At 62.5% G+C, this 107,268-nt stretch carries 126 protein-coding genes, 3 tRNA genes and 1 pseudogene (1 of these 130 only partly in view); 83 read left to right on the top strand and 47 right to left on the bottom strand.

What is annotated here, in order from left to right; translation table 11 throughout:
• Both lptG and lptF read right to left on the bottom strand, forming a co-directional pair.
• Positions 1–186, bottom strand: the beginning of a protein-coding gene (gene lptG, locus ACWGS8_RS25255; RefSeq protein ID WP_454583645.1) for an LPS export ABC transporter permease LptG. Its footprint begins 900 nt before the window's first position; the window shows 186 of its 1,086 coding nt (coding positions 1–186); it begins with the start codon at positions 184–186; its stop codon lies off the left edge, out of view.
• Positions 183–1,385, bottom strand: a complete 1,203-nt coding sequence (lptF, locus tag ACWGS8_RS25250; protein ID WP_454583459.1) for an LPS export ABC transporter permease LptF — start codon at positions 1,383–1,385, stop codon at positions 183–185. Before lptF ends, lptG begins: the two co-directional genes overlap by 4 nt.
• 354 nt (positions 1,386–1,739) lie before the next feature.
• Here lptF and ACWGS8_RS25245 point away from each other — a divergent pair, with 354 nt between their 5' ends.
• The 3 genes from ACWGS8_RS25245 to ACWGS8_RS25235 all read left to right on the top strand — a co-directional run bounded on the left by ACWGS8_RS25245 (position 1,740) and on the right by ACWGS8_RS25235 (position 5,038).
• Positions 1,740–3,251, top strand: a complete 1,512-nt coding sequence (locus ACWGS8_RS25245; protein WP_454583458.1) for a leucyl aminopeptidase — start codon at positions 1,740–1,742, stop codon at positions 3,249–3,251.
• A 10-nt stretch (positions 3,252–3,261) separates the two neighbouring features.
• Positions 3,262–3,711: a DNA polymerase III subunit chi gene (locus tag ACWGS8_RS25240; protein ID WP_454583457.1), complete on the top strand. Its 450-nt coding sequence runs from the start codon at positions 3,262–3,264 to the stop codon at positions 3,709–3,711.
• 262 nt (positions 3,712–3,973) lie between these two features.
• Complete coding sequence (locus ACWGS8_RS25235) at positions 3,974–5,038, top strand: glycoside hydrolase family 26 protein (RefSeq protein ID WP_454583456.1); 1,065 nt, start codon at positions 3,974–3,976, stop codon at positions 5,036–5,038.
• A gap of 111 nt (positions 5,039–5,149) precedes the next feature.
• Here the strand turns inward: ACWGS8_RS25235 and ACWGS8_RS25230 are convergent, their stop codons facing one another.
• From ACWGS8_RS25230 to ACWGS8_RS25195, 8 genes are all read right to left on the bottom strand, one after another.
• Positions 5,150–5,761, bottom strand: coding sequence for a DUF995 domain-containing protein (locus tag ACWGS8_RS25230; RefSeq protein ID WP_454583455.1), 612 nt, complete (start codon positions 5,759–5,761; stop codon positions 5,150–5,152).
• Positions 5,704–6,633 (bottom strand): glycoside hydrolase family 26 protein, encoded by a 930-nt coding sequence (locus ACWGS8_RS25225; RefSeq protein ID WP_454583644.1) that lies wholly within the window; start codon positions 6,631–6,633, stop codon positions 5,704–5,706. Before ACWGS8_RS25225 ends, ACWGS8_RS25230 begins: the two co-directional genes overlap by 58 nt.
• Before the next feature lie 8 nt (positions 6,634–6,641).
• Entirely contained in the window at positions 6,642–6,881 is a 240-nt protein-coding gene (locus ACWGS8_RS25220; RefSeq protein ID WP_454583454.1) for a hypothetical protein, read from the bottom strand.
• Complete coding sequence (locus ACWGS8_RS25215) at positions 6,878–8,665, bottom strand: glycosyltransferase family 2 protein (protein ID WP_454583453.1); 1,788 nt, start codon at positions 8,663–8,665, stop codon at positions 6,878–6,880. The genes ACWGS8_RS25220 and ACWGS8_RS25215 overlap by 4 nt, the downstream gene beginning before the upstream one ends.
• Before the next feature lie 95 nt (positions 8,666–8,760).
• Positions 8,761–9,747 (bottom strand): UDP-glucose 4-epimerase GalE, encoded by a 987-nt coding sequence (galE, locus tag ACWGS8_RS25210; protein ID WP_454583452.1) that lies wholly within the window; start codon positions 9,745–9,747, stop codon positions 8,761–8,763.
• Positions 9,744–10,778 (bottom strand): UDP-glucuronic acid decarboxylase family protein, encoded by a 1,035-nt coding sequence (locus tag ACWGS8_RS25205; RefSeq protein WP_454583451.1) that lies wholly within the window; start codon positions 10,776–10,778, stop codon positions 9,744–9,746. The genes galE and ACWGS8_RS25205 overlap by 4 nt, the downstream gene beginning before the upstream one ends.
• Positions 10,779–11,338: 560 nt before the next feature.
• Complete coding sequence (locus ACWGS8_RS25200; RefSeq protein ID WP_454583450.1) at positions 11,339–11,635, bottom strand: hypothetical protein; 297 nt, start codon at positions 11,633–11,635, stop codon at positions 11,339–11,341.
• A 304-nt stretch (positions 11,636–11,939) separates the two neighbouring features.
• Positions 11,940–12,410, bottom strand: a complete 471-nt coding sequence (locus ACWGS8_RS25195) for a carboxymuconolactone decarboxylase family protein (protein WP_454583449.1) — start codon at positions 12,408–12,410, stop codon at positions 11,940–11,942.
• 112 nt (positions 12,411–12,522) lie between these two features.
• On the opposite strand from ACWGS8_RS25195, the gene ACWGS8_RS25190 reads away from it, so the two are divergent.
• The 3 genes from ACWGS8_RS25190 to ACWGS8_RS25180 all read left to right on the top strand — a co-directional run bounded on the left by ACWGS8_RS25190 (position 12,523) and on the right by ACWGS8_RS25180 (position 14,698).
• On the top strand, positions 12,523–13,173 hold the full coding sequence (locus tag ACWGS8_RS25190; RefSeq protein WP_454583448.1) for a TetR/AcrR family transcriptional regulator: 651 nt from the start codon (positions 12,523–12,525) through the stop codon (positions 13,171–13,173).
• Positions 13,174–13,181: 8 nt separating this feature from the next.
• Positions 13,182–13,787, top strand: coding sequence for a hypothetical protein (locus ACWGS8_RS25185; RefSeq protein ID WP_454583447.1), 606 nt, complete (start codon positions 13,182–13,184; stop codon positions 13,785–13,787).
• A 62-nt stretch (positions 13,788–13,849) separates the two neighbouring features.
• Complete coding sequence (locus ACWGS8_RS25180; protein ID WP_454583446.1) at positions 13,850–14,698, top strand: 23S rRNA (adenine(2030)-N(6))-methyltransferase RlmJ; 849 nt, start codon at positions 13,850–13,852, stop codon at positions 14,696–14,698.
• A gap of 36 nt (positions 14,699–14,734) precedes the next feature.
• Here ACWGS8_RS25180 and ACWGS8_RS25175 read toward each other — a convergent pair whose 3' ends face one another.
• Positions 14,735–15,502, bottom strand: coding sequence for a helix-turn-helix domain-containing protein (locus ACWGS8_RS25175; protein ID WP_454583445.1), 768 nt, complete (start codon positions 15,500–15,502; stop codon positions 14,735–14,737).
• A 193-nt stretch (positions 15,503–15,695) separates the two neighbouring features.
• On the opposite strand from ACWGS8_RS25175, the gene ACWGS8_RS25170 reads away from it, so the two are divergent.
• The 7 genes from ACWGS8_RS25170 to ACWGS8_RS25140 all read left to right on the top strand — a co-directional run bounded on the left by ACWGS8_RS25170 (position 15,696) and on the right by ACWGS8_RS25140 (position 19,788).
• Complete coding sequence (locus tag ACWGS8_RS25170) at positions 15,696–16,118, top strand: VOC family protein (protein ID WP_454583444.1); 423 nt, start codon at positions 15,696–15,698, stop codon at positions 16,116–16,118.
• Between the two features lie 30 nt (positions 16,119–16,148).
• A complete protein-coding gene (locus ACWGS8_RS25165) occupies positions 16,149–16,442 on the top strand; it encodes a DoxX family membrane protein (protein WP_454583443.1) in 294 nt (97 codons plus the stop codon).
• Positions 16,443–16,600: 158 nt separating this feature from the next.
• Positions 16,601–17,053 carry a hypothetical protein gene (locus ACWGS8_RS25160; protein ID WP_454583442.1) on the top strand — a complete coding sequence of 151 codons (453 nt, stop codon included), beginning with the start codon at positions 16,601–16,603 and terminating at the stop codon, positions 17,051–17,053.
• A 282-nt stretch (positions 17,054–17,335) separates the two neighbouring features.
• A complete protein-coding gene (locus tag ACWGS8_RS25155; protein WP_454583441.1) occupies positions 17,336–17,917 on the top strand; it encodes a TetR/AcrR family transcriptional regulator in 582 nt (193 codons plus the stop codon).
• The gene (locus tag ACWGS8_RS25150; RefSeq protein ID WP_454583440.1) at positions 17,914–18,750 is read left to right on the top strand and encodes an EamA family transporter; all 837 of its coding nucleotides are present in this window, start codon (positions 17,914–17,916) and stop codon (positions 18,748–18,750) included. The genes ACWGS8_RS25155 and ACWGS8_RS25150 overlap by 4 nt, the downstream gene beginning before the upstream one ends.
• Positions 18,747–19,097 (top strand): hypothetical protein, encoded by a 351-nt coding sequence (locus ACWGS8_RS25145; protein ID WP_454583439.1) that lies wholly within the window; start codon positions 18,747–18,749, stop codon positions 19,095–19,097. Before ACWGS8_RS25150 ends, ACWGS8_RS25145 begins: the two co-directional genes overlap by 4 nt.
• Positions 19,098–19,173: 76 nt before the next feature.
• Complete coding sequence (locus ACWGS8_RS25140) at positions 19,174–19,788, top strand: LysE family translocator (protein ID WP_454583438.1); 615 nt, start codon at positions 19,174–19,176, stop codon at positions 19,786–19,788.
• Positions 19,789–19,810: 22 nt separating this feature from the next.
• On the opposite strand, the gene ACWGS8_RS25135 is transcribed toward ACWGS8_RS25140, so the two are convergent.
• Positions 19,811–20,122, bottom strand: coding sequence for a transcriptional regulator (locus ACWGS8_RS25135; protein ID WP_454583437.1), 312 nt, complete (start codon positions 20,120–20,122; stop codon positions 19,811–19,813).
• A 551-nt stretch (positions 20,123–20,673) separates the two neighbouring features.
• Here ACWGS8_RS25135 and ACWGS8_RS25130 point away from each other — a divergent pair.
• The 3 genes from ACWGS8_RS25130 to ACWGS8_RS25120 all read left to right on the top strand — a co-directional run bounded on the left by ACWGS8_RS25130 (position 20,674) and on the right by ACWGS8_RS25120 (position 22,677).
• Positions 20,674–21,147, top strand: a complete 474-nt coding sequence (locus tag ACWGS8_RS25130) for a hypothetical protein (protein ID WP_454583436.1) — start codon at positions 20,674–20,676, stop codon at positions 21,145–21,147.
• 419 nt (positions 21,148–21,566) lie between these two features.
• Positions 21,567–22,163 (top strand): glutathione S-transferase, encoded by a 597-nt coding sequence (locus ACWGS8_RS25125; RefSeq protein ID WP_454583435.1) that lies wholly within the window; start codon positions 21,567–21,569, stop codon positions 22,161–22,163.
• 130 nt (positions 22,164–22,293) lie between these two features.
• A complete protein-coding gene (locus ACWGS8_RS25120; protein ID WP_454583434.1) occupies positions 22,294–22,677 on the top strand; it encodes a TfoX/Sxy family protein in 384 nt (127 codons plus the stop codon).
• 213 nt (positions 22,678–22,890) lie between these two features.
• Here the strand turns inward: ACWGS8_RS25120 and ACWGS8_RS25115 are convergent, their stop codons facing one another.
• A complete protein-coding gene (locus ACWGS8_RS25115) occupies positions 22,891–23,547 on the bottom strand; it encodes an outer membrane protein (RefSeq protein ID WP_454583433.1) in 657 nt (218 codons plus the stop codon).
• Positions 23,548–23,960: 413 nt separating this feature from the next.
• Between ACWGS8_RS25115 and ACWGS8_RS25110 the strand changes: the two genes are divergently transcribed.
• The 6 genes from ACWGS8_RS25110 (at position 23,961) to ACWGS8_RS25085 (ending at position 29,100) form a co-directional block, all read left to right on the top strand.
• Positions 23,961–24,725: an SDR family oxidoreductase gene (locus ACWGS8_RS25110; RefSeq protein ID WP_454583432.1), complete on the top strand. Its 765-nt coding sequence runs from the start codon at positions 23,961–23,963 to the stop codon at positions 24,723–24,725.
• Entirely contained in the window at positions 24,722–26,788 is a 2,067-nt protein-coding gene (gene uvrC, locus ACWGS8_RS25105) for an excinuclease ABC subunit UvrC (RefSeq protein ID WP_454583431.1), read from the top strand. The genes ACWGS8_RS25110 and uvrC overlap by 4 nt, the downstream gene beginning before the upstream one ends.
• A 96-nt stretch (positions 26,789–26,884) precedes the next feature.
• Positions 26,885–27,481 (top strand): CDP-diacylglycerol--glycerol-3-phosphate 3-phosphatidyltransferase, encoded by a 597-nt coding sequence (gene pgsA, locus ACWGS8_RS25100; RefSeq protein WP_454583430.1) that lies wholly within the window; start codon positions 26,885–26,887, stop codon positions 27,479–27,481.
• A 1-nt stretch (position 27,482) separates the two neighbouring features.
• Positions 27,483–27,740 carry a molybdopterin converting factor subunit 1 gene (moaD, locus tag ACWGS8_RS25095; RefSeq protein WP_454583429.1) on the top strand — a complete coding sequence of 86 codons (258 nt, stop codon included), beginning with the start codon at positions 27,483–27,485 and terminating at the stop codon, positions 27,738–27,740.
• 4 nt (positions 27,741–27,744) lie between these two features.
• Entirely contained in the window at positions 27,745–28,224 is a 480-nt protein-coding gene (locus ACWGS8_RS25090; RefSeq protein ID WP_454583428.1) for a molybdenum cofactor biosynthesis protein MoaE, read from the top strand.
• Between the two features lie 111 nt (positions 28,225–28,335).
• The gene (locus tag ACWGS8_RS25085) at positions 28,336–29,100 is read left to right on the top strand and encodes a YbaY family lipoprotein (RefSeq protein WP_454583427.1); all 765 of its coding nucleotides are present in this window, start codon (positions 28,336–28,338) and stop codon (positions 29,098–29,100) included.
• A gap of 60 nt (positions 29,101–29,160) precedes the next feature.
• On the opposite strand, the gene ndk is transcribed toward ACWGS8_RS25085, so the two are convergent.
• The gene (gene ndk / locus ACWGS8_RS25080; protein WP_008875017.1) at positions 29,161–29,583 is read right to left on the bottom strand and encodes a nucleoside-diphosphate kinase; all 423 of its coding nucleotides are present in this window, start codon (positions 29,581–29,583) and stop codon (positions 29,161–29,163) included.
• A 201-nt stretch (positions 29,584–29,784) separates the two neighbouring features.
• Here ndk and ACWGS8_RS25075 point away from each other — a divergent pair, with 201 nt between their 5' ends.
• Complete coding sequence (locus ACWGS8_RS25075; protein WP_454583426.1) at positions 29,785–30,042, top strand: DUF2934 domain-containing protein; 258 nt, start codon at positions 29,785–29,787, stop codon at positions 30,040–30,042.
• A gap of 83 nt (positions 30,043–30,125) precedes the next feature.
• On the opposite strand, the gene ACWGS8_RS25070 is transcribed toward ACWGS8_RS25075, so the two are convergent.
• Positions 30,126–30,818 (bottom strand): glutathione S-transferase family protein, encoded by a 693-nt coding sequence (locus ACWGS8_RS25070; protein WP_454583425.1) that lies wholly within the window; start codon positions 30,816–30,818, stop codon positions 30,126–30,128.
• 67 nt (positions 30,819–30,885) lie between these two features.
• Here ACWGS8_RS25070 and ACWGS8_RS25065 point away from each other — a divergent pair, with 67 nt between their 5' ends.
• Positions 30,886–31,398 carry a DinB family protein gene (locus ACWGS8_RS25065; RefSeq protein WP_454583424.1) on the top strand — a complete coding sequence of 171 codons (513 nt, stop codon included), beginning with the start codon at positions 30,886–30,888 and terminating at the stop codon, positions 31,396–31,398.
• 78 nt (positions 31,399–31,476) lie between these two features.
• On the opposite strand, the gene ACWGS8_RS25060 is transcribed toward ACWGS8_RS25065, so the two are convergent.
• On the bottom strand, positions 31,477–32,436 hold the full coding sequence (locus ACWGS8_RS25060) for a LysR substrate-binding domain-containing protein (protein WP_454583423.1): 960 nt from the start codon (positions 32,434–32,436) through the stop codon (positions 31,477–31,479).
• Between the two features lie 112 nt (positions 32,437–32,548).
• On the opposite strand from ACWGS8_RS25060, the gene ACWGS8_RS25055 reads away from it, so the two are divergent.
• The 7 genes from ACWGS8_RS25055 (at position 32,549) to ACWGS8_RS25025 (ending at position 40,620) form a co-directional block, all read left to right on the top strand.
• Complete coding sequence (locus ACWGS8_RS25055) at positions 32,549–33,385, top strand: hypothetical protein (RefSeq protein WP_454583422.1); 837 nt, start codon at positions 32,549–32,551, stop codon at positions 33,383–33,385.
• A gap of 45 nt (positions 33,386–33,430) precedes the next feature.
• Entirely contained in the window at positions 33,431–34,357 is a 927-nt protein-coding gene (locus ACWGS8_RS25050; protein WP_454583643.1) for a DMT family transporter, read from the top strand.
• Entirely contained in the window at positions 34,350–34,553 is a 204-nt protein-coding gene (locus tag ACWGS8_RS25045; protein ID WP_454583421.1) for a hypothetical protein, read from the top strand. The genes ACWGS8_RS25050 and ACWGS8_RS25045 overlap by 8 nt, the downstream gene beginning before the upstream one ends.
• Positions 34,554–34,705: 152 nt before the next feature.
• Entirely contained in the window at positions 34,706–35,158 is a 453-nt protein-coding gene (locus tag ACWGS8_RS25040; protein WP_454583642.1) for a MucR family transcriptional regulator, read from the top strand.
• An 802-nt stretch (positions 35,159–35,960) separates the two neighbouring features.
• Entirely contained in the window at positions 35,961–37,838 is a 1,878-nt protein-coding gene (locus ACWGS8_RS25035) for an ABC-F family ATP-binding cassette domain-containing protein (RefSeq protein ID WP_454583420.1), read from the top strand.
• A 98-nt stretch (positions 37,839–37,936) separates the two neighbouring features.
• On the top strand, positions 37,937–38,254 hold the full coding sequence (locus ACWGS8_RS25030) for a hypothetical protein (RefSeq protein ID WP_454583419.1): 318 nt from the start codon (positions 37,937–37,939) through the stop codon (positions 38,252–38,254).
• A gap of 257 nt (positions 38,255–38,511) precedes the next feature.
• Positions 38,512–40,620, top strand: coding sequence for a molybdopterin-containing oxidoreductase family protein (locus ACWGS8_RS25025; RefSeq protein WP_454583418.1), 2,109 nt, complete (start codon positions 38,512–38,514; stop codon positions 40,618–40,620).
• Between the two features lie 24 nt (positions 40,621–40,644).
• Here the strand turns inward: ACWGS8_RS25025 and ACWGS8_RS25020 are convergent, their stop codons facing one another.
• Entirely contained in the window at positions 40,645–41,832 is a 1,188-nt protein-coding gene (locus tag ACWGS8_RS25020; RefSeq protein WP_454583417.1) for a flavin-containing monooxygenase, read from the bottom strand.
• A 28-nt stretch (positions 41,833–41,860) separates the two neighbouring features.
• Complete coding sequence (locus tag ACWGS8_RS25015) at positions 41,861–42,340, bottom strand: Lrp/AsnC family transcriptional regulator (protein ID WP_454583416.1); 480 nt, start codon at positions 42,338–42,340, stop codon at positions 41,861–41,863.
• A gap of 104 nt (positions 42,341–42,444) precedes the next feature.
• Between ACWGS8_RS25015 and ACWGS8_RS25010 the strand changes: the two genes are divergently transcribed.
• The 4 genes from ACWGS8_RS25010 (at position 42,445) to ACWGS8_RS24995 (ending at position 46,539) form a co-directional block, all read left to right on the top strand.
• Complete coding sequence (locus ACWGS8_RS25010) at positions 42,445–43,653, top strand: diaminopropionate ammonia-lyase (protein WP_454583415.1); 1,209 nt, start codon at positions 42,445–42,447, stop codon at positions 43,651–43,653.
• On the top strand, positions 43,650–44,882 hold the full coding sequence (locus tag ACWGS8_RS25005; protein WP_454583414.1) for an allantoate amidohydrolase: 1,233 nt from the start codon (positions 43,650–43,652) through the stop codon (positions 44,880–44,882). Before ACWGS8_RS25010 ends, ACWGS8_RS25005 begins: the two co-directional genes overlap by 4 nt.
• 4 nt (positions 44,883–44,886) lie before the next feature.
• Positions 44,887–46,047, top strand: a complete 1,161-nt coding sequence (locus ACWGS8_RS25000; protein WP_454583413.1) for a M20 aminoacylase family protein — start codon at positions 44,887–44,889, stop codon at positions 46,045–46,047.
• 318 nt (positions 46,048–46,365) lie between these two features.
• Positions 46,366–46,539 carry a hypothetical protein gene (locus tag ACWGS8_RS24995; protein ID WP_454583412.1) on the top strand — a complete coding sequence of 58 codons (174 nt, stop codon included), beginning with the start codon at positions 46,366–46,368 and terminating at the stop codon, positions 46,537–46,539.
• Positions 46,540–46,573: 34 nt separating this feature from the next.
• On the opposite strand, the gene ACWGS8_RS24990 is transcribed toward ACWGS8_RS24995, so the two are convergent.
• Positions 46,574–46,720: a hypothetical protein gene (locus ACWGS8_RS24990; RefSeq protein ID WP_454583411.1), complete on the bottom strand. Its 147-nt coding sequence runs from the start codon at positions 46,718–46,720 to the stop codon at positions 46,574–46,576.
• Positions 46,721–46,831: 111 nt separating this feature from the next.
• On the opposite strand from ACWGS8_RS24990, the gene ACWGS8_RS24985 reads away from it, so the two are divergent.
• The 6 genes from ACWGS8_RS24985 (at position 46,832) to ACWGS8_RS24960 (ending at position 53,042) form a co-directional block, all read left to right on the top strand.
• Entirely contained in the window at positions 46,832–47,005 is a 174-nt protein-coding gene (locus tag ACWGS8_RS24985; protein WP_454583410.1) for a hypothetical protein, read from the top strand.
• Positions 47,006–47,138: 133 nt separating this feature from the next.
• Positions 47,139–49,232 (top strand): ATP-dependent helicase, encoded by a 2,094-nt coding sequence (locus ACWGS8_RS24980; RefSeq protein WP_454583409.1) that lies wholly within the window; start codon positions 47,139–47,141, stop codon positions 49,230–49,232.
• Between the two features lie 8 nt (positions 49,233–49,240).
• The gene (gene dapB / locus ACWGS8_RS24975) at positions 49,241–50,017 is read left to right on the top strand and encodes a 4-hydroxy-tetrahydrodipicolinate reductase (RefSeq protein ID WP_454583408.1); all 777 of its coding nucleotides are present in this window, start codon (positions 49,241–49,243) and stop codon (positions 50,015–50,017) included.
• Between the two features lie 260 nt (positions 50,018–50,277).
• The gene (locus ACWGS8_RS24970) at positions 50,278–51,234 is read left to right on the top strand and encodes an ABC transporter substrate-binding protein (protein ID WP_454583641.1); all 957 of its coding nucleotides are present in this window, start codon (positions 50,278–50,280) and stop codon (positions 51,232–51,234) included.
• Between the two features lie 108 nt (positions 51,235–51,342).
• Positions 51,343–52,152 carry an ABC transporter ATP-binding protein gene (locus tag ACWGS8_RS24965; protein ID WP_454583407.1) on the top strand — a complete coding sequence of 270 codons (810 nt, stop codon included), beginning with the start codon at positions 51,343–51,345 and terminating at the stop codon, positions 52,150–52,152.
• A gap of 11 nt (positions 52,153–52,163) precedes the next feature.
• Positions 52,164–53,042 carry an ABC transporter permease gene (locus tag ACWGS8_RS24960; RefSeq protein WP_454583406.1) on the top strand — a complete coding sequence of 293 codons (879 nt, stop codon included), beginning with the start codon at positions 52,164–52,166 and terminating at the stop codon, positions 53,040–53,042.
• A gap of 13 nt (positions 53,043–53,055) precedes the next feature.
• Here ACWGS8_RS24960 and ACWGS8_RS24955 read toward each other — a convergent pair whose 3' ends face one another.
• Together ACWGS8_RS24955 and ACWGS8_RS24950 are read right to left on the bottom strand one after the other, a co-directional pair.
• Positions 53,056–54,414, bottom strand: a complete 1,359-nt coding sequence (locus tag ACWGS8_RS24955; protein ID WP_454583405.1) for a sensor histidine kinase — start codon at positions 54,412–54,414, stop codon at positions 53,056–53,058.
• The gene (locus ACWGS8_RS24950; RefSeq protein ID WP_454583404.1) at positions 54,401–55,072 is read right to left on the bottom strand and encodes a response regulator; all 672 of its coding nucleotides are present in this window, start codon (positions 55,070–55,072) and stop codon (positions 54,401–54,403) included. The genes ACWGS8_RS24955 and ACWGS8_RS24950 overlap by 14 nt, the downstream gene beginning before the upstream one ends.
• Positions 55,073–55,560: 488 nt before the next feature.
• On the opposite strand from ACWGS8_RS24950, the gene ACWGS8_RS24945 reads away from it, so the two are divergent.
• The 3 genes from ACWGS8_RS24945 to ACWGS8_RS24935 all read left to right on the top strand — a co-directional run bounded on the left by ACWGS8_RS24945 (position 55,561) and on the right by ACWGS8_RS24935 (position 56,871).
• Positions 55,561–55,788 carry a DUF680 domain-containing protein gene (locus ACWGS8_RS24945; RefSeq protein WP_454583403.1) on the top strand — a complete coding sequence of 76 codons (228 nt, stop codon included), beginning with the start codon at positions 55,561–55,563 and terminating at the stop codon, positions 55,786–55,788.
• A 386-nt stretch (positions 55,789–56,174) separates the two neighbouring features.
• Positions 56,175–56,408 carry a DUF680 domain-containing protein gene (locus tag ACWGS8_RS24940; RefSeq protein ID WP_454583402.1) on the top strand — a complete coding sequence of 78 codons (234 nt, stop codon included), beginning with the start codon at positions 56,175–56,177 and terminating at the stop codon, positions 56,406–56,408.
• 223 nt (positions 56,409–56,631) lie between these two features.
• The gene (locus ACWGS8_RS24935; protein WP_454583401.1) at positions 56,632–56,871 is read left to right on the top strand and encodes a DUF680 domain-containing protein; all 240 of its coding nucleotides are present in this window, start codon (positions 56,632–56,634) and stop codon (positions 56,869–56,871) included.
• Between the two features lie 147 nt (positions 56,872–57,018).
• On the opposite strand, the gene ACWGS8_RS24930 is transcribed toward ACWGS8_RS24935, so the two are convergent.
• From ACWGS8_RS24930 to purM, 3 genes are read right to left on the bottom strand one after another with little or no spacing between them, the layout of a single operon-like run.
• Positions 57,019–57,528: a SixA phosphatase family protein gene (locus ACWGS8_RS24930; protein ID WP_454583400.1), complete on the bottom strand. Its 510-nt coding sequence runs from the start codon at positions 57,526–57,528 to the stop codon at positions 57,019–57,021.
• A 15-nt stretch (positions 57,529–57,543) separates the two neighbouring features.
• The gene (purN, locus tag ACWGS8_RS24925) at positions 57,544–58,257 is read right to left on the bottom strand and encodes a phosphoribosylglycinamide formyltransferase (protein ID WP_454583399.1); all 714 of its coding nucleotides are present in this window, start codon (positions 58,255–58,257) and stop codon (positions 57,544–57,546) included.
• The gene (gene purM / locus ACWGS8_RS24920; RefSeq protein ID WP_454583398.1) at positions 58,254–59,348 is read right to left on the bottom strand and encodes a phosphoribosylformylglycinamidine cyclo-ligase; all 1,095 of its coding nucleotides are present in this window, start codon (positions 59,346–59,348) and stop codon (positions 58,254–58,256) included. The genes purN and purM overlap by 4 nt, the downstream gene beginning before the upstream one ends.
• Positions 59,349–59,552: 204 nt before the next feature.
• Between purM and ACWGS8_RS24915 the strand changes: the two genes are divergently transcribed.
• From ACWGS8_RS24915 to hdaA, 3 genes are read left to right on the top strand one after another with little or no spacing between them, the layout of a single operon-like run.
• A complete protein-coding gene (locus ACWGS8_RS24915; protein WP_454583397.1) occupies positions 59,553–60,110 on the top strand; it encodes a CDP-alcohol phosphatidyltransferase family protein in 558 nt (185 codons plus the stop codon).
• Complete coding sequence (locus tag ACWGS8_RS24910) at positions 60,082–61,290, top strand: AI-2E family transporter (protein WP_454583396.1); 1,209 nt, start codon at positions 60,082–60,084, stop codon at positions 61,288–61,290. Before ACWGS8_RS24915 ends, ACWGS8_RS24910 begins: the two co-directional genes overlap by 29 nt.
• Entirely contained in the window at positions 61,287–61,991 is a 705-nt protein-coding gene (gene hdaA / locus ACWGS8_RS24905) for a DnaA regulatory inactivator HdaA (RefSeq protein ID WP_454583395.1), read from the top strand. Before ACWGS8_RS24910 ends, hdaA begins: the two co-directional genes overlap by 4 nt.
• Here hdaA and ACWGS8_RS24900 read toward each other — a convergent pair.
• Positions 61,988–62,437: a hypothetical protein gene (locus ACWGS8_RS24900; RefSeq protein WP_454583394.1), complete on the bottom strand. Its 450-nt coding sequence runs from the start codon at positions 62,435–62,437 to the stop codon at positions 61,988–61,990. The genes hdaA and ACWGS8_RS24900 overlap by 4 nt on opposite strands.
• A 348-nt stretch (positions 62,438–62,785) precedes the next feature.
• Positions 62,786–63,688, bottom strand: a complete 903-nt coding sequence (locus tag ACWGS8_RS24895; RefSeq protein WP_454583393.1) for a LysR family transcriptional regulator — start codon at positions 63,686–63,688, stop codon at positions 62,786–62,788.
• A 129-nt stretch (positions 63,689–63,817) separates the two neighbouring features.
• Between ACWGS8_RS24895 and ACWGS8_RS24890 the strand changes: the two genes are divergently transcribed.
• Entirely contained in the window at positions 63,818–64,684 is an 867-nt protein-coding gene (locus ACWGS8_RS24890) for an NmrA family NAD(P)-binding protein (protein ID WP_454583392.1), read from the top strand.
• A 23-nt stretch (positions 64,685–64,707) separates the two neighbouring features.
• On the opposite strand, the gene ACWGS8_RS24885 is transcribed toward ACWGS8_RS24890, so the two are convergent.
• A tRNA-Pro gene (locus ACWGS8_RS24885) sits at positions 64,708–64,784 on the bottom strand.
• 125 nt (positions 64,785–64,909) lie between these two features.
• On the opposite strand from ACWGS8_RS24885, the gene ACWGS8_RS24880 reads away from it, so the two are divergent.
• From ACWGS8_RS24880 to ACWGS8_RS24860, 5 genes are all read left to right on the top strand, one after another.
• On the top strand, positions 64,910–65,215 hold the full coding sequence (locus ACWGS8_RS24880) for an ETC complex I subunit (protein WP_454583391.1): 306 nt from the start codon (positions 64,910–64,912) through the stop codon (positions 65,213–65,215).
• Between the two features lie 47 nt (positions 65,216–65,262).
• A tRNA-Arg gene (locus tag ACWGS8_RS24875) sits at positions 65,263–65,339 on the top strand.
• A gap of 82 nt (positions 65,340–65,421) precedes the next feature.
• Positions 65,422–65,616, top strand: coding sequence for a hypothetical protein (locus ACWGS8_RS24870; protein WP_454583390.1), 195 nt, complete (start codon positions 65,422–65,424; stop codon positions 65,614–65,616).
• Positions 65,617–65,640: 24 nt separating this feature from the next.
• Positions 65,641–65,862, top strand: a complete 222-nt coding sequence (locus tag ACWGS8_RS24865; RefSeq protein WP_454583389.1) for a DUF768 domain-containing protein — start codon at positions 65,641–65,643, stop codon at positions 65,860–65,862.
• 209 nt (positions 65,863–66,071) lie between these two features.
• On the top strand, positions 66,072–66,350 hold the full coding sequence (locus tag ACWGS8_RS24860; RefSeq protein ID WP_454583388.1) for a hypothetical protein: 279 nt from the start codon (positions 66,072–66,074) through the stop codon (positions 66,348–66,350).
• 238 nt (positions 66,351–66,588) lie between these two features.
• Here ACWGS8_RS24860 and ACWGS8_RS24855 read toward each other — a convergent pair whose 3' ends face one another.
• Positions 66,589–66,807, bottom strand: coding sequence for a hypothetical protein (locus tag ACWGS8_RS24855; RefSeq protein ID WP_454583387.1), 219 nt, complete (start codon positions 66,805–66,807; stop codon positions 66,589–66,591).
• Positions 66,808–66,885: 78 nt separating this feature from the next.
• On the bottom strand, positions 66,886–67,185 hold the full coding sequence (locus ACWGS8_RS24850) for a DUF1236 domain-containing protein (protein WP_454583386.1): 300 nt from the start codon (positions 67,183–67,185) through the stop codon (positions 66,886–66,888).
• 674 nt (positions 67,186–67,859) lie between these two features.
• On the opposite strand from ACWGS8_RS24850, the gene ACWGS8_RS24845 reads away from it, so the two are divergent.
• A complete protein-coding gene (locus tag ACWGS8_RS24845) occupies positions 67,860–68,216 on the top strand; it encodes a hypothetical protein (RefSeq protein ID WP_454583385.1) in 357 nt (118 codons plus the stop codon).
• A 299-nt stretch (positions 68,217–68,515) separates the two neighbouring features.
• Here ACWGS8_RS24845 and ACWGS8_RS24840 read toward each other — a convergent pair whose 3' ends face one another.
• Positions 68,516–68,719: a CsbD family protein gene (locus ACWGS8_RS24840; RefSeq protein WP_454583384.1), complete on the bottom strand. Its 204-nt coding sequence runs from the start codon at positions 68,717–68,719 to the stop codon at positions 68,516–68,518.
• A gap of 113 nt (positions 68,720–68,832) precedes the next feature.
• On the opposite strand from ACWGS8_RS24840, the gene ACWGS8_RS24835 reads away from it, so the two are divergent.
• The 7 genes from ACWGS8_RS24835 (at position 68,833) to ACWGS8_RS24805 (ending at position 74,134) form a co-directional block, all read left to right on the top strand.
• Positions 68,833–68,985 (top strand) — tRNA-Arg (locus tag ACWGS8_RS24835).
• Between the two features lie 139 nt (positions 68,986–69,124).
• A complete protein-coding gene (locus tag ACWGS8_RS24830; RefSeq protein ID WP_454583383.1) occupies positions 69,125–69,370 on the top strand; it encodes a hypothetical protein in 246 nt (81 codons plus the stop codon).
• Positions 69,371–69,541: 171 nt separating this feature from the next.
• The gene (locus tag ACWGS8_RS24825; RefSeq protein WP_454583382.1) at positions 69,542–69,763 is read left to right on the top strand and encodes a hypothetical protein; all 222 of its coding nucleotides are present in this window, start codon (positions 69,542–69,544) and stop codon (positions 69,761–69,763) included.
• Between the two features lie 176 nt (positions 69,764–69,939).
• Positions 69,940–70,728 (top strand): GGDEF domain-containing protein, encoded by a 789-nt coding sequence (locus ACWGS8_RS24820; RefSeq protein WP_454583381.1) that lies wholly within the window; start codon positions 69,940–69,942, stop codon positions 70,726–70,728.
• Between the two features lie 202 nt (positions 70,729–70,930).
• Positions 70,931–71,893, top strand: coding sequence for a glycosyltransferase family 4 protein (locus ACWGS8_RS24815; RefSeq protein WP_454583380.1), 963 nt, complete (start codon positions 70,931–70,933; stop codon positions 71,891–71,893).
• A 128-nt stretch (positions 71,894–72,021) separates the two neighbouring features.
• Positions 72,022–73,248 carry an anion transporter gene (locus ACWGS8_RS24810; RefSeq protein WP_454583379.1) on the top strand — a complete coding sequence of 409 codons (1,227 nt, stop codon included), beginning with the start codon at positions 72,022–72,024 and terminating at the stop codon, positions 73,246–73,248.
• Positions 73,249–73,264: 16 nt separating this feature from the next.
• The gene (locus ACWGS8_RS24805; protein ID WP_454583378.1) at positions 73,265–74,134 is read left to right on the top strand and encodes a tetratricopeptide repeat protein; all 870 of its coding nucleotides are present in this window, start codon (positions 73,265–73,267) and stop codon (positions 74,132–74,134) included.
• On the opposite strand, the gene ACWGS8_RS24800 is transcribed toward ACWGS8_RS24805, so the two are convergent.
• Positions 74,072–74,761, bottom strand: coding sequence for a hypothetical protein (locus ACWGS8_RS24800; RefSeq protein ID WP_454583377.1), 690 nt, complete (start codon positions 74,759–74,761; stop codon positions 74,072–74,074). The genes ACWGS8_RS24805 and ACWGS8_RS24800 overlap by 63 nt on opposite strands.
• Before the next feature lie 85 nt (positions 74,762–74,846).
• A complete protein-coding gene (locus ACWGS8_RS24795; RefSeq protein WP_454583376.1) occupies positions 74,847–75,431 on the bottom strand; it encodes a TetR/AcrR family transcriptional regulator in 585 nt (194 codons plus the stop codon).
• A 79-nt stretch (positions 75,432–75,510) separates the two neighbouring features.
• On the opposite strand from ACWGS8_RS24795, the gene ACWGS8_RS24790 reads away from it, so the two are divergent.
• Complete coding sequence (locus ACWGS8_RS24790) at positions 75,511–76,356, top strand: crotonase/enoyl-CoA hydratase family protein (RefSeq protein WP_454583375.1); 846 nt, start codon at positions 75,511–75,513, stop codon at positions 76,354–76,356.
• Between the two features lie 22 nt (positions 76,357–76,378).
• Positions 76,379–76,753 carry a hypothetical protein gene (locus ACWGS8_RS24785; protein WP_454583374.1) on the top strand — a complete coding sequence of 125 codons (375 nt, stop codon included), beginning with the start codon at positions 76,379–76,381 and terminating at the stop codon, positions 76,751–76,753.
• A gap of 35 nt (positions 76,754–76,788) precedes the next feature.
• Here ACWGS8_RS24785 and ACWGS8_RS24780 read toward each other — a convergent pair whose 3' ends face one another.
• Positions 76,789–77,868, bottom strand: a complete 1,080-nt coding sequence (locus ACWGS8_RS24780; protein ID WP_454583373.1) for an HPP family protein — start codon at positions 77,866–77,868, stop codon at positions 76,789–76,791.
• A 225-nt stretch (positions 77,869–78,093) separates the two neighbouring features.
• The gene (locus ACWGS8_RS24775) at positions 78,094–79,275 is read right to left on the bottom strand and encodes a cystathionine beta-lyase (protein ID WP_454583372.1); all 1,182 of its coding nucleotides are present in this window, start codon (positions 79,273–79,275) and stop codon (positions 78,094–78,096) included.
• Between the two features lie 349 nt (positions 79,276–79,624).
• Between ACWGS8_RS24775 and ACWGS8_RS24770 the strand changes: the two genes are divergently transcribed.
• The 7 genes from ACWGS8_RS24770 (at position 79,625) to ACWGS8_RS24740 (ending at position 86,680) form a co-directional block, all read left to right on the top strand.
• Positions 79,625–80,260 (top strand): DUF1326 domain-containing protein, encoded by a 636-nt coding sequence (locus tag ACWGS8_RS24770; protein ID WP_454583371.1) that lies wholly within the window; start codon positions 79,625–79,627, stop codon positions 80,258–80,260.
• A gap of 9 nt (positions 80,261–80,269) precedes the next feature.
• Entirely contained in the window at positions 80,270–81,145 is an 876-nt protein-coding gene (locus ACWGS8_RS24765; RefSeq protein ID WP_454583370.1) for a DUF2182 domain-containing protein, read from the top strand.
• 382 nt (positions 81,146–81,527) lie between these two features.
• A complete protein-coding gene (locus tag ACWGS8_RS24760; protein ID WP_454583369.1) occupies positions 81,528–82,556 on the top strand; it encodes an amino acid ABC transporter substrate-binding protein in 1,029 nt (342 codons plus the stop codon).
• A 62-nt stretch (positions 82,557–82,618) separates the two neighbouring features.
• Positions 82,619–83,806: an amino acid ABC transporter permease gene (locus ACWGS8_RS24755; protein ID WP_454583368.1), complete on the top strand. Its 1,188-nt coding sequence runs from the start codon at positions 82,619–82,621 to the stop codon at positions 83,804–83,806.
• 4 nt (positions 83,807–83,810) lie between these two features.
• The gene (locus ACWGS8_RS24750) at positions 83,811–84,968 is read left to right on the top strand and encodes an amino acid ABC transporter permease (RefSeq protein ID WP_454583367.1); all 1,158 of its coding nucleotides are present in this window, start codon (positions 83,811–83,813) and stop codon (positions 84,966–84,968) included.
• Between the two features lie 202 nt (positions 84,969–85,170).
• The gene (locus tag ACWGS8_RS24745; protein WP_032919731.1) at positions 85,171–85,920 is read left to right on the top strand and encodes an amino acid ABC transporter ATP-binding protein; all 750 of its coding nucleotides are present in this window, start codon (positions 85,171–85,173) and stop codon (positions 85,918–85,920) included.
• Positions 85,921–86,014: 94 nt separating this feature from the next.
• Positions 86,015–86,680 carry a TIGR02117 family protein gene (locus tag ACWGS8_RS24740; RefSeq protein ID WP_454583366.1) on the top strand — a complete coding sequence of 222 codons (666 nt, stop codon included), beginning with the start codon at positions 86,015–86,017 and terminating at the stop codon, positions 86,678–86,680.
• A gap of 122 nt (positions 86,681–86,802) precedes the next feature.
• Here the strand turns inward: ACWGS8_RS24740 and ACWGS8_RS24735 are convergent, their stop codons facing one another.
• Positions 86,803–88,041 carry an FAD-dependent monooxygenase gene (locus ACWGS8_RS24735; RefSeq protein WP_454583365.1) on the bottom strand — a complete coding sequence of 413 codons (1,239 nt, stop codon included), beginning with the start codon at positions 88,039–88,041 and terminating at the stop codon, positions 86,803–86,805.
• 19 nt (positions 88,042–88,060) lie between these two features.
• Positions 88,061–88,306 carry a zinc-finger domain-containing protein gene (locus tag ACWGS8_RS24730; RefSeq protein ID WP_015318409.1) on the bottom strand — a complete coding sequence of 82 codons (246 nt, stop codon included), beginning with the start codon at positions 88,304–88,306 and terminating at the stop codon, positions 88,061–88,063.
• A 228-nt stretch (positions 88,307–88,534) separates the two neighbouring features.
• Between ACWGS8_RS24730 and ACWGS8_RS24725 the strand changes: the two genes are divergently transcribed.
• The gene (locus tag ACWGS8_RS24725) at positions 88,535–90,736 is read left to right on the top strand and encodes an RNA degradosome polyphosphate kinase (protein ID WP_454583364.1); all 2,202 of its coding nucleotides are present in this window, start codon (positions 88,535–88,537) and stop codon (positions 90,734–90,736) included.
• Positions 90,736–92,271, top strand: coding sequence for an exopolyphosphatase (ppx, locus tag ACWGS8_RS24720; RefSeq protein WP_454583363.1), 1,536 nt, complete (start codon positions 90,736–90,738; stop codon positions 92,269–92,271). The genes ACWGS8_RS24725 and ppx overlap by 1 nt, the downstream gene beginning before the upstream one ends.
• A 22-nt stretch (positions 92,272–92,293) precedes the next feature.
• Here ppx and ACWGS8_RS24715 read toward each other — a convergent pair whose 3' ends face one another.
• The 5 genes from ACWGS8_RS24715 to ACWGS8_RS24695 all read right to left on the bottom strand — a co-directional run bounded on the left by ACWGS8_RS24715 (position 92,294) and on the right by ACWGS8_RS24695 (position 96,972).
• On the bottom strand, positions 92,294–92,716 hold the full coding sequence (locus tag ACWGS8_RS24715; protein WP_454583362.1) for a DoxX family protein: 423 nt from the start codon (positions 92,714–92,716) through the stop codon (positions 92,294–92,296).
• A gap of 154 nt (positions 92,717–92,870) precedes the next feature.
• Positions 92,871–93,293, bottom strand: coding sequence for a DoxX family protein (locus ACWGS8_RS24710; RefSeq protein ID WP_454583361.1), 423 nt, complete (start codon positions 93,291–93,293; stop codon positions 92,871–92,873).
• A gap of 177 nt (positions 93,294–93,470) precedes the next feature.
• Positions 93,471–94,868 carry a class II fumarate hydratase gene (fumC, locus tag ACWGS8_RS24705; RefSeq protein ID WP_454583360.1) on the bottom strand — a complete coding sequence of 466 codons (1,398 nt, stop codon included), beginning with the start codon at positions 94,866–94,868 and terminating at the stop codon, positions 93,471–93,473.
• A gap of 147 nt (positions 94,869–95,015) precedes the next feature.
• Entirely contained in the window at positions 95,016–95,789 is a 774-nt protein-coding gene (locus tag ACWGS8_RS24700; protein WP_454583359.1) for an SDR family NAD(P)-dependent oxidoreductase, read from the bottom strand.
• Between the two features lie 400 nt (positions 95,790–96,189).
• Entirely contained in the window at positions 96,190–96,972 is a 783-nt protein-coding gene (locus ACWGS8_RS24695) for an NIPSNAP family protein (protein WP_454583358.1), read from the bottom strand.
• A gap of 239 nt (positions 96,973–97,211) precedes the next feature.
• Between ACWGS8_RS24695 and ACWGS8_RS24690 the strand changes: the two genes are divergently transcribed.
• On the top strand, positions 97,212–97,889 hold the full coding sequence (locus ACWGS8_RS24690) for a TetR/AcrR family transcriptional regulator (protein ID WP_454583357.1): 678 nt from the start codon (positions 97,212–97,214) through the stop codon (positions 97,887–97,889).
• Between the two features lie 107 nt (positions 97,890–97,996).
• Positions 97,997–99,127, top strand: a complete 1,131-nt coding sequence (locus ACWGS8_RS24685; protein WP_454583356.1) for a metallophosphoesterase — start codon at positions 97,997–97,999, stop codon at positions 99,125–99,127.
• Between the two features lie 58 nt (positions 99,128–99,185).
• Here the strand turns inward: ACWGS8_RS24685 and ACWGS8_RS24680 are convergent, their stop codons facing one another.
• Positions 99,186–99,374 carry a CsbD family protein gene (locus tag ACWGS8_RS24680; RefSeq protein ID WP_454583640.1) on the bottom strand — a complete coding sequence of 63 codons (189 nt, stop codon included), beginning with the start codon at positions 99,372–99,374 and terminating at the stop codon, positions 99,186–99,188.
• Between the two features lie 166 nt (positions 99,375–99,540).
• Here ACWGS8_RS24680 and ACWGS8_RS24675 point away from each other — a divergent pair.
• From ACWGS8_RS24675 to ACWGS8_RS24640, 8 genes and pseudogenes are all read left to right on the top strand, one after another.
• Positions 99,541–100,209, top strand: a pseudogene (locus tag ACWGS8_RS24675) (glutathione S-transferase family protein).
• A gap of 43 nt (positions 100,210–100,252) precedes the next feature.
• Positions 100,253–100,582 (top strand): YciI family protein, encoded by a 330-nt coding sequence (locus tag ACWGS8_RS24670; protein ID WP_454583355.1) that lies wholly within the window; start codon positions 100,253–100,255, stop codon positions 100,580–100,582.
• Between the two features lie 498 nt (positions 100,583–101,080).
• A complete protein-coding gene (locus tag ACWGS8_RS24665; RefSeq protein WP_010915421.1) occupies positions 101,081–101,290 on the top strand; it encodes a cold-shock protein in 210 nt (69 codons plus the stop codon).
• A 356-nt stretch (positions 101,291–101,646) separates the two neighbouring features.
• Positions 101,647–101,871, top strand: a complete 225-nt coding sequence (locus tag ACWGS8_RS24660; protein ID WP_454583354.1) for a hypothetical protein — start codon at positions 101,647–101,649, stop codon at positions 101,869–101,871.
• Entirely contained in the window at positions 101,871–102,278 is a 408-nt protein-coding gene (locus tag ACWGS8_RS24655) for a hypothetical protein (RefSeq protein ID WP_454583353.1), read from the top strand. Before ACWGS8_RS24660 ends, ACWGS8_RS24655 begins: the two co-directional genes overlap by 1 nt.
• Position 102,279: 1 nt before the next feature.
• The gene (locus ACWGS8_RS24650; protein ID WP_454583352.1) at positions 102,280–102,444 is read left to right on the top strand and encodes a hypothetical protein; all 165 of its coding nucleotides are present in this window, start codon (positions 102,280–102,282) and stop codon (positions 102,442–102,444) included.
• Between the two features lie 4 nt (positions 102,445–102,448).
• Complete coding sequence (locus ACWGS8_RS24645) at positions 102,449–102,841, top strand: YkgJ family cysteine cluster protein (protein ID WP_454583351.1); 393 nt, start codon at positions 102,449–102,451, stop codon at positions 102,839–102,841.
• Positions 102,842–103,052: 211 nt separating this feature from the next.
• Positions 103,053–103,664, top strand: a complete 612-nt coding sequence (locus ACWGS8_RS24640; protein WP_032933303.1) for a LysE family translocator — start codon at positions 103,053–103,055, stop codon at positions 103,662–103,664.
• Positions 103,665–103,678: 14 nt separating this feature from the next.
• Here the strand turns inward: ACWGS8_RS24640 and ACWGS8_RS24635 are convergent, their stop codons facing one another.
• The 3 genes from ACWGS8_RS24635 to ACWGS8_RS24625 are packed head-to-tail and all read right to left on the bottom strand — an operon-like array spanning position 103,679 to position 105,574.
• Positions 103,679–104,065 carry a nuclear transport factor 2 family protein gene (locus ACWGS8_RS24635; RefSeq protein ID WP_454583350.1) on the bottom strand — a complete coding sequence of 129 codons (387 nt, stop codon included), beginning with the start codon at positions 104,063–104,065 and terminating at the stop codon, positions 103,679–103,681.
• A 15-nt stretch (positions 104,066–104,080) separates the two neighbouring features.
• Entirely contained in the window at positions 104,081–104,530 is a 450-nt protein-coding gene (locus ACWGS8_RS24630; RefSeq protein WP_454583349.1) for an OsmC family protein, read from the bottom strand.
• 33 nt (positions 104,531–104,563) lie between these two features.
• Positions 104,564–105,574 (bottom strand): zinc-dependent alcohol dehydrogenase family protein, encoded by a 1,011-nt coding sequence (locus tag ACWGS8_RS24625; protein WP_454583348.1) that lies wholly within the window; start codon positions 105,572–105,574, stop codon positions 104,564–104,566.
• 97 nt (positions 105,575–105,671) lie between these two features.
• Here ACWGS8_RS24625 and ACWGS8_RS24620 point away from each other — a divergent pair, with 97 nt between their 5' ends.
• Positions 105,672–106,280 (top strand): TetR/AcrR family transcriptional regulator, encoded by a 609-nt coding sequence (locus tag ACWGS8_RS24620; RefSeq protein WP_454583347.1) that lies wholly within the window; start codon positions 105,672–105,674, stop codon positions 106,278–106,280.
• Between the two features lie 2 nt (positions 106,281–106,282).
• Here ACWGS8_RS24620 and ACWGS8_RS24615 read toward each other — a convergent pair whose 3' ends face one another.
• Both ACWGS8_RS24615 and ACWGS8_RS24610 read right to left on the bottom strand, forming a co-directional pair.
• Positions 106,283–106,591, bottom strand: a complete 309-nt coding sequence (locus ACWGS8_RS24615) for a pilus assembly protein (protein WP_454583346.1) — start codon at positions 106,589–106,591, stop codon at positions 106,283–106,285.
• Between the two features lie 211 nt (positions 106,592–106,802).
• Positions 106,803–107,268 (bottom strand): TCP-1/cpn60 chaperonin family protein (locus ACWGS8_RS24610; protein WP_454583345.1); only part of this gene is annotated, 466 nt, incomplete at its 5' end.

Genomic DNA, 107,268 nt, shown 5'->3' with positions numbered 1-107,268 from the left:
CATCGGCATGCGAAGGCCCGAAATGGCCACCGCCGTTCCGTAGGTGAAGCCGGGCAGGCCGGTGGTGCGGCCCGACAGCTCGGTGAAATCGATCAGGAACACCAGCGCCAGCAGGCCCAGGAAGAACCAGATCGTGATCGTCACGTAGCGGAAGAAGAAATAACGGCCCAGCGTCCAGCCCATCAGCCGACCCCCTGACCTGAAGTGCCGCGCCTGGACCAGCGCAGCTTGAGGGCGTTCCAGCCGTCACCGAAGCGGCTGGCCAGATTTGTCAGCCAGTCCGCCCAGGCCACCGGCAGTTCCATGGTTCGGTTGGAGACGATGAACCAGATCGCCACCGCGGAAGCCACGATGGGTACGCCATAGACCATGTAGGCATATTGCGGCAGTTCATCGGCCTTGCTTGCGGCAATGAAACCCAGCCAGCGCACGAAGAGGGATATGGTGATGGCCGTGATCAAAGGATTGACGCGTGCCTCGCGATGCGAGCGCGCGTCCCCGGCGACCGCGAGCGCGATCAGCGCGAACACCATGGAATACAGCCATTCCGAAAATCGCTGGTCGATCTCGGCCCGGTATTGCTGGGGGGCCTGCTGATAAAGCTTGTCGTTGACGTTGGGATTGAGCAGGTACTGGGTGGTCTGGTCCTTCGGTAGCAAAGTCACCTCGGAGGCCGCCGCCATGAAGGCCGACATGTCGAAAGCATAGGAGGTGAACCGGATGACACTGAGGTCGCCGGTCAGCGTTTTGCGGTGGATGACGCCGTCATTCATCATCAGCACCTTTTCACCGCCGCGTTCGACGACGCTGCCGGTCTTGGCATAATAGACGAGATTGACGCCTTCCTCGCGCGAATCGGCGACGAAGATACCGCCCAGCCGATTGTCTGGAAGCCGCTCGCCAATCTGCAGGAACAGCCCATCCTCGATCTTGCGGAATGTGCCCTCCTGGATGATCAGCGACAACAGGTCGGCGCGCGATTGCGCCACCAAAGCGCGGTTCTTCTGCCGGGCATAGGGGTCGATGCCATTGTCGACGGCAAAGGAAAAAACGCTCGCCGCAAGGGCCAGAAGCATGATTGGCCGCACGATCGTCCAGCGCGAAGCGCCGGCGGCGTTGACGACGACGAGTTCGGAATCCGAATTCATGACACTGAGCGTCTGCGCGACCGCCACCACCAGCGCGAAAGGCACGACGATCGGAATGATCGAGGGAAGAATGAGCGCGGCGACCTCGAAGAAGGTCAGCGACGACTGGCCGCTGTCGGTAACCAGATCGATCTTGGCCAGCACCTGCGTGGTCCACACGATGGCCAGCGTCCAGACCAGCGCTGCCAGAAAGACCACGAAAGCGCGGCGCATGATGTAGCGTTCAACGACCTTCATGAAGGCTTTACTCGATTTTCTCGAACGGCATCATGCCACCAACCAAGGGTAGCTGTCCGGCGACGCCCGCACAACTGGCTCCGATGGGCTCGATCAGGCAGGCGATCCGGTTCCCGTCCCACGTCGCTTGCCGCAGTGGATCGGAGTGTCGGGGGGAATGGATAAGAAAGGGCGAACATCGATGGTTAACAACAGGTTGCGGCATGAAGCGGGGCCGTGCCGCGACGAATCGCCATCGATTCCAACTGTCATATGGGTAGCCATTTTGGCAAAGTCTTGCCAAATGCCGGAAAACGACCAAATGTCGCGGATCGCCTCAAACGCTTCGCGCGCCATCCCCGAAAGCAGGACATGATGAACCCGAGACCATCGATCGCCTTTGCAAAATTCGCCGCGCCTCAGACGGCGGCGAACAGGAAGGGCACTGTCTTCGTGCTGTCGGCTGATGACGGCGGCCTGAGCGACGCGGCCAGGGCGTACGATCCCGGCAAGACGCTGGAACGGGCCTTTCCGGTGGCCGAATTCACTGGCAAGTTCGCCGGCGTCGTCGAGATACTGGCGCCGGAAGGAGGGTCGCTCGACAGGTTGGTCGCGATCGGCGCGGGCAAGGCGGCGGGGCTCGATGAATATGCCTGGCTGAAACTCGGTGGCACCATTGCGGCGTCGCTGCGCAAGGCAACCGACGTCGCCGTGGTGCTTGACCTGGTCGGCGCTTCGATTGATGGCAAGGACGCCGCCAACCTTGCGGCAGGCATTCTCCTGCGCAGCTATTCCTTCGACAAATACAAGACCAGCAAGGACAAGGATGACGCAAAGGCCGATCCGAAGAAGCCGGTCAAGATAACCATCCACACCGCCGACCCTGCAGGCGCCAAGAGGGCCTTCGCCGATGCCGAGGCGGTGATCGACGGCGTGCTTCTGGCGCGCGACCTTGTCAACGAACCGGCAAATATTCTAGGACCGGTCGAGTTCGCGGCCCGCGCCAAGGAACTCGAGACGCTCGGCGTCAAGGTCGAGATCCTGACCGAGAAGGAGATGAAGAAGCTCGGCATGGGCTCGCTGCTCGGCGTCGCGCAAGGCTCGCCCCGCGGCGCGCGCATGGCCGTCATGCAGTGGAACGGCGGCAAACCCAAGGACGGGCCGATCGCTTTCGTCGGCAAGGGCGTCACTTTCGACACCGGCGGCAATTCGATGAAGCCGGCTTCGGGCATGGAGGACATGAAGGGCGATATGGGGGGCGCTGCCGCCGTGACCGGCCTCATGCACGCGCTGGCCGCGCGCAAGGCAAAGGCCAATGTCGTCGGCATTATCGGCCTCGTCGAAAACGCCGTCGATGGCCATGCCCAGCGTCCCGGTGACATCGTCACCTCGATGTCGGGCCAGACCATCGAGGTGCTCAACACCGACGCCGAGGGGCGTCTCGTGCTGGCCGATGCGCTGTGGTACTGCAACGACCGTTTCCAGCCGAAGTTCATGGTCAATCTGGCGACGCTGACCGGCGCCATCATGGTCGCGCTCGGCCTGCACTATGCCGGCCTGTTCTCCAACAATGACGAATTGGCGCAGAGGCTCGCGGCGGCAGGGCAGGCGACGCAGGAGCGGCTGTGGCGCATGCCGCTCGGCGCCGAATACGACAAGCTGATCGATTCCAAGAACGCCGACATGAAGAACATTGGCGGCCGCTACGGCGGCGCCATCATCGCGGCACAATTCCTGCAGCGTTTCGTCAAGGACACGCCCTGGGCGCATCTCGATATCGCCGGCACCGCCATGGGCTCGCCGTCGAACGAGATCAACCAGTCCTGGGGCTCAGGCTTCGGCGTGCGGTTGCTCGACCGGCTGGTGCGCGATCACTACGAGAGCTGACCCCTGATCCATGGCCGACGTGCTGTTCTACCATCTGACCGAATCGACCCTGGAGGAGGCGCTGCCGGGCCTGCTTGAGCGCAGCGTCGATCGTGGCTGGCGCGCCGTGGTGCAGACCGGCACCGAGGAACGGCGCGACGCGCTCGACCAGCATCTTTGGACATTCCGCGATGATTCTTTCCTGGCGCACGCAACCGATCGCGAGGCTTATCCCAACGAGCAGCCTATCCTGTTGACCACCGGCGACGGCAATCCCAACGAGGCCAGAATAAGGTTCCTGGTCGACGGCGCGGTACCGTCCGACCTTGCTGGCTACGAGCGTGCCGTGTTCCTGTTCGATGGCCATGACGCCGCCCAGGTCGAGGCGGCGAGGGGGCATTGGAAGACGATGAAGGACGCGGGCCATGCCGTGACCTACTGGCAGCAGACATCGGACCGCCGCTGGGAGCGCAAGGCATAGAGCAATTCCAAGTGTGACACGGTTTTCGCGGGAAAAGCGCGTGGCGCTTTCCCTTGGGAACCGCGCAAACAAACAGACAGAGCGGTTCGGCGTTTTCGTGAAACGGTTGCCGCCTGCGGGCCTTCACCACCCGCAGGTGGCGGGAGGGGTGGGATCGATGAACCGCCGAAGATGGCCTCGCGCATGCATCCGGACATTGGCTGAATGTCCAGGAACCGCATAAAATTTTAGCATTCCAAAAAACCATTCGTTCAGTAAGTAATTGAAATGGTTGTATTATTTATCTCCAATCAAGAAGCGCGGCGCAGTATTCCCGGCGAATGGGGATACATCGATGCTATTGGGCCACGTTATAGTCCAGATTTGTACGGCGTTCGGAATGATGCTTTCGGGAAACGCCTCGCTCGCTCCGCTGGCTTTCACAGCGAGCGTCGACCATGCCAATATCGATCGTATGGAAACCACGGCCCTGCCGCCGCGCCAAGACCCTGTCTTTCCGCTACCCGCGCCAATCGAATTCGGCGTCTACGATCCCGCCGATGCCTTTAAGTCGGCCACCGATTTCCGCATCGAGCATGTTTTCGTCGCTTGGGAGCCGTTCGATGCCGGCAAGCTGCGGCAGAAGGCGAACGAAGCGGCCGAACGCGGGCGTGATCTTATGGTCACCGTGGAACCATGGCCCAAGGCATCGAGGATGCGCCGTGGGGGCGACGCGATGCTGCGTGAGATCGCGCAGTCCAAATACGATAGCCAGATCGACCATGTCTGCTCCGAACTGGCCAGGTCATCTGGCCGCACCTTGCTGCGTTGGGGGCACGAGATGGATGCGGCATCGGACCGCTATCCCTGGGCTCACAAGGATCCCGGCAATTTTGTTGCCGCCTTCCGCCACGTGGTCCAACGCTGCCGCGCTCTGTCTCCCAGCACCCTAATCGTATGGTCGCCGCGGGGTGATGGAGACCTGAGAAAGTATTATCCTGGCCCCGACTATGTCGACTATGTCGGCGTGTCATTGTGGGGGCTGCAGAAATGGGATCGCAAGCATGGCGGGCGCGATCGCGCCTTTCGTGAAGTTTTCTGGGAAACCTATCGAAACGTGGTCGCCTACGCCAAGCCAGTGATCATTTCTGAACTCGGCATTTCGGGCGACGAGGGCTATGTCGATCGCTGGCTGGCCGAAATCATGGACCGCGAAACCAATGGCGCGAAATTTCCGTTGTTGAGGACCATCGTCTATTTCAACGACAAGGAGCCTCATTATTGGCCCAAAGGGTTCGGTTCACCGGATTGGCGGGTCGATCCGACCAAACTCGCGGCGCTGCCGTGAGGTTGCACCGGACATTCGGGGCATCGGCCCGGAAGCGAATATCCGCCTCCGGGCAATCCAATACTGCCAAAGAAGAGTCGCGGACCGAGAGCCGATTGGACAGCTGTCCGCTTAGCCCGCGGTTGCTGGCCGGTTGAACGAATCCTTGATCTCCTGGACCTGCTTGCTGACACGGTTGCCGGGCTTCAGCATCTTGATTTCCTGATAGCCCTTCGTGTCGCCCGTCAGCACATACCAGTCGCCCTTGGCCGTATTCTTTGCATAGATCGTGTCGCCAACCCTTCGGTGGGCAAAGCATGAATAGTCGGTGCTGGATTTCTTGGCGCTGGTCCATTTGGCGCGGAAGCAGAAGGTCCCGTCATCCTTGAGGAACCAGACACCTTCTCCATAGGCGGCTGCCTTGCCCGTACCGCTCCATCCAGTGAACTGTCGTTTTTCTCGCTGGAAGTAGCCGGCGCCATCCTTCCACATCCAGGTCATGTTGTTGTAGATCAACAGCACATCACCTGCCGTTAGCGGTTTGCCCTGTTCAGCCCGCTCGGCGATCGAACTTACCGTCTGCGCCGACGCCGCTCCTGCCAAGAGGCAGGCGATCCCGGCCGCGCCCACAACCAGTTTAAATGCACGCATAGCCAACTTCCTTTCTGTTCTTGCCTTCTCGCCGATCAGTTGATGATGTTCTGCCGTATCCGCCAGTCGGGCAGGCCGTAGTTCTCCGGCCAAGGATAGACTTCCTTGTCGTTGAAATAGACGACCGCCGCAAGTTTGGGGAAAGCGGGCAAAGGTTGACGGACCTCCGCATCCCATGCTGCGACATAGTCCCTGCTGCCGGAATAGCCGAGTTCCGCGACGACGATCGGCTTGTTGAACTGGACAACTCGGTCGTAGCCTGGCTTCAACAGCTCGGAAAAGGTCCGGTCGCGGCCGTACTTGTCTCTGTCGAATTTCTGCAGGCCGAAGACCGACAGGCCGATCACATCGACATAGTTGTCACCTGGGTAGTAGGCCGCCAGGCCGTCATCGCCCTTTGGCGACCACATGAACGCCGCATGTGGAGCCAGTGTCCTGCACCGGTCAACGACATGCTTGTAGGCACTGATATAATCCGCCGGATTCCAGTTCGCCCAGGAGAACCGGCCCTTCTTGTCTTCCATCTCGTGCGCAAAACGTATGGTGACGGCGGTCTTCATTTCGCCGGCGATCTTGCAAATGGCATCGAGATTCGGATCGTATTTGCCTGAAAGGATGCCGTCCCTGAGTTCGGTCGGCGTGACACGCCATTGCTGCGACCAGGTCCAGGGCTCTATCGTGATCAGGATGGTCCTTGCTCTTGCAGCCGCATAGGTATCAGCGGCAGGCAAGCTTGCAAGATCGACATCTTCCCACGGCAGGAACAGATGCTCGATCTTAACCGTCTTGTCGTTGCTGAATGCGCCATACGGGTCGTACGCGCCAAAGTCGGGGGCCGAGCCTTGTGGCGTCGCCGTTTGCAATAGATCGGTCGACGCGCCAAGCGACGGGTTTGCCGACATGGTCAGACCGGCGGCCAATCCCATTGCGACAAGAAGCGCGAAGCTCCTTGGGTAAGATTTCATCGTCCGTTTCATGACAATACTCCGTGTCTGTATTGGACATCATCGGTTTTTCCGTAGATCAGCCCGATGTCGGCGCCTTCCTCCTGAATTCGATCTGCATCCCATCTGTGCGGCGCAGCCGCCTGACGGCCAATCGAGGTCACCGAGGGTCCAGGCGCGCCGGCGGCGTGGACGCACACGACCTGATGACCCCAGCCGGCAGGACAGGCGCCGCCGGTATGGCCTGATCCGACGATGGTTATCTTCATGGCTGGCTTCCCTTTCTCCCGGCGGTCGCGGCCTGGCTGTCCCACCAGATTTCGAAACGCAACCTCCCGGCCTTCACCGCCGTCAGGCCGGCTCCAGACGGGCCGAAGGTGAGGCGTGTCAGTTTGAGAGGCTCGGCACCTGCCGCCATCATGTCCAAGCCGTCGAGGCCGTGGGTCGACAGGGAAATCGCCGAGATCATCGAGACCGCGGCCGCGAAGGCGCTTTGCCTGAGGAGACCGGTATTCGGCTTGATCGCGTTTTCGTAGGCGTGCCGGAAGATGATGACGACCAGGATCAGCGCGTACACAATCGCATTGACTATGGCGAAGAAGTAGAAGCCGCGCCCGGCCGTGGCGTCCTCGACAAAGATCGCCGGCAACGCGGAGGCGATCGACAGAACCGCATATGGCGCGATGACCCGGAAGGGCAGGACATCCGCCGGGCCGCCACCTTTCGGTGTCACGCGAAAATCGACGAATGTTCCGGTCGCCCAATCGCGAAACGCCGCCAGTATGCCAGCCAGCGCCCATGGCCACCTGGCGAACGGAAACAGAACACCCTCCCAGCTGAAGACCTTGGCGTAGGTTGGCCGCCACCAGCCATTGGCGCGAAACAAGGTGTTTATCGATATCAGAATGATCGTCGATGGCAGGAGATGCTTGAAGAATTGTGGAAAATTCGTTCCGACAAAGTTGATGTCGAACAAGAGGGCGACAATAGGTATCGAAAATGAGAGAACCATCGTCGAACAGAACAGACCGTACCAGAGCTGACAGAAAAGGAATTGAAACCGCAGCCTCAGAGGCAATTTCCCGATATAGTCACGGGTATATTTGATAAGAAGCGTCATGATGCTTCGCGACCACTGGAACTCCTGCGTTGCGAGGTCGGCGAACGTCTGCGGCCCGTCGCCGTTGGCAATCGCGTCGATGGCGTGGGCTCCCCGCCAGCCCTTTGCATTCATCATCAGGGTCGTGGAATGGTCTTCGGCAAGTTCGGGACCCAGGCCGCCAATGTCCCTCAGCGCTGCTGTCCGAACGGCATAATGGGATCCGAAGCAGATCGGTGCCCAGCCGCCATTGTAGCCGGCCTGCAGCGCGCCGTGCAGTATGCCTTCCGCATAGAGCCTGCTTCTGGCCGACCAACTGTTTACGGCGTTCCTGTCACAGATGCTTGGCGCCGAGACATAACCCACTCGTGGATCGCAGAAGGGCGCCAGCATGTGCCTGAGATAGGAGGGCGAGGGAACGTGATCGGCATCCAGCTGGGCAACAAAATCGTACCGGTCGTAGCCGTAATTATCATAGAAGAAGGCTAGATTTCCCTCCTTGCATCGGGTTCTGCGCGGCCATTGCGGCCTGTGATAGTCGTCACGTCCTTTTCGCGTCGACACAAAAACCGAATGCTCCCTGCACCAGGCCAGCGTTTCTTCTGATGGGTCCTCGTCCGCCAGCCACGTATCGTGTCGCAGATCCTGGTGGAGCATCGCCGTAAGCGTTTCGGCAAGGATGGAAAATGGCTCCGACGGTGCCTTGGTGACGACCATGGCCACGCGCGAGGCATGGGGCAGGCTTATCTCGGGCGCCGGAACCCGCGACCGCAGAAATATCGTCAGCGTGTAAAGCGGCATCACCATTGTCAGCGCCACCAGCACCGACACCGCCACGAAACGCCCGGTGCCGACATTGTGGGTCGGATCAAGCCACCACGACCAGAAGTAGCACAGTGAGGCAAGCCAGAGCAGGTAGGCCGATACGTACGCGGCCCTCTGCGGCCTGGTCATCAAGGATACCAGAAACGAATTGCGCGCATCGGAATGATGCGAAACGGCCTCGACAGCGCTGCCGGATGCCCAAAGCGATGGCGCGAGACCGCATCTCATGGCGTCGCCTCGAGGCCAAAGAACGGAGCCGCCGTCCTGACGATGGTGTCGATGTCGGAAAGCTCTGGCACGAAGCCTAAATGCTCGCGCGCGCTGACGGGATCAGCATAGAGCGCGGCCGGGTCTCCGGGGCGCCGGGTTCTGTAGACGGCCGGGACAGATCGCGAGGTCATCCGGCTGACGGCCTGCAGGATCTCCTTGATCGACACACCTCGCCCGGTGCCAAGATTGACCGACAGGCTTTCGCCGCCGGCCTCAAGGTACAAGAGCGCCTTCAGGTGCGCGCGGGCGAGGTCGCTGACATGGATATAGTCACGCACGCACGTGCCGTCCGATGTGTCGTAGTCGGTGCCGAAAACCTCGATCTCGTCGATCAATCCGGAGGCGGCCATCAGCACCCTGGGAACCAGGTGCGTTTCCGGCGAATGCCACTCCCCGAGCTCGCCGTCGGGATCGGCGCCGCAAGCGTTGAAATAACGCAGGACGGCGTATTTCATCCCGTAGGCGGCCGCATAGTCGCCGATGATCTGCTCGCCCATCAGCTTGCTGCGTCCATAAGGGCTGATCGGATTCTGCGACGAGCTCTCTCGCACCGGCAGCACCTCGGGCACGCCGTAGGTCGCGCAACTGCTGGAGAAGATGATGTTTCTGATCGCCGTGGCGCGAGCCGCGTCGAGCACCCCGATGGTGCCGGCCACATTGGTCGAGTAATACTCGGCCGGCTGGTTAACGGACTCGCCAACATAGGCCAGCGCCGCGAAATGGATAATCGCCCTCGGCTGATATCGACCGATCGTGTGCTCCAGCGCGCACTTGTCACGGATGTCGCCGACGACGAGTGGACCCCAGGCAACGGATTTCTCGTTGCCACGGCTCAGATTGTCATAGACCACCGGCAGGAACCCGGCCGCTGACAAAAGCTTGCAGGTGTGGCTGCCGATGAAGCCGGCGCCGCCTGTCACGAGTATGGCGGGCCGTGTCATGACACGGCAGCTTCTCTGAGGCGCCGGGTGCCATAGAGCAGGGCATCGAAATACCCCACGGTGCGGGCAAGCCCCTGGCTAAGGTTGATCGTCGGCTCCCAGCCCAGATTTTGCTTGGCGAAGGAGATATCGGGCCTGCGCTGCCTGGGGTCGTCGACGGGCAGCGGCCGGTGCACGATCCGCGACCGGGAGTTCGTGTAATCGACGACCAGCCTGGCCAGATCCATCACGGTGAACTCAGCGGGATTGCCGAGATTGACCGGATGCGGCGGAGCCGTCGGAGCCCTCATCAGTTTGATAAAGCCCTCGATCAGGTCGTCCACGTAGCAGAACGACCGAGTCTGCATGCCACTGCCATAGACGGTCAGGTCTTCGCCGCGTAGCGCCTGGACGATGAAGTTCGACACCACGCGACCGTCGTCGGGCTGCATGCGGCAGCCATAAGTGTTGAAGATCCGCGCGACGCGAATATCAATGCCGAACGTCCGCGAATAGTCGAAAAACAGGGTCTCGGCCGATCGTTTGCCCTCGTCGTAGCAGGACCGTGGACCGTGCGTATTGACGTTGCCGAAATAGCTTTCCGGCTGGGGATGCACCAGCGGATCGCCGTAGATCTCCGAGGTGGAGGCCTGGAAGATCTTGGCGTTGTGGCGCCGCGCGAGTTCCAGCAGGTTCAGCGAGCCGTGTACGCTGGTCTTGAATGTGTGGATCGGATCGGCCTGATAGTGCGGCGGCGAGGCGGGGCAGGCGAGGTTGTAAATTTCGTCGACGGAGATGTCCCCGGGCAGCGCGTCGACGATGTCATGCTCGATGTATCTGAATGCCGGATCGCTCAGCATGGCGTTGAGATTGTATTTCTTGCCGGTATGGAAATTGTCGAGCGCGACGACCTCATATCCATCGGCCAACAGCCGTTCGCACAGATGCGAGCCTAGAAATCCTGCTCCTCCGGCGACCAGGGCGCGACGTCGGCGCGTACCCTTGCGGTTGATCCCATCCTGGAGCTTCAGAACCTTGATAACCTTATTCATGGTCTTCCCCTTACGCACTGTGCACGCCATGGATCGGGCAGGGCAAAGCGTTGCCCGGCCACGCCGTTGCGGACGTGACAAACCTTCCGCTCGCGCGGATTCGCCATCTCTGATGTGCGCTAATTGCTCTTTGAGCTCGCAGGATCGATGCGGCGCGGCTTATTGCTGCCGCTCAGCACTTCAGATGCCCCGAAATTCGTGACTATACGTTGATGCCACCATCGCCCATTGCTCGCGCAAATTGCACACCCCAACGAGCCGAAAATATACCTGTGGGTATCGCAGTCAACCAAATTAGCATTTCCTTAACTACAATCATTTGGGAGTGGTTAATCAGGATGCTGGAAGCGTGATCCCGCGCATCAAATCATCGGGTCCGCGATCCGATGCCACACAGAAATACAATTTGAGAACCATGGGTCGCAAAAAAAGAATAAAAAAAGCAAAAAAATTGGGCAAGAATATCTGAGAAGAAATTCTAAGCAAGTTTCAGCGGCATATAAATATATTTGAAAAATAAGAATCGATGTTGCGTGATTGCGCAAGCAGGAAATCCATGGTCACGTTCGCAGGAAGCAGCGAGACTGCCGGCCAAAGCCGCTTGGGCTGCAAATATGTGCGGAGGTTCCGATATGAGGATTCCAGCTCGCCGTTGTTTGCGGGTCGTAGACGACTTTCGTCTCGGCATTCAGGTCAGAATTTCGTGCTGAAATATCATAGTTGGCAATATTAGACGACTGGCAGCCACTTATTGTGATAGCTGCCCCAAAAATTAAAAGATTGTATTTGAATGTCCACTTCAATTTGGGTTTTGAGATTTCAAAATGGATGCCTGCACTGCGATGATATCTGCGCATCAATTCCCTCCAATACCAAAATTCTTCCCAAAATCCGAATCGCCGGCAAGGCGCCAATTGGCCCTCTATTATGTTGCCAATGGTTAATTTAGCCATATCTACTGATCGCGTAGGTGGAGTGGCTCGTTGACCGATGATGATGCGTTAATGGGGGCTTGCCTTGCTTGGGCTACGCCAGATCGCCTCGGAATCGAGCGCCGGTTGCATGGGCTGTTTATGAAGAGGCCCGCCAAATGGCGGGCCTCTTTTGGCCTCGATAACCGTCATCGGCGGTTTGCTACTCGTCTATCGCTTTCTGCTGGGACTACTGCCCGCCCATCTCCTTCTTGAATGTGTCGAAATCGACCTGCATGCCGTTGAAGATGGTGCTCCAATGGCGGGTCAGCGCAGCTATCGCCACGGCTTCCTGGATCTCCTCGTCGGTGGCGCCGGCGCGCTTGGCGTCCTGCGTATCGGACCAGATGCAATAGTTGCACGGAATCTGCGCGGCCACTGCAAGCGAGATCAGCGACTTGACCTTTGGCGGCAGCGCCGTCTTGTCGCTGAGTTCGATGGCCTTGACCTCGGCCCAGGCGCCGGGCAGACCGGCCTTGGGAAATTGCTTCACAAAGCTCGGTACGCCGCCCATGGTCGACTGGATATCCTTAAGCGTTGCATCATAGTCGTCGGCATAGGCAGGTGCCGCGGCCAGGGCCAGCGCACAACCGGTGGCGGCGAGCAGGCAGCCGTGATGTATCGATGAAAGCACGGATGAAAGAATGCGATAATTAGACATGACATTCTCCTCTGGTCTTTGTTAGCCTTACGATGTAAGGTGATGCGGAAAATGAGCCTTACAGTGTAAGTTGTCAAGCGGCACCATGGACTCAGAGATCAAAAAAAAGAGAGTGCGCGGGCGCCTGTCGCGCGAAATGATCGAAGACGCGGCCTTCGAGGTGATCGAGCGGGAGGGGTTTGCCGGCTTCTCGGCGCGTAAGCTGGCAGTGGCGCTCGGCTGCGAGGCGATGAGCATCTACCACCACTTTCCGTCCATGGCGCATCTGTTTGAGGCGATGGTCGACAGGCTGGTCGGCCCGCTAGAGATGCCAGATTCCGGCTTGCCATGGCGTCAACGCATGCGCATGGCCATATTGGATTATCGCCGGATCGGTCGCGAGCATCCGGCCTTCGCGACGTATTTCCTGACCTACCGGATGAATTCGCCCACTTGCCTTGCCTATCTCGACGGTATCATCGGACTGTTCAACGACGGCGGCTTCGACCAGGAGGTGGCCGCAAGGCTGTTCCGCGCGGTCGGCTATTATTTGACCGGCGCGGTGCTCGACGAAACCGCCGGGTACGCCAAGGGCCCATCGGCGGTCACCCCAGTCAGCAACGAAGAGCTTGGGCGCAATTTTCCCAATGTCGCCGCCGCCGGCCGTTACTTTGGCAAGGCGGAATTCGACAAGACCTTCGAGCTTGGCCTCGACATGCTGTTGGACGAGATGGAACGGCTGCGCAACGCTGCCAACGCGGGCAAGTCGAGTGATACAAGGTGAGTGTCTGAATGCGCTTTCTGTTTGTGCTGATCCTGCTGGCCGGCACCGGCATCGGCCTGATGTATCCCTGGGCGATGACCAATTTTTCCGGCCGCGAGATCGGCACCTGGCGGGTCTATGAGCAAGGCCGCTTCAGGCCGTTGACCGTGTCGCTCTCGGGCCGCGACGCGCCGGTGCGGGTCCTTGTCGATCTCACTGCGCGGGCCGAACGCATCGTTTCGCAGCAGCGCACCGTGCTGACGCTGACCGCCGCCCGCAATGGCCGCACGGTGCTTGCCTCGACGCTGCAGTTCAACCATGTCGACAACCCGCGCCAAGTCAGCCCGCAGCTGCCGGACAAGATCTTTCGCGACGAGGCCGGCGTCGTCGCGACCGTCAATTCCGGTCCCTACGTCTTCACCGTCGGCCCGGGCGATGCCGAGGACATTCCGATGCGGGCGGTCGATCTTGTCCTGCGCTCCAGTGTCGGCGAAACCGACTGGCGTGCGCGGCCGGTCGGCTTCTCGCTGATGGCGATCGGTTTGATCGGCTTCCTGCTGTCCCTGCGGTCCGGCGACGTCCGGCCAGACAGTCCGAACTCGCAACCACCGCCGCCGCGTTGGGGCAGGGGTTGACGCATGTCGCCAAAAAGTGTGCAGCGGATTTGGGGCAACGACATGCGTAACGGCAACGGATCATGAACTACCGCCACGCCTACCACGCCGGAAATTTTGCCGATGTCGTCAAGCATGTCGTGCTGACGCGTCTGCTCGACTATCTCAAGCAGAAGGACAAGGCGTTTCGCGTCGTCGACACCCATGCCGGCATTGGCCGCTACGACCTGTCGTCGCTCGAGGCACAGAAGACCGGGGAGTGGCAGGGCGGCATCGGCCGGCTGATCGATGCTGCGTTCGACGCCAGGGCGAGCTCGCTGCTGGCGCCCTATCTGGAGGTGGTGCGGTCGCTCAATCCCGGGGACGGCGTGCAGAAATATCCGGGCTCGCCGCTGCTCGCGCGCCATCTCCTGCGCAAGCAGGACCGGTTGTCGGCGATCGAACTGCACCCGAAAGACGCCGCTAGGCTGAAGGCGGAATTCGCCGGCGACTTCCAGGTGCGGGTGATGGAACTCGATGGCTGGCTGGCTCTCGGCGCGCATCTGCCGCCGAAGGAGAAGCGCGGCGTGGTGCTCATCGATCCGCCCTTCGAGGAGGAGGGCGAGTTCGGCCGCCTCGTCGAAGGGCTCATAAGGGCGCACAGGCGCTGGCCCGGCGGCATCTATGCGCTGTGGTATCCGATCAAGGACCGCAAGGCGGTGATCGCCTTCAGGAAGGCGCTGAAGCAATCCGGCATCCCGAAAATCCTCGACATAGAATTCGAGATCAGGCCGGCCTCTTCGGAGCCCAGCCTCGATGGCAGCGGCATGGTCGTGGTCAACCCGCCCTTCACGCTGGAAGGCGAATTGCAAACCGTGCTGCCGGCCCTGCACAAATTGCTTGCTGTGGAAAAGCCGGCGCACTGGTCGCTGGAATGGCTGGCGGGCGAGTAGGCGGGCACGGCTTCGGCTGGGTTGGCCGGGGCGCCGCTATACTCCGACAGCAACCAGCGCCGCCGGCGTGATGCCGGATAGCCGCCTGCTTTCGCGTATCAGATGGGCCTGGTCCGCATAGCCTGCCTCGATCGCCAATATTGCGGCCGAGGCATCCCTGGATGTCTGCCGCAGGCGCCTGAAGCGATGAAAGCGCAGGATGCGGTCGAGCGTCTTTGGACCATAGCCGAAACTTTCCTCGAAACGGCGACGCAGCGTCCTCTCGCTCATATGCAAGGTGCGCAGCAGGAACGGCACCAGCGGCTTGTTGGCTGGCAGACCCCGGTCGATGACGTCAAAGGCAAAGCCCATGACCGCATCGGGCGCATGGCGGTCTTGCGTGTATGCGCCGATTGCCTTCTCCAATTGTCCCACCATCCCTGCGAGATCGGGTGTGGCGCGGACACTGCCTGCCAGATGGCGCGCCCGCACACCCCAGAGGTCACCGAGGTCAAGGCGCTCTCCCACCATCCGGTTGGCCGGCACGCCCAGCCAGCCGGCGGCCGCCCCTGGCCGGAATCTCAATCCCACAATCGTCGCTCCTGACGGCAGTGTCTCGATCTGCGGCTCCCGGTCCGGTCCCGCGATCCGGAACCGGCCGTCGATCCACTGCAAGTCGATCGTCGCATCCGGCGTTATCACGACGGGCGGAGCGTCCCGATCCCGCATGCGGTGGATCCAGACGGTCGTGAAAGCGGCGGCCAGCCGCCCGTCTGCGGGGCGTTCCTGGAAAAAGCCGGTGGTCTGCGCCAGTACAGCTTCCATCCCTTCAGCCTTCGTCAGTCTGCTCGGCCCTTGGTCTTCTGGCCGGCTCGCCTTCGGGTCCCGGCCTCAGCCACTTTGGCCGAAATCTTCAATGCGTGCCGCTCCCGCCATGGCAAACCACACCAAGCCTTTTCGGTGCCATTCGAGGTCACCGATAACTTGCAAGTCCAGAATATAGAAAGGAGAAACCAAAATGAAAGCTCGCATCAGTGTCATCACGCTTGGTGTCGATAGTCTGGAAGCGTCGCTCGAATTCTACCGAAACGGACTGGGATTTCCGACCGAAGGCATCATCGGCAAGGAGTTCGAGCACGGCGCCGTCGCCTTCTTCGATCTGCGGAACGGCTTGAAGTTCGCGATCTTCGAGCGCCCCAACATCGCACGTGACGCCGGCATCGCCCAAACCGGCCGCAGCCCGACCGAATTCACCATCGGTCACAATGTCACGAGCGAGGCCGAAGTCGATGCCGTGATGACGCAGGCCATCGGCGCCGGCGCGCGCCCCGTCAAGCCCGCCCAGAAGACGTTCTGGGGCGGCTATGCCGGCTATTTCCAGGATCCGGATGACCACCTCTGGGAAGTCGTCTTCAACCCTGCCTTTCTTCCCGAGGACTGAACCCTGGCAGGCATCTGGTGGGAGGTTGGCATGCTCGCTCAAACGGTTCAGGCGCTGGGCGCGCTTCTGATCGGCGGCGTGTTTGTCTGGGCCGGCGTCGAACATTTCGTGAAGTTCAAGGCAATGACCCAGTATCTGACCGCCCGGCAATTTCCGGCCCCGGCCTTGCTGCTCGCCGCGGGCTCGGCATTGGAGATCGTTGCCGGGTTCCTGCTCGCCATGGGCATTGCGGTGCCTTTCGCTGCCGGCGCGCTGGTCGTGTTTACGCTGGCAGTGAACATGCTCCTGCTGCGGTTCTGGGCCTGTGAGGGCCTGGAGCGGTAGACGTCGCGATCCGCCTTTCTGGTCAACTTCGCCGTTATTGGCGGATTGCTGCTTGCGGCAACCGTCTAGTCTTGTTCTGGAAACCATTGTTTCGGCAACCGCTTGACCGCCGCCAAGCGAATCCGCACAGTGCGCGCAATCGACCTTGAGAGGCTGCCATGACTCGCTTCACCAAATCCGCACTTGCCGCCCTGATTTCGCTCTGCACCCCGCTTGCCGCGCCTCTCGGTATCACCCATGCGGCGCAGGCGGCCGACCTTGCCGTCTATTCCGATGAAGATGGCGGCGTCTGCGGCCAGCCTTGGGTGCTGAGCAAGATCACCAGCCGCTTCTCCCATCAGGTGCATCACGTGCCGCATCTGCCTGACGTGCAGATCACCGATTTCCGGCGCATCCACCAGCATCGCTATCTGCCAGCCAACGACACTTGGCCGATCGGCCGCCGCTATTGCGGCGCCACCGTCAGTCTCTCCGACGGACGCGACCGGGCCATCTGGTACCTGATCGAGGAAGGCCAGGGCTTTGCCTCGATCGGCGACAATGTCGAATTCTGTGTGTCGGGCTTCGACCGCTGGATGGTCTATAACGGCCGCTGCCGCGTCCTGCGCTAGGGTATATCGATCTTCAGGTGAGGCCGGCCTGCAAACGCCAGCTTCCTGCACTTCCGGTGCTCACGTGCTTTAAGTACGCTCCGCTCCGGTTCTCGGTAGCTACCGTTTTCGACTCGGCCTGACCTGAATCTCGACACACCCTAAGCATCGTCTTCCAAAATTCTCGATTTGCCTAGCGCCTGCGGCTCGATCGGCCGCAAGCGTTTTTTGTGCCGTGTTGACAGAAAGTGAGATTCGTCGCATGAATATGAGACAGACCTGTCTCATCACATGGTGCGCATCATGACACCGTCACCTGTCTCCGACAAACGCCAGCATGTCGTTGAAACCGCCTATACGCTGTTCAAGCGCGCCGGCTTCCATGCCACCGGCATCGACCGAATCATCGACGAGGCCGACGTGGCCAAGATGACGATGTACCGGCATTTCCCCAGCAAGGACGAGCTGATCGTCGCGGTGCTCGACTATCGCGCCAGGCGTTTTGACGATCAGCTCGACAAGCTTGCCCAAAAGAGCCTCACGCCGGAGCAGAAGATCGCAGAGATTTTCGACTGGCATCGCCGCTGGTTCCGCAGCCCGGATTTTCACGGCTGTCTGTTCGCGCATGCGCTGGCCGAGTTCGGCGATCCCCGGCATCCGGTGTTCGAGGCTGTCGCCAGGCAGAAGAATGGCTTGAGGCAGCGCATGCGATCGATCCTTTCGGAGGTGATGCCGCGTGGGCGGGCCGAGAACGTGGCGGCGACGCTGCTGATGCTGATCGAAGGCGCCACCCTGATGGCGCAGATGGGGCAGGCGGATACCGCATTGCGTGAAGCCCGTAAGGCGGCTCTGGACATCATCGCCGCGTCGCGCAGGCCGCAATGAGCCCGCTGGTCATCGGGCTCGCGCTCTTCGCGGCGATACTGCACGCAAGCTGGAACGCTTTCCTGCGAACCGGCGCCGACAGGTTGTGGACCGTCACCGTCATGAGCTTCTCCGGCACGGCGCTGGCCATTCCTCTCGCCATCTTCAACGGTTTTCCAGCCACGTCGGCCTGGCCCTATGTCGGGCTCTCGGCCTGCCTGCAGGTCGGCTACAGCGTGTTTCTGGTGGCCGCCTACAGATATGGCGAATTGGGACAGGTCTATCCGATTGTTCGCGGCAGCGTGCCTCTGCTCGTCACCCTTGGCGGCTTCCTGCTCGCCGGCCAGCAACTCACGGTTCTGGAGGCCGTCGGCGTTGCCCTGGTCGGTGGCGGCATCATGGGTCTTTCGCTTGGACGCGGAAGAGCCGCCACGACATCGATCCTTTACGCGCTGGCAACAGGAGCAATCATCGCCGCCTATGCGACGGTTGATGCGATCGGCGTCCGTACTGCGGGCAATGTCGGCGGCTACACGGCCTGGGTGCTGCTGGCCTATGGCGCCCTGCTGCCGGCGACCTTCGTCACTTGCCGCGGCCGGCTGACTGTCGACCCGCGGGCGCCGGAAACCTGGAAAGCACTGGGCGGCGGCCTGTTCGCGCTTCTCGCCTATGGCGTCGTGGTGGCGGCCTTCGCGCTCGGGCCTGCCGGTCCGATCACTGCGATCCGCGAGACCAGCGTCGTCTTCGCGGCCTTCATCGGCCGGTTGTTTCTTGGCGAGACACTGACGCCCCGCCGCGTCGGCGCCTGCGCCGTCGTCGCGCTCGGCGCCATCTGCCTGGGTTATCAATCGTGACGACAATGCATGCGCCTGCCGGTACCCGCGGTACCGCCGGCCTGGTGGTTGCCGCCTTCGCCATCCTTGGCTTGTTCCAGGGATCGCTGGCGGCGATGATCGTCGCAGTGCTGATCCTCGATCTCGGCGTGCAGTCGTCGCAGGTCGCCAACCGGGCGCGCATCCATGCCCTCGATCCGACCGCCCGCAGCCGCCTGAACGCCATCTTCATGGCGACGATGATTCTCGGCTGCGGCTGCGGCTCCGGTCTCGCGGGACTTGCCTATTCGGCGTGGGGCTGGAGCGGCACCTGCCTGTTCGGCGCGGCATCCGCCGCGGCCGCGCTGCTGGTGTCACGGAAGTCCTGAACTTTCGGGCTGTCGCCGGCAGGCAAATCGGCTAACCTGAACACCCGAGAGCAACACATCACTTTCGGGAACCTTCATGGACTTTGCCACCATCCTTGCCTTTGCGGCCGCCTTCTTCGTGTTCGCCGCCAGCCCTGGCCCGGACAACATGACCATCGTCGCCCGCACGATCTCCAGCGGCGCCGCGTCGGGCATCGCCTACGGCGCCGGCACCGTGGTCGGCATCCTCATCTTCTTGATGCTCGCAGCCTTCGGCCTGTCGATCATCGCCGCCAAGATGGCAATCGTCATGACGGTGCTTCGATACGGCGGAGCGGCCTATCTGATCTGGATGGGCATCAGGCTTTGGACGGCCGTGCCCGTCGTGCCGGAGCTGCAGCCCGTCTCCGGGCGGCGCGGGCTGCTGACGATCTTCGCCACCGGTGTCGCGCTCAATCTCGGCAATCCGAAAATGCCGCTGTTCTACGTGGCGCTGCTGCCCAATGTCGTCGGAGCCTCGCTCACATCAGCGCATCTCGGCATCCTCATCGCGGTGATCCTGGCTGTCGAGATCGTGGTGATCGGCGGGCATGTCCTCCTTGCCGGCCGCGCCCGCAGCCTGTTGCGCACGCCCAGGATCGTGCGCCGGGTCAACCGCGCGGCGGGCGGCGTCATGATTGGCGCCGGCGTTGCCGTCGTCGCCACGCGCTGAAGGAAACCGCCCAATCGCAGCGCTATTTCCTGCGTCGCGCCGCTTCGGCCTGATCGATGATCCTGCGAAGAAAAGCGATGTGGCCGCGAAAGGCCCGCCGCCCAATCGTCGTTGCCTTGACCCGGGTCTGCGGCCGTCGCCCGACGAAAAGCTTTTCAACATCGACATAGCCCGCTCTGGCCAGCGTATCGATGTGCGCTCCGAGATTTCCATCGGTCGTTTCAATCATGGCCTTCAACTGGGTGAACTCCAGCGCCTCACGCCTTTCCAACGTGTTCAGGATGGCCATGATCCTGAGCCGTGTGCTCTGATGGATGATGTCGTCGGCGCTCACCGATAGGCTCCACTGCGGCCAAGCCCTGGGCGGTCGCCACCTGGCTCGGCGATTGCGGACAGCGGTCCCGTCGGTTGCCTCCGTGCGATCGAAATCAAATCGTCAGCTCCAGTCTGATGCAGAATACTCTGCCTTGCAGAGCTATCTGTCAATCAGCGGGGGCGAGGGAAGTGCGCTTGACAAGGTGATCTTCAGATTGGTCGTCGCGTCGCGCTCGTGATCCGCATGGATCGTTTGCTTACAGAAGATGATCGCTTCGATGAGGTGGCAGGTCCTGATATTCGCGGACGAAGATCATGCGTGAAGCTGCTCGCTAATCTTCCCTGCTTCATGGCGGGTTCTCATTGAGAATGCCGGTGTTAAATTTCTGGCGGTATCAGAAGATCAGCAGCGGATTTTTGCGATGATGAGTGCGATCGTGTGCCGATCTCAACCAAAATTTAAGCTGAGAAAATCATACCATTGCTTCGCTGGCTAGCGAGCCGCGAGTCAGATATGCATTGCGCGCCGGGGTCATTCACGGCCAACGGCATAACGTGAAGGGGCATGACATGGCTAAGCAGTCATCTAAAGCGCCGGCATCCAAGGCACCGGCAAAGAAAGCACCCGCAAAAGCAGTCGCGGCGAAGGCCGCAACGGCAGTGAAGAAAGCAGCGCCTGCGAAGGCGGCGGCAAAACCCGCGGCGAAGGCAGCACCGGCCAAGAAGCCGGCGGCCAAGGCTGCGGCAAAGCCGGCAGTGAAGAAGGCCGCGCCCGCCAAGGCAGCGGCAAAGCCCGCGGCGAAGACAGCACCGGCGAAGAAGCCGGCGGCCAAGGCGGCGGCGAAACCCGCGGCCAAGAAAGCAGCGCCCGCCAAGGCAGCGGCAAAGCCCGCCGCCAAGGCAGCGGCAAAGCCGGCAGCGAAAGCAGCGGCAAAGCCAGTCGCGAAAGCAGCAGCGGCCGCGACAAAGCCCGCGGTGAAGAAAGCCGCCGCGCCGAAGGCCAAGGCAGCGCCTGCGAAGGCGAAGGCTCCGGCCAAGAAATAGACCGGTCGTTGGGGCGTCGCGTATCCCTTTGGGGTTCGCAAGGACGCTCTGACGCTCTGGATAGAAGCTGTCCGGCAGCGGGTTCAGCCCCAAAGGGCTGAACATCGGGATGGGACCTAGGGGCATGCAAAGCGAGGCGCCGGTTGGCTGCCTCGCTCGCTCCTTGGATTGTCTCCTTGCCGGTTGGCGAAGGCCCGGGTGCGATGCCTGGGTTCGTGAGATGCGGAAGCAGGTTTTGAATCCCGTCAACCTGCCGTCGTCGTTTGTTTGTGTTTCCGGCGTACCAGCCTGTAAGCCTGTCCGTGATGTCTGGAGCGGAACCCGCAAGCGGTTTCTGGCTGCTGTTTTTTCGCGCCCTGGCGGTTGATCGCAAGCGCCTGTCCAGTCAACACTGGGCGGCTGCAAACAGGAAACCGATCATGCCGAAGCTGCTCTACGCATCCACCTCTCCTTACAGCTCCAAGGTAAGGATGGCCGCGGCCTATGCCGGGATCGCGATCGATTTGGTGCCGGTCAAGACCGAGGACAAGCCGGCCGAACTGATCGGTGCCAATCCGCTCGGCAAGATCCCGGTGCTGGTGCTCGACGATGGCCGTTCTGTTCACGACAGCCGCGCCATCACCCAGCACCTCAACCGGATTTCGAAGAACGCGTTGTTCCCGCGCAATCCCGATAAGCGGCTGGAGGCGGAAGTGCTGGAAGCGCTGGCCGACGGTATCTGCGATTGCGCGCTGTCGATGGTCTATGAGCGCCGCACGCGGCCCGACGAGATGGTCTATCAGCCCTGGCTCGACCGGCAGTGGGCGAAGATCACCGCCGCGCTCGACCTGCTCAATGCCAACCCGCCGAAACTGCCGAAGAAGATCACGGCCGGTCAGATGGCGCTGCGTGCCTGCCTCGGCTATCTCTCGCTGCGTTTCGCCGGCAAATGGGAAAAGGGCCGTGGCCGGCTGACCCGCTGGGCGGCGCGTTTCGACGAAAAATTCCCGGAGCTGAAGCCGGCGGTGCCGGCGTAAACGTAACGCGTTAGTCTTCAACGTTGGCGATTGGCGAAGGCCGGCGTGACAGCGCGCACCTAGCTCTCCACCTTGAACCGCTGCCTGCTTCCGTGCTTGCCTGTAACCACGCAATTGCGGAGTGTCGAGCATGGCGAAGTCCGTCACCAAAACCAGCGTGGCCTCCGATCCCATGGTCGAGCGCCTGCGCGCCGCCCTCGGTCAGCGCGCCTTCACTGAACAGAAGATGTTCGGCGGCACCTGCTTCATGCTCAACGGCAACATGCTGATCGGAACCTCGAAGCGCGGGCTGTTGGTCCGCGTCGGCAAGGCCGCGCACGCAGAGGCGGCCTTGCGTCCCCATGCGCGACCGATGGAGATGGGCGGACGTTCGATGGTGGGCTACGTCCATGTCGCGCAGGAGGGCACGGTGACTGAAACCGATCTCGCAGGTTGGCTCGATCGCGCGCTGACCTTCGTCGAGACGCTGCCGCCGAAATCGAAGCCAGCCAAGGTCGCAAAGCAGCGTGCGTAAGCCTGTCGCCCAGCCGATTCTGCGTCGGTGGGTGTCGGCTCCGAGACGGCAGCGAAGCTTGCAGGCTCGCCATGCGGTTTTCAAGCCTAGAAGCGCACAACGGCTATTTTGCGGGCTTCTCCTGCCCAACAACGCGAGAAGGGTCGGGTGGAGCACAGGCAATAAAAAAGCCGGGCGCGAGGCCCGGCTTTTTCGTGTCGTGGCTTGAACGACTTAGAACTTCATACCGACGCCGAAGGTGACGCGGTTGTCGGTGGCCTTGACCTTGCCGATACCGTCGAAGCTCTTCGAGCCGAAGTCCGTGTAGCGGTACTCGACACGGCCGAAGACGTTGTCGGTCAGCTTGATGTCGGTGCCGACGCCGGCGGTCCAGCCGAGCATCGTGGCGCGGTCGCTGACGCCGAGGACGGTGTCTTCCACCTTCAGGCTTCTGCCGGCGAGACCGCCGGTGCCATAGAGCAGGATTTCCGGGGTCACAGCGTAGCCGAGACGGGCACGCAGCGAGCCTTCGAAGCCGGCCTTGGAATTGATGCCGTTGTCGTCGCCCTTGACGCCGTTGTAGCCGAGTTCGGCTTCACCGCCGTACACGAAGTTCTCCTGCTGCCACTGATAGCCGCCGAAGACGCTGCCGACGAAACCCTTGGTGCTGGTCGAAACGTCGAAGTCCTTCTCCTTGGTACGGCCGCTGAAGCCGTAGCCAACGTTAAGACCAGCGTAAGGGCCGGCCCACGATGCGACAGGCAGTTCGGCAACCGGAGCGGGCGCCGGCGGCTCTTCCTGGACGACGTCCGCCGCATAGGCGGTACCACCGAGGGCGAAGAGCCCGAACGCGACAGCCAGCGGCCGTGCGAATTTGAGATTGGCTTGCATTGTTCTTTACTCCTTAAGCCACAGGACACAGGCTTGTTTCTCACGATCGCCATCAACCCGTCCGGGGGGTGAAACGGATCTGGCGTTCGTCGGTTCCAAATGTCGTGTCGAAATGCGGCTGAAGCGAACCTGAACTTGGGTCATTCCCCGGCGTGAATGAGGCGGAACCTTGACGTTGCATCTTCGCAACAGCGAAATGTCAGCAGTCCGGCCATGCTGCGCTGCACACCGCTTGGTGCATGGACTCCAGCACTCTATATTGCCCTCGGGCGCTTCCGAGTCCAAGACGAGTCGGCACGCCGAGCCGGGCGTTTCGCCACAATGCTGCCCCAAGTGCGAATGCCGTTTAACGCATGCCAGGCCATATTTCGTCGGCATCGTGTTTTCGAGCCGAAATTGAGGATTGACAGCAGATGAGCAAAGCCACTGCCGCGGCCCTGGTGACGGGCGGGGCGAAACGGATCGGCAAGGCAATTGTCGAAGACCTCGCCGGCCATGGTTTTGCCGTGGCCATCCACGCCAATCGCTCGCACGACGCGGCGGATGCCCTGGCCGCGGGGATCAATCAGTCTGGCGGCCGCGCCACCGTTGTTGGGGCGGACCTGACCGACATGAACGCCGTCAGCGGCCTCGTCGGCCAGGCGGAGGCCGCGCTGGGTCCGATCTCGCTGCTGGTCAACAATGCATCGCTTTTCGTTGACGATTCCATCGAGGATTTCGACTGGCAGGCCTGGGATCGCCACTTTGCCATCCACGTGAAAACGCCGGCGCTGTTGGCGCAGAATTTCACCCGCGCCTTGCCTGAGGGGCGCGAGGGGCTGATCGTCAACATCATCGATCAGCGCGTCTGGCGGCCGACGCCGCGCTACTTCTCCTATGCATTGTCGAAGTCGGCTTTGTGGACCCAGACGCAGATGCTGGCGCAGGCGCTCGGCCCGCGCATTCGTGTCAACGCGATAGGTCCTGGCCCGACACTGAAGAATGTGCGCCAGGATGATTCGGATTTCGATGCGCAGGTCGCTGGCCTGATCCTGAAGCGTGGCCCGGAATTGCCGGAATTCGGCGCCACCATCCGCTATCTCTGGGATGCGCGCTCGGTCACCGGTCAGATGATCGCGCTCGATGGCGGCCAGCATCTTGCATGGCAGACGCCCGATGTGACAGGCATGACGGAATGAGTCCTTTAGATCAAAAGAACAAGCCGCGTGGCGGCGCCGATGACCTGCCTCCCGAAATCGACCTCGAGGATGAGGCGCTGGAGGAGATCGTCGAACCGACAGGTCCGGATGTCGCCTTCACGGCCATCGACTGGACGCCGCATGCCGGCGATGCCGAGGGCATGGTCGGCGCCGAGGTGATCCAGACCTTGGTCAAGCGGCTGCCCAACGCGCCCGGTGTCTACCGCATGATGAACGCCGCCGGCGACGTGCTCTATGTCGGCAAGGCGCGCAGCCTGAAGAAGCGTGTCACCAACTACGCGCAAGGCCGGTTCCACACCAACCGCATCGGCCGCATGGTGCGCGAGACGTCGACGATGGAATTCGTCGTCACCCGCACCGAGATCGAGGCGCTGCTGCTCGAAGCCAATCTTATCAAGCGCTTGCGGCCGCGATTCAATGTGCTGATGCGCGACGATAAGTCGTTCCCCTATATCCTTTTGACTGGCGACCATGTCTCGCCCGGCATTTATAAGCATCGCGGCGCGCGGTCGCGCAAAGGCGACTATTTCGGCCCCTTCGCTTCGGCCGGCGCCGTTGGCCGCACCATCAATTCGCTGCAGCGCGCCTTCCTGCTGCGCAGCTGCACCAACTCGTTCTACGAGAACCGCACCCGGCCGTGCCTGCTCTATCAGATCAAGCGTTGCGCCGGCCCCTGCACCGGCGAAATCTCGCATGAGGGCTATGCCGAGCTGGTCGCCGAGGCGAAGGATTTTTTGTCCGGCCGCAGCCAGAAGGTGAAGACCGAAATTTCGGCCGCCATGCAGCAGGCCTCTGAAGACCTCGATTTCGAACGTGCCGCCATCTATCGCGACCGGCTGGCCGCCCTGTCGCATGTGCAGAGCCATCAGGGCATCAACCCCGCGACCGTCGACGAGGCCGATGTCTTCGCGATCCATCAGGAGGGCGGACAGGTCTGCATCCAGGTGTTCTTCTTCCGGACGGGCCAGAACTGGGGCAACCGCGCCTATTTCCCGAAAGCCGATCCTGCCCTGGAAGCGGCCGAGGTCTTGGGCTCGTTCCTAGCGCAGTTCTACGACGACAAACCGACGCCCCGGAACATTCTGCTGTCGCACGGCGTCGAGGACCAGGACTTGCTGGCCGAGGCGCTCTCCACCCGCGCCGGCCGCAAGGTGGCGATCTCTGTGCCGCAGCGCGGCGAGAAGAAGGACCTGACTGACAATGCCTTGCAAAACGCCCGCGAGGCGTTGGGCCGCAGGCTGGCCGAAACCTCGACGCAAGGGCGACTGCTGGCCGGTTTTGCCGAGACCTTCGGCCTGGCCAAGCCGCCGGTGCGCATCGAGGTCTACGACAACTCACACATCATGGGCACCAATGCCGTCGGCGCCATGGTTGTCGCCGGGCCGGAAGGGTTTGTGAAAAACCAGTACCGGAAATTCAACATCCGCTCGACCGAGATTACGCCGGGCGACGATTTCGGCATGATGCGCGAGGTGATGGAGCGGCGCTTTTCGCGACTGCTCAAGGAACACGGCGATATCGCCCCCGACGAGGCTGCATCGGCGGAAGCAGGCGATGATATCGAAGACGACATCTCCGGCAGCTTCCCGGCCTGGCCCGACGTCATCCTGATCGATGGCGGCCAGGGCCAGATGACGGCGGTGCGCAAGATTCTCGCCGATCTCGGCATCGAGGACCGCGTCGTGGCGATCGGCATCGCCAAGGGCCAGGACCGCGATGCCGGCCGCGAGCGCTTTTTCGTCAAGGGCAGGGATTCTTTTTCACTGCCGGTGCGCGACCCCGTGCTCTATTTCGTCCAGCGGCTGCGCGACGAGGTCCATCGCTTCGCCATCGGCTCGCACCGAGCGCGGCGCAAGAAGGAGATGGTCAAGAGCCCGCTCGACGAGATCGCCGGCATCGGCCCCGGCCGCAAGCGGGCGCTGCTGCTGGCATTCGGCACCGCCAAGGCCGTCAGCCGTGCCGCGATCGAGGATTTGAGGAAAGTCGACGGTATTTCCGAACAGGTCGCCAAACTGGTCTACAATCATTTTCACGAAAGTTGAAAATTCGGCACTTTCAGCTGGCCAGTCGAATCTGGCCTGTTGACCCCCTACATTGGCTTCTGATTTGAGTACGCAGGCAGAAAGAGTCCACCGGATATGGCCCAGCGCGCGTTCAACCTGCCCAACATGCTGACCTACGCCCGCATCATCGCGGTGCCGCTGGTGGTGCTGTGCTTTTTTCTCGAAGGCCATCTGAAATCGAGCGACTTCGCCCGCTGGTCGGCGCTGATCATTTTCCTGCTGGCGTCCGTCACCGACTATTTCGACGGCTATTTTGCGCGCGCCTGGCAGCAGACCTCCAACATCGGCAAGATGCTCGACCCAATCGCCGACAAGCTGCTGGTCGCGACCTGCCTTTTGCTGCTGGCGGCCGACACCGATCGCCATGCCGGCATTGCCGGCTGGTCGCTGTGGGCGGCCATCATCATCCTGTGCCGCGAAATCCTGGTTTCTGGCCTGCGCGAATATCTGGCGGCGCTCAAGGTCTCGGTGCCGGTGACGCAGCTTGCCAAGTGGAAGACCACCATCCAGATGGTCGCCATCGCCTTCCTGCTGGCGGGACCGGCCGGCGACAAGATCTTCCCGCTGACGACGCAGACCGGCCTTGTGCTGCTGTGGATCGCCGCACTCGTCACGCTCTACACCGGCTACGACTATTTCCGCGCCGGCCTCAAGCACATCATGGACGAGTGAGATGACGACCCGCCTCATCTATTTTGCCTGGGTGCGCGAACGGATCGGCATGCCTGAAGAGGACGTCGAATTGCCAGCCGGCCTCGAGACCGTCGCCGATCTCTTGCGCTGGCTGCAATCGCGCGGCGAGGGCTACGAGCACGCGCTGCAATATCCCGACGTGATCCGCGTTGCCATCAACCAGGAACATGTCGACCACCGCGAAAAGATAGCGGGCGCGCGCGAGATCGCGCTGTTCCCGCCGATGACCGGAGGCTGACACTATGTCGGCCGTCCTTGTGCCGACCGTGCGCATCCAGCGCGAAGATTTCGACGTCGCCGCCGAGATCGCCAGGCTGACGCAAGGCCGCGCCGACATTGGCGCGGTGGTTTCTTTCTCCGGCCTGTGCCGCGATGAGCAGGGCGCGCTCTCGGCGCTGGAGCTCGAACATTATCCCGGCATGGCGGAGGCGGAGATCGGCCGTATCGCCGCCGAGGCGGTTGGGCGCTGGCCGCTGCAGGGCCTCACCGTCATCCATCGCCATGGCAAGATACGCCCGGGCGAGAACGTCGTGCTGGTGGTGGCCGCCTCGGCCCATCGCCAGGCCGCGTTCGAGGCGGCGAACTTTCTCATGGACTACCTCAAATCGCGCGCGCCCTTCTGGAAGAAGGAGCATCGCACCGATGGTTCCGAAGGTGGCTGGGTCGAGGCCAAGGAAACCGACGCCCAGGCGGCAAAGCGCTGGAAGTCATCGTCCGAATAATCCCGTCGCAGCCATGTATTGACCGCAATCCTTTGGCCAATTGAGCGCATCTGGTCAGCCCAGGACATTGGCAGCCCGGGGTATTGGCAACCATGGGCAAGGGAGGTGGTCATGCTGGACAGGCTCACGGAGTTCTTCGTCTTCGGTTTCGTGCCCCTGGTCATCGGCATCCTGGCAGTGCCGGAACTCTCCGTGGCCGCTGAAAAGGCGGTGAGGGGCGAGGTGATCTATCGCGAGCGCATCGCCCTGCCGCCCAGCGCCGTGCTTTCGGTCCAGCTTGCGGATGTTTCACTAGCCGATGCACCGGCCAAGATCATCGGCGAGCAGACGGTCAAGCCGGCCGGCCAGGTGCCGATCAGCTTCGAGATCAAATTCGATCCGTCGGTGATCCGGCCGCAGATGACCTATGCACTGCAGGCGCGGATCACCGTCGACGGCAAGTTGATGTTCATTTCCGATGTGCGCCATCAGCTCGACCCGCTGACCGACGCGCCGCAGACCATCATGCTGAAGATGGTGACGCCAGGCACCGAGCCGACGGCTTCCGTCTTTGGCCAGCTCTGGGTGGTCGACTATGTCGATGGCCTCGGCGCCATCACCGCACCGCAGGCGACGTTCAGGGTCAGCGAGGCCGGGAAGGCCGGCGGCAGCGGCCCCTGCAACACCTATTTCGCCACCGCGAAAGTCGATGGCCAGGCGATTGCGATCAGCGACATCGGCTCGACCTACAAGGCCTGCGCGCCGGAGGTGATGGCCGAGGAAAAGGCCTTGTTCGATGCCTTGGCCAAGGCGGCGTCCTACACGGTCGATGCCGGCAAGCTCACCATATCAGACAAGAACGGCCGTGAAATCCTGCGCTTCAGCGCCGCGAGCTGATCGCCAAATGAAAAGGCCGGCGAAGCGCCGGCCTTTTGCATGAGATTTGGCAGTATCGGCTCAGCCGACGATCTCGGTGTCCGAGAACCAGTACTTGATCTCCTGCGCGGCGGTTTCCGGCGCGTCGGAGCCGTGCACCGAATTCTCGCCGATCGACAGCGCGTGCACCTTGCGGATGGTGCCTTCGGCGGCGTTGGCCGGGTTGGTGGCGCCCATCACTTCGCGATTCTTGGCAATGGCGTTCTCGCCTTCCAGCACCTGGACGATCGTCGGAGCCGACGACATGAACTCGACCAGCTCGCCGAAGAAGGGACGGTCCTTGTGGACGGCGTAGAAACCTTCCGCCTCGCGGCGGCTCATCCAGACGCGGCGCGAAGCGATGACGCGCAGGCCGGCGTCTTCCAGCATCTTGGTGATGGCGCCAGTGAGGTTACGCCGGGTCGCGTCCGGCTTGATCATGGAAAAGGTGCGTTCGAGCGCCATTGGTCGTCCTTGTCTGAGAATGGAATTGAGAGTGGCGGGCTCTATACAGGCCGCCCGGAGCCAGAGCAAGGGGTCGGAGCGCTCCGCGCTTCCGGTCAGGCCGGCGAGCCAGGAGACGACATCAGACGGCTGCACAGCAACGCTTTGCTTGCTATAGTCACGCGTCGGCGCCGCGCTGAAGTCGGCCCGAATGGAGACAACATGACCATGGCAGACGATCGTCAGGAGCGCATTCGCAACCGCGCACATCAGATCTGGCAGGAAGAGGGGCAACCGGCCGGTCACCACGAACGCCATTGGCACCAGGCGGCAGCCGACATCGATCGGGAAGATGCGGGCAAGCCGTCGGCAGCCAAGAAGTCGGCCAAGAAGGCATCTGGCGCCAGCAAGGCCAAAGCCGCTCCAAAGGAAGAAAAAGCTGCCGCGAAAGCAAGCAAGCCAAAGAAGACGGCCAAGTAGGCGCGCTATCCCGCCGCTGATTTTCGCCGCGCATTGACGGCGCGTCCAACCCGCCTTGCGGGCAGGGCTGGCGCGTGCGGCCGTCAGGCCGCTGCGACAACCTTTCGTCCCAGTCCGCCATGCAGGTCGAGGCAACGCGCGAACCATTGCGCCACGACGTCGCTGTCTTCAAGCAGCTGATAGGGCGTGGCGATGCGCGCCCATTGCAGCGCGCCGAAGACGATATAATCCGCAAACAGCGGCGCGGCGCCGCCGATAAAAGGCTGGTAGCCCAGCATCGAGCGCAGCGGTTCGAGCGAAGCCCGAAACGCCGCCAGGCCGGCATCGCGCACCGCGACGACATCTTCCAACCGCTTGCCAAGGCGCTGCTCCCGGCTCAGCCGGAAATACACGGCGTTCTCTTCGTCCTGCATGCCATGGAGGTCGACGAGCGCCGCGGTGGTGACGTAGGGATGGATGGTCAATTGCGACCAGCGCTCGATGAAGCGCGCCATCGCCTTGCCGCCTTCGCCGCCGAACAGCGTCGGCCGGTCCGGATAGGCTTCCTCGAGATAGAGCGCGATGGCGAAGGAATCGATGACGACCTTGTCGCCGTCGCGGATCACAGGAACGGTTTTCGAAGCGCCGCCCTCGATGGTGGGCACCTCGAGAAAACGCGTCGGCGCGGTCGAGATATCCAGCCCCTTGTGGGCCAGCGCCATCGTCGCCTTCCAGCAATGCGGACTGAACGGACGGCTCTCGTCACGCCCGACGAGCTCATATAGCAGAATGGTCATTGGCGCCGGTCTCTTTGCGGTCTAGGTATCGCTCGCGACACCCCGAAACGGGGCGGCGGGAGAAAAGATGAAACAGCACTTCATGATGTTTGCGGCGTATAATCAATGGGCCAATGGCCGCATCTATGATGCCGCTGCGGACCTCGATGAAGAGGAATTCAATCGCGATGTCGGCGCCTTCTTCGGCTCGCTGATGGGCACTCTCAACCATCTGCTTGCCGCCGATCGCATCTGGATGAAGCGCTTCACCGGCGAGGGCGACGCGCCGACAGCACTGGACGCTATCCTGCATCGGGCCTTGCCCAAGCTGAGGACCGCGCGCGAAGCTGAGGACCGGCGGATCATCGACTGGCTCTCCGGCTTGGGCGACAAGGCGCTGTCGGGCCGCTTCACCTACATGACAGTGTCGGATATGCGCACCGTCTCGCAGCGCCTTGCGCCCGCGCTGGCGCATGTCTTCAACCACCAGACCCATCATCGCGGCCAGGCCCATATGATCCTGACGGTTCTGGGTCGTCCTTCCGTGCCGCTCGATCTGGCGCATTTCCAGCGTACCGAAGAGGGCAGGGCTTTCGCCTAATCCAGGCGGCCGGCCAGCGCCGACTACCGCCGCATCTTTTGCAGAAGCATGGCCTTCACGTCAGGCCATTCGGTAATTTCAGACAGCTTCGGTAGCCAGGTCGCGGATTTCACTGTCCAATTGGCGTTGCGTCAAAGCCGCTTCCGCCATGACCCATTGTTTGAACAGCAGCACCTTGCGTGCGGCAAGGCACTTGTGGGGGGAGACGAAATACCAACCGGCGCTATTCGTGTGGTGGACGGCAAAGGGAGCGACCAGCCTTTCGGCGCGGATGTCGCTGGCCATATAGGCACGGTTGGCCACCGCAAAGCCCATTCCGGCATTGGCCGCCTCGTAGGACATCATGCACGAGTCGAAATAGATGCTTTTGGTCTCGCTGAGCACGAAGCTGGCGCCGGCGAAACCAAGCCAGGATTGCCAGTTCTGGGTACAGGTGTCGGAATGCAGCAGCGTGAAGTGCCTGAGGTCGTCGGGCGTCACCTTTGACACCGGCTTGTCGCCGAGAACCTCATGGAACAGTTTGCGGCTGCACACCGGTGTCAGGTCTTCCCGAAACAGCAGATCGGATGGCAGCCCGTTGAAATGGCCGTCGCCGTAGCGGATTTCGAGATCGAAATCGGAGGCCGCGAACTCATGCGTCGCGTAGGAGGTCGAAACCCGCATCACGATATCGGGATATTGCCGCTGGAACTCCGGCAGGCGCGGGAACAGCCAGCGCGCGGCGAAGGTCGGCAGCACGGATATCTTCAGCACATGTTCCTGCGATTGCCCGGTCGCTTCCATGCTGGCAGCGACGATCCGCTCCAGCGCCTCGCGAACACGCGAGACATAGGTCTCACCCTCCGGCGTCAGCGACACCGCATTGCCGCCGCGCTGGAAAATCTTGAAGCGGAGCTGATCCTCCAGGCTCTTGACGCGCTGGCTGACCGCTGACGCGGTGATGAACTGCTCCTCTCCGGCTCGCGTGAAATTCCCGTGGCGCGCAGCACTCTCCACGATTTTCAGCGAATTGAGGTTGACCTGACTGAGCAAACGCACGGGCTTCGACCTTAAGCTGGGCTTACACTAGCACCAGCATTCCTAATTTTACAGGGGGTGCTAATTTAATCGACTGTTAACCAAGTGTTTGCCCCCCACTTGGAGAAGTACAATGAACGCACATACCATACCCGATCTGCGCTATGCGATGAGCCGCGAGGCCATTATCGGCCACGAAACCGCCTGGAAAGTGTCGAGTTTCGGCGTTGCACAGTATCTGCATGGCTATGACCCGGCGCTGCTCGCCGCGATCGAGGAGGCCGCCCTGAAGCTCAAGGCCAGCCATGCCGTGCACAAGCACCTCGACCTGACCTTCATCACTGGCGCCGACCGTTTCATCCCCGAAATCAAGGAGTTGCTGCACGACAAGCTGCGCCTGGAGCGGCTGTCCGACATGATGGGCACGAAGCTGGAGCCCTATCCGCTGTCGATCGTCGGCTCGACCGTCACCTTCATGAATCCCAGGGACGGCGCCGTCGAATGGCATTGCGACGGCGTTCCGGTCACCGAACTCATTCCGCTGTCGATCAGCGACCCGCTCGTCGGCGGCCATCTCGAAATCTATTGCGACGATTCAGAGACCGGCCGCGCCATCCTCGAATCCGGGCGCGAGATCCCGCGCAACCGCATCATGCGCATCGATCACAAGATGAACTACGCGACGCTCGGACAGTTCCTTGGCGTCCTGCATCGCACCGCCCCGATCCAGTATGGCGAGCGCGTCACCCTGGTGCTCAATCAGCGTTCGGTGGCCAAGCCCTATGTCGACGACAACCGCATGTTCTATCTCGCCGCCGACAACGATCACGACCGTGAATGGGTCAACGAGCTGGCTGAAGACGTTTGGACCAACCAGTTGCCGGCCTATCGACGGTTTGAGGCGGAGCATCCGACGCCCGCCCCGGCCGCCGATGCACCGGTTGCGGGCGGAGCCAGGGAATCATGGTAGTCGACCATGATCCCGAAAAGCGGGAGCCGGTCTTCGGACGAGATCATAGTGCAACACAGGGATAGAGCCCGAGGCCGATTTTTTCAGCACGGATCAGCTTCAGTATCCGCGCTGGTCTTTGCAGCTGGCGCGGTGGCTCTGTGGTCGACCAATGCCTTGGTCGGCAAATCCCTGCTGGCGAACCACCCGGTGTCGCAGGTGCAGTTCCTGCAATTTGCGGGAGCTGCACTGGTCTTCGCCTTGATCCGGTTCATGAGCCGTGAGGAAGCGCCCCTAATGGCGCCGGGGGCGGCATTGGCTCCTCTCGCGGTCGGCTTCATAGGTCTGGTCGGCACCATGGTGCTGCAATACATCGCCTTCGCCTCGATGCCGGTGATCGAAGCCAATCTCGTGGCCTACACCTGGCCCTTGATGGTCGCCGCGGCGGTGATCGCCTTCGACAATCCCCGGCGTCCGGTCTTGCTGGGTCTTGCCGCGGCCCTTGGCTTTGTCGGCGTCGCGCTGGTGATTTCGGGAGGGCGTGAGAGCAGCTGGTTCCAGGGCGATCTCGTCGGCTATTTCGCCGCATTCGGGTCTGCGCTGTGCATGGCGTTCTATTCGGTGATGGTGGGACGGCTCGCCACGTCGCCCGATCGCCTGCTGCTGCCTTCGTCGCTGGTCGGCGTCGCCTTGACGCTTCTGTGGTCCGCTCGAGAAGGCGTCGCCTGGCCCGCCGGCATGGATCTCGCCCTCGGGCTCTATCTCGGCGCCGGCCCGATGGGGCTGGGTTATTACTTCTGGTCGCGCGCCTTGAAGCTTGAAGGCAGCGGCAAGGTCGCGGTCGTCGCCTATCTCACGCCGATTGCATCGACGCTGCTGCTGACCCTGTCCGGGGAACGGTTGACGACGACCGCCATTGCCGGCGCCGTCCTCGTCATTGGCAGTTGTATCGCGGTCGGTCTGGAGCGCTCGGAGGCGCAAGACTATGTTTGACGACAATGAACGTCTCGCCAGGCAGGAAGCGCATTGGCTGATCAAGGAATTTGGCGCCGAGGCACCGCTCTACGCGGCGATGAAGGCCGAAAAGGCGATTGAGCAGAAGGATTTCGGGCGATGCGCCCGTTGGCGGCGTATTCTTGAGATATTGGCCGACGCCCGGACAAGCAAATCTGCTGCTTCCAAGTATTAGATTTTCTAATTTGCGCGGCGTCGATTTCCCATAAAGATAGTTGACGCCAAGTCTTGATTCGTTCTGGCGCTTGGCGACCCGCTGGGGGACGCGGTTAAAGAGATACATCGACGAAAGTCTTCGCTGGGGTGGATGACTTTCTCGCAAATAGGATGAAAGAATTGTCAAATATCGAGGATAAGACCGTTATCGAGCTAACGGCCGATATTGTCTCGGCCTATGTAGGCAACAATCCGCTTCCGGCTTCCGGCCTGCCTGACTTGATTGCCAGCGTCAGTGCATCGGTTCGGAAACTGGCTGGTGCGGCCGTCGTCGAAAGCCCGAGCCTTGTTCCGGCTGTAAATCCAAAAAAGTCGGTGTTTCCCGACTACATCGTCTGCCTGGAGGACGGAAAGAAGTTCAAGTCGCTCAAGCGGCACCTTCGGACGGATTACGGCCTGAGCCCGGACGACTATCGGGCCAAATGGGGCTTGCCGCCGGATTACCCGATGGTTGCGCCAAACTACTCGGCGACCCGGTCGGCGCTGGCGAAGTCGACAGGGCTTGGCCGCAAACCGGCAGCAGCCCCGGCCGCCGTGGCAAAGAAAGGCAAGGCAAAGGCCTGACAGCGGGCGGCCTGAAAAAAAAAGGTCCGGCCGTTTTGTTCTGTGCAAGTCGCGGCACGATTGCCTGGTGCAATCGTTCTGCCGGGTCGATGTGAGCGGGGCGCAGTTTGGGCGCCGCGCTCCGTAAAACAAAGATCTGGAGCAGTTCACCCGTGAAACGTGAACTGCTCCAAATTTCTATTTTGATGCAATTCCCCGTGGGGAAAGCGCAATGCGCTTTTCCCCAGTTAAACTGTCCACACTGGAATTGCTCGGTGGGCCGAAACCTTTAGGTGGTAATTAACATTGCCGCGCGTCCCTACGACCACGATGATGTCGTCGCCGTCCTTGGGAAGGTCGCCACTCCATTTGGGTGACACCCGCATCGATTTTGCCCGACCTTGCGCCAAACGAATAAGTAGCACTCGCGCCTCGCTCGACACCGTCGCTGATGATGGCGCTGGACTTGCCTGCGGGAAAATGGATCGGCGCCAGCGGATAATCGCCTGCATTCTGCCCATATGCCGCGCTCGCACCGACGACGACGGCAGCTGAAAGCAAAGTTGAGACAACGCTGTTCTTTGTCAACATTCATTCTATTCTGTTTAGTCGGTGCGAAAATTATATAAACACGGTTTGGATCAGTATAAATTCCTTAGGCCAGTATCTTCAATATCCGTTCCGGCGGCTTGGCGATCGCAAGTGCGAGCGACGCCGGTTGATGCCAGAAGGCCCCGCCGGCTGCCGCCGTTTTCATGCGCGATCGGGCCGACCAGGCTGCAAGGTCTTGCGAAGCGTCGATGTCCGGTGCAAAAGCGCGGCCATGCTGATCATCAACGACCTTTCGCTCCGCATGGCCGGGCGCCTGCTTCTCGGCCATGCCTCGCTGACCTTGCCCGCCGGCACCAAGGCCGGCCTTGTCGGCCGCAACGGCACCGGCAAGACGACGCTGTTCAAGGCCATCACGGGAGACTTTCCCTCCGAGACTGGTTCGATCAGCCTGCCGAGGAACACGCGCATCGGCCAGGTCGCGCAGGAAGCGCCCGGAACCGAGGAGCCACTGATCGAGATCGTGCTCAAGGCAGACCTCGAACGCACGGCGCTGCTCGAAGAGGAAAAAACCGCCACCGATCCGCACCGCATCGCCGACATCCACATGCGGCTGGCCGACATCGACGCCCATTCAGCCGAGTCCCGCGCTGCCACCATCCTGGCCGGCCTCGGCTTCGACGACGCGGCGCAGCGCCGGCCGGCCTCGTCCTTCTCCGGCGGCTGGCGCATGCGCGTGGCATTGGCTGCCGTGCTGTTTTCAGAGCCGGATCTGCTGCTGCTCGACGAGCCGACCAACTATCTCGACCTCGAAGGCACGCTGTGGCTGGAAAACTACGTGTCGAAATACCCGCACACCGTGCTTTTGATTTCGCACGACCGTGACCTGCTCAACCGCGCCGTCAACTCGATCGTTCACCTCGACCAGAAGAAGCTTACCTTCTGGCGCGGCGGCTACGACCAGTTCGAGCGGCAGTACACCGAGCAGAAGGAATTGCAGGAAAAGGGCCGCGTCAAACAGGAAGCCGCCCGCAAGCACATGGAATCCTTCGTCGAGCGCTTCCGCGCCAAGGCCTCCAAGGCCAGGCAGGCGCAGTCACGCATCAAGGCCCTGGAAAAGATGAAGCCGATCGCGGCCATCGTGAACGATTCGGTGCGGCCGTTCTCCTTCCCGGAACCGGTGAAGACCGTGGCCTCGCCGATCGTGGCGCTGAACAACGTCAATGTCGGCTATACCGAGGGCCAGCCGATCCTCAAGAAGATGACGCTGCGCATCGACGCCGACGACCGCATCGCGCTGCTCGGCGCCAACGGCAACGGCAAGTCGACCTTCGCCAAATTGCTGTCGGGCCGGCTGAAGCAGGAGACCGGCACGATGACGGTGGCGCCTGGGCTGAAGGTGGCGATCTTCGCCCAGCACCAGCTCGACGATCTGCGCCCGGAAGAAAACGCCTATGAGCATGTCCGCCGGCTGATGCCGGAGGCGCCGGAATCGAAGGTGCGCGGTCGCGTCGCCCAGTTCGGCCTGACCACCGAGAAGATGAATACGCCAGCCAAGGACCTGTCCGGCGGCGAGAAGGCGCGCCTTCTGATGGGCCTGTCGGCCTTCGAAGGGCCGAACCTGTTCATCCTCGACGAGCCGACCAACCATCTCGACATCGACAGCCGCGAATCGCTGATCCATGCGCTCAACGAATTTCCCGGCGCCGTCATCCTGATCTCGCATGACCGCCATCTCCTGGAGGCGACGGCCGATCGGCTGTGGCTGGTCAAGGATGGCGCGGTCAACCCGTATGATGGCGACCTGGAGGACTACAAGACACTGGTCACCGGCGTGTCCGGCGACCGCCGCGGCAAGCGCGAGGCGGACAAGGCGTCAAAGGCCGACCGCCGCCGCGACGCGGCCGCGCGCCGCGCCGCCTTCGAACCGCTGGCCAAGGAAATCCGCGCCACCGAGGCGCTGATGGACCGCATCCGCAAGCGCATCGACGGCATCGAGGATGAGCTCGCCAATCCGGCGATCTACGAAAAGGATCCCTCGACCGCGACACGCCTGGCCAAGGAGCGCTCGCAACTCGCCCAGACGCTGGCCGGCCACGAGGAAAAATGGCTGACCATGTCGGCCGAGTATGAGGAAGGCACGGCGGAGTAGAGCTAATCTCCCCCACAACAAGGGGAGAAGGGGAAGCTGCCTCTACACGCCGCCTCGACATCCAGCTAATCTCATGTCCGGACAAGCCGGGGCGACCTATGTCAGCCATGGACGGTTTCATCGATGAGTTTGTGCGCGAGGACCGGTTCTTCTTCGGCTTGCACCAACGGCAGTTCGACCCTGTCGCGGCCAAGCGTGCTTTGAAAGCTCTAAAGCGCACCGAGATCGGTGCCAATCATGGGGCGAACTATCGTCTTGTCGATCTTCTGTTTAACGCCGGCGTCGAACTCAGTACATGCGCATACTACAATCGCGGCAACGAAATATTCGATCGCGAATTCAACTTACTCTTCTTTGCGATTGCCGAGAGGTTCAATTTGGTCGGTAAATTAGGCGATGCGATGCGCGGGAAATAGCACTCGGGGGGCCATTGATGTGCAAGGAATCATGGATCGAGGCTGGCAAGATACTGGCGGTTGACCTCAAAGCTGTCGTCAAAATGCCCCGACTGTGGCGGGGCGGAACTGGCGGTTTTCGACACTCCGGCAGGCCAGCCCATATCGAGCGGCACATGTGTTGTCCGCGATGCGGTGGCTACAATGCGCTGCTCAAGCGCACTGACGGTGTGTAACTGGCCCTACACGCCACGCGCGAAACTCGCTAGACATGCTTTATGAACCAACACGCCAAGCTTCGCATCGGCCACTCGGCCTGTCCGCATGATTGCCCGTCGACCTGCGCGCTCGAGGTCGAACTGCTCGATGGCAACCGCATCGGCCGTGTCCATGGCGCCAAGGCCAACACCTACACATCCGGTGTCGTCTGCGCCAAGGTCGCCCGCTACGCCGACCGTGTCCATCACCCCGACCGGCTGCTGAAGCCGCTGATCCGCGCCGGTGCCAAGGGCGATGGTGTCTGGCAGGAAGCGAGCTGGGAGGCGGCGCTCGACCTCGTCGCCGAAAAGTTCATCGCGGCTGAAGAGAAATACGGCTCGGAGACGGTCTGGCCCTATTTCTATGCCGGCACGATGGGACTGGTACAGCGCGACGGCATCGACCGGCTGCGTCACGCCAAAAAGTATTCAGGCTTCTTCGGGTCGATCTGCACCAATCTCGCCTGGACCGGCTGGATGATGGGGGCAGGCGCCTTGCGTGGGCCCGACCCGCGCGAGATGGCAAAATCCGACTGCGTGGTGATCTGGGGCACCAATGCCGTTGTTACCCAAGTCAATGTGATGACCCATGCCATCAAGGCGCGCAAGGAGCGCGGCGCGAAAATCGTCGTCATCGACGTCTATGAAAACGCGACGATGAAACAGGCCGATATGGGCATGGTGCTGAAGCCCGGCACCGACGGCGCGCTGGCCTGTGCGGTCATGCATGTGCTGTTCAGGGAAGGCCTGGCTGATCGCGCCTATCTCGAAAAATACACCGACGACCCGAAGGGGCTGGAAGCGCATCTGCAGCCGCGTACGCCGGAATGGGCGGCCCAGATCACGGGCTTGTCGGTCACCGAGATCGAGACCTTTGCCCGCCTCGTTGGCACGACCAAGAAAACCTATTTCCGGCTCGGCTATGGTTTTGCCCGCCAGCGCAACGGCGCCGTCAACATGCATGCCGCCTCCTGCATCGCCGCCGTCACCGGCAGCTGGCAGTATGAGGGCGGCGGCGCCTTTCATTCGAATTCCGGCATCTTCAAGCTCAACCAGGAGGTGTTGGAAGGCACCAGGATGCGCGATCCAGCGATTCGCTACCTCGACCATTCGCGTATCGGCCCGGTGCTGACTGGCGCCAGCGACGCGCTCTATGGCGGACCGCCGGTGACGGCGATGCTGATCCAGAACACCAATCCAGTGAATGTCGCGCCCGAGCAGCGGCTGGTGAAGCAGGGCTTTTTGCGCGACGACCTGTTCACTTGCGTGCACGAGCAGTTCATGACCGACACGGCAAGGCTCGCCGATGTCGTGCTGCCGGCGACGATGTTTCTGGAACATGACGATGTCTACAAGGGCGGCGGCAACCAGCACATCACGTTGGGGCCGAAGCTGATCGAGCCGCCGGAAGGGCCGCGCACCAACCATTTCGTCATCGAGCAACTGGCGGAGCGCCTGGGGGTCGCCGACCGTCCGGGTTTTGGCCTCACTGAACAGCAGCATATCGACATCATTCTCGGCAAGCGTGGGCTGGGCGGCTTCGACAGCTTGAAAGCGCAGAAATGGATCGATCTGCAGCCGGATTTCGAGACCGCGCATTTCATCAAGGGGTTTGGCCATGCGGATGGAAAATTTCGCTTCCGCGCCGACTGGACCGGCCAGGCGGCTCCCAACCGGCCGCCGAAGAGCATGGGCCTGTTCGGACCGGTGGAACAGCTGCCCGAGTTTCCCGACCATGTCGACCTGATCGAAGTGGCCGACGAGGCGCATCCATTCCGGCTGACGACCTCGCCAGCGCGCAACTTCCTCAACTCGACCTTTGCCGAAACGCCGGTGTCGAAGGAGAAGGAAGGCAGGCCGTCGCTGCTCATGCATCCCGATGACGCGGCGGACCTTGGGCTTGCCGATGGCGACCGCGTCGAGGTCGGCAACCAGCGCGGCGACCTCGTGCTGCATGCGAAATTCTTCGATGGCATCAAGCGCGGCGTGGTGATCGCCGAAGGCATCTGGCCCAACAGCGCACATGAGCGCGGCGAGGGCATCAACGTGCTGACGGGCGCCGATGCACCGGCGCCCTATGGCGGTGCCGCCTTCCACGACAACAAGGTCTGGCTGCGCAAGGCTGGTTGATCCGAGCGAAACGGTGGAGATCGACTATACCGGCAGGATTTCAGCCGCCTTCTTCCTGTTCAGCCGGTGTCTTATGTCGTCGGCGATCGCCTGGGCTTCTATCCCGATTTCGCGCAGCAATCCGGTGACTGCATTGTGGAAACCGACGAGGTAGAGGCCGAGATCCGAAGCTTTGGGGGTAACGCCGCTGCGGTCGGGCTGGATGCCAGGCTCGAGAAATCTGGCATAGCCCGGGCGGTAGCCGGTGGCGAAGATGATCGCATCGAATTCGCCGTGTTTGCCGTCGGCAAAACGGGCGCCGCGTTGCGAAATCTCGGCGATATCGGGCGCGACCTTGATGGCCCCTTCGCGGATCTTGCCGATGGTGCCGACGTCGATCACCGGAATGCGCGATGCAATCGCGATCTGTTCCAGCAGTCCCTGTCCCGGCCGTTTGAGCCCGTATTTGTCCAGCCGTCCTAGCACCAGGTCGAGAATGACCGGGAAAAGAAGATCGTTGAGGCGTTGCGGACCGAGGCGCGTCGCCATGCCGACCATCTGGATGGGCACGCCGAACAGTTCGCGTGGCACGATATGAACGCCGCCGCGCACGGAAATCGTCGGTTGTGCGCCGTTTTCCGCCAGATCGAGCGCAATCTCCGCGCCGGTGTTGCCCATGCCAACGACCAGCACCGACTGACCGGCGAAAGGCCTGGCATTGCGATAGTCGGCGCTGTGCAATGTCTTGCCGGTGAAGCTGTCGATGCCGGTAAATCCGGGCCGCGAGGGCTCGGCATTGTAGCCTGACGCGATCACCACATGTTTGGCGCGCAGCGGGCCGGATGTCGCCTCCACATGCCAGCCGCGCCCCTCTCGGGTGACCGCATTCACCGTTGCTCCGAAACGAGGCTTGAGGTCGAAGCGTTGCGCATAGGCATCGAGATAGTCGGCGAAAAGATCACGCGGCACATAACGCGGATAGTGTTTGGGAAACGGCACGAAGGGCAGCGACGAATAGCGCTTGGTCGTATGCAGGTGGACGCGCTCATAGTGGCGCCGCCAGGCAGGCGCCGCCTGCTGCTCTTTTTCGATGATGATGAAGTCGACGCCGGCCTGCCGCAGGCATGCGGCAACCGCCAGGCCCGCCGGCCCGGCCCCGATGATCGCTACTGTTGTGGTGTGGTCCAAGCGCGCCTCCCAGCTCAATTCGCGTCCTGAGAATGTCAAAAGCATGGCGGCGGAGCCTGCCAGCCGGCAAGGCTCAATCCGGCAACGGCACCGTCAGCCCGACCTTGACGCGGTCCATGGCGACGAAGGTGCGGAATTTCCGGACATTGTTGCTGCCGAAGAACAGTTTTCGCGTCAGCGCCTCATAGGCGCCCATGTCTGCCACGGTGATGACGAGGATGAAGTCGGCCTCGCCGGTGACATAGTAGCATTGCTGCACTTCAGGCGTTTGCGAGAATTGCCGCTTGGCCGCGTCGATCAGTTCGGTGCGCTCGCTCTCCAGTTCCACCTCGACGAAGATGGTGATGGGCTGGCCGACCGCCGCGGGTTCGATGATTGCGACATTGCTTGCGATGACACCGGCCTGCTCCATGCGCTTGATCCGGCGCTGCACCGCCGGCGCCGACAGGTTCACCGCTTCGCCGATCAGCCGCTGCGGCGTCGTGTTATCGCGCTGCAGGATGGCAAGGATGGCGAGATCGAAACTGTCGAGCGGAGGCGATGATGCAGGCAATGGCGGTATCCCGGTGAAACAAACTTGCATTTCGCAGGCCCAATTACAGCGCTCTTTGCGTCTGTCCTGCAATATGGTCTCGCTGACTGCCAAGGAGGTCACCAGTGTTCCTGCCCAATCGCAATGCCTTGCACGGCAAGCCGCTTGATGCGGCCGATGCCGAAACCCTCGGGATCGCGGGCGCCGACACGGTCGAGCGCTTTCTTGCCCATCGCGACGATCACGCGATGACGCCGCTGCACGCGCTGCCGGCGCTGGCGGGCGAACTCGGCCTCGCTGCGCTGCACGTCAAGGATGAGGGCTTTCGTCTCGGCCTGGGCAGCTTCAAGGCGCTGGGCGGCGCCTATGCTGTTTTCCGCCTTGTATTGGAGGAGGCAAGTAAAAGACTTGGCCACCCTGTCGATGTCGAGGATCTCGATCGTACCGATGTCCGCTCGGTCGCGGCAAAAATGACATTTGCGTGCGCCACCGACGGCAATCACGGCCGGTCGGTCGCGCAAGGCGCCGAGCTTGCCGGCGCCAGGGCGGTGATCTTTGTTCATGCCGGCGTCAGCGACGAGCGCATCTCGGCAATCGCCCGCTACGGCGCGGAGATGGTTCGCGTCGATGGCAATTATGACGATTCGGTCAGGCAAGCGGCGCGGATCGCGGCCGAGAAGGGCTGGACCGTGGTGTCTGATACGTCGTGGCCGGGTTATGAACGCATCCCCGGCCTGGTCATGCAGGGCTATACGGCGATCGTCCGCGAAGCGCTGCGCCAGCTCAGCGAACCGCCGACCCACGTCTTCGTCCAGGCCGGCGTCGGCGGCATCGCCGCCGCGGTGGCCGGCCATCTCGCCATCGTGCTTGGCGACGCCAGGCCGGTCTTCACCGTGGTCGAACCGGCGCGCGCGGCCTGCATCGTCGCGGCTGCCCGGGCAGGGCATGTGGTCAAGGTGGCCCACGATCAGCCGACTGTCATGTCCATGCTTGAATGCTATGAGGCCTCTCAGGTCGCCTGGCGCGTGCTGGCGCGCGCCGGCGATGCCTTCATGACGGTGGACGAGGACGACGCCGTCGCGGTGATGCGGCGGCTGGCCCGGCCTGCCGGTAGCGATCCGGTGATCGTTGCCGGCGAGAGCGGCGGCGTCGGCCTTGCCGGACTTATCCGGGCGATCGCCGAAAACAGGACCGATCTCGGCCTCGACGGCAAATCCCGCGTGCTGGTGGTCAACACCGAAGGCGCCACCGACCCGCATCGCTATGCCGAACTGGTCGGCTTGAGCCCGGCCGAGGTGCTGGCCGGCAAGCTCGCTGCCGAGGCAACGCCATGATCGCGGTCGACGCGCAGCGCCTGCTTGGCCGCATCCGTGAACTCGGCGCCGTTGGCCGCGACGGCGAGGGCAGGCTGACCCGGCTCGCGGCCTCCGACACCGACAGGCAGGGCCGCGACCTCTTCGTCGGCTGGCTACGGCAGGCCGGGCTCGATGTCGCCATCGACCGCATCGGCAACATTTTCGGCATCTGGCAAAGCGCCGACAATACAGGCGAGGCGCCGCTGCTTATCGGCTCCCACATCGACACCGTCATCGACGCCGGCATCTATGATGGCTGCTACGGCGTGCTTGCCGGGCTGGAGGTGATCGAGACACTGAAGGCCTTCGGCCTGTCGCCGTCGCGCCCAATCGCTGTCGCCGCCTTCACCAATGAGGAGGGCGTGCGCTTCTCTCCCGACATGATGGGTTCGCAGGTCCATGCCGGCGGCGTCGATGTCGAGGCGGCGCTCGCCGCTGTCGGCACCGACGGCAGCACGCTCGGGCAGGAACTCGCCCGCATCGGCTATGCCGGCGAGCGCGAGCTCGGCTTTCTCAAGCCGCACCTCTATCTCGAACTGCATATCGAACAGGGGCCGGTCCTGGAGCGCGAAGGCATTCCGATCGGCGCGGTGGAGACCCTGCAAGGCATTTCCTGGCAGCGCATCACCCTTGATGGCGTGGCCAACCATGCCGGCACCACGCCGATGTCGATGCGCTGCGACGCCGGATACGCAGCAGCGCGCGTGGTCACCTTCCTGCATGACCTTGCCGCGGCCTCCAACGCGCCGACCGTTGCCACCATCGGCACGATGAGCTTCGAGCCGAATGCCATCAACGTCATCCCATCGCGCGCGGTCTTCACCGTCGACCTGCGCGATCCAGACGAGCAGCGCTTGCAGGCGCAGGAGGCGTCGCTGGCCGCCTTTCTGGAACAGCTCGGCGCCGAGGGCATCACCGTGACGGTCGAGCGGCTGGCGCGCTTCGAGCCGGTCGTCTTTGACGGCCGAGTCGTCGAACTGATCGAAGCCGCTGCCAGGAAGCGCGGGCTTGCCTCGCGGCGCATGACATCTGGCGCCGGCCATGACGCGCAGATGATCGCGCGCATCGCGCCGGCGGCGATGATCTTCGTGCCGAGCGCCGGAGGCATCAGCCACAGCCCGCATGAACACACCGAGGATGCCGAGCTTGTTGCCGGCGCCAACATCCTGCTTGATGTCGTGACGGAACTCGCCGAGCTCGAAGGCTGAAGACATGGCTGAACTCGATCCAGAAACGCTGAAGCGCGAGATGACCGCTTGGCGGCGCGACCTGCATGCGCACCCCGAATTCGGCTTCGAGGAGAAACGCACCGCGGCCTTCGTCGCGGCCAAGCTACGGGAATTCGGCCTGGACGATGTCGCCGAGGGTGTCGGTGGCACCGGCGTCGTCGGCACATTGAAACGCGGCAGCGGCAACCGCGCCATTGCGCTGCGGGCCGATATGGATGCGCTGCGCATATCGGAGCAATCGAGCGCGCCATACCGGTCCGGCAATCCCGGCATCATGCATGCCTGCGGTCATGACGGCCACACCGCCATGCTGCTCGGCGCTGCAAGGCTGCTGGCGAGGGAGGGTGGTTTCGACGGCACCGTGCGCTTCATCTTCCAGCCGGCCGAGGAGTGGGGCAGGGGTGCGCTGGCCATGCTCGATGATGGCCTGATGCAGCGCTTCCCCTTCGACGAGATATTTGGCCTGCACAACATGCCCGGCCTTCCCGTCGGACACTTCGAGACCCGCGCCGGCCCAGTCATGTCGGCCGAGGACAATTTCGAGATCGTGCTCAAGGGGCTCGGCGGCCACGCGGCGCGGCCGCATGCGGTCAACGAAACGCTGGTCGCCGCCTGCGCCCTGGTTACCAACCTGCAGACGATCGTTTCGCGCCGGCTGAGCCCGGCCGACACAGCGGTGGTTTCGGTGACCGAACTGATCACCGACGGCACCCGCAATGCATTGCCTGGTCTTGCCCGCATCCTCGGCGATGCGCGCAGTTTTCGCCCCGAGGTCAGCGCTGAGATCGAACGGCAGATGCGCATAATCGCCGAGGGCACCGCGGCCGCCTGTAACGTTGCCGCCGAGGTCAATTACACCAGGGAATTTGTGCCCTTGCACAACGATGCCGAACTGGTCGAGGCGGCCTTCGCCGCCGCCAAGAAAATCTTCGATCCCGGCAATATCGCGGTTGCCCGCGAGCCGATGACGGCGTCGGAGGATTTTGCCCGTTTCCTCGATCACGTGCCGGGCTGCTTCGTCTTCCTCGGCAATGGCGAGGCCTCGGCGCCGCTGCACAATTCCAGCTATGACTTCAACGATGATGGGCTAGTGTTCGGCGCCAGTTTCCATGCTGCCATCGCCAGGCAACGGCTCGGAATTTGACCGGCGACGAACCCTCTTCGGCAAGCTTTTGCCGGTGGAAAGCGCCCGGAAAGGGCCGAAATCCGCGATCCCGCATGACGCAGAGGCAAGACTCAGCTACGCTGCATGGCGCGGCGGACCTGATTTATCCGCTTGGCCGGCGCCTTCTCCTCCCAAGCGGCGCCGGCCTTCTTCGTTGCGCCGAACCCCTTCTAAATTAGCATTCATTAAATTTAGAATATTCGCACTTGCAGGAAGTTAGCGTCTTTCTGGCATGGAAAGCTGCGGGTTTTCGGGTGTTTGCGGGAAGACGGATGCGAGGCGGAACTGGATAAAGCGTTGCGTCAGGACGAGGCGCGGCAGGTGCGTGCGCGCATCGCCGAACTCGAAAGAAACCTCACAATAGCGTCTCCATCGCGAGGCCGTCAGCAGCGCCAGGAAGCCGGCCACGAACTGCGCAATGCCAAGTTCCGCCTCGAGCGGCTTGAAGAATGCATAGCGGCAATGCAATGAGGTTCCGACGGCCCTCATATGCACCGGAATTATCTCAGTGGCCGACAGTCTCCGTGTTCATGACGAGATTGCTGGCGTAGGAGCTTTGTTCGGCACCAGGAGCCTTGGTCAGTGGCAGTTTGTTGTCGCAGGCAGAGACAGCCAAAACCATCAGGACCAGGGCTAATCCTAGCTTTTTCATCGCTATCGCCTCCGCCCTCTCAACGATCCGTCATCGGTTTGGTTGCGAATTTGGCGTGATGGAACAAACCGTCATGTTTCCGGTTGACCCCCATCAGAGGAGGACCACGGCATGATCCGTTTGCTTCTGGTAGGTACATTCGCCTTTCTCACTTATCGCCTCGCGCGCAAGATGATCGATGACGTGCCCGGCGACATCGATCCCCTATTGCTGCCCGCATCGAGAAGTGACCGCGATGCTCTGCGCCGCCAATCGGCAGCCATGGGTGTCGACCCCCGGCGGTAGAGCGATTCCAGCAAAAGTGTGAAGCGGTTTTTCCCCGGGAAAAGCGCGGAGCGCTTGGGAATTGCGTCAAAACCAAGGGTTCGTCGCGCCGCTTCGGTGTTGCGAACAAAGCGGAAACGATGCTTGATGGGCGATGAACCTCGCCGCCCATGATTCGACCCTTTTGGAATCGGCCGTCGCGCCCGCCTATCTCGCGCGTTTGAACGACGCTCAGCGCCAGGCTGTCGAGCATGGCGACGGCAACATCGCCGGGCCGTTGCTGGTCATTGCCGGCGCCGGCTCGGGCAAGACCAACACGCTGGCGCATCGCGTCGCCCATCTCATCGTCAGGGGTGCGGACCCGCGCCGCATCCTGCTGATGACCTTTTCGCGCCGCGCCGCGTCCGAAATGGCCAAGCGCGTCGAACGCATCGCCGGCGAAGTGCTCGGCCGTGACGCCGCGGTTGTCACCGATGCGCTGACCTGGGCCGGCACTTTTCACGGCATCGGCGCCCGGCTGTTGCGCGACTATGCGCTGGAGATCGGCCTCGATCCGGCCTTCACCATCCATGACCGCGAGGATTCCGCCGACCTGATGAACCTCGTGCGCCACGAACTCGGCTTCTCCAAGACGGAGGCGCGTTTTCCAACCAAGGGCACCTGCCTTGCGATCTATTCGCGCGCCGTCAACGCGCAGGCGCCGCTCGGCGAAGTACTGGGGTCTGCCTTTCCCTGGTGCGCCGGCTGGGCCGGAGAGCTTAAGCAACTGTTCGCCGGCTATGTCGAGGCCAAGCAGGCGCAGAACGTGCTCGATTACGACGATCTGCTGCTCTACTGGGCGCAGATGGCGGCCGAGCCGAAAATCGCGGCGCATCTGGGCGGACGTTTCGACCATGTTCTGGTCGACGAATACCAGGACACCAACCGGCTGCAGGCCTCGATTCTGATGGCGCTGAAACCCGACGGCGCAGGGCTGACGGTGGTCGGCGACGATGCCCAGTCGATCTATTCCTTCCGTGCCGCCGAGGTGCGCAACATCCTCGATTTTCCCCGGCAGTTCGCGCAGGCCGCCGATGTGGTGATGCTGGAGCGCAACTATCGCTCGACGGAAACCATTCTGGCCGCCGCCAATGCGGTGATCGGCGAGGCCTCGGAGCGCTTCACCAAGAACCTTTGGTCGGAACGCAAATCCACCGACAAGCCAAGGCTGGTGAGCGTCCGCGACGAGGTCGAGCAGGCCAACTTCGTCTGCGATACCATTCTGGCCGAACGAGAAGCTGGCACGGCGCTGAAATCGCAGGCGGTACTGTTTCGCGCCTCGCATCACAGCGGGCCGCTGGAGATCGAGCTGACGCGGCGCAACATTCCCTTCGTCAAGTTCGGCGGCCTGAAATTCCTCGATGCCGCCCATGTCAAGGATGTGCTGGCGGTGCTGCGTTTTGCCGAAAACCCGCGCGACCGCGTCGCCGGCTTTCGCGTCCTGCAGCTGATGCCGGGCATTGGCCCTTCGGCCGCCGCGCAGATTGTCGAGACGATGACATCGGCTCTGGACGAGGCGATGGGGTTGGCCGGCTGGCGGCCGCCGCAACGTGCGGCGGATGACTGGCCGGGTTTCGTCTCGCTCTATTCCCGCCTGCGGGCCGGCGCCAAATGGCCGGCCGATCTCGAACAGGTCAGGCTCTGGTACGAGCCACATCTGGAACGCATCCATGAGGATGCCATCACACGCCGCGCCGACCTGTTGCAGCTCGAGCAGATCGGCTCGGGCTACGCCTCGCGCGAACGCTTCCTGACCGAACTGACGCTCGACCCGCCGGATGCGACCAGCGACCAGGCCGGGCCGCCGCACCGCGACGAGGATTATCTGATCCTGTCGACCATCCACTCGGCCAAGGGCCAGGAGTGGAAGAACGTCTTCGTGCTCAACACCGTCGATGGCTGCATTCCGGCCGATCTCGGCGTCGGCACCAAGGAGGATATCGAGGAGGAGCGCCGGCTGCTCTATGTGGCGATGACGCGGGCCAAGGACAGCCTCAACCTCGTCATGCCGCAGCGCTTCTTTCCGCATGGCCAGGCCGCGCGCGGCGATCGCCACCTCTATGCCTCGCGCACCCGCTTCATCCCGGCCTCGATCCTCGCCGCGTTCCAGCAGATGTCCTGGCCGAGCGCACAGGCGGCTGAGGGCAGGGCGCCCCGGCCGGACGTGCGCGTCGATATCGGCGCGCGCATGCGCGGCATGTGGAAGTAGCGGAAATCATGGTTCAAAGGCCGATCCGGATCGCCATCGCCGGGGCGCTGGGCCGCATGGGGCGGCAGATGGCGGAGGCCGTGCAGGCCGATCCGCGGCTGGTACTTGCCGCCCGCTTCCATCGCCCGGGGAGTGTCGGCGAAGGGCTGGTAAGCCGCGACGAGGCGCTTGCCATGGCCGAGGTGGTGATCGATTTCACCGCGCCGGCCGCCTCCGCAGATCTGGCGAGCTTCTGTGCGAAGCGCGGTGGACCGGCCCTGGTGATGGGCTCGACCGGTTTCGATGCCGGCGAACTGGCTGATATCGCCGATGCCGCGAAAACGATTCCCATCGTCCGCTCCGGCAGTTTTTCGCTCGGGCTCAACATGCTGGTCGGACTGGTCGAGCAGGCGGCGAGAGCGCTCGCCCCCGAAGATTGGGACGCTGAGATTTTCGAGGCGCATCATCGCCACAAGATCGACGCGCCTTCAGGCACCGCGCTGATGCTGGGACAGGCCGTCGCCGGTGGACGCGGCGTCGAACTGGACGCGGTCGCAAGGCGCGTCCGCGACGGCGTCACCGGCGCGCGGCCGGTCGGCGAGATTGGTTTTGCGGTGGTTCGCGGCGGCAGCATCGTCGGCGAACACAGCGTCTGCTTCTGTGCTGAAGGCGAGCTTGTTACCTTGTCGCACGCGGCCGGCGACCGCATCATGTTCGCGCGTGGCGCCATCGCCGCGGCAGTTTGGGTGTCGGGACGCTCGCCAGGCGAATACGACATGCGCGACGTGCTTGGGTTTGACCGCTGAACTTGGCACGGCGGACATTTTCAGGGCGCCGCGACTGCCCGTCGGCCGCGGCTTACTGATCGGTAAGCATTGCCGTCATTTTCGGCTTTATCCTGAAAGCTGGATGAAAGGTTGGTGCCATAACTCTTGTCCGGCGCCCCCATATTGTCGCGCAAAGCGATGGGAGAGAGAGGGGCGCGGGAAACGAACAAAGGGAAGAGGCCATGTCGCTCGCGCGAATTCTGCTTGATTCAGCCGCCACAACCGCACTCGTCGCCACCATGGCCTTGTCAGCGCCGTCCGTACACGCCGCCGACAAAGTTTCCATCATGGTCGGCGGCTACGAGAAGCAGATTTACCTGCCAGCCAAACTGACCGAAGCACTCGGTTACTTCAAGGACGAGGGTCTCGACGTCGAGTTGCTGAATGAGCCGGCCGGGGTCGACGCCGAAAACGAGATGCTTGCCGGTGCCGTGCAAGGAGTTGTCGGCTTTTATGATCACTGCATCGATCTGCAGGCCAAGGGCAAATTCGTCGAATCCATCGTCCAGTTCAGCCAGGCGCCGGGAGAGGTCGAGCTCGTTTCGACCAAACATCCCGAGATCAAAACACCCGCCGACTTCAAGGGCATGAGCCTGGGTGTGACCGGTCTAGGCTCATCGACCAATTTTCTTACGGAATATCTTGCCGTCAAGAACGGTTTGAAGCTCGGCGAATTCACCTCGGTTCCAGTCGGCGCCGGCAACACCTTCATTGCCGCCATGCAGCAGGACAAGATCCAGGCGGGCATGACGACCGAGCCGACGATCACGCGGCTGCTGAAGACTGGTGAGGCCAAAGTCCTTATCGACATGCGCACGATAGAAGGCACCAAGGCCGCTCTCGGCGGTACCTACCCGGCCGCCTCCCTCTATATGCAGACGGACTGGGTCGAAGCGCACAAGGACATCGTGCAGAAGCTGGCCAATGCCTTCGTCAAGACGCAGAAGTTCATCAACACGCACAGTGGCGCCGAGATCGCCGACAAGATGCCGAAGGACTATTATGTCGGCGACAAGGAAGGTTATGTGAAGGCCCTCGATGCCGGCAAGGCAATGTTCACCCCCGACGGGATTATGCCTGAAGGTGGACCTGAGACGGTGCTGACTGTTCTTTCAACCTTCAAGAAGGAACTGCAGGGCAAGCAGATCGACCTTGCCAAGACCTACACCTCGGAATTCGTCAAGAACGCCAAGTAGCAGGCCGTACCGGCGCGATGAAGCCATCGCGCCGGTACCCGTCAACTTTTCACGTCCGGTGGCCTCGGGGCCGACGGCGGGCGTCTGCTTTTATCCAGGAGTTCCACCATGGCTATTGAAAAAAATGCCCCGGCGATCGAGCTGATCAACGTCAGTCGACGCTTCCTTTCACCCACCGGCAAATCGCTGACGGCGCTGCGCGATTTCACCATGACCGTACAGCGCGGCGAATTCGTTGCCGTTGTCGGCCCGACCGGTTGTGGGAAATCCACCACCCTCAACTTGGTGACCGGACTGGCAAGCCCAAGTGCCGGTGAGGTTCGTGTCATGGGCGCGCCGGTCAAGGGGATAGACCCGCGCATCGGCTTTGTTTTCCAAAGCGATGCCCTGTTTCCGTGGCGAACCGTGATCGAGAACGTGATGGCTGGTCCGCTCTTTCGCGGCAAGGCGAAGTCCGAAGCCATGGCTGCGGCGCGAGACTGGCTGGCGCGCGTCGGCCTGTCGCGATTCGAGCAGCATTATCCGCACCAGCTTTCGGGCGGTATGCGCAAGCGTGTGGCGCTGGCGCAGACTTTCATAAACGGCCCGGAGATCCTGCTGATGGACGAGCCGTTTTCAGCGCTTGACGTGCAGACTCGCGTGCTGATGCACGAGGAGCTGCTGCGCCTTTGGTCCGAAGCAAAGGCTTCCGTGGTCTTCGTAACCCATGACCTGGAAGAGGCGATTGCCTTGGCCGACAAGGTCTATGTCCTGACCGCCGGGCCGGCCACCGTGAAATCGGTCTACACGATCGACCTGCCGCGCCCGCGCGTCGTCGCCGACATCCGCTACGAACAAAGCTTCATCGATTACTCGCGCACCATCTGGGCCGACCTCAAGGAAGAGGTCGAGACCAGCTATGCACGCGCGGCAGCCTGAGGAGGAACGCCATGACAGATGCCGCCATCGACATCAGGGCAGGGGCATTCAAGCCTGGCACTTCCGACGCGGAAATCGAAGCAGCCGCGGCAAAGGCATCGCAGCGCCGCCGCCGCACCGTGATATTCTGGCGGATCGCCATCCTGGTCGCCTTTCTCGGCCTGTGGGAGATTGCCGCGCGCCTGGGGTGGATCGATCCGTTTTTCTACGCTATGCCGAGCGCGATCGCGCAGCGGCTCTATGAATGGATCACGGAAGGAACGTCCGAAGGGCCCCTCTGGTATCATCTCTATGTTACCATGGAGGAGGCTGTCATTGGCTTTGTGACCGGCTCGGTAGCCGGCATCATCATCGGCGTCGCGCTCGGTCGCAACCGCATGGCCGCCGACATTTTCTCCATCTACATCAAGGTGATCAATTCCATCCCACGCGTGGTTCTGGCGCCGATCTTCATCATGATCCTCGGCCTTGGCCTCGCTTCGAAAGTGGCGCTCGCCTTCGTCATGGTTTTCTTCGTTGTCTTCCACAATGCATTCCAGGGCGTGCGGGAGGCTGACAGGGCAATGATTGCCAATGCCCGTATCCTCGGGGCGTCCAACTGGCAGTTGACGCGCTCGGTGATCGTTCCTTCGGCGATGAGCTGGATCTTCGCCAGCCTGCATGTCAGCTTCGGCTTTGCCATCATCGGTGCGATCGTCGGCGAATTCGTCGGCTCGCGCTATGGCATCGGCCTGCTGATCAATATCGCCAAGGGATCGTTCGACGCCGCCGGCATGTATGCCGCGATCGTCATCGTCATGGTGGTGGCGCTCGGCGCCGAATATCTGATGACCATGGTCGAGGATCGGCTGGCGAAATGGCGTCCCCAGCCGCTGCACGAGACGCAGTGATCAGCGACATGGGCTAGCTGCTTGCCAGTGGCAACCTGACGTCGACCACCAGACCGCCGGCCGCGCCATCCCGCAGGATGACGCGGCCGCCTGCGTTTTCGACGACCTCGCGCACGATGGCGAGCCCCAGCCCGCTGCCTTCCTCGGTCGAGCCGGCGATGCGGTAGAAGCGCTCGAACACGTGATCCCGCTCATCCACCGGAATGCCAGGCCCGTCGTCGGTGACCGTCAGCACGGCTTCGCCGTCGACGGTCGCCAGCCTCACCGTGACGCTGCCGCCTGACGAGGAGTAGCGCAGCGCATTGTCGACCAGGTTCACGATCATCTCGCGCAGCATGGTGCCGTCGCCGATGACCGGCACGGGGCCGGTTTCCTCGAGACCGAGATCGACGTTGCGGCTGACGGCGATCGGCGCATGGGTTTCCAGAACCTGGCGAGCCGCTTCGGTCAGGTCGACACGGTCGGCGCGCGGCCTTCGGCTGCCCGGCTCGGCCCGCGACAAGGTCAGCAGTTGTTCGGCAAGCCGTGCCAGGCGGCCGGAGCTCGCCTGCAAGGCCACCAGCGCCTCGTGGCGGGCGTCGGGGACGGTCTCTCGCAACGCGTAGCTCGCCTGCGTCGACAGCAATGCCAGCGGCGTGCGCAACTGGTGCGCGGCATTGGCGACGAAGCGGCGTTGCGACGCCATCTGCGCCCGCACGCGTGCCATATAGGCGTTGAGCGCATCGATCAGCGGGCGGATTTCACTCTGCGCGCCCGGCACTTCCACCGGGTCGAGGTCGCTGCGGTTCGGCGAACGCACCGCGTCGCGTAGCCTGATCAGCGGCGCCAGGCCCCGATGCAGGCCAAGGAGCACGAAGAGGCCGGCGATCGCCACCAGCGCCAACTGCTGGGTAAAGGCGCCAAACCAGAGTCGCCGCACCATCGCGTCATGTCCCGCAAGGGTGACGCCGACGGTAACCGATATCGGCGAATCCTCGCCGGCGCCGACCACACCCTGGCTGAAGGTAAGCAGCCGCAGCTGGTGGTCGCGATAAGTTGCCTCGGTGCTGGACGGCGCCAAGGCCTCCGGCAAATTGGGGTAGCCGGTCAGCAGCCGCCCTCTGGCAGTCTTGACATGGTAGTAGACGCTGTCGCGGTCGCCCGTATCGAACATCTCGATCGCTGCCGGCGGTATCGTGGCATCGAGCACGCCGTCGGTCATGGTGACCTGCTCGGCGATGGTCCGCGCCGAGCCGAGCAGCATTCGGTCGGTGACCAGGTTGGCGGTGGCCAGCGCGCTGCCGTGGCTGGTCCATAGATTGATGGTGGCGAGTCCGGCCAGCGGCAGCACCACCCATGCCAACAATTGCAGGCGGAGGCTATTGATCTTCATGTCGCAAGAGATAGCCGAGGCCACGTAAGGTGGCGATCTGGACCCGCGACCCTTCGAGTTTCTTGCGCACGCGATGCACATAGATCTCGATGGCGCTGGGGTCGGCATCGGTCTCGAAATCGTAGATCGCCGCCGAAAGTGCTGCCTTGCTCACCGTGCGCCCGGCCTTCACCATCAATTGCTCCAGCACTGCGTGTTCGCGAGGTGTGAGCGCCAGTGGTTCGCCGGCGAGCGAAAACAGCCTTGTGTTGGTGTCGAAGACGAGATCGCCGCAGGCAACGACGGGCGCGGTGCGGTCATTGGCGCGGCGCAACTGCGCCCGGATACGGGCCTCGAGCTCCTCGATCTGGAATGGCTTGGCCAGATAGTCGTCGGCGCCTTCATTGAGGCCCTTGACCCTGCCGTCGAGGCTGGCATTGGCGGTCAGCACGATCACCGGTACCCGGTTGCCGCGAGTCCGCAGAGTGCGCAGAACCTCCAGGCCGCTCATTCTCGGCAGCGCCAGGTCGAGGATGACGAGCGCATGGTCGCCCACCGCCAGCGCATGCTCGACATCCTCTCCGTCATGGACGATGTCGACCACATAATTCGCCTGGCGCAAGGTCTTGCCCAACCAGTCGGCCAGTTCGCGATTATCCTCAACAAGCAGCAGTCGCATATCTATGACAGTCCGAATCCCAGCTCCCAGCGGAACACCCAAGGCTTGATGGCCGTGGCACTCCTGATCTCTCCTGAATGAGCGACAGTATCGATCTCAACGCAAGACAAATGCGGCCTTGGCGAGGGGTAACTGCAGACCCTTGCAGGCCTCGATCTGCCTATTTTCTCATTTTTCTTATTCAAATCGAACCGAACGGTTCGGTTCTGGTTGACAGATTGTACCGCAAACAGTGAACAATGACCTCCAAAAGGGCTTGGGTTTTGTTGGGGGCGTGGGACCTAGTAACCTGAAATTATTGCATAAATCGAGCTAAAATTGCTGCAAGGCAATATGCATTGTATATAATATAAGCAAGTTCTGCAAAGCCGACGCGACTGGCAATCCCAAAAGGCATTCCCTACTTCGCGGTAGTCCGAGCGACGCGAAATTCCTCCCAAGGGCACGCTACTGGACGGACAGGACAGATAAATACTGGAGTAAAGAAAATGACCAGGATCACTCTTACCGCCGCTGCCATCCTCGTTGCCACGGGCACCGCTTTTGCCGGCAGCGACAATTATGGCTCCAACAATGTAAACCAGCCGGTTGTCAGCCAGCAGTCCTCCAACATCGACACCACGCATACCGGTTCGATCGCGAAGTCCGTAAAGACGCAGGGCGACGCCAATGCCAACGTGCCGGCCCAGTCGGGCCAGGGCATCTGGGGCCGTTAATTCCTTCAATCCCCGGAAGACGACAAAGAGCGGTGGGCCTGGCCCGCCGCTCTTGTTTTTTATGCATGCGGTATGCCGATCGGAAATCGAACCGATCGGTTCAAATAATGTTGACGAACCGTGAGCGGACGGTCGACGCCGGCTTTACAAATCGTCATAACGTGCAATGGGTGATTTCCAATAACCATATGATATTTAGCAATAAAATTGTCGTCGCTTGATCCATTTTCCTAAATTCAAGGTCTGGATCCGGCGCGTGATGGAACATCTTCGTGATTGGAAGTCGGCAAACGAAAAACCCACTTCCAGCCCGTCCGAGCGACGCGAAATTCCTCCCAAGGGCACGCCACTTGACGGACAGAACTTAGGAATACTGGAGTAAGAAAATGGCCAAGATCGCACTTACCGCTGCTGCCATCCTCATTGCCACGGGCAGCGCCTTTGCCGGCAGCGACCATTTTGGTTCGGACAATGTCAACCAGCCGGCCATCGCAGCGCCCGCTGGCAACATTGACCACAGCCACACGGCGTCGATCCGCCAGCCGGTCGAGCATCATGGCTTCAAACTGACGCCCGATCCAGTCCAGCCGGAATCCGGCCAGGGGATCTGGGGCAACTAAGCCAAGCAGGCCTCGATGACAAAGAGCGGTGGGTTTGACCCGCCGCTCTTGTTTTTTGTGTAGCAGGGCAGGCACGGGCTGGCATCGGTTTGAGCCACCGGATCTTCGCACCCGACAGAAAAAACGCCCCACCTCCAGGAATAAAACCGGATGGCCTCGGGTCTCATTTCCAGCGGAACCGTCCTCCCAAGACGCCGCCCAACGGATGAGACAGGAGATTGAAATGAACAAAATCGCTATCGTTATATCAGCCATCCTCCTTGCGACCGGCGGTGCCTTTGCCGGCAGTGACCATTACGGCTCCGACAATGCCAACCAACCGGTTGCCTCGATTGCCGGCGTGGATCATGCCGCCACCGGCGCGGTCAAGAACACGGATGTGGCCGGGCACAAGGCGGCCGATACCAGGATGAAGACCACCACCGACTGGCCGGAACCCGGCCAGGGCATCTGGGGCAACTGAGGTTTCGGGCGCGGCGGGCTTGCCCGCCGCATGCCCGGCAGGACGGCTAGAGCGTTTCACCGTTTCATGGAAACGCCGAACCGCTCTAACTCTTTGTTTTCACGCAATTCCAGGCGGAAAACCGCTCACACTTTTCCTGGAATTGCTCTAGCTCAGATCCTTCGGGCGCAGGCAATGCGTCAGTCGGGCGACCGACAGGCCAGACCAGTCGCCGTCGAAAACAAAGCGCGCGATGGCTGCCGTGGGGAACTTTTCCTCAAGCCTCTTATGGGCTTTGGCCTCCGAGCCTGACCCGGCAAGCTGTTTTGCCAGATCCTCCAGGCCCGGATTGTGGCCAACCACCACCAGGCAGCCCCTTGTTGGTTCGACTTTACGAATCTGGCTCAGAATGTCCGCCGCCGAAGCCTCGTAGAGCGCTTCGGCAAGCACGACCATGGGATGCGCCGGCAATTCCGCGGCGACCAGCCGCCACGTGTCGCGGGTGCGCAGCGCCGACGACACCAGCACCTGATCCGGCAGCCAGTCGCGCGCCGCAAGCTCGCGCCCCATCAATTTGGCCGCCTTCAATCCACGTTGCGCCAGCGGACGGTCGAAATCATCGAGCGCAGGGTCGTCCCAGCTCGATTTGGCGTGCCGCAGGAGGAGAAGCTGTTTCATCGCCGCGCTCTCGGCTTAGGGCGTAATCCGTGCCAGATGTTCCAGATCGGCTTCCTCGCGCAGCGGATCGGGCGCCATCACCACCGAGGTGGCGTTGTCGGCATCGTCGGCAAAGTGGGCGAGCACGGTGCGCCCGGCCACCATGCGCGCCTTGCCTTCGGCGACCAGTCCAAGCGCCAACGGATAGAGCCGGTGCTCGGCCTTCAGCACCCGGGCCGCCAGCGTATCGGCATTGTCGCCGACCATCACCGGCACGGCCGCCTGCGCGATGATCGGTCCGTCGTCCATCTCCGACGTGACGAAATGCACGGTGCAGCCATGGATGCGCAGGCCGGCGGCCAGCGCCCGGGCATGGGTGTCGAGGCCCTTAAAGGCCGGCAGCAGGGCAGGGTGGATGTTGATCATCCGTCCCTGCCATTTCTGGACGAAGCCGGAGGAGAGGATGCGCATGTAGCCGGCCAGTGCCACGATCTCGGCATTGAAGGCGGTGAGTGCGGCGTCGATCGCCGCGTCATGCCCCTGCTTGCTGCCATGGTCGGCGCGGGCAATGACCTGCGTGGCGATGCCGCGCGCCTTGGCGATGCCGAGGCCGGCGGCGTCCGCCTTGTCGGAAATCACGCCGACGATCTCGGCCGGGAAGGCCGGGTCGCTGGCAGCCGCGATCAGCGCGGTCATGTTGGAGCCGCGTCCCGAGATCAGCACGACCGTGCGTTTCCTGTGTGTGCTCATAGGCCGATCGAGCCCCGATAGATGACGCCGGCATCGCGGCGCGGCACGATGCGGCCGATCGGCGTCACCGTCTCTCCGGCTTCCTGCAGCACGGCAGCGACCTGCGCCGCCTGGCCGGAGGCGACCGCCAGGATCATGCCGACGCCGCAATTGAAGGTGCGCATCATTTCTTCCGGCGCCACGCCGCCGGTCTTGGCCAGCCAAGAGAACACCGCCGGCACGTCTATGGCTTCCAGGTCGAGCTCGGCCGAAAAATCTTTGGGCAGCACGCGCGGAATGTTTTCCGGGAAGCCGCCGCCGGTGATGTGGGCCAGCGCCTTGATGCCATGCGTGTTGCGGATCGCCTTGAGGATCGACTTGACGTAGATGCGGGTCGGTTCGAGCAGCGCCTCGGCCAGCGTCGCCTCGTCGTTGAACGGCGCCGGATCGCTCCACGCCAGCCCGCTGGCGGCGACGATGCGGCGCACCAGCGAAAAACCGTTCGAATGCAGGCCCGAGGAAGCAAGACCCAAAAGCACATCGCCCTCGACGATGTCGTCGGTGGGTAAAAGCTGGCCGCGTTCGGCCGCGCCCACGGCAAAGCCGGCGAGGTCATAGTCCTTGCCGTGATACATGCCGGGCATTTCCGCCGTCTCGCCGCCGATCAGCGCGCAGCCGGCCTGCCGGCAGCCTTCGGCGATGCCGCCGACAATTGCCGCGCCCTGGTCGGGGTCGAGCTTGCCGGTGGCGAAATAGTCGAGGAAGAACAGCGGCTCGGCGCCCTGCACGACAATATCGTTGACGCACATGGCGACGAGGTCGATGCCGATCGTGTCGTGTTTGCCGGCATCGATGGCGATCTTGAGCTTGGTGCCGACGCCGTCATTGGCCGCAACCAGCACTGGATCGGTGAAGCCCGCCGCCTTGAGGTCGAACAGCCCGCCGAAACCGCCGATCTCGCCATCCGCGCCCGGCCGGCGCGTGGCGCGCACCAGCGGCTTGATCTTCTCGACCATGAGATTGCCGGCATCGATATCGACACCGGCCTCGGCATAGGTGAGCCCGTTCCTGCGCTTGGCCGCTTTGTCCGGGCTTGTGTCGCGCTTGCTCATCGCAATTTTCCTGCTCGTTTGCGGGCTCTTCGCATGAACGGTTTCGGTCCGCAAGGATAACGGCGGAGCCGAGCACCTTTTGGCCGACAAAAGCGTGGATAGAATGGCATCGCGTTTGGCACTCGCGTCCAGAACAGGCTGTCCCTTGTGGCGGCTCTCCATCTCCTTCATCTATCTCGAAACAGCGCATGGCGGGACAATGCATTGACCATCCCCAACCTGATCACCATCCTGCGCCTTCTCCTGGTGCCTGCCGTGGTGCTAGCCATGCTGCAGGCCCGCTGGGACTGGGCCTTTGCCGGTTTCGTCATCGCCGGCGTCTCGGATGGCGTCGACGGTTTCATCGCCCGCCGTTTCAACCAGCAGTCCGAACTCGGTGCCTATCTCGACCCGATGGCCGACAAGCTGCTTCTGGTTTCGGTGTTCGTCGTCATGGGCTTCATCGGGCAGTTGCCGCTGTGGCTGGTCGTCACCATGGTGTCGCGCGATGCGCTGATCGTCTGCGCGGTCCTGTTGTCCACGGTGATGGCGCATCCGGTCGAGATAAAGCCGTTCCTGGTGTCGAAGGCCAATACAGCCATCCAGATCGTGCTGGCGGCGGTTGTGCTGGGCGAGCTTGGCTTTGCCGTGCACCTCGACCCGCTGCGGCCAGCCCTCATATTGCTGTCCGGGGTCTTGACCGTAGCTTCGGCCGCAGCCTATCTCGTGGCTTGGCTGAGGCATATGAGCGGCTATGGCGAAGGCTCCAATCCGGACATCTGAGAAAGAAGCGGCGGTGATCGAGGCCGCGGCTGCCGATCTGGCCGCAGCCTCCGCGTTCCGCCGGCAGATCTGCTTCTGGGTGGCCGGCGTCGCAGGACTTGCGCTGTTCCTCTATATATTCAGCGCCATCCTGCTGCCCTTCGTCGCCGGCATGGTGCTTGCCTATTTCCTCGATCCGGTCGCCGACCGGCTGCAGCGGTTTGGCCTGTCCCGCTTCATGGCGACGGTGGTCATCCTCATCACCTTCCTCATCGTGCTGGTGCTGGCCTTTGTCATCCTAATTCCGGTGCTGGCCACGCAGATGGCCGATTTCGCCGGCAAACTGCCGGAATATCTGACCCGGCTGCAAAGTCTGATCACCTCCTTCGATCCGAAATGGCTGGAGCAGAAATTCGGCGTCAACGCCAATGGCTTGCGCGATGGGCTGAATTCGCTGCTGACCTCGGGTTTCGGCCTGCTCACAACGGTCTTCACCTCGATCTGGAGTTCGGGCGTGGCGCTGGTCTCGGTGGTCAGCCTGTTCGTGGTGACGCCGGTCGTTGCCTTCTACATGCTGCTCGACTGGGACCGCATGGTGGCGGTCATCGACAGCTGGGTGCCGCGCGACAATGTCGCGACCGTGCGCGCCATTGCGCGCGACATCAACACCGCGACCGCCGGCTTCGTGCGCGGACAGGGCACGCTCTGCCTGGTGCTGGGCGCCATGTATGCCACCGGCCTGACGTTGACCGGGCTGAATTTCGCCATCCTGATCGGCCTGTTCGCCGGGCTGATCTCTTTCATTCCCTATGTCGGCTCGCTGACGGGGCTGGTGCTGGCGGTTGGCGTGGCTTTTGTCCAGTTCTGGCCGGACTGGACCATGATCGTCGCCGTCGCCGTGGTCTTCTTCATCGGCCAGTTCATCGAAGGCAACATATTGCAGCCCAGGCTGGTCGGCAAAAGCGTCGGCCTGCATCCGGTGTGGCTGATGTTCGCCCTGTTCGCCTTTGGCGCGCTGTTCGGTTTTGTCGGTCTGCTGATTGCCGTGCCGGCTTCCGCCGCCGTCGCCGTCCTGGTGCGCTTTGCCATTGCCCGCTATCTCGAATCGCCGCTCTACAAGGGCCACGCGACAGAGCCCGCGCCGCCGCTGCCGGCCGATCGCGGCGGCGGCCACCGCACACAACCACGTCGCTCGAAGTGACCGCCCAGAGAACCGATCCGCCGCGCCAGCTGCCGCTCGATCTCGGCCACGGCACCGGCTATTCGCGCGACGAACTCGTCGTCTCCGGCACCAACAACCAGGCGGCCGCACTGGTGGACCTCTGGCCGGACTGGCCTTCGCCGGTGGTGGTGCTGGCAGGTCCCGCCGGCTCCGGCAAGACGCATCTGGCCGCCATCTGGCGTGCGCGTGCCAACGCGGTTGCCGTCGACGCCCGGCGCATCGGCGACAGCATTGCCAGTCTCGGCGCCCGGCCGGCGCTGATCGACGATGTCGATGCCGGCGCGGTCGACGAACAAGGCCTGTTCCATCTGATCAATGCGGTGCGCGGCGCCGGCTCGACGCTGCTGTTGACCGCACGGCGTTTTCCCGCGGCCTGGGGCGTATCGCTGCCTGATCTGGCCTCGCGGCTGAAGGCGGCAGCGACAGTCGAGATCCATGAGCCCGACGACCTGCTGCTGGCCGGCGTCATCACCAAGCTGTTCGCCGACCGCCAGGTCGAGGTCGAACCGCATGTCGTGCAATATCTGGTGCGGCGCATTGAGCGCTCGCTAGGCACAGCCATGCGCGTGGTGGAGCGGCTGGACCGCACCGCGCTCGAGCGCAAGATGCCGATCACACGGGCGCTCGCCGCCGAAACGGTCAACGCCATGGATGAGGGGCAGGGCTCATTCGATATTTAGGCTGCAGGTGCTCCGGAACGGTGCAGCCCCTCTACCTTCGTGGCAATCTCGTGCAATGTCGCCATCAGCCTGTTGATTTGCGACAGCGTGGTGGTCATTTCGGGGCCATATCGCGCTACCAAATATTCTCTGTTTCCGGTGAGTTGAGACAGGTGATGTGTCGTGCGCTTCCGCAGGACGAGCCCAGAAATAAGGGCTTTTTCGGTGCGAGCAGCGAAATCATGCTGCAGGCCGCGAACCGCTTTCGGGTCCGATCCTGATAGCAGGAGTCGTGCATTGAGATAGAGTTCAATCGCGTGAAGTGCAGCGAAACGGCACGGCACGAGGGAAAGTGGATTCCGCTTGCGATGAAGTGCCTGAAGACTGACCGCCGCATTTCTGAATTCACTTGCAAGCCTTAGTATTTGTTCGGCCGTCGCCTCTTCGCCAGGATAGGAATTGCCCATTATACTCCCCCGTTTTGGATCCCCTCATTCTTATTGATGGTACAAGGCGGGGCGTTAGTCAAAATCAAGCCAGGCTATGGAAACAACAACCCAACAATTGGAAACATGTCCCATTTCGGGAAACAGGACTGGCATCCATCTTGCTGCACCAGCTTGCCGGCTGACCCCGGTCCTGATTACGTTCCAAATCAGGTTGTAGGCTCGCCGGGAATGAGTTTGGGGTTCTCGCCCGGCGAGCTTACCTTCAGGTGCATCGAGCGACCGCCCGCGCCGCGCTGGTGACCACCCAACCAACGACACGTGTTGCTTCCAAGCCGTGAGCAGGGGACTGGGCGTCGGCGATGGTGGTCAACCGAGATGCGATTGCACGAAGTCGATGAAGGCGCGAACCTTGGCCGGCGGCAAATGGCGCGATGGGTAGAGCGCGTAGAGCGGAAAGCTTTCGCCGTGCCAGTCCGGTAGCACCTCGACCAGCGCGCCTTGTTGGATGAGGTGCCGCACGCCAATCGCCTTGATCCTGGCGATGCCGACGCCGTCGAGGCAGGCGCCGAGCATGGTGCCGAACTCGGTGACCATCAGGCGGCCCGTGGTTTTGACATCGACGACCTCGTCGCCGCGTCGAAACCGCCATTCCTCGATCGGCTGGCCGGTCAGCGAATCGCGGACCTGGATGCAGGCGTGGTCGACAAGATCGGCGGGGATGGTGGGGTACCCGCGTGCCCTGAGATAGGCGGGTGCGGCAACCGTTACCGTGCGGGTCTGCACGAGCTTTTTCACCACCAGCGACGACACGGGCGGCGTTCCAAAGCGGATGGCGATGTCGAATCCTTCGGCCACCAGATCCCCTAACTGATCCCTGGCGACAAGTTCGAGCGACAGATCCGGATAGAGCGACAGGAATTCGCTGATATGCGGCGTGAACAACTGGCGCGAAAAGAAGGCGTCGACATTGACACGCAGCCGGCCACGCACCGCGATCGACGTGCCCGAGGTGACGGTCACCGCGTCTTCTATGCCGGTCAGCAACGGCGCCACCTCGGCGTAAAGCCGGCGGCCCTCGTCGGTCAACGAGACGGCGCGCGTCGTCCGGTCGAGCAGACGCACGCCGACGCGGGCCTCCAGACGCGAGACCGCGCGGCTGACGCCCGAGCGTGACAGGCCGAGCGCGTCGGCGGCCCGGGCAAAGCTGCCGCCTTCGGCGATCGCGGCCAGCACGCCGACATTGGAGATGACACGCCCGTCGAACGCCATTGGCCCGTCCGTTGATTTGAGATCAACAATGATATGATTTAATGGCACTCACGGCAACAGTCGGTGTCGAGCTAAAGATCCGCCATTCCGTGCCGCGGAGGCGCGAACCCGAAAAAACGGAGATGGATCATGTATGCAATCACCGGCATTACCGGCAAAGTCGGCGGCGCGATGGCGCGCGCATTGCTCGCCGCCGGCCAGCCCGTTCGCGCCGTTGTGCGCGACGCCACGAAAGGCCGCCAGTGGGCGGCGCTCGGCTGCGACGTCGCGATCGCCGCCATGGAGGATGAGGAGGCGCTGACGCAGGCTTTCAAGGGGGCAACGGCTGTGTTCATCCTGCCGCCGCCGGTGTTCGATCCCGAACCCTTTTATCCCGAAGCGCAATCGGTCATCGACAGCGTCGTGACCGCGTTGAAGGCTGCGAAGCCGGCCAAAATTGTCTGCCTGTCGACCGTTGGCGCCGATGCGGTCCAGGACAATCTGCTGTCACAACGCACGATGATGGAGACCGCGCTGAGCGCGCTGCCGCTGGTACTTACCTTGCTGCGGCCCGCCTGGTTCCTTGATAATGTCGCCTGGGACGTTTCGTCGGCACGAGAGGCCGGTCTCATCCACAGCTTCCTCGCGCCGACGAACAGGGCGCTGCCGATGGTGGCCGCCGAGGATGTCGGGCGGGTGGCGGCAGCACTCATCCAGCAGGACTGGAGCGGCACGCGTATCGTCGAGTTGGAAGGCCCGGAGCGTGTGTCGCCCGATGACCTTGCCGCCGCTTTCACAACCGTGCTTGGCAAACCGGTGCGCGCCGTGCCGGTACCGCGTGAGACGTGGGAGGCGCTTTTCCGTTCGCAAGGCATGCGAAATCCGCAACCCCGCATGCGCATGCTGGACGGCTTCAACCAGGGCTGGTTCGCATTCGCCGACGAAGCGCGGACAATCAAGGGCACGACAAAGGCGCAGGCCGTGGTTCAGGCTCTCGCGGCGGGTGAGGGCGCCTAGGTTGCGCCGGATATAAAAAGGGATGGTCGGAGTGGAGAGATTCGAACTCCCGACCCTCTGGTCCCAAACCAGATGCGCTACCAGCCTGCGCTACACTCCGAACGGTCTGTTGCCTATTCATTTCGGTGTTACATGGCAAGTGCAAAAACCTTGCCGCCATGCGCATTGCGCAGTAATGACGGGCGAAGGGGCGGCGATGCTGCCTTGCACAACCATGAGGTGGCCATGTCCGCGCGCATTTTCAGCCCAGCCAAAACCGCGATGCAGTCCGGCAAGGCCAAAACCGGCCACTGGGTGCTGGAATTCGACCCCGAGATGCGCAAGAAGATCGATCCCTTGATGGGCTATACGACGTCGGGAGACATGAGAAGCCAGATCAGGCTGACCTTCGAGACGCGCGAAGAGGCCGTGGCTTACGCCGAAAAAGAAGGCCTTGCCTTCCGTGTCGAGGAGCCCAAAGAGACCAAGCGCCGCCAGATTTCCTATGCGGAGAATTTCCGCTATGACCGTAGGACGCCCTGGACACATTGAACGGCGGCCAGCGCCAGATATTCAGCCGGCCCGTTTGGCCGGCCAGCGGTCCCGTAGCTCAGCTGGATAGAGCACCGGCCTTCTAAGCCGATGGTCACAGGTTCGAATCCTGTCGGGATCGCCAATAATTCAAGCACTTAGGTCTTAGCCGGCTGAAAAGTTCCAACTCGGCTCGGAAAGACCAGGAGCGCGCCAACTATGCCTGGATGTATGGCGTCCAGGCTCGCAAGGACGGCAAAGGGCGTGCCGTACCGGATTTCTGGCAGGAGCATGCCGACGCTTGGCTACATGGCTACGACGGGGAGGCTACCGCCGGCCCTGCCACGACCATGCCTGTCGGCGACCTGATGGAAGCGGAGGTCGATGAGGCGGCCGTCGGCAAACCCGACCTTGGAACCTAACCGTCAGGCCGAGCTTGAAGCTCGATGACCACGCGCGGCATCAATTTCCTAGACCAATGGATTGCCAACAACGTCCCGGAGACAACGAAGGCCGATGTTATCTCGGTTGACGAGTTGACGCACAAGCTCATCGCCGACGCCAAGGCGCTCGGCATCAAGCGCGGCGAGATCGACGAAGAGGTCGACAGCCTCTACCGCACGATCCTCGATGCGATCGTGCATTATGATCCGAGTTTGCCCGAGTGACGGTAGTCATCAGAACAAGTTGCACCAGTCGTACTGGCTCGAACTCGGCTTTTACGCACGGGCCGCGCGGCCGTCGAAAACGCATGCCATTGCTCGGTTTCGTCGGCGGCCCCATCCTCGAAGCTTCCGTTGGGAACCGAGTTCGAGACATCACGTTGCTTCTGATGGTCACGAACCTGTGTTCATGACCCAAAAAAGGAGGAAATGCGATGAACATCAAGAAGCTCACCATGAGCGCGATGGCGCTCGCAATGATGACGGGTTCAGCTCTCGCTGGCAGCACATCTGCGCTCGACGATCCGGCAAAGATGTCGCCGTTCTTTACCGATGCCGGTATGAAGACAATGAAGTCCGAGGCGGATTTCAAGGCCGCATGGACGGCTATGAAACCCGATGAGCAGAAGGCCGTATTGAAAGACTGCGGCGATACCACGCTCAACAAGTCGCATGCAGACTTCTGCGCGATGGCGAAGATGATGGGCGGCTGAAAGCAGTTCGTCCAAGTCCTTCCCTATTGCTGGCCCGCTGCTCACCGTGGCGGGCCGTGAGACTAATGCCCTGGCGTCCGGGCTTGAGTCCACATCAAGGCGACTCAATTCTTGTCTTGCGAGGCGTTGAATGGCGCGAAAAACTCGACCTGACGGTTGGGGCTGGCTCACAATCTTCGCGGCTTGTATTTTTGTGACAATTGGCGGGCCACGGTCCGGAAGCTCGGTCATACTTATTCTATCCTGCTTCTTGACCAGCGCCTTCGGCGAGGAAAGATGCAGCGATCAGGTCGTCGCCAGCAATCTGACCGGTACCGATATCCATAATGGCCGCGACCTTTTGAAAGGTTTTAAGTTCGGCCTTAGTTACACGCGCTGCCCACATTCTTGCCTGGAGATCTGCCAGGCGCGCTACTAGGGCTTCGGTCGTCTCGACCTCAAGGTTCTTCATCTTCATTTTGCCCGGTTGAGTGGTGATCTGCCATGCACGACCCACCGCCACGGCTGGCGGCGGGGCGTGGGTTCATTCGAAGTCTTAGTCGTAGACTTTGACAATCTTGCGGGTGCCCGGATCGACCAGAACTGTGTGTTTGTCGACCACCACATAACGGTATTTGACGTTCGGAACTTCGTGGAGCTCGACCGTGTCTGGTAGAGCCGTGCCGACGTTCAGTTCCACTCCCGGAATCTTGACTGAAGCCAGCGGTTGCTTCTTCACGTATTCGCGCACAACGGTGTCCTGCTCAGGTGTGATGACCACTTCCTCGGCAGCCACTGCGCCAATGCCGGCAAACAGAACGAGCGCCGCGGCGGCGCTGGTTAGGTGCATTCTCATATTTTTTCTCCTCTTGTAATCTGGCGAACAGCATTGTGCGCCAGCGATCCAAACAAGTCGGCGGACCAAACGTTCCTCTGCCCCGACTTCAGTCTGAGGTCGGACAGGACGAAAGCCCGGATACAAAAACGCAATGGTCTTACCTCTTGGGACTAGGCGGAACAACCTATGGCCAAGGTAGTTGCTTCTCCAAATTCGGAGAGAGCAGATGGATAAAAGTGTTGGTCAGGCACGCTGGTTGCTAGCACCAATCTTCGCGACTGCCGTCACCTTTCTGGTGATGGGCATAATGCTCAACATTTAGTGAGTAAAAACGATGGCATTGGCCCATAGATCGAATGAGAGTGTCAGCGCCAACGAGCCTGCGAATGACAATTCTGCGCCTGAGCCCGGATGGCTGAACGCGCTCTCCTTAACTGACGAGGAAAACATCGCTGATCTTGTCAGGCGAACCGAGCGCACGGCTATTTGGGTGCTTCTAGGAATGGGCGGCTGGTTGATGTCAGTCCCCATTATCTACGTAGTCCTGGCCCACGGGATATGAAGGCAATGACTGAGGACTGCCTGAGCACATCCACTCTGCCAGTTTTGGAAGTCGCTTCGTCGGAGCGGATTTGTCGTATCGGCAACTCGCCGCGAGAGAACTATAAGGCAGGAAAGACGCTTACTGGCCCATGAGCACACGCCGGGCAGAAATCTTCGCCAAACCGGTCGCACAGGACCAACTATCCGGTGATCCGTTGGTGGCGAACCATATATCAAACAGGATTTTGAAGGCGGCTGAGAACGCTCAGACGACTGCGAAGTCAGAGCGGCCAGAGGCGATAAAAGAGTACAAAATTCCGAGCATCGGAGCTGTGGCAGATAAAGACGACGTACTGCATACTGAAATTGCCAACCCTCTAATCCGTATGATTATGACAGTCTATCAAAGCGATTTTTTCCCCGTCCTTTTACTCCTCGCGATCTATACGCTGTTTGCGTTCAGTGCGGCTCTGTTCCTTCTAGGATGGATCGCGTATACTGCCTAGAAAGCTAGAAGCCGCAATGAGGCAGCAATCGCAGCTTCCTAAAAAGACTTTCCGGCCCTGATCCTGGCCCGAGCAATAGCAAGCTGCGTTTCCGTCCTGGCGTTCTCTTTCTGGGTCATGTTGTCTGCCGCAATCAGCCGCTTTAGTGACCGCAGCGAGGACGAGCCGAAACCAAGGACGATGCGGTGGCTGCTGTGAGGTCGCCTACACCCGTCGCGTCGTCGGGGTGGATCTCCGAAAATCAGGACAGCGCACCTTCCATGGCCTGCAAAAGCTCGGCCTCTCGATAGATTGCCTTCCTACCAGCGTTGCCTGCTATACCAGTCATCGATATCCCGGCGGGCGCGATCCCTTTCGATGCCGTAGCGCTCCTGAATCTTGCCTTCGAGCTGATCGCGTTTGCCGGCGATGCGATCAAGATCATCGTCGGTGAGTTTTCCCCACTGTTCTTTGACCTTACCCTTCACTTGCTTCCAGTTTCCCTCGACGCGGTTCCAATCCATGACAACCTCCTCGGTTCGAAAAGGACGCAACGTCGTCGTGTCGCGGAAGTTCCCAGACCATCATCCCAAGCTGAATATGCGGGTTCGAGCGTGCCATACGCGGCGGGGTTGCGGATGTGGTTTCGCCGCGCTGATCGCGTTCCAAGTTTCGCTTTCTGTTCCGCATGTTTCGGCACGACCAAAGTTGGAACTCTCGCCGGCTGGCCAGAATTTCTTTCGGCCTTCTAAGCCGATGGTCACAGGTTCGAATCCTGTCGGGATCGCCAATAAATCGATGATATTACTGGGTTATTTCCTTCCTGCTGAAGGCGTGTCGGCTTACCTTCTGCCGCGTCGGCACGGTGCCGGTCCGCGCCGCAAGACTTCACCAGCGGGAACCTGACACCTGCCGGCGCGTTGCATCGCATGCTCAAGAAGATCGCCTTCGCCGCCGTGTTGTTCCAGGTTGCCGTTTTCTCGGCTCTGATAACGCAGACGGTTCTTTTTGCATCCACGGCGACTCAAGCCGCCGACGTGCAGCCCAGCAAACCCGTTGCCGTCACCGACAAGCAATGCGCCGCCGCGACATGGCCGAAGATTCCGGATCGGTGTCCGGAGCGGGTTGAGGCGCGGAATATTGTCACGACACTGGTGCTGATGGCCGGGCAATAACGAAGGCTGCGCGGGGCGACCCGGAATTATTTCGTGATCCGCCGAGTTTGGAACCATAGCCCACATCAGGCGTTCGGGGCCTTGTATTCGCGGAGCCTCATGAAAGGCAATGTGCGGCCAGTGAATGGGCGGGGCCAAACGAGCACGGGTTGGGGAGGAGAAAACGAGGCCATGTCGAAACGTGAAATTGGAACGTCCCCTGCCTTGGGGCGGCGTATCGCTGAACTCAGGGCCAGAATGCACGATGCCGAAATTTCCGATCATGAGCTGAAGACCTTCCACAAGGTCGCCGCCATCATGGGGGCGGGCGACGGGTCGCTGCGACTGGATGCCGACGACCTGATCGCGGCATCCTTCGTTGTCGAAGCGAGTGGACCGGCACCCAACCGTTGACGTCAGAATTCCCCGCATCGCGCGAAATTAAGTCAGCGAGCTTGCCTTCATCGCCGGAGCACGGCTGCCCATTGGGCGGGCATGCTCCGGCTCCCTGATCTCGAATTGAAGGAAAAGTCTTATCATTTTGTTTGCGTTGGCGCGTCATAGTAGGGGCGGCTAACGGAGTGGAATGGATGAAGCTTGACCTGTCGCCGACCAGCTGGGGCAGGGTGATCGCTGTCACCGCCGCCGGCACGGCATTCTTCATTGCCGTGGCGTTTTTCGTCGATTCCTTCAATTTCCCCTATCTCTCGCCCGAGGCCGTGTGGCGCGCGCAGATGACGGACCTGCTGCTGCCCGTGGTGCTGGGCGGGTCGTTTCTGTTTTTTCTCATGTGGAAGATCCGCCAGCTGGCGATAGCCCAACGCGACCTCAGCGTCATTGCCGCGACCGACAGCCTGACGGCGGTGCTGAACCGCGGCGCCTTCTCGATGCTGGTCGAGGCCTATCTCGAGCAGACCCACAAGCAGGAACAGACCCGTTCCGGCGCGCTGCTGATCATCGACGCCGACCACTTCAAGTCGATCAACGACCGTCTCGGTCATGACTGCGGCGACCAGGCGCTCAAGCTGATCGCCCAGGCGATCAAGGGGCAGCTGCGTGGCAGCGACATCGTCGGTCGCATTGGCGGCGAGGAGTTTGGCGTGTTTCTCCCCGGTGTCGACCCCTCGCAATCCTGGCTGGTTGCCGAAGGCATCCGCCGACGGATTCGCGAAATGGACTTTTCGCCGGGTGGTCGCGCCTGTCCGCTTTCCGTAAGTATCGGCGGCACCAGCTTCAGCGGGCCGACGACTTACGAGGCGATATTCTCCGCCGCCGACAGACGGCTCTATGCCGCCAAGTCGAACGGTCGCGATCAGGTCAGTTTCGATCCGGCGGAAGCCGCCCTGGTGTCTCAGCCCAGTGCAGGCACGCTACATTGACCTCAGCCTTGCATGCGCGTGAAGGCGGCCACCTCCTTGACGCCTTCTCGCCGGCGTGCTTCCTCCGGCCGAGGTGATGTATGGCGCATCGCTAGAAGCATTCCTGATCTCCTGAGCGCCCGGGCCGCAGGTGTAACTACGACCTGTTTCGGTGCCGGCGAACGAGTGGCGGGACGGCCCGGGCCAGGCAAGCGCGGCGATCATGATCCATTTGTTCAACGGCTTTCAGAACCCGTTTGGCGGCAGCGAGCGCGAAACCCTGGACCTATACCGGCTGCTGGGCGCCGACCAGCAGGTGCGCCTTTGGGCAACCTCTTCGCGCGCGTCCGACGAACTGATGCGGCAATTTCCGATTCGCCGCGTCTCGCCGGCAAAGCGCGAGATGCCGGACGGCGGCACCTATGTCTTCCTCGGCGCGCATTGGCGCAACAAGATCTGGCCTTACCTGATCCGGCGGCCACGCCGGCTGATCTATGTCTTCAACACCTTCCACCCGAAGATCATAGCGCTGACGTCCGGCATGCCACGCCTGCTGGGCTGGCCCGGCGCCGAGCTGGTGCTGATCTCAGAATTCCAGAAGCGCCTGCTGCATGTGGAAGGCGTCGTGCATCCGTCGCCGATCGACATCGGGCGTTTCTCACCACGACCGGCAAGGCCGGATGGTCCGTTCACGGTGGGGCGGCTCAGCCGCGACACGGCCGACAAGCATCATGCCGACGATGTGGCGCTCTACCAGACATTGCTGGCCGATGGCGTTGCGGTGCGGATCCAGGGCGGCATGTCGCTCAACGACAGGCTCGCGCCGCATCCGCAACTCGAACTCCTGCCGCAGGGCCAGTTTGCCGCCGAACAGTTTCTGCCGACGCTCGACGTGTTCTACTACCGCACCGGCTCACATGTGGAGACATTCGGCCGCGTGGTGTTCGAGGCGATGGCCTGCGGTTTGCCCGTGGTCTGCCATTCGCATGGCGGTTATGCCGACCATATCAGCCATGGCGAAAACGGATTTCTCTTCGAGACGACGCAGCAGGCGGTGCAAATCCTGGCCGAGCTCAAGGCCGATCCGGCGCTGCGGGCGAGCGTGGGCCATAAGGCGCGGCAGACGGTCGAGCGACTGTTTTCGCTGCAGGCATTGCAACAGCGGCTGGATTTCTATCGGCGTTAGCAACATCGCCCGCAGGATAGCTTGTCCACTCCGTTTGTCATCAATCTCGACATCGCCAAAGTTGACATGCAAAAGAACCACCGGGCGGACCGCATCGGCGCCACCCGATCGAGCGGGGCTTCTTACCAATGACATTGATGGCCGCGGCGGCACTGCTGATCCTGGTCCTGACCTATGCCGGCGTTGCCGTCGGCCGCATCCCTGGCTTGCGTCTCGACCGGGCGGGCATCGCGCTGCTTGGCGGCGCCGCGATGATCGCCATTGGAGCGATCAGCATGGAGGACGCTTACCGCGCCATCAATTTCGACACGATCACGCTTCTCCTCGGCATGATGATCGTGGTGGCGCATCTGAAGGTCTCCGGCGCCTTTCGTGGCCTGGGCGCCATCGCCATCGAACACGCGCACGCGCCCTTCATGCTCCTGGTGATGGTGACGCTGCTGACCGGCGTGCTTTCGGCCTTCCTGGTCAACGATGCCATCTGCCTGGTCATGGCGCCGATCGTCGTCCACGTCACCCGCGTCATCAACCGCAACCCGATCCCCTATCTGATCGCCACCGCCACCGCATCGAACTGCGGCAGCGTCGCCACCATCACCGGCAATCCGCAGAACATGGTCATCGGCGCGCTGTCGGGCATTTCCTATCCCGCCTTTTCGGCGGCACTCGCGCCGGTCGCCCTGTTCGGCCTCGTCGCGGTCATCGTCATCGTGCGTATCGTCTATAGCGCCGAATTCACCCGCACCGCTGAATTGACGCCGCATGTCTCGCGTGGGCGCATGCATCGCGGGCAGGTGCTGAAGGCCGTGATCGTCTGCATCGGCCTGGCCATCGCCTTCTTCGCCGGCGTCCCCGTTGCCAAGGCCGCGTTGATCGGCGGCGCCATTCTCCTGCTCACCCGCGCCATCAAGCCGGACCGCATCTACCGTGAGGTCGATGGCCCGCTGCTGTTCATGTTCGCCGGTCTGTTCGTGGTGGTCGCCGGCGCCGAAAGGACGCTGCTGACCCCAGATATCATTGCCTCCGCCAAGAATCTCGGCCTGGACGATGTCTGGCGCCTGTCCGGCTTCACCGCGGTGCTCTCCAACATCATGAGCAATGTGCCGGCTGTGCTGGCGCTGCGACCGTTCATACCTGGGCTGGAAAACCCCGAACGCGCCTGGCTGGTGGTGGCGATGAGTTCCACGCTTGCCGGCAATTTCACGCTGCTAGGCTCGGTCGCCAACCTGATCGTCGCCGAGCAGTCCAAGGCCGCCGGCACACCCTTGTCCTTCGGTGCCTTCTTCAAGGTCGGCCTGCCGCTGACGTTGATCACGCTCGTCGCCGGCACGGCATGGCTGGCCTTCGGGTTCTAGCGGGAGTGGCAAAGCGGTGACGAATACGAATGAAGGCGATGGCGGCGATCTGATCCGCCGTGCGGTGGCCGCTTTCAATTCCGGCAATCACGGCCAGGCAATGCAGCTTTGCGAGTTAGGCCTGAAGCAACACCCGGGCGATCCGGCGCTTTGCCATCTTCTGGCGGCGGTCCTGTTCGCCAGGGCGGATTTGCCGGGGGCTCGCGCGCGCATCGAGACGAGTCTGGCCGCTCGTGCGGATAATGTGCCCGCCTTGATTCTCGCATGCAGGATTGCCCGGGCCGATGGCCGGTTCGAAGCGGCGTTGCAACAGCTGGATCGCGCGGCAAAACTGTCATCACAGACGGAAATACTGATCGAGCGGGCACGTACCTTTGATCAGGCAGGCAATGCTTTGGCCGCTCGCGAATGGTGGGCACTTGTCTTGCAACGGGATCCGAAATCCGAGGAGGCCGCGGCGCGCCTCGGACGACTTGCCTGGCAACGCGGCGAGTCTGTTGAGGCAGAAGGCTTCCTCGAACGCGCCGTCGCCGGCGGCGGGCATCCGGCAGCCTGGTTTGATCTCGGCTTGGTGCGTCAGGACATGCGCAAGTTCGACGCCGCCGCCCAGGCCTATCGACGCGTGCTGGAGATGAGCCCGGATGCCCCGGAGGCTGCCGTCAATCTGGGCGTCGTCTTGCAGGAAACTGGTGATCTCGATGGGGCGATGCTGGCCTATTCAACGGCCTATCGTCTGCGCCCGTCCACGTTCGGCGTCATCGCCATGGCGCTGACATCGGCACCGAGTGGTCGGCTGTGGCTTGATGAGGAAGCACTGCGTCGCTCACTCGCCAGTGGGGCGCCCCCGCCGGGCGCGAAACCGCTTGCGGTAGACACCGGGCCTTGACAGGACATCGGCGACAGTGCGCGCATAAGACGCCTGCCGTCCTTCGTCGAACACCTCGTATTCCAGCTGCGGCGCTGCCCGCGGAACCGCAAAGCACTGTGCGACCGGGGTTCCTTTCGCGAGCACGCCGGAGAACCCAGGTTCCGTCCAGACCGCCGGGAAATTGATGCCGCCATCGCTGAACCGGTCGGAATCCACCAGGCCGGTCACCAGCCTGAAAGGAAGATCCTCGCGATTGACAGGATGCGTCGCGAACAGCGACCAGCCGTCCTCGACCTCGATGGTCCAGAAGCTGTTGAATTTGAGGGCGGCTTGGCCGGGCGTCGCAAACGGGCTGCCGGCGAGCTGCCCCGGCGTGTGGAAGCTCAATGGCGCTCTGGGGTGGTTCTGTGTGACCGGTTCTGGAATTTGCCAGTCCCATGAAAAGCTGCCCTTGTCGACGATGACGTCGCAGGGCAGCAGGACCATGAAGCCATAGGTCATCGCATCGACGACGGGTGGGCATTGCTTGAGCGTGCGAATGTCGCGGCCGTGGATCGCCGAATAGGCGGTGGCGGGCATGGCGCGCAACCATTCCGGCAGAGCGCCGCGCGCCGGGATCGGGCGCGGCAAATGCTCAATCAACATTGGATCACATCGAAAGATGATACGCATCACCGCCTCCTGGCATTGCGATACCATGCCTGCCGGCCGCGTTCCAAGCCGCGGTTGGTCAGTCCTTGTTCTGCGATCTCGCCCGGACAAGCGTCGCCGCGGCTCGTCCTGCCGCCTCGATGTAATCGGGATTGCGGTGGACCAGCATGATCGAAAAAGAGCCATCGATCAAAAGCACGATCTCGCGCGCCACCGCCTGCGCTTCCTCGACGCCGTGGTCGGACAACGCCCCCGCAAGCCATGCCTCGAAATTCGACTTGTGGCGCGATCCGACCTTCACCGCCGGATGGCCGGGCATGGAGGCAAGTTCCGCGGCCGTGCGCAGGAAGCCGCATCCCTTCCACTTCGGATGGAGCGCAACCCGCGCCAGATTGCTGAAGATCGCCTCGACCTTGCGGTCCGCGCCGCCTTCCGCGGCGTCGAACCAGGCGGCCATCTGCCGCAGATTGGGCTGGTCGCGCCCGTCGAGATAGGCGGCGATCAGGTCGTCCTTGCTCTTGAAGTGGTAGTAGAGCGTCCGCTTGGTAAGGCCTGCCTTTTCGGCGACGGCGTCGACGCTGACGCGACCGATTCCCTCGGCATAGAACAGTTTCGTGGCGGCATCGACGATGCGTTTGCGGGTCGGGCTGGCAGCTTCAGGCATGAAGCGTGTATACCGACTAGTGAATATACACGCAATCGAAAGCGTGATCCGTTTCCGTCGTATCTGGAAAGGAAGAACAATGGCCGATCTTGTCCTGAATGAGACCCGCGACGGTGTGAGCGTCGTCACCCTCAACCGCCCGGAAAAGCTGAACGCGCTGAACTACGCCCTGATCGATCGCCTGCTCGCGATCCTCGACACGATAGAGACCGACAAGGCGGTCCGCGCCGTCATCCTGACCGGGGCGGGGGAACGCGCCTTCTCCGCCGGCGGCGATATCAACGAATTCTCATCGAGTGTCGCCGCAGGCACGGATGTGGCGTTGCGCGACTTCGTCATGCGCGGCCAACGGCTGACGGCAAGGCTCGAAGCCTTCCGCAAGCCCATCATTGCGGCCGTCAACGGGATCGCCTTCGGCGGCGGCTGCGAGATCACCGAGGCCGTGCCGCTGGCCATCGCCAGCGACCGCGCCCTGTTCGCCAAGCCGGAGATCAACCTCGCAATGCCGCCGACCTTCGGCGGCACGCAGCGCCTGCCGCGGCTTGCCGGGCGTAAGCGCGCTCTGGAACTGCTTTTGACGGGCGCAACCTTTTCGGCTGAACGAGCGGCCGAACTCGGCCTCGTCAACAAGATCGTGCCGCATGCCGAGCTGATGCCCGCAGCGCATGATCTTGCCCGCCGCATCGTCACGCATTCGCCGGCAGCGCTGGCAAGCATCCTCACCGCAGTGGCGCGCGGCATCAACCTCGGCATCGCCGAAGGGCTGTTGGTCGAGGCCGAGCAATTCGCCCGCATGGCCCCGACCGCCGATCTCAGGGAAGGCCTTGCCGCCTGGGTCGAGCGGCGCAGGCCCGGCTATGACGGCTCCTGGACGCACGTCACAAGGCCGGACGAGGCAATGTCGGGGCCTAGCGTCACTGCCTGACGGCCGTCCCTTCGCCCTGACGATGAACCCCAACTGCCCCAGCACCCCGGCCAGCCGTTCGTTCAAGCTCTGCCATGATGTCATATTTCCCGGTCTGTACCCCTGCATTGGCCGACAGCTAAAGACGCCCGCGGATGTCACCGCGCAGCTTCTGCTTTCGGACACCACATGGACCGGCGATTGGAGCCTTTGGTTTGAAAGCGTCGGCATGAAGGGCCCGTCGATCGACGCCGGATCGGAGTTTTCGCTTTATAGCCTTGCGCTTCAGGCCGCCATTGATGGCGCCGGCTGCACAAAGGTTCCCGGATTTCCGCAGCGTGCCTCCGCTATTCTGGAGCAATTCCAGGAAAAGTGTGAGCGGTTTTCCGGCTGGAATCGCGTCAAAACAAAGAGTTAGAGCGTCTCGCCGTTTCCATGAAACGGCGAGACGCTCTAAGCCGCAGCCAATCCCTTGTCTGCGGCCTGAACGCGCGAGGCTGCCGCCAGCAGGTCGGTCTGGGTGATCAGGCCGAGAATGCGCCGTTCGCCATCGACGATGACCACCGCATGGCTGCGGCCGTCGGTCAGTACGGGAAGCAGGCTCATCGCCGGGGTCTCGGGCGAAGCAGTGCCGGCCTTCGACATCACGCCCTTCACCGTCTCGGTCGCCTTCGTCAGCTCGCGCAGGCCGACGGCGCCGACCAGCCTTGCTTCGGCGTCGACCACCGGCAAGGTGCGGATGTTGTGATCGAGCAGTTGCTGGCGCGCCTCGTCGGCGGTGGCCTGCTCGGGCACCGAAACCACGTCGCGGGACATGATGTCCTGGCAAAGCAGCGTCCGATGCGAGCGCACCATGGCCTGCAGCTCGACCTGTCTCAGCAGCCGTTCGAGGTCGTTGCGGTCGATGTCGAAGGTTTCGTCGAGCGTGGTCAGCGCCGCGTCGATATCCTCGGGCCGGAAGCCGACGCGCTGCTGCGCCGGCGGATCGGCCGTCCCATGGCTGTTGGCTGGGGGTGCGGCGACATGCGGATAGTTGCGCCGCGCCAGCCTGTGGAAGAGGAAGCCGAGCGTGACCAGGATGATCGAATTCAGAGCCACCGGCACGAACGGAAACAGGAAGCCGGCGCTGACTACGGCCGGCCCGCCGAGCACCGCCGTCAGCGCCGCCGCGCCGCCGGGGGGATGCAGGCAGCGAGCGAATGACATGGCCGCGATGGCGAGCGCCACGGCGAGGCCCGAGGCCATGACCGGATCATGGATGAAATGCGCCACCGTCACACCCACCAGTGCCGATATGGAGTTGCCGCCGATGATCGACCAGGGCTGCGCCAACGGGCTCGCGGGCACAGCGAAGAGAAGCACGGCGGAGGCGCCCATCGGCGCCACCAGCAGGGCCGCATGCGGGCCGCCGCCCATCGCCAGCCCGCTGATCACGCCGGTCAGCGCGATGCCGATCGTGGCGCCGATACAGGCCAGCAGCCGCTCTCGCAGCGTCGCTCCGGCAAGGATGGGGACAAAAAGACGAAAGGCCATGGCAAGCTTTGTGACAAATGGATTGGTTGGGATCCCGTGCAGCAGGCAATGCAGCCGAACCCGCGGATTTGAAAGTCAAACAAATCCGCAACGTCGCGGCCCGGCAGAATAATATTGCGCGACGCGCAGCAATGGGATGCCGCGTGCGGCTCGCGCTTTGTCATCAGCGCCAAGGCCTTGCGGCCGTTTGCTGATTCTGTCCGGCAGTTAGCTCGTGCGCGCCGGTTAGGCCGTCGCTGCGGCCAGCCCGCGCAAAATGTCGGCTTTCAGGTCGTCGACATCTTCGAGGCCGATCTGCAGGCGGATCAACGGGCCTTCATAGGGGCCTTTTGCAACGACGCGGTCGCCAAGCCAGACCGGCACCGCAAGGCTCTCATAGCCGCCCCAGGAATAGCCGAGGCCGAATATCCTGAGCGCGTCGAGGAAAGCGTGCTGCTCCTTCTGGCCGCCGCCATCGAGCACGATGGAAAAGATGCCGCTCGAACCGCAAAAGTCGCGCTTCCACAGATCGTGATCAGGGTGGCTCGGAAGGGCAGGGTGGAGCACGCGCGCCACACCCTTCTGGCCTTCGAGCCACGACGCGATGGCAAGCGCGCTGCGCTGGTGATGCTCCAGGCGCACGCCCATGGTGCGCAGGCCGCGCAGCACCTGGTAGACATCGTCGGGGCCCGCGCAGCAGCCGAGCGTGCAGAAGCTCTCATAGAGCTGCTCCCAGTGGCTCTCATTGGCCGAGACCGTGCCAAGCAGCACGTCGGAATGGCCTGCCGGGTATTTCGTCGCCGCGTGGATGGAGATGTCGACGCCGTGGTCGAGCGGCCGGAAATAGAGCGGCGTCGCCCAGGTGTTGTCCATCATCACGATGGCGCCGGCCGCATGCGCCGCCTTGGCGATCGCCGGGATGTCCTGCACCTCGAACGTGTTGGAGGCCGGCGATTCCGTGAACACCACTTTGGTGTTCGCCTTGATCAAGGCGGCGATGCCCGCGCCGATATGCGGATCATAATACTCAACCTCGACGCCGAGCCGCTTCAGCATCGTGTCAGCGAAATTACGGGTCGGATGGTAGACGCTGTCGACGATCAGCAGGTGATCGCCGGCCGAGACGAAGGCGAGCAGTGGAATGGTCACCGCCGCAAGACCCGACGGCACCACGATCGTGCCGGCGGATCCCTCCAGCGCGTCGACGGCCTGGGCAAGCGCGTCCGTTGTCGGCGTGCCGCGCGTGCCGTAGGTGTATTTCTGGCTGCGGCCAGCCATTGCGGCGGCATTGCGGTACAGCACGGTCGAGGCGTGCACGACAGGTGGATTGACGAAGCCGAAATAGTCGTGCGGGTTGTTGCCCGAATGGGCCAACCGCGTGTTGATGCCCATTTTGTCGGAACCCTGCTCGTTGCCGTCCTTAGCCATGCTTCGTCTTCGCCTTGTTTGACAGGCGCTAGCCATAGTGCGGCGTCATGGACCGCGCAACAGCCCACCATCCGCCAGGGATAGACTTCGAATATGCCAATTCTCCGGCTGAATGGCATTGCGGCGAGGTCCTAAAACGGGCCGGCCAAGGGGCGGCGGTGATTGTCGGCGGAGCCGATCCTGCCCCGGTCAACCTATTGTAGGCGGCTATGAAAACTATATAATAAATTTCTAATATTAATCGCCGGATTGCCTCGATCAGATGCTGCCGGACGGTTTTTGGCCGGTTACCTCCTGATCCCCCGGTCCGGGTATCGCGCTCACAGAGCGCGGCAAGGGGAGGAATGCCATGGCCAACGTCAAATGGACAATGAAGGCGCGCGAATTCGTCAACTGCAATTGCGCCTATGGCTGCCCATGCCAGTTCAACGCCATGCCCACACACGGCTTCTGTCAGGCCGTTACCGGCATCGAAATCGAGAGCGGCCATCACGGCGCCACCAAACTCGATGGATTGCGGCTCGTCGGGATTTTCCGCTGGCCCGGCGCCATCCATCAGGGCGGGGGCGAAGCAGCGGTGGTTGTCGACGAAAGGGCGAGCGAGGCCCAGCGTGAAGCGCTGCTTCGCATACTGGGCGGACAGGACACCGAACCAGGCGCGACAATATTCGAGGTCTTCTCGACCACGCTGGAGAAGTTCCATGACCCAATCTTTGCCCCGATCGAATTCGAGGTCGACGTCGACGCGCGAACCGGACGGCTGCATGTCGATGGCGTAGCCGACGGTCATGGCGAGCCGATCAAGAATCCGGTCACCGGCGCGGAGCATCGGGCACGCATCGACCTGCCGCACGGCTTCGAATACGCAATGGCCGAAGTCGGGCGTGGCTGGACCAAGGCGATAGGCCCGATCACGTTCGAGGTGGCCGATACACACAGTCATTTTGCCAATCTGCATCTCACGCAGAGCGGCGTCGTCCATTGAGCTGATCTGATGGGCGACACGGCGCTAGAGGCGGTGCTGCGGCGCGACCGCGCGGTCGTGATGGCGGCGCTCGTCGTGATTGCGGCGCTCGCCTGGGCCTATGTGCTGTGGCTTGCCATCGACATGGCGATGCCCGCATCCCTGATGCCGACTGGAGCGAGCGGCGATATGGCCGCAATGGACATGTCGAATATGGACATGGGTGGCATGGATATGGCTGGCATGGATATGGGCGCCGCCGTGGCGCCCGGTTTCCGGGCCTGGACACCCGCCGATTTCGCCTTCATCTTCACCATGTGGGCGGTGATGATGGTCGGCATGATGACGCCTTCGGTCGCGCCGCTGCTGTTGCTCTATGCCGGCATCGGCCGCAGGGCGCAGGCGGATGGCCGCCCCATCGCTTCGACCGGATGGTTTTTTACCGGCTATCTCACCGTCTGGATCGTCTTCAGCATCGCCGCGACCGGCGCGCAATGGCTGCTCGGCCGCCTGGCCCTGCTCGACCGCTCGATGGCAACCGACAGCACGATCCTCGGCGGCCTCGTCCTGATCGCTGCCGGCCTCTATCAATGGACGCCGATCAAGGGCGCCTGCTTGCGCCAATGTCAGGGGCCGATCTCGTTCCTGTTGAGCCATGGCGGATTCCGTTCCGCGCCGCTCGGCGCGATTCGGCTAGGCATCGATCACGGCCTCTATTGTCTGGGCTGCTGCTGGGCGCTGATGGCTCTGCTGTTCGTCGGCGGCGTCATGAATATCCTGTGGATCGCGGGTATCGCCATCCTCGTCCTCCTGGAAAAGACGGCCGCCAGCGGGCCGTTGATATCGCGCCTTTCCGGCGCGCTGATGGTGGCGGCCGGCGTGTGGTTGCTGTCGCGTGCGCTTTGACGGTGCAGGTCCGATGACAGTCTTCGGACGTGCCAATTCATCCGGTATCCAGATCAGGGGCGCCAAGCTCGTGCCAGTTATGGACTTCGCCGCCGGCCCGCATTTGCGTTGAATGCGCTTTGCCGACTTTATTCGCGCCGTGACTAAATTGCGGGCGCGTTTGTCTGCAATTCGGGCATTTCAGGCAATCGATTTTCAAAGACGTTCGGATTCGGTCATTTCCCTTGACCTCACGGGAATTATCGCCTTCGATGCTGTTCGTGAATGGGAGGCGGCGCGTCGCTTACGATGCGGGATTCCGGGAATGGGCCGGAATGGGAGCTGCGTTCACACGGGAAAAAAGATCAGGTTTTGCCTGAAAACAGAAAAGGGTCTGTGGGTCATGAAACATATTGCTATCGGCATCCTTGGCGCCGCTACGCTCGGGCTTATGGCGTCGGCCGCGTCGGCGACGACGCTCGACACGGTCAAGGCGAAGGGCTTCATCCAGTGCGGTGTCTCGACGGGTCTGGCCGGCTTCTCGGCGCCGGACGACAAGGGTGACTGGCAAGGCATCGACGCGGATTTCTGCCGCGCTGTCGCGGCCGCAGTCTTCGGTGACGGCACCAAGGTCAAGTTCACGCCGCTCAGCGCCAAGGAGCGCTTCACCGCGCTGCAGTCCGGCGAGGTCGACATCCTGTCGCGCAACACCACCTGGACCATCAACCGCGACACGGCACTTGGTCTGAACTTCGTCGGCACCACCTACTATGACGGCCAGGGCTTCATGATCAACGCCAAGAAGCTGCCGGGCGTTAATTCGGCGCTCCAGCTCTCGGGCGCGGCCGTCTGCGTGCAGAGCGGCACCACCACCGAGCTCAACCTCGCCGACTATTTCAAGGCGAACAAGATGGAGTACAACCCGGTCGTCTTCGAGAAGCTCGAAGAGGTCAACGCCGCCTATGATGCCGGCCGTTGCGACGTCTACACCACCGATCAGTCGGGTCTTTATGGTATTCGCCTGACGCTGGGCGCTCCGGCCGATCACGTCGTGCTGCCCGAGATCATCTCCAAGGAGCCGCTCGGACCGGCGGTGCGCCAGGGCGACGACCAGTGGTACCACATCGTCAAGTGGACCTATTTCGCGCTGCTTGACGCCGAGGAACTCGGCATCACCAAGGCCAATGTCGATGAGATGAAGAACTCGGCCAGCCCGGAGATCAAGCGCGTGCTCGGCCAGGAAGCCGACACCAAGATCGGTACCGATCTCGGCGTCTCCAATGACTGGGTCGTCAATATCGTCAAGGCCGTCGGCAATTACGGTGAAATGTTCGATCGCAATGTCGGCTCGGGCAGCCCGCTCAAGATCGCGCGCGGCATCAATGCGCTGTGGACCAAGGGCGGCCTGCAATACGCTCCGCCGATCCGCTGACCGAAATGTGATCCGGAAGGCAGATATCTGCCTTCCGGTTTCTCTTTTCAGGGGACGGGCACATGGCATCGCAGGAAGTTCTTCGCGAGGAGTCCAGTAGGGCTTCCTTCATCAATGATCCGAAAGTCCGCAGTCTCTTCTTCCAGACGCTGGTCGTCATCGTGCTGTTCGGCTCCGTCTACTGGATCGTGCAGAACGTCATCGACAATCTGCAGCGGCTGCACATCGCTTCCGGCTTCGGCTTCCTGAGGGGCAGAGCCGGGTTCGATATTTCGGATACGCCGATCGCCTATACGTCGGACTCGACCTATGGCCGTGCCATCCTCGTCGGCCTGATCAATACTGTGATCGTCGCCGTGGCCGGCATCATCACCGCCACAATCATCGGCTTCGTCATCGGCATCGGCCGCCTGTCGCAGAACTGGCTGATCCAGAAGATCTGCACGGTCTATGTCGAGGTCTTCCGCAACATCCCGCCGTTGCTGGTCATCTTCTTCTGGTATTCCGGTGTGCTCGCCGTGCTGCCGGCGCCGCGTGACAGCTATCATCTGCCGTTCGGCTCCTTCCTCAACCAGCGCGGCTTCTACTTTCCCCGCCCCGTCTGGGGCGAGGGTTCCTGGCTTATCGTCGTCGCCCTGCTTGTCGGGATTGCCATGGCGTGGTTCGTCGCCCGCACGGCGCGTCAGCGGCAGATGGCGACAGGCCAGCAATTTCCGGTGCTCTGGACCTCGGTGGCGCTGATCGTCGGCCTGCCATTGCTCGCTTACGTGCTGAGCGGCTTTCCGCTGAGCTTTGATCTGCCGAAACAGTCTACCTTCAACCTGACTGGCGGCTTTCAGGTCAAGCCGGAGTTCCTGTCGCTCTATCTGGCGCTGTCCTGCTACACGGCGGCCTTCATCGCCGAAATCGTGCGCGCCGGCATCAGGGGTGTCAGCAAGGGCCAGACCGAGGCGGCGGCGGCACTTGGGCTGCGGTCCGGGTCGATCTTGCGGCTGGTCGTCGTGCCGCAGGCCATGCGCATCGTCATCCCGCCGCTGACCAGCCAGTATCTCAACCTGACCAAGAACTCCTCGCTGGCGATCGCCATCGGCTATCCGGACCTGACCGCGACCGCCGGCACGGTGCTGAACCAGACGGGACAGGCGGTCGAAGGCGTGCTGATCATGATGATCGCCTATCTCATACTCAGCCTGGTGACCTCGGCCGTCATGAACGTGGTCAACGCCAGAATGGCGCTGGTGGAAAGGTAGAGCCATGCAGGAACACGATACGTCCTGGGTGCGCACCGAAATGGCCCTGGCGCAGCCTGCGCCGACAAGCGTGCGCGGCCCGATGGCCTGGGCGCGCAAGAACCTGGTCGGCACGGTCGGCGACACCATCTTGACGATCCTCGGCATCGTCATCGTTGCCTGGATCCTGCCGCAGGTCATCGGCTGGGCGTTCCTCAATGCCGTGTGGACGGGGCCGGACCGCACGGTCTGCGCGACCGTCGCGCAAGGCGGCATTCAGCCGGATGGCTGGACGGGCGCCTGCTGGGCCTTCGTCAATGCCAAGTTCGGCCAGTTCATGTTCGGCACCTATCCGATCGAGGAGCGTTGGCGGCCGATCCTGGTTGCCATCCTGTTCGTGGCGCTGCTGGTGCCGATGCTGATCCCGCGCGTGCCGCGCAAGGGCCTGAACGCCATCCTGCTCTTCCTGGTGCTGCCGATCGTCTCGTTCTTCCTGCTGATCGGCGGCGTGTTCGGCCTGCCGCATGTCGAGACCTCGCGCTGGGGCGGCCTGCTGGTGACGCTCAGCCTGTCCTTCGTCGGCATTGCCGTATCGTTGCCTCTGGGCACCGTACTGGCGCTCGGCCGGCGTTCGAAAATGCCGATCGTCAAGACGCTGTGCGTGGTCTTCATCGAAACGGTGCGCGGCATCCCGCTGATCACCGTCCTGTTCTTCGTCAGCGTCATGCTGCCGCTGTTCCTGCCGGCGGGCGTCACCTTCGACAAGTTCCTGCGGGCGCTGATCGGCGTGTCGCTGTTTGCCGCCGCCTATATGGCTGAAGTCGTGCGTGGCGGCCTGCAGGCAATCCCCAAGGGCCAATATGAAGGCGCCGATTCGCTCGGCCTCGGCTATTGGCAGAAGATGGGGCTGATCGTGCTGCCGCAGGCGCTGAAGCTGGTCATTCCCGGCATCGTCAACACCTTCATCGGCATGTTCAAGGACACCAGCCTGGTCCTCATCATCTCCATGTTCGACCTGCTCGGCGTCGTCAAGCAGAACTTCTCGGACGCCAACTGGGCGACGCCGCAGACGGCCAGGTCCGGCCTGGTGTTCGCCGCCTTCATCTTCTGGCTGTTCTGCTTCGGCATGTCGCGCTATTCAATGTACACCGAACGCCGGCTCGACACCGGCCACAAACGCTGATGCATGTCGCCGAAAAGTGTCTTGCGGTTTTAGGATAACGCCATGCATCATAACCAAAGATAGATGCATGTCGCCCAAAAGTGTCTTGCGGTTTTGGGATAACGACATGCATCATAACCAAAGATAAAAGAAATAAGGGGACCCTGTCATGGCCACCGAAAACGCCGTCAGCGCCGAAGAGATCAAGGTCAACGCCGCCAAGATGCACATCTCGACCACCGATGTCGCCATCGACATCGTCGCCATGCACAAATGGTATGGCGAGTTCCATGTGCTGAAGGACATCAATCTGAAAGTCATGCGCGGCGAGCGCATCGTCATCTGCGGCCCGTCCGGCTCCGGCAAGTCGACGATGATCCGCTGCATCAACCGGCTGGAAGAGCACCAGAAGGGCAAGATTATCGTCGACGGCAAGGAGCTGACCAACGATCTGAAGAAGATCGACGAGGTGCGCCGCGAGGTCGGCATGGTCTTCCAGCACTTCAACCTGTTCCCGCATCTGACCATCCTGGAGAACTGCACGCTGGCACCGATCTGGGTACGCAAGACGCCGAAGAAGCAGGCCGAGGAAATCGCCATGCATTTCCTCAAGCGCGTGAAAATCCCGGAGCAGGCCAACAAATATCCGGGCCAACTCTCCGGCGGCCAGCAGCAGCGCGTGGCGATCGCCCGCTCGCTGTGCATGAACCCGCGCATCATGCTGTTCGATGAGCCGACCTCGGCGCTCGATCCCGAAATGATCAAGGAAGTGCTGGAGACCATGGTTGGCCTGGCCGAAGAAGGCATGACCATGCTGTGCGTGACGCACGAAATGGGCTTTGCCCGCAAGGTCGCCAACCGGGTGATCTTCATGGATCAGGGCCAGATCGTCGAGCAGAACACACCGGCCGAGTTCTTCGACCACCCGCGCCACGAGCGCACGAAGCTGTTCCTCAGCCAGATCCTGCACTGAGCGGTTCCGCACCGAGCGCAAGAGCCCGGCCGCAATGCGGCCGGGCTCTTTGCTTATGGATCGGCCGATGCGATTGGCGGCGGGGGCGTCATCTATGAGAAAAGTCCTGCGTTTCCTCTCCATGGTGCTGGCCACGATCGTGCTTGCGGCGACCCTCGGCACGCTGGTGCCGCGCCCGCTCTGGCCGGCGGCGTCGGCGGGCGAGGGCACGCGGCACATATTAGTGCTGAAGAACCCGATCCATACCGATATCGCCATTCCGGTGGACGATGCCGTGCGCAAGCGCTTCCACTTCCTGGCAGACGCCGGACTGCCTTCCGATGCCCCCGAAGTGCGCTACATCGTCTTCGGTTGGGGCGGCCGCGCCTTCTATCTGGAAACACCGACGTGGTCTGATCTCAAGGCCGTTCCGCTGATGAAGGCGCTGACCCTCGACGCCTCGGTCATGCATGTCGACGTCGCCGGCGCCATCGTCGAACCGCATCCCGATGTCGCCGGCTTCGACATTGGGGATAACCAGTTCGCGGCCCTACTTGATTTCATCGCAGCCAGCTTCCAGCAGGGATCCGGCGGGCCGATCGTCATCGAGAATGCGGTCTACTCCAGCTTCGACCGCTTCTATGAGGCGAACGGCCATTTCAACGCACTGGTCGGCTGCAACACCTGGACCGCCGCTGCGCTCCGTACCGCTGGCCTGCGCACCGGCTGGTGGAACCCGCTGCCGGTGTCGCTGGGGTGGTCGATGCGGCTGTATAATTGAGACTTGCCATACCGTTCAGTCTGTTTTGCGCTTAGCCGCTTTCAGCCAGAATTCCTCAGTCAATTCAGGAATGTCGCTGGTATCGATATCGCTGTCGGGTCGCGCCTTATTGTCTCGACGCCCTACCGCCTGACGACCTTCGGTTCCTCCCAGCCATAAAGCCAGTCGAGATCGGCCGCGAGCTTCTCCGCCGGCCGTGCCGCCAGCACCAGATTGCGGGCCAGTGCCACCGGGCCTCGGGCGTGCCAGGCAAGCCGGTTGAACGCACCGCGCCTAAGCACCTTCTCCACGCGCGGCTGCCTGAGATTCTCCCAGATGGTGAGGCTTTGCCGCGGATCGGCGGGAAAGTCGGCAACCAGAGTGGCAAGCGTCGCCGCATCCTCGATCGCCATCGCCGCGCCCTGTGCCGCGAACGGCGTCATCGCATGCGCGGCGTCGCCGATCAGCGCGATGCCGGCTGGCGTTGTCCAAGGCTGTTTCTGTTCGACGGTATGCAGCGGCCAGGTCAGCCACGGGCCGGCCATTTCCACCAGCTTCACGAGTCCCGGCGCGGTGCCGCGTATGGCGTCGGCGAGGATGTCGGGATCGGCACGACCGGACCAGCCCTCGGCGATGCGCTCGCCTTTGGTGAAGGCGACGAGATTGAAGGCGTCGCCCTTGCTGACGGGATAGGCGACCATGTGGAAACCCGGATGCAGGAAAGTCGTGACGCAATCGGCGGCGCCGATCGCGGCAAAGGCTTGCCCGGCGCTGCTGCCGGCCGCGACGATGGTGCGCCAGGCCAACTCTCCCGAAAAACGGCCTCTTGGTGATGCCATCCTTTTTGCATCGACAAGCCTCCGCACCGATGACCAGACGCCATCGGCGCCGACCAGCAAGCAGCCTTGTTCCTCCGCCGTCTTGCCGCCGATCTCGACGGTCGCCGTGACACCATGGCTGCCAGTCGCAATTTTGTCGACGCGCGCCCCGAGGGTGAGATGGACATCAGGCATCTCGGCGACGCGCGCCATCAAGGCGCTCTGCACATCGGCCCGGTGCGCGACGAGATAGGGTGCGCCCCAGCGGCGTTCACCCGACTGCCCGAGTGGCACCCGCGCCAATTGGCGCAGCGTTCTTGCGTCCTTCAGCACCACGGCCTCTGGCAGCACCGCCGCCGGCAGCAGCCGGTCGAGCACGCCGAGTTGGCGAAGTATGCGTGTCGCATTGGGGGAAAGCTGGATGCCGGCGCCCACCGCCTCAAGGCGCTGTGCCTGTTCGAACAACTGCACAGGGTAGCCGTGTTCGGCGAAGGCAATGGCCGCCGTCAGTCCGGCGACGCCTGCTCCGGCGATGACGATTTGCCGGGAGCGCTGGTCGTCCATCAGCTCTGTCGGGAAAGAGTCAGGCGGCCTGGTCGATGTAGAGGCAACCGGCCGGCAGCGTTTCCGTCGCCTTCAGCTTTGGCGAATAGCGGTAGAGCGTCGAGCAATAGGGGCAGACTTTCTCATTGTCGTCGCCCATGTCGAGGAACACATGCGGGTGGTCGAAAGGCGGATTGGCGCCCGTGCACATGAACTCCTTGACCCCGATGTCGATCGCCGGATGGCCGGCGTCGTTCTGGAAATGGGGAATGGAACCGCCTGCCATCGTCGTCTCCTTAACGCAGTCTCGCATGCATCTGGATCATAACAGGTCTCTTTGCAAGATCGATGAAATGAAACTGTCGCAAAAGCCTGTCAGAGGATAAGTTGAGCCGGTTAAGCGTGTGACCGCGGATGCCAAGCGATTCCGCGACCGATCAGGCTTCACAAAGGCATGTTAGAGCGTTCATCGCCATCTGGCGGCGCTCCAAGGGAACGGTTGTGGGCAGGGACAATGAATGAACTGAAGCCGGTGCAGAGCGAATTCGTCAATATCGAGGTGGCCAGTTCAGAGGGCGGCAACCCGGATCGCTTCGTCAACCGCGAGTTTTCCTGGCTGCAGTTCAATCGCCGCGTGCTCGAGGAATCGCTGAACACCCATCATCCGCTGCTGGAGCGTGTCCGCTTCCTTTCGATCTCGGCCGCCAATCTCGACGAGTTCTTCATGGTGCGCGTCGCCGGCCTCGCTGGTCAGGTGCGCGAAGGCATCACGTTGAAAAGCCCAGACGGCCGCACCCCCGAACAGCAGCTCGAGCAGCTGCTGCGCGAGGTTGAGCGGCTGCAGGAAGACCAGCAGAAGAGCCTTTCGGCGCTTACCGTGCTGCTCAACAAGGAAGGCATTGAGAGCATTACGCGCGATGCGCTGACCAAGGACGAGAAGGTCTGGCTGGAAGAGCATTTCCAGGACCAGGTGTTTCCAGTGCTCACGCCGCTGTCGATCGACCCGGCGCATCCGTTCCCGTTCATCCCCAATCTCGGCTTCTCGATGGCGCTGCAGCTGCGCCACCGCAAGAATGGCGAGGAGATGAGCGCGCTCCTGCGCCTGCCGGTGGCGCTGAAGCGCTTCATCCGGCTTCCGGATCGCAAGAACCATGTCCGCTTCATCCCGCTGGAAGAGGCGGTCGGCCTCTATATCGGCAAGCTGTTTCCGGGCTATGAGGTCAAGGGTTCCGGTACATTCCGCATCATCCGTGACAGCGATATCGAGGTCGAGGAAGAGTCGGAAGATCTCGTGCGCCTGTTCGAGACGGCGCTGAAGCGGCGCCGCCGCGGCTCGGTGATTCGCATCGAGTTCGACAGGCTGATGCCTGGCGAATTGCGCGATTTCGTCGCCGGCGAGCTTGGTGTGTCTTCGAGCCGTATCAGCGTCTTGACCGGTCCGCTGGCGCTCAGCCAGATCTCCGAGATCGTCTCCGTCCCTCGCGACGACCTGAAGTTCACGCCCTACAATCCGCGCTTTCCCGAGCGGATCCGCGAACATGGCGGCGACTGCTTTGCCGCCATCCGCGAGAAGGACATCATCGTTCACCACCCCTACGAATCCTTCGACGTCGTCGTGCAGTTCCTGCGTCAGGCCATGGCCGATCCCGAGGTGGTGGCGATCAAGCAGACGCTCTACCGCACCTCGAACGACAGCCCGATCGTGCGCGCGCTGGTCGACGCGGCCGAGGCCGGCAAGTCGGTGACCGCGCTTGTCGAGCTCAAGGCGCGCTTCGACGAGGAAGCCAACATTCGCTGGGCGCGCGACCTCGAGCGCGCCGGCGTACAGGTCGTGTTCGGTTTCCTCGAATTGAAGACCCACGCGAAAATGTCGCTGGTGGTGCGGCGCGAGGATGGCAAGCTGCGCAACTACGTGCATCTTGGCACCGGCAACTATCATCCGGTCACCGCGCGCATTTACACCGACCTGTCCTTCTTCACCACCGATCCGACGATCGCCCGCGACGTCGCCCAGCTGTTCAATTTCATCACCGGCTATGCCGAGCCGACCGCCGAAATGCGGCTGGCAATCTCGCCATTCACACTGCGCAACCGCATCCTGCAGCACATATCAGGCGAAATCGCCCATGCCCTGGAAGGCAGGCCTTCGCGCATCTGGATGAAGATGAACGCGCTTGTCGACCCGATCATCATCGACGCGCTCTATGATGCCAGCCGCGCCGGTGTCGAGATCGACCTCGTCGTGCGCGGCATATGCTGCCTGCGGCCGCAGGTGCCGGGCCTGTCGGAAAATATCAGGGTCAAGTCGATCGTCGGCCGCTTCCTCGAACACAGCCGCATCTATTGCTTCGGCAATGGCTATGGCCTGCCCTCGGACGAGGCGATCGTCTACATCTCCTCCGCCGACCTGATGCCGCGCAATCTCGACCGTCGCGTCGAGACCATGGTGCCGATCACCAATCCAACTGTGCATGAACAGGTTTTGGGCCAGATCATGCTGGGCAACATCATGGACAATCAGCAAAGTTTCGACGTATTGGCTGATGGAACCTCCCGGCGCGTGGTGCTGGAAGAGGGCGAGGAACCGTTCAACGCGCAGGAATATTTCATGACCAATCCGAGCCTGTCGGGACGGGGTGACGCGCTGAAGTCGCATGCGCCCAAGCGCATTGCGCAGTTCAAGCGCCGCAAGAAGAACGCTGCAGCGTCCACCTGATGCTGTCTGATTCCCAGGGCCGGCTGCAGGACCGCCGACCGCTGTCCATCATCGACATCGGGTCGAATTCGATCCGCCTCGTTGTCTATGAAGGGCTGGCGCGCTCGCCGACCATGCTGTTCAACGAAAAGATGCTCGCCGGTCTTGGCCGCGGCATCGTTTCGACCGGAAAACTCGACCCAGAGGCGGTGACCCGCTCGATGGAAGAGTTCCGCCGCTTTCGCGCGCTGTCCGATCAGGCCGGCGCCGAGCAAATGTATGTCCTGGCCACCGCCGCCGCGCGCGAGGCGATCAACGGTCCCGATTTCATCCATCGCGCCGAAGAGGTCCTCAAGACCGAGATCCGCGTGATCAGCGGGCGCCAGGAAGCCTATTATTCGGCGCTCGGCGTCATTTCCGGCTTCCATCCGGCCAATGGCATCGCCGGCGATCTGGGCGGCGGCAGCCTCGAACTGGTCGACGTCAATGGCGAGGCGATCGGCGACGGCATAACGCTGCCGCTCGGCGGTCTGCGCCTGCAGGACATGGCGAAGAGCTCGCTCACCCAGGCGCAGAAGATCGCGCGCGACGAGCTGGCGCGCGCCAAGCTGCTGAAAGGCGGGCAGGGCCGGCCCTTCTACGCCGTCGGCGGCACCTGGCGAAACCTCGCCCGGCTGCACATGGAGATCAACAACTACCCTCTCGGCGTCATGCACCACTACGAGATGTCGGCCGACAGTGCGACGAACTTTCTCAAGCAGGTGGCCAAAGCCGAGATCGAGAAGGTCAAGGGGATCGAGGGCGTCTCGAAGAACCGCCGCTCGCTGCTGCCCTACGGCGCCATCGTGCTGCAGGAGATCATGGCGGCGATGCAGCCGTCGAAGATCATCGTCTCGGCGCTCGGCGTGCGCGAAGGTTTTCTCTATTCGCTGCTCGACGAGGCCGAGCAGAAGGCCGATCCGCTGATTTCGGCGTCGGAGGAACTCGCCCGTTTGCGCTCGCGCTCGGTCACCCATGCGCATGAATTGGTCGACTGGACGGCCAAATCCTTCGCCGCCTTCGGCATCGACGAGACCGAGGACGAGGCGCGCTACCGCCACGCCGCAGCATTGCTGGCCGACATCGGCTGGCGCGCGCACCCGGAATATCGCGGCAAGCAATCGCTCAACATCATCGCGCACGCCTCTTTCTTCGGCGTCGACCATCCCGGCCGTGCCTTCCTGGCTTTGGCCAACGCCTATCGTCACGACGGCATCTTCAACGAATCCATCGCACCTGAGATCAAGGCGCTGGCAACGCCGCGCTATCTCGAGCGGGCTCGCGTGCTTGCGGCGATGATGCGCGTCGTCTATCTGCTGACGGCCTCGATGCCCGGCATCATGCCCCGGCTGAAATGGGAGCAGCACGCCAACGGCGTGCTGGCGCTGGTGTTGCCGGCGTCGCTCTCCGATCTCTATGGCGAGCGGCCGGCCGGCCGGCTGGCGCAGCTGGCGCGGATCACCAACCGCAGGCTCGTGCTGGCCGTGGAGGGTGGGCCGAGCATGTCGGTCAAATAGGGCGTTCTGACAGGGCAGAGGCTCAGGTCACGTCCGCACCGATGCTGAAACCGCGTCCATCGGCCGACCAGGCGCCAGCGCCAGCCATGGCCAGCGCCAGGAAACCGCCTGATATGGCAATGTCCTTCATCAGCATTTGCTGGTGCAGGAAGGCGAGCATTGCATCGCCGCCGCCCTGGCCGTGATGGCCGATAAAGCCGGCAACGACGCAGAAGGCCGCCAAGAGCAGCGCCACGATCCGGGTCTGAAAGCCGATGAGGATCAGCAAGCCGGCGATCAGCTCGAACAGGCCCGTGCCCCAGGCGGCGAGCGCCGGCAGCGGCAGGCCGAGGCCGGCGAAATAATCGGATGTGCCGGCAATGTTGGCGAGCGCCTGGAAGCCGGACGGTACGAACAGCACGGCAAACAGCAGTCGCGAAACCAGAAGCAATGCGTCGCGGGTCATGGCCACCTCCCTTGCCGGCGCCCCTTGGGCTCGAGCCGGCTGACCCGAAGTCTACGCCTGCGAGGCCTCGGCCGAAACCGGACCGGCTATTCCAGACAACGAAAAAGCGGCGCGGAAAATTCCGCGCCGCTTTTGTCAGGCTTGGGAGGGAGGTTCAGCCGCGCTTGGCGTCGATCGAATAGGCGCCGGCGCCCGATGAGGTCAGCAGCAGGAAGCCGCCGGTGATGGCGAGGTTCTTGAGGAACTGGATCATCTGCATCTGGTCAGCCCAGCCGGTATGGGCGACAAGGCCGGTGGCGACAGTGAAGATCGCGAGCACCCAGGCGGCGATACGAGTCTGGAAACCAACGAGGATCGCGAGGCCGCCGAGCAGTTCAATCAGGCCGACGACCACAGCCGTTGCGGTCGGAGCGGGCAGGCCAAGGCCGCCGAAATAGGCAGCGGTGCCGGAAATGGCGGTGAGCTTGCCGAAACCGGAAAGCAGGAAAATGACCGCGAGCAGGATGCGGCCAAGCAGGATGGTGACAGAGCTGTTGGACGCGGTGCCGGCGCCGGCGGCGGAAGTGTTGATGGACATGGTGTCTCTCCGAATGGGTTGAATGACCCAGAGATAGACGATGCCGACTGTTCACCAAAGACGCCTATACGGCGACACATTGTTCACAGGATGTACATTGCTGTGATCGGGCAAGAAGCGCGAAATTCGTGTCGGGTGATGCGGAGGCGGGAGTAAATTCTCCCGCCGAAAAGCAGCTTACCCCGGATGCGTCATGTCCTCAGGCCGCACCAGCCGGTCATAATCGGCCTCGCTGACCAACCCGGTGGCCAGCGCTTCCTCGCGCAGCGTGGTGCCGTTCTTGTGCGCCGTCTTGGCGATCTTGGCGGCGTTGTCATAGCCGATGGTGGGCGCCAGCGCCGTCACCAGCATCAGCGAGCGGTCGAGTGCCGCCTTGATGTTGTCTTCTCGGGCCTCGATGCCGACGACGCAATTGTCAGTGAAGGAGACCGATGCATCGGCGAGCAGCTGAACCGACTGCAGGAAGTTGTAGGCCATCAGCGGATTGTAGACATTGAGCTCGAAATGACCCTGGCTGCCGGCGAAGGTCAGCGCCGCGTTGTTGCCGAACACCTGGACGCAGACCTGCGTCATCGCCTCGCACTGCGTCGGGTTGACCTTGCCCGGCATGATCGACGAACCGGGCTCGTTTTCCGGCAGCGACAATTCGCCAAGGCCCGAGCGCGGGCCTGAGCCGAGGAAGCGGATGTCGTTGGCGATCTTGAAGAGCGCTGCCGCCGTCGCGTTGATGGCGCCGTGCGAGAACACCATGGAATCGTGGGCCGCGAGCGCCTCGAACTTGTTCGGCGCGGTGACGAAGGCGATGCCGGTGATGGCGGCGATGCGATCGGCCACCTTTTCAGCAAAACCAACTGGCGCGTTCAGGCCGGTGCCGACGGCGGTGCCGCCCTGCGCAAGCTCCTGCAGGCCGGGCAGCGTCATTTCGATGCGCTTGATCGAGGAGGCGACCTGCGCGGCATAGCCGGAGAATTCCTGGCCCAGCGTCAGCGGCGTGGCATCCTGCGTATGGGTGCGGCCGATCTTGATGATGTGGTGGAAGGCCCGGGCCTTGGCGTCCAGCGCCTTGTGCAGGTGCTTCAGCGCTGGCAGCAGATCGTGCACGATGCGCTCGGCGCAGGCGATATGCATGGCCGTCGGATAGGTGTCGTTCGACGACTGGCTCATATTGACGTGGTCATTGGGATGCACCGGCTTCTTCGAGCCCATGACGCCGCCCAGCATCTCGATCGCCCGGTTGGAGATCACCTCATTGGCGTTCATGTTGGACTGCGTGCCCGAGCCGGTCTGCCAGACCACCAGCGGGAAATGGTCGTTGAGCTTGCCGTCGATAACCTCTTGCGCGGCCGCGATGATCGCCTTGCCGATCGCCGGATCGAGCCGCTTCAGCTCGATATTGGCTTCCGCCGCCGCCCGCTTGACGATGCCCAGCGCCCGCACGATCGAAGCCGGTTGCTTTTCCCAGCCGATCTTGAAATTGCCCAGGGAACGCTGCGCCTGCGCGCCCCAATAACGGTCGGCGGCAACCTCGATGGGGCCGAACGTATCGGTTTCGGTTCTGGTCTTTGGCGTGCTCACGGCAAGTCTCCGGTCTGTCGATTTGGGCAAGGGCGTATCGCGTTGCACAAATGGCTTCAAGCGGAGATTGCGGACGGTGGGGATGCAAATCGGTTGAAGATGGGCGCATTTCCCTTCCCCATTGCGTGAGAAGGTAAAGGGCGCATCTCACCCCGCCGTGTACCCGCCGTCGATCGCGAAGATCCCACCGCTCGTCCAGGCCGCATCGTCGCTGGCGAGATAAACCGCCATCCCGGCGAGGTCGTCCGGGCGGCCGATGCGGCCCAGCGGATAGCTGCGTTCGACATAGGCCTTCAGGTCGGCCTTTGCCTCGGCCGGCAGGTTGTCGACGGTTCTGCGCCGCATGGCGGTGTCGACCGTTCCGGGCGCGATGGCGTTGACGCGGATGCCGCGCGGGCCGAGCTCGAAGGCCAGCGATTTGGTTAGCGAGTTCAAAGCGCCCTTGGACAGGGAATAGAGGCTCGATGGCCGCTTCGGGATCATCTTGCTGGCGAAATAGGAGGAGATGTTGATGACCGATGCACCGGCGCCGAAATGCGGCAGCAGCCCCTGTGTGAGGAAGAACGGCGCCGTCACATTGAGCGCGAAGGAGTGCTGGAACTGCGCCTCGCTGACACTCTCGAACGGCACGAGGTAGGCGACAGCGGCATTGTTGACGAGAATGTCGAGCGGCCGGCCGGATGCTTTTACCTGCTCGACGGCAGTTGCGATGCCGGGGCTGGTGGCAAGATCGGCGGATAACCTCTCCACCGCGCCGGGCGAGCCGAGGGCTGTCAGCTTCTGACGCGCGGCTTCGAGCTTGGCGGCGTCGCGGCCGACGATCAGGACATCGGCGCCCTCGCGCAGGAACGCCTCGGCGATTGCCAGGCCGATACCGTCCGAGCCGCCGGTCACCAGCGTGCGCTTGTCCTGAAGTCTCATCGGGCACTCCGAGATCGCCTTGGCCAATGCTAGAGCACTGCATAGTCGCGGCCCTGGTCAAGCAGCCGGCCTATCCCACGGTATGAACTTCGCCGGTTGCCGATGCTCGGATGGAACACGTACGGCCAGCTGGCAGACGCATCGGCCATGCCCGCGGCGCGCTGGCGCGCCATCCTGGAGCAGATCCGCCGGGCCGACCTGACCAGCGCGGCGCAGGGAGTGCAGACCCAAACGCTGATCATCGCCGGCGCGTGCGACCCGCTGTTGGCGAGGGGCACCAGCAGGCGCTGTCGCGTTGCCTCGCGGAGGCGAGCCTCGTGCGTGCCGAGGCATGTGGCCACAACCCGCATTGGGAGGGCCCCGCCTTTGTCGCGCGGGCCATCGTCGAGGCGTTCGAAGCCTAGCGCCCGACCAGGGATCGCGACGTCGGAGATAGCTGCAAAGTCGCCATTGGTTTGGCCAGATCAGGCTGGACTGCCCTCCAAAAGGCTTGCCATGCCGGCGCGGTGGCGAGGGCGGCTTGGTGGCGGGCATGCGTCTCGGCGCCGTCGAACCGGGTGACGGAAAGGAAGACGTTTTCACTGGCCCGCACCGGCAGCCGCGGAAAGCTGTTTTCGGCATGTTCCGTGACAAAAGCGGCAAGCAGGCTCACGCCGTGCGCCTTCATCATGGGCGCCGCCTCCGCCGCGAAGCGACTGGCGAATTCGTTCTCTGCTCCCAATCGCAAATGATGAATCCGGATGACAACAATGCCGCCCAAACGGTTCTCATTGCTGGCATTTTCCTGCTCGGCAGAAACCGGCCGCTGAAGTCCTGACAGGTCAAAGCCGCCGCCCGGCCACGCCGGCTTCAGCAGCAGCACGTCGTCGGAATCGATCATCGTCGCATTGGCCGCGTGGCGGTGCGCCGCCCAGACCGGGCCGTCGTAGAAGGCGGCCAGCGCCTCCTTGCGGACGTCCATGCTGTCGAAGCCGCGCAACCAGACGAACATGTCCGGACGGTCCAGATCGCGGAACTGGCCGATGATGGTCATTCCGGTCGCCTCCTGGCTTTCGATGAACTCCCGGTCGAAGAGGGCAATCAGCTTTTCGCGCTGCCCGGGCTTCAATGTGTACTGCCGCAATTCGACGACAGGCGAGGCGAGCGCAGCAGCCACCGGCGCGACGTTCAGGGGGAGGTTCATCCGCTTGTCTCCAAAACAGGGTGATCGTCCTGTTTATAAACAGACCGGTTGTCCTGTTTTGTCAACATGCTATCTTTCTCTTGCCTTCTCCCCTTGTGGGAGAAGGTGGATCGGCGCGCAGCGCCGAGACGGTTGAGGGGTGCGTGACGGAGTGCCGTCGCTGCCAAGCTGGAACACCGCTCATCCGCCTTCACTTCGTCCAGGCACCTTCTCCTGCAAGGGAGAAGGGGGAGTTCGCCATGTCACGGCATCACCAAAAACGCGTCAACGACCCCGAGGGCATGCGCCGGAAAGTGCTCGATGTCGCCGAGGTCGCGTTTCAGGCGCGCGGCTATCACGCGACCAGCTTCGGCGATCTCATGACAGCGGCTGGCGTCAGCGGCGGCGCGCTGCATCATCACTTCCCGACCAAGAAGGCGCTGGCCATGGCGGTCATCGAGGAGCGCGTGGCGGCGGCAGTCGAGGCGACATGGATCGCGCCGGTCGTGGCGGCGGCTTCTGCGCGCGAAGGGATGCGGGCCGTGTTCGAGGCCGTGGCGGCGGAACTGGAGCAGCAGGGTTTCGTGCGCGGCTGCCCGCTCAACAATCTGGCGCATGAACTGTCGCTCGCCGATCCGGATTTCCGAACTGCCCTTGCCGGCATCTTCGCGGCCTGGCGCCAGGCGATCGCCGACAAGGTCGCGGCCGACCAGCAGGAGGGCAGGGAGCAAGGCACCGATCCCCGGCATTTTGCTGCGCTTGCCGTCGCCACCTATTCCGGCGCCATGTCGATGGCCAAGACGGCGCAGGATGCCGGCCCGTTGCGCGATTGCCTTGGGGCTTTGGAGCGGAGTGCCTCCCTGGCAGCATCATCGCAGGGCGAGCCGGGAGCGAGGCGACGCCGTAGCAGGGTGCTGCGACGACACGGTACGATCTGAGGCCGCCGCGGCACTGCTTTGCGGCCGATGTCGCGACGAGGCGGGAAGCACGCCCCGATACTGCCGAAACTGGACGGACGGACATCGCTTGTGCTGAAATTCCGCCGATGATGAATCACCGGTGGCCACAATTGCGTTCACGTCGCACCTTTCTCATGCAGGCCGCGGGTCTTGCCGCGGCCGGTGCGCTTTCACGCCCGGCGCTCGGTCAGACCGGGCAGCGCGTCCAGCCCATCGACGCCACTTTCCTGTTCATCGCCGATGTCCATGCCTGCCGCATGGCGAGTGGCCTTAGCCCCAACTGCCAGCAGGAGGGCAAGACCGACGCCGCGCTGCTGCGCAATGTCGCGGCGCTGAACGCCATCAATGACAAGCACTGGCCGGCCGAGATCAACGGCGTCGCCACCGGCATGCGTTCGGTCAACCGGATCGGCATGCCGCTCGGGCTTGTCGTCGGCGGCGACATCACCGACGATGGCGGCGGCCAGATCACCCAGCCGAGCGAGGGCACGCAGCTGCTGCCGTTCAGCCAGCGCTATAGCCAGGGCGTTGGCCCGGATCGCGTCCACATGCCGGTCTATGTCGGGCTCGGCAACCATGATCTCGATCAGAACGGTCCGCCGCACCATGTCGACTGGTACCGGCGTGAACTGCGCGACTATGTCGAGGTCAACCACCGCCCCGGCGTGTTCTTCAAGCCGCCCGTACCGGCCACCAGCTACGATGTAGACACCGACTGCTATTCATGGGACTGGGGCGGCCTGCACCTCGTCCAGACGCATCGTTTCACCGGCGACACCGGTCACGGCGCCGACTCGAGCCTGCCTTGGCTCAAGCAGGATCTGGCGACCTACGCGGCGGATGGCCGCCCCGTCATCCTGTTCCAGCACTATGGCTGGGACACGTTTTCGACGGAGCGGTGGGATCCCGCCAGGCGCACCTATGACGATGACGGCGCCGGTGCGCCGCACTGGTGGGGCGAGGCCGACAGACAGGCGCTGCTGGCGGCGCTGAAGGGCTACAATGTCGTCGGCATCTTCCATGGTCACCAGCATGACACCTCGCTGATCTACCGACGCCACGGGCTCGACCTGTTCAAACCGAAGGCCGCCTATATGGGAGGGTTCGCCGTGGCCCGGGTGACCAGCGATGGCATGGACGTGGCGCTGGGCGAGGCGATCGACGATCAGGGCGAGGTCGTCTTCACCAACGCCTTCAGCAAGGGCTGGAGCACATGAAAAAGGCGGCCCTTGGCGGCCGCCTTTCCGATTGGCCACGACACGTCTCGGTCCGGGATCAGAGCGCCTTCCTGACCTTGTCCTTCGCGTCGCCATAGGCCTTCTGCACTTTGCCGGCGACCTTGTCGGCCGCGCCTTCGGCCTGGGTCTGTCTGTTGCCGGTCGCCTTGCTGGCAGCCTGTTTGACCGAGCCCTTGACCTGCTTGGCCAGACCGGCGACCTGATCCTTGTTCACCATGTTGCGCATCTCCCGGGTGTTTGAATTCGGGGGAATTCGTCCGCCGGGAACAAACGGGCCAGTGTCGGTTAAGTTCCAGGCGCTGTCGCGCAACAAGATGGCTGCGCCAACCCGCTTCCGGTAGCAAGGCTGGCGGGATAGGTTGCGTGGACGCACTGCGCGCATGGGGAGAAAAATGGCGGAATTCACGCTCTACATCGGCAACAAATGCTTCTCCTCATGGTCGCTGCGGCCATGGCTGGCGATGCGGCATCTGGAGATCCCTTTCGAGGAAGGTTTTGTGCGACTGCGCACACCCGAGACCTTTGCCAATTTGGCGAAAGTGTAGCCGACCGGTCAGGTGCCGGTCCTGAATCACAAGCCGTTGCAGGGAGGGGGCAGGATCGTCTGGGAAACCCTTGCCATTCTTGAATATCTCGCCGACCTGTTTCCCGAGAAAAAACTCTGGCCGACCGATATCGGCGCCCGCGCGCTGGCGCGCGCGGCGGCGACCGAGATGCATTCCGGTTTTCGCGAGGTGCGCTACGGCTGGCCGATGAATTTGCGGCGGCCGAAGGGCCACAAGCCGCTCGACGCCGAAGGGGAAGTGCAGCGGGCTCGCATTGAGGCGCTGTGGCGCGAATGCCGCGAGAGACACGGCAAGGGCGGCCCGTTCCTGTTTGGCCATTTCACTGCGGCCGATGCCATGTACGCGCCGGTCGTCACCCGCTTCGACACCTATGGCGGCGAGCTTGCACCCGACACCAGGGCCTATGTCGACGCCGTGCTGGCAATGCCGGCGATGCGGCACTGGTATGCGGAGGCGGCGAAAGAGCCTTGGCCGGAGCCGGGGCCGGACGAATAGACCGAACAAAGGTCGGCAAGACTTGCCCCCTGGAGGAGGACCGATGGCCAGCAACGAAGCACCGCGTGAAGCCGCAACGACAAAGATCTTCCATTGCCGGCTGATCCCACCGCGGCCGGATTTCGCCTTCACCATGACGGACGAGGAAAAGGAGCTGATGAGCCGGCATGCCGACTATTTGCGCGCCAAGCTGCGCGAGGGCATCATGATCCTTGCTGGCCCGGTCGCCGACCCGGCCGGCCCTTGGGGCCTGCTGATCCTGCGTGCAGGCAGCGAGGCCGAGGCAAAGGCGGTGACCGATAGCGATCCAGTGGCAAGGTCAGGCCGTGGCTTCCGCTACGAGATCCTGCCGATGATCAGCACAATTATGTAGAGCGACGCTGCAAGCTAACGGCGCGGGTCCGGCCAAGGAATCTCAGCCATTTCGAGCGGGTAAAGGGACGTTGGGCTCAGCCTCCTGGCACAAACAAGAACGCCCCTCACACCGGTTATTGTGCGGGAGGCGTCCTTTTGTCAGCATTCCCTGAGATTGCTCCCTGAAATTGCTGGCACCAAAGAAATGCGCTGGCGTGGGATTGGTTCCGAGGGTGGTGCGATTTTTTAAAGGGAGCCTGGCCTTTCAGCCGGGTTCATCAGTTGAGGCCCTGTTCGCATGGCAACCTGAAATTGAATTCTGGTGTTTTGAAAAACCAGAAATTGACTCGGCGGCAAAAGCAGTCTAAAAGAAATATGTCGATATTTGTTTGACCGACTTTTGTTATCCGCGCACGCATGCGCGCCTTTGACGAACTTCCCCATCAAAAATCGAGACAAAAATCGCTGTGCAGTCGCACCGCGATTAACGAATATTTGCCATGGAAAGGGTTCGTTTATGAGCACCGGCACAGTTAAATGGTTCAACGCCACCAAAGGTTTTGGTTTTATTCAGCCTGACGACGGTTCGGCCGACGTTTTCGTCCATATCTCGGCCGTAGAGCGCGCCGGCATGCGCGACATCGTCGAGGGCCAGAAGCTCGGCTACGAGATGGTCCGCGACAACAAGTCGGGCAAGATGTCCGCCGACCAGTTGAAGGCGGCCTGAAGAAAGAATTCAGCCCTCCCGGTGACCACGGATGTACTGGCACCGGTGAAGGGCGAATTCGGGCGCATGGCTGTGTGGACCTGAGTTTCCGGGGCACATCATGCGCATGAGGGGCTTGCCTTGTGCGTCCAAAAGGGTGCGCGGCGCTCCAGGGAAGGTCAGGCGGTGCCTGGCCTTTTTCATTTTACGCTTGTTGCCACCGAAAATGCGCTGCGCATCAGGCCGAACGTGCTAAGGGACGCCTTGGCAATTTGAACCCGATGCCGTGTTGCCCCGATGCCGTGTTGCTTTGTGCGTGGTCCTGACCGAAGACCGGTCTACCCTATCGGCACCAGGCTCCTGACAGGAGAAAGATTTTGACCGTCCATTCGAAGACCGCCGATCCGGCGGTGTCGCTGTTCAGCAAGACGCAAACCCAGTCGATGTCGCTCAATCGCATCCTATCCGAGCGCGACGCAGTCAGCGAGGCGCGGGAAGCCAAGACCGCCCGCTTGCGCGAACTGCGCCTGGAAAAGGAAGCGGAAGAGATGGCGGCGGCCGCCGCGCTCGCGACGCAGCCGAAACGAACCGGAAAACGCTGATGGCCACCAAGCGCGTACCGCCAACGCCGATCGCTGCCGATGCGACCATCGCCGACATGGTCGAAACCCTGGACAAGCCGGTCGAATATGTCCGCCGCGTGCTGGAGAAACTCGAACGCTGCAAGCGCGCCCATGGCGATGCCCAGGTGCGCGTCGGCGTGCGCGGCCGCGCCGAAGCCCCGAACTATCTGATCGAATATGTTCGCGAGGACAAAAAGACCCAAGAGCGGGTGACCTATCAGGATGCCGCCTATAGCGGCAGCACGCATCGTGAGCTGGCGCCGCACCACATCGCGGAAGCCAGGAACTGGTCGCCCGAGGAAATGAACATCACGGCCGTTTCGGCACTGATCGGCCGCTTGCGCAATCCGCGCCCCCCATCATCGCGTTTCGCCGACGAGGACTGACATGGCCATAAAATTCTCCGCCAAGGACCAGCCGGCAGCACCGGCTCCCGCAGCAAAGCCCGCCAAGCCGGCGGCCGTGAAGGCCAGCGAAGCCGCCGATCCCGCGACCGATCTGTTCAAGTCATCGGTCGAAGCACCGGCGCGCAAGACAGGCAAGAAGAAATAGCGCCTTGCCGCGGGACGCCGATCGCAATCCTGCGGCGCCGGGGCTGCTCGCCCTGGCCGCTGCCGCAAGCCTTTCGCCACAACGCGACAGCGCGCCGCTCTTCGACTGCCAGAGCTGCGGCGCCTGCTGTTCCTATTCGGCCGAGTGGCCGCGTTTCTCCACCGAGGATGACGCGCAGCTCGACCACATCCCAGAAAAATATGTGGCCCTTGACCTGTCAGGCATGCGCTGCGAGGGCGTGCGCTGTTCGGCCCTGACCGGCGAAGTCGGCAAGTCGACCGCTTGCGGCATCTATGAAACGCGCCCGGATGTCTGCCGTGCCTGCATGCCTGGCGACGAGGAGTGCCTGATGGCAAGGGCCGCGCACGGGCTGGCGGTGACTGATCTCCCGTCTTGAGGGGGAGATGGCCGCGAAGCGGCCAGAGGGGGTCGGTGCGATCGGGCTCGACGTTCTCCGTGACAAAAAGAGAGGTCGGTGCTTCATGCGCTGGGACCCCCTCTGTCGGCTTCGGCAACATTTCCCCCTCAAGGGGCGAGATTACGCTGGCTTGCCTCACCCTGCGCCACCCGATAGCTTGCATGTCGGGCAGGGCCGTGGAGGAACCATCGTGAGTATCGAGTTTCTGTTGACGTCGCTGATCGTCGTGGCCTCGCCCGGCACCGGCGTTCTCTACACGCTGAGCGCCGGACTTTCGCGCGGCGCGCGGGCTTCGATCATTGCCGCCTTCGGCTGCACGCTCGGCATCATCCCGCACATGGCCGCTGCCATCACCGGCCTTGCGGCGCTGCTGCACACCAGCGCGGTCGCCTTCGAGACGCTGAAATATCTCGGCGTTGCCTATTTGCTCTACATGGCCTGGAACACGCTGAAGGAGAAGGGCGGCCTCAGCGTTGAGGACAATGTCGCGCCGCGCTCGGCCCGCAAGGTGATTGCCACCGGCATCCTCGTCAACGTACTCAACCCGAAACTGTCGATCTTCTTCTTCGCCTTCCTGCCGCAGTTTGTCAGCACCACCGAGCCCAATGCGCTGTCGAAGATGCTGGAACTGAGCTCGGTGTTCATGCTTTTGACCTTCGTGGTTTTCGTCGGCTACGGCATCTTCGCCGCTTCGATCCGGAGCCATGTCGCCTCGCGGCCAATGGTGCTGACCTGGATGCGCCGAACCTTCGCCGGCGCGTTTGTCATGCTCGGCGCCAAGCTGGCATTGGCTGATCGCTAGCGGCGACCGGCCGACTATCCCTTCACATAGCCCATTGCCTCGACGATGTGTCCGTCCTTTACACGCATCAGATTGACGCCACGGACGGAGTTGCCGTCGGCCATGCAGTAGCGCCAGCGGATGGTCGCCCGGTCGCCGGCGACAAAGGTCTCCTCGAGGTCGAAACGCGTGCCCGGCTGGGTGGCGATCGCCGACCACAGCTGCACGCACGCTTGCCGCCCCGCATGACGCGCGCCATCAGGCGCCGGCACGGTGTTTTCGATGACGCACTCTTCGGCAATCAGTTCGGGGAGTGCCGACGGGTCGTGCAGCTGAAACACGTCGTTGAAGCGCCGCATGATCTCGGCCGTCTGACCGGAGCGGTCGTCTGGATGGAGGGTGATAATGCTGTCCTGTTTCATCTCGTGCTCCTGATGTCATTGTGCGGTGGTGGTGGTCGCGAGGAGCTCGGCCTTGAGCGTGATGGAGGCCACGCCGGCCAAGGCGCGCGAAACAAGGCATGTCGTTTTCGCCCTGTCTGCGAGGTTCTGGAATTCATCCGAAGCAAGACCCGGAATCTCGGCTTGCGTCTCAAGCTCGATGCGGGTGATCGCCGGTCCCTCGGCGGTTGCGCCGAGATGCACCTTGGCGACGGTGCTGATGCTTGTCGGTATATGGTGGGCCGTGCCCAGTATGGCGCTCAGGGCCATCGAGAAGCAGCTGGCATGTGCCGCGGCGATCAGCTCTTCCGGGTTGGTGCCTGGACCGTTCTCGAAACGCGACGGGAAGGAATAGGCGCCTTCGAAGACGCCGCTGCCGAGCTTCAGCCTGCCCGAACCCTCTTTCAGCGTCCCTTGCCACTTGGCCGAGGCTTCGCGAATTGTCATTGTCGTTCTCCTTCGGTTCGAGACATTGATAGGTCAGGCGCCGTCGACGACCACCTTCCCGAAGACGTCGCCCTGCTGGAAATAGCGATAGGCATTGCGGGCCTCGGTGAAGGCAAAGACCTTGTCGATGACGGGCCGCAGACGGTGATGCGAAACAGCGCGCAGCATGGCTTCGAGATTGCTCCGGCTGCCGACGAAGAGACGGCTGATAGTGGCGAGGCTGCGCTGGTAGAGTGCCGCCGGGATCTGGATCGATCCGCCTTTCGCATCCTGCAGAGTGAGCAGCACGATGTGTCCGTAAAGCGTGCTGGCGATCAGCGACTGTGCAAAGGTCGCCGGGCCGCCGGTCTCGACGACGAGATCGACGCCGCCGGTCTGGTCGCGGACGGCCGCACCCCATTCGGGCATATCCGACGTCGAGATCGCAAGGTCGGCGCCCAGCGTCCGTAGCCTGTCGGCTTTCTCTCCGCGCGAAGTGACGGCGGCGACGCGGCAGCCGAGCAGCTTGGCGAACTGCAGTGCAAAGAGCGAGACGCCGCCCGAACCGATGACCAGAACCCATTGGCCAGGCTTCGGAATTCCGGCGCCCGTCACTGCGTTCCAGGCGGTCACGCCGGCGCAGCTCAGCGTCGCCGCCTCATGCCAGTCGAGATGATCGGGTAGGCGCGCCGCCCATTGTTCGTCGAGAACCGCGTATTCCGCCAGCATGCCGTCCAGCGTGCAGCCGAGCTGGTCGATGAGCCCGGCGTTGATGCGGCCGTCGATCCAGCGTGCGAAATAGCTGCCGGTGACACGGTCACCGACGGCGAAGCGGGTGACGGCATCGCCGATGGCGACAACGTCACCAGCTCCGTCGCTCAGTGGAACGACGCCCTGGTGCGGCTGCAGCGGATAGGTGCCGTTGAGGATCATCGTGTCACGGCGGTTGAGCGAGGCGGCACGGATGCGCACCACGACCTCATGCGGTTTCGGCTGAGGCGCTGGCTCGTCGCGCATCACCAGGCATTCGGTCCCGCCCGACCCGTCAAGACGATAGCTGCGCATGTGGCGTCTCCAATATGTAGACTGATCTACATATTATATAGACCGATTGTCATATTTTGCGCAAGGCCTATAGTGATCGCTGCTGACAGAGGTTGACATGGCGAACGACACCCGCACCCGCATACTCGACACGACCGCGCTGCTGCTCCGGCAGCGCGGCTATCACGGCACCTCGCTCAACGACATATTGAGCGCCAGCGGCGCGCCGCGCGGTTCGCTCTACTTCCATTTTCCGGGCGGCAAGGACCAACTGGTGATCGAGGTGACGCGTGACAGTGTTGCCGAGGTGACGGCGAGGCTGGGCGAAACGCTTGCCGCCGAGAGGGATCCGGCGGTGGCCGTCCATCATATCTACCAGGCGGTGGGGCGCATGCTGGAAGAGAACCAATTCTCGCTCGGCTGTCCGATCGCGCCTGTCGTGCTGGACTCGCCCACCGACATGCCTGAGCTGGCGGAATTGTGCCGCGCGGCCTTCGAGCAGTGGATAGGCCTGTTGCGTGAGGCCTTCGTGAGGGCCGGAGTGCCCGAACGCCGCGCCTACGCTCTGGCGCTGCTGGTCGAATCGTCGCTGGAAGGGCTGATGGTGATCGCCCGCGCTACCCGGGACCGGGCTCCGCTACAGGCGGTGGCGGACGAGGTCGCGGCGCTGATCGAAACCGCGGTGCTTGCCGGCGAGGTACGGCGCCGTGCGGAGGCCGGTGTCTGAAGTCAAGCCCCCTGGTTCGGGAAGCAGGCGCTGGCGCTGAGGTTCGGACCGTTCGCCAGCGACGTCAGGAAGGCCGGCAGCACGGTCGTGAAGGTGTAGGAAACCTGGACGCTCGAAAAGCCGGACAGGCCCGAGCAGGTGGTGTTGTTGCCGACGGTGATGTTGGGGTTGCTCAGCACGATGCCGTCGGTTGCCGCCCTGCTGCTGATATAGCTGATGGCGCTGGTGGCGTTGTAGACGCCGTTCTGCGTGCATCCACTCTGCAGCACGCCGACGCAGCGCGCCCCTGCCGCGGCGATCTCATTCAGCAAAAAAGGGCGGCATCGCTGCCGCCCTTTCCGTATGCATAATAAGCCAGGTGGCCTGGATTAGAAATCCATGCCGCCACTCAAGCCCACTTGCGGGCTTGAGCAATGCTAGTTCATGGGCGTGCTTTATGGACTTCTTAGAAGTCCATGCCGCCACTCAAGCCCGCTTGCGGGCTTGAGCAATGCTAGTTCATGGGCGTGCTTTATGGACTTCTTAGAAGTCCATGCCGCCCATGCCGCCCATGCCGCCGCCGCCCATGCCGCCAGGCATGCCGCCGCCAGCCGACTCCTTCTTCGGAGCCTCCGCGATCATGGCTTCGGTGGTGACGAGCAGGCCGGCGACCGAGGCCGCGTCCTGGAGAGCCGTGCGCACAACCTTGACCGGATCGACGATACCCATGGCGATCATGTCGCCATATTCGCCGGTCTGGGCGTTATAGCCGAAGGTCGCGCCCTTGTTCTCAAGGATCTTGCCGGCAACGATCGATGCTTCCGCACCGGCGTTCGAAGCGATCTGGCGGGCCGGAGCCTGCAGAGCGCGACGCACGATGTTGATGCCGGCGGCCTGGTCGGCATTGGCGCCGGCAGCCTTGATGTTGGCCGAAGCGCGCAGCAGGGCCACGCCACCGCCGGCAACGATGCCTTCTTCCACGGCCGCGCGGGTCGCGTTCAGCGCATCG

This window comes from Mesorhizobium sp. 43Arga (assembly GCF_053714255.1).
The sequence above is the reverse complement of the archived record's forward strand: the minus strand, read 5'-3'. Positions and strand labels throughout refer to the sequence as shown.

Excerpts from the sequence above, each read along its gene's own strand:
- lptF (WP_454583459.1), bottom strand. The coding sequence starts at position 1,385 with ATGAAGGTCGTTGAACGCTACATCATGCGCCGCGCTTTCGTGGTCTTT.
- ACWGS8_RS25245 (WP_454583458.1), top strand. The coding sequence starts at position 1,740 with ATGAACCCGAGACCATCGATCGCCTTTGCAAAATTCGCCGCGCCTCAG.
- ACWGS8_RS25240 (WP_454583457.1), top strand. The coding sequence starts at position 3,262 with ATGGCCGACGTGCTGTTCTACCATCTGACCGAATCGACCCTGGAGGAG.
- ACWGS8_RS25225 (WP_454583644.1), bottom strand. The coding sequence starts at position 6,633 with ATGAAATCTTACCCAAGGAGCTTCGCGCTTCTTGTCGCAATGGGATTG.
- ACWGS8_RS25220 (WP_454583454.1), bottom strand. The coding sequence starts at position 6,881 with ATGAAGATAACCATCGTCGGATCAGGCCATACCGGCGGCGCCTGTCCT.
- ACWGS8_RS25215 (WP_454583453.1), bottom strand. The coding sequence starts at position 8,665 with ATGACCAGGCCGCAGAGGGCCGCGTACGTATCGGCCTACCTGCTCTGG.
- galE (WP_454583452.1), bottom strand. The coding sequence starts at position 9,747 with ATGACACGGCCCGCCATACTCGTGACAGGCGGCGCCGGCTTCATCGGC.
- ACWGS8_RS25205 (WP_454583451.1), bottom strand. The coding sequence starts at position 10,778 with ATGAATAAGGTTATCAAGGTTCTGAAGCTCCAGGATGGGATCAACCGC.
- ACWGS8_RS25200 (WP_454583450.1), bottom strand. The coding sequence starts at position 11,635 with ATGCGCAGATATCATCGCAGTGCAGGCATCCATTTTGAAATCTCAAAA.
- ACWGS8_RS25195 (WP_454583449.1), bottom strand. The coding sequence starts at position 12,410 with ATGTCTAATTATCGCATTCTTTCATCCGTGCTTTCATCGATACATCAC.
- ACWGS8_RS25185 (WP_454583447.1), top strand. The coding sequence starts at position 13,182 with ATGCGCTTTCTGTTTGTGCTGATCCTGCTGGCCGGCACCGGCATCGGC.
- ACWGS8_RS25180 (WP_454583446.1), top strand. The coding sequence starts at position 13,850 with ATGAACTACCGCCACGCCTACCACGCCGGAAATTTTGCCGATGTCGTC.
- ACWGS8_RS25175 (WP_454583445.1), bottom strand. The coding sequence starts at position 15,502 with ATGGAAGCTGTACTGGCGCAGACCACCGGCTTTTTCCAGGAACGCCCC.
- ACWGS8_RS25170 (WP_454583444.1), top strand. The coding sequence starts at position 15,696 with ATGAAAGCTCGCATCAGTGTCATCACGCTTGGTGTCGATAGTCTGGAA.
- ACWGS8_RS25165 (WP_454583443.1), top strand. The coding sequence starts at position 16,149 with ATGCTCGCTCAAACGGTTCAGGCGCTGGGCGCGCTTCTGATCGGCGGC.
- ACWGS8_RS25160 (WP_454583442.1), top strand. The coding sequence starts at position 16,601 with ATGACTCGCTTCACCAAATCCGCACTTGCCGCCCTGATTTCGCTCTGC.
- ACWGS8_RS25155 (WP_454583441.1), top strand. The coding sequence starts at position 17,336 with ATGACACCGTCACCTGTCTCCGACAAACGCCAGCATGTCGTTGAAACC.
- ACWGS8_RS25150 (WP_454583440.1), top strand. The coding sequence starts at position 17,914 with ATGAGCCCGCTGGTCATCGGGCTCGCGCTCTTCGCGGCGATACTGCAC.
- ACWGS8_RS25140 (WP_454583438.1), top strand. The coding sequence starts at position 19,174 with ATGGACTTTGCCACCATCCTTGCCTTTGCGGCCGCCTTCTTCGTGTTC.
- ACWGS8_RS25130 (WP_454583436.1), top strand. The coding sequence starts at position 20,674 with ATGGCTAAGCAGTCATCTAAAGCGCCGGCATCCAAGGCACCGGCAAAG.
- ACWGS8_RS25125 (WP_454583435.1), top strand. The coding sequence starts at position 21,567 with ATGCCGAAGCTGCTCTACGCATCCACCTCTCCTTACAGCTCCAAGGTA.
- ACWGS8_RS25120 (WP_454583434.1), top strand. The coding sequence starts at position 22,294 with ATGGCGAAGTCCGTCACCAAAACCAGCGTGGCCTCCGATCCCATGGTC.
- ACWGS8_RS25115 (WP_454583433.1), bottom strand. The coding sequence starts at position 23,547 with ATGCAAGCCAATCTCAAATTCGCACGGCCGCTGGCTGTCGCGTTCGGG.
- ACWGS8_RS25110 (WP_454583432.1), top strand. The coding sequence starts at position 23,961 with ATGAGCAAAGCCACTGCCGCGGCCCTGGTGACGGGCGGGGCGAAACGG.
- uvrC (WP_454583431.1), top strand. The coding sequence starts at position 24,722 with ATGAGTCCTTTAGATCAAAAGAACAAGCCGCGTGGCGGCGCCGATGAC.
- pgsA (WP_454583430.1), top strand. The coding sequence starts at position 26,885 with ATGGCCCAGCGCGCGTTCAACCTGCCCAACATGCTGACCTACGCCCGC.
- moaD (WP_454583429.1), top strand. The coding sequence starts at position 27,483 with ATGACGACCCGCCTCATCTATTTTGCCTGGGTGCGCGAACGGATCGGC.
- ACWGS8_RS25090 (WP_454583428.1), top strand. The coding sequence starts at position 27,745 with ATGTCGGCCGTCCTTGTGCCGACCGTGCGCATCCAGCGCGAAGATTTC.
- ACWGS8_RS25085 (WP_454583427.1), top strand. The coding sequence starts at position 28,336 with ATGCTGGACAGGCTCACGGAGTTCTTCGTCTTCGGTTTCGTGCCCCTG.
- ndk (WP_008875017.1), bottom strand. The coding sequence starts at position 29,583 with ATGGCGCTCGAACGCACCTTTTCCATGATCAAGCCGGACGCGACCCGG.
- ACWGS8_RS25075 (WP_454583426.1), top strand. The coding sequence starts at position 29,785 with ATGACCATGGCAGACGATCGTCAGGAGCGCATTCGCAACCGCGCACAT.
- ACWGS8_RS25070 (WP_454583425.1), bottom strand. The coding sequence starts at position 30,818 with ATGACCATTCTGCTATATGAGCTCGTCGGGCGTGACGAGAGCCGTCCG.
- ACWGS8_RS25065 (WP_454583424.1), top strand. The coding sequence starts at position 30,886 with ATGAAACAGCACTTCATGATGTTTGCGGCGTATAATCAATGGGCCAAT.
- ACWGS8_RS25055 (WP_454583422.1), top strand. The coding sequence starts at position 32,549 with ATGAACGCACATACCATACCCGATCTGCGCTATGCGATGAGCCGCGAG.
- ACWGS8_RS25045 (WP_454583421.1), top strand. The coding sequence starts at position 34,350 with ATGTTTGACGACAATGAACGTCTCGCCAGGCAGGAAGCGCATTGGCTG.
- ACWGS8_RS25040 (WP_454583642.1), top strand. The coding sequence starts at position 34,706 with ATGAAAGAATTGTCAAATATCGAGGATAAGACCGTTATCGAGCTAACG.
- ACWGS8_RS25035 (WP_454583420.1), top strand. The coding sequence starts at position 35,961 with ATGCTGATCATCAACGACCTTTCGCTCCGCATGGCCGGGCGCCTGCTT.
- ACWGS8_RS25030 (WP_454583419.1), top strand. The coding sequence starts at position 37,937 with ATGTCAGCCATGGACGGTTTCATCGATGAGTTTGTGCGCGAGGACCGG.
- ACWGS8_RS25025 (WP_454583418.1), top strand. The coding sequence starts at position 38,512 with ATGAACCAACACGCCAAGCTTCGCATCGGCCACTCGGCCTGTCCGCAT.
- ACWGS8_RS25020 (WP_454583417.1), bottom strand. The coding sequence starts at position 41,832 with ATGCTTTTGACATTCTCAGGACGCGAATTGAGCTGGGAGGCGCGCTTG.
- ACWGS8_RS25005 (WP_454583414.1), top strand. The coding sequence starts at position 43,650 with ATGATCGCGGTCGACGCGCAGCGCCTGCTTGGCCGCATCCGTGAACTC.
- ACWGS8_RS25000 (WP_454583413.1), top strand. The coding sequence starts at position 44,887 with ATGGCTGAACTCGATCCAGAAACGCTGAAGCGCGAGATGACCGCTTGG.
- ACWGS8_RS24990 (WP_454583411.1), bottom strand. The coding sequence starts at position 46,720 with ATGAAAAAGCTAGGATTAGCCCTGGTCCTGATGGTTTTGGCTGTCTCT.
- ACWGS8_RS24985 (WP_454583410.1), top strand. The coding sequence starts at position 46,832 with ATGATCCGTTTGCTTCTGGTAGGTACATTCGCCTTTCTCACTTATCGC.
- ACWGS8_RS24980 (WP_454583409.1), top strand. The coding sequence starts at position 47,139 with ATGAACCTCGCCGCCCATGATTCGACCCTTTTGGAATCGGCCGTCGCG.
- dapB (WP_454583408.1), top strand. The coding sequence starts at position 49,241 with ATGGTTCAAAGGCCGATCCGGATCGCCATCGCCGGGGCGCTGGGCCGC.
- ACWGS8_RS24970 (WP_454583641.1), top strand. The coding sequence starts at position 50,278 with ATGGCCTTGTCAGCGCCGTCCGTACACGCCGCCGACAAAGTTTCCATC.
- ACWGS8_RS24965 (WP_454583407.1), top strand. The coding sequence starts at position 51,343 with ATGGCTATTGAAAAAAATGCCCCGGCGATCGAGCTGATCAACGTCAGT.
- ACWGS8_RS24960 (WP_454583406.1), top strand. The coding sequence starts at position 52,164 with ATGACAGATGCCGCCATCGACATCAGGGCAGGGGCATTCAAGCCTGGC.
- ACWGS8_RS24955 (WP_454583405.1), bottom strand. The coding sequence starts at position 54,414 with ATGAAGATCAATAGCCTCCGCCTGCAATTGTTGGCATGGGTGGTGCTG.
- ACWGS8_RS24950 (WP_454583404.1), bottom strand. The coding sequence starts at position 55,072 with ATGCGACTGCTGCTTGTTGAGGATAATCGCGAACTGGCCGACTGGTTG.
- ACWGS8_RS24945 (WP_454583403.1), top strand. The coding sequence starts at position 55,561 with ATGACCAGGATCACTCTTACCGCCGCTGCCATCCTCGTTGCCACGGGC.
- ACWGS8_RS24940 (WP_454583402.1), top strand. The coding sequence starts at position 56,175 with ATGGCCAAGATCGCACTTACCGCTGCTGCCATCCTCATTGCCACGGGC.
- ACWGS8_RS24935 (WP_454583401.1), top strand. The coding sequence starts at position 56,632 with ATGAACAAAATCGCTATCGTTATATCAGCCATCCTCCTTGCGACCGGC.
- ACWGS8_RS24930 (WP_454583400.1), bottom strand. The coding sequence starts at position 57,528 with ATGAAACAGCTTCTCCTCCTGCGGCACGCCAAATCGAGCTGGGACGAC.
- purN (WP_454583399.1), bottom strand. The coding sequence starts at position 58,257 with ATGAGCACACACAGGAAACGCACGGTCGTGCTGATCTCGGGACGCGGC.
- purM (WP_454583398.1), bottom strand. The coding sequence starts at position 59,348 with ATGAGCAAGCGCGACACAAGCCCGGACAAAGCGGCCAAGCGCAGGAAC.
- ACWGS8_RS24910 (WP_454583396.1), top strand. The coding sequence starts at position 60,082 with ATGGCGAAGGCTCCAATCCGGACATCTGAGAAAGAAGCGGCGGTGATC.
- ACWGS8_RS24900 (WP_454583394.1), bottom strand. The coding sequence starts at position 62,437 with ATGGGCAATTCCTATCCTGGCGAAGAGGCGACGGCCGAACAAATACTA.
- ACWGS8_RS24895 (WP_454583393.1), bottom strand. The coding sequence starts at position 63,688 with ATGGCGTTCGACGGGCGTGTCATCTCCAATGTCGGCGTGCTGGCCGCG.
- ACWGS8_RS24890 (WP_454583392.1), top strand. The coding sequence starts at position 63,818 with ATGTATGCAATCACCGGCATTACCGGCAAAGTCGGCGGCGCGATGGCG.
- ACWGS8_RS24880 (WP_454583391.1), top strand. The coding sequence starts at position 64,910 with ATGTCCGCGCGCATTTTCAGCCCAGCCAAAACCGCGATGCAGTCCGGC.
- ACWGS8_RS24870 (WP_454583390.1), top strand. The coding sequence starts at position 65,422 with ATGTATGGCGTCCAGGCTCGCAAGGACGGCAAAGGGCGTGCCGTACCG.
- ACWGS8_RS24865 (WP_454583389.1), top strand. The coding sequence starts at position 65,641 with ATGACCACGCGCGGCATCAATTTCCTAGACCAATGGATTGCCAACAAC.
- ACWGS8_RS24860 (WP_454583388.1), top strand. The coding sequence starts at position 66,072 with ATGAACATCAAGAAGCTCACCATGAGCGCGATGGCGCTCGCAATGATG.
- ACWGS8_RS24855 (WP_454583387.1), bottom strand. The coding sequence starts at position 66,807 with ATGAAGATGAAGAACCTTGAGGTCGAGACGACCGAAGCCCTAGTAGCG.
- ACWGS8_RS24850 (WP_454583386.1), bottom strand. The coding sequence starts at position 67,185 with ATGAGAATGCACCTAACCAGCGCCGCCGCGGCGCTCGTTCTGTTTGCC.
- ACWGS8_RS24845 (WP_454583385.1), top strand. The coding sequence starts at position 67,860 with ATGAGCACACGCCGGGCAGAAATCTTCGCCAAACCGGTCGCACAGGAC.
- ACWGS8_RS24840 (WP_454583384.1), bottom strand. The coding sequence starts at position 68,719 with ATGGATTGGAACCGCGTCGAGGGAAACTGGAAGCAAGTGAAGGGTAAG.
- ACWGS8_RS24830 (WP_454583383.1), top strand. The coding sequence starts at position 69,125 with ATGCTCAAGAAGATCGCCTTCGCCGCCGTGTTGTTCCAGGTTGCCGTT.
- ACWGS8_RS24825 (WP_454583382.1), top strand. The coding sequence starts at position 69,542 with ATGTCGAAACGTGAAATTGGAACGTCCCCTGCCTTGGGGCGGCGTATC.
- ACWGS8_RS24820 (WP_454583381.1), top strand. The coding sequence starts at position 69,940 with ATGAAGCTTGACCTGTCGCCGACCAGCTGGGGCAGGGTGATCGCTGTC.
- ACWGS8_RS24815 (WP_454583380.1), top strand. The coding sequence starts at position 70,931 with ATGATCCATTTGTTCAACGGCTTTCAGAACCCGTTTGGCGGCAGCGAG.
- ACWGS8_RS24810 (WP_454583379.1), top strand. The coding sequence starts at position 72,022 with ATGACATTGATGGCCGCGGCGGCACTGCTGATCCTGGTCCTGACCTAT.
- ACWGS8_RS24800 (WP_454583377.1), bottom strand. The coding sequence starts at position 74,761 with ATGTTGATTGAGCATTTGCCGCGCCCGATCCCGGCGCGCGGCGCTCTG.
- ACWGS8_RS24795 (WP_454583376.1), bottom strand. The coding sequence starts at position 75,431 with ATGCCTGAAGCTGCCAGCCCGACCCGCAAACGCATCGTCGATGCCGCC.
- ACWGS8_RS24790 (WP_454583375.1), top strand. The coding sequence starts at position 75,511 with ATGGCCGATCTTGTCCTGAATGAGACCCGCGACGGTGTGAGCGTCGTC.
- ACWGS8_RS24785 (WP_454583374.1), top strand. The coding sequence starts at position 76,379 with ATGAACCCCAACTGCCCCAGCACCCCGGCCAGCCGTTCGTTCAAGCTC.
- ACWGS8_RS24780 (WP_454583373.1), bottom strand. The coding sequence starts at position 77,868 with ATGGCCTTTCGTCTTTTTGTCCCCATCCTTGCCGGAGCGACGCTGCGA.
- ACWGS8_RS24775 (WP_454583372.1), bottom strand. The coding sequence starts at position 79,275 with ATGGCTAAGGACGGCAACGAGCAGGGTTCCGACAAAATGGGCATCAAC.
- ACWGS8_RS24770 (WP_454583371.1), top strand. The coding sequence starts at position 79,625 with ATGGCCAACGTCAAATGGACAATGAAGGCGCGCGAATTCGTCAACTGC.
- ACWGS8_RS24765 (WP_454583370.1), top strand. The coding sequence starts at position 80,270 with ATGGGCGACACGGCGCTAGAGGCGGTGCTGCGGCGCGACCGCGCGGTC.
- ACWGS8_RS24760 (WP_454583369.1), top strand. The coding sequence starts at position 81,528 with ATGAAACATATTGCTATCGGCATCCTTGGCGCCGCTACGCTCGGGCTT.
- ACWGS8_RS24755 (WP_454583368.1), top strand. The coding sequence starts at position 82,619 with ATGGCATCGCAGGAAGTTCTTCGCGAGGAGTCCAGTAGGGCTTCCTTC.
- ACWGS8_RS24750 (WP_454583367.1), top strand. The coding sequence starts at position 83,811 with ATGCAGGAACACGATACGTCCTGGGTGCGCACCGAAATGGCCCTGGCG.
- ACWGS8_RS24745 (WP_032919731.1), top strand. The coding sequence starts at position 85,171 with ATGCACATCTCGACCACCGATGTCGCCATCGACATCGTCGCCATGCAC.
- ACWGS8_RS24740 (WP_454583366.1), top strand. The coding sequence starts at position 86,015 with ATGAGAAAAGTCCTGCGTTTCCTCTCCATGGTGCTGGCCACGATCGTG.
- ACWGS8_RS24735 (WP_454583365.1), bottom strand. The coding sequence starts at position 88,041 with ATGGACGACCAGCGCTCCCGGCAAATCGTCATCGCCGGAGCAGGCGTC.
- ACWGS8_RS24730 (WP_015318409.1), bottom strand. The coding sequence starts at position 88,306 with ATGGCAGGCGGTTCCATTCCCCATTTCCAGAACGACGCCGGCCATCCG.
- ACWGS8_RS24725 (WP_454583364.1), top strand. The coding sequence starts at position 88,535 with ATGAATGAACTGAAGCCGGTGCAGAGCGAATTCGTCAATATCGAGGTG.
- ppx (WP_454583363.1), top strand. The coding sequence starts at position 90,736 with ATGCTGTCTGATTCCCAGGGCCGGCTGCAGGACCGCCGACCGCTGTCC.
- ACWGS8_RS24715 (WP_454583362.1), bottom strand. The coding sequence starts at position 92,716 with ATGACCCGCGACGCATTGCTTCTGGTTTCGCGACTGCTGTTTGCCGTG.
- ACWGS8_RS24710 (WP_454583361.1), bottom strand. The coding sequence starts at position 93,293 with ATGTCCATCAACACTTCCGCCGCCGGCGCCGGCACCGCGTCCAACAGC.
- ACWGS8_RS24700 (WP_454583359.1), bottom strand. The coding sequence starts at position 95,789 with ATGAGACTTCAGGACAAGCGCACGCTGGTGACCGGCGGCTCGGACGGT.
- ACWGS8_RS24695 (WP_454583358.1), bottom strand. The coding sequence starts at position 96,972 with ATGAACCTCCCCCTGAACGTCGCGCCGGTGGCTGCTGCGCTCGCCTCG.
- ACWGS8_RS24690 (WP_454583357.1), top strand. The coding sequence starts at position 97,212 with ATGTCACGGCATCACCAAAAACGCGTCAACGACCCCGAGGGCATGCGC.
- ACWGS8_RS24685 (WP_454583356.1), top strand. The coding sequence starts at position 97,997 with ATGATGAATCACCGGTGGCCACAATTGCGTTCACGTCGCACCTTTCTC.
- ACWGS8_RS24680 (WP_454583640.1), bottom strand. The coding sequence starts at position 99,374 with ATGCGCAACATGGTGAACAAGGATCAGGTCGCCGGTCTGGCCAAGCAG.
- ACWGS8_RS24670 (WP_454583355.1), top strand. The coding sequence starts at position 100,253 with ATGGCCAGCAACGAAGCACCGCGTGAAGCCGCAACGACAAAGATCTTC.
- ACWGS8_RS24665 (WP_010915421.1), top strand. The coding sequence starts at position 101,081 with ATGAGCACCGGCACAGTTAAATGGTTCAACGCCACCAAAGGTTTTGGT.
- ACWGS8_RS24655 (WP_454583353.1), top strand. The coding sequence starts at position 101,871 with ATGGCCACCAAGCGCGTACCGCCAACGCCGATCGCTGCCGATGCGACC.
- ACWGS8_RS24650 (WP_454583352.1), top strand. The coding sequence starts at position 102,280 with ATGGCCATAAAATTCTCCGCCAAGGACCAGCCGGCAGCACCGGCTCCC.
- ACWGS8_RS24635 (WP_454583350.1), bottom strand. The coding sequence starts at position 104,065 with ATGAAACAGGACAGCATTATCACCCTCCATCCAGACGACCGCTCCGGT.
- ACWGS8_RS24630 (WP_454583349.1), bottom strand. The coding sequence starts at position 104,530 with ATGACAATTCGCGAAGCCTCGGCCAAGTGGCAAGGGACGCTGAAAGAG.
- ACWGS8_RS24625 (WP_454583348.1), bottom strand. The coding sequence starts at position 105,574 with ATGCGCAGCTATCGTCTTGACGGGTCGGGCGGGACCGAATGCCTGGTG.
- ACWGS8_RS24620 (WP_454583347.1), top strand. The coding sequence starts at position 105,672 with ATGGCGAACGACACCCGCACCCGCATACTCGACACGACCGCGCTGCTG.